The sequence below is a fragment of the Bombella dulcis genome, from assembly GCF_026385505.1.
Lineage (GTDB): Bacteria > Pseudomonadota > Alphaproteobacteria > Acetobacterales > Acetobacteraceae > Bombella > Bombella dulcis.
In genome coordinates, this window is sequence record NZ_JANIDV010000003.1 from 168,751 (window position 1) to 275,274 (window position 106,524).

Sequence of the window (106,524 nt, forward strand, 5' to 3'; positions counted from 1 at the left end):
GTGGCTTTGGGGAAACATGCCGACATAAGCGATACCTCCCTCATGCTGGCGGTTGATCCGTCCCTTGTGCGGGCGGGGCTTCTGAGGCAGGCTGAGAAACTAGATTCTGCCGATGGTGTCTATGGTGGTGACCCGCGGCAGGCAACGGCTGAACTTGGTCGGGCAGGTGTGGCCATGCAGGTACAGGCTGCCGTTGAGGCCATTTCGTCTTTTAACAGGAGACGCCCATGAGGCTTAAAGTTTCTTTTCTGGCAATGGGGGTCCTGCTGGCCGCAGGTGCGGCACAGGCCCAGCAGACAGCCAACCATCCGGACCCGCAGGATGAACCCATCGTTGCTGATGCCCCCAAGCCGTTTCCGGGTGGGGACCCTTCAGTAACGACCAGCGGGGCGGTGCCCGCTGCTCCTTCCGCTGCCGTGACGGAACAGTCGCTTGTCGTGCAGACCATTCCCGGAATGCCGCCCGTGACGGACATCCATAATATCTACAGCGAGGCCAGCGGGCCTGAGAAGCTGTCTCCTGTCGTGGCGCATGATCTGGAGCGTGTCTATGTGCCCAACCTGCGTGGCAACAGCGTTTCGGTGATTGATCCGAAGACCTACAAGGTTGTGGACACGTTCCCTGTCGGGCGGTCGCCCCAGCATGTCGTTCCCTCATGGGACCTGCGGACCCTGTGGGTGACAAACAACAGTGAAGGCCACACGGATGGCTCCCTGACACCGATTGACCCGGTGACGGGCAAGCCCGGCAAGGCCATTCCGGTGGATGACCCGTACAACATGTATTTCACCCCGGATGGGCAGAATGCCATCGTGGTGGCGGAGGCCCATCGCCGTCTTGATTTCCGTGATCCGCACAGCATGGAACTGAAAGGGTCCGTCGAGGCTCCGCTCTGTGAGGGGATCAATCATGCGGCCTTCTCTGTGGATGGGCGCTATGCGATCTTCACCTGTGAGTTCGGGCGGTATCTGGCCAAGGTGGATACGGTCAACCGTCAGCTTCTGGGGATGCTGAAGCTCTCCAAGGGCGGGATGCCGCAGGATGTTCTGGCTGCCCCCGATGGGCACAAGTTCTATGTGGCCGACATGCATGCTGATGGCGTGTTCATCATTGATGGTGACAGCTTCAAGGAGACGGGCTTCATCCCCACGGGTCTGGGGACACACGGGCTGTATCCGAGCCGTGATGCCAGGCTGCTTTATGTGGCCAATCGTGGGTCGCACATGGTGCATGGACCACGCCATAGCAAAGGGAGTGTCTCTGTCGTGGATGTTGCGACGGATAAGGTGCTGAAGACGTGGCCGATCCCCGGTGGTGGCAGCCCGGACATGGGCAATGTCAGTGCGGATGGCAGAACGCTCTGGCTCTCCGGTCGGTTTGATGATGTCGTCTATGCCATTGATACGCAGACCGGTGACATGAAGCAGATTCCTGTCGGGGCGGAGCCTCATGGTCTGACTGTCTGGCCCCAGCCGGGCCGGTACAGCATTGGCCATACGGGCATCATGCGCTGAACTGTCCTGTTACAGGCTGTTTCTGGAGATAAAGGGGGCTTTGGCCCCCTTTTTTCATGTCTGGCCTTGGGGGAGGTGAGAGAGCTACTTCGTATGATTATTTTATCCAGTGGGGATAAGTTTGTTTGGAACAGATGGATAAATTCCATTTGTTTGGATTGAATGGATGGTGAGAGCTTAAATCCGTTCTTCGTCTATAGCAGATGGCTGATGGTCCTGTGCAGCAGGAAGCGGCCTGCGGCCATGGAGGTGGCAGCGGACATGACCAGCCACAAGAGAGTCATGAGGACGGTCCGCTGGCGGCTGCCTTTCAGGGACAGGACGACCGTTCCTTCTTCATGATCCCAGAACGTCGTGCCGGTCCGCCTGTAGCGTATGTAGTGGAAAATTTCGGCCACGGGGGGCAGGAGATAGATGCCTCCCATGAAACAGCCGACATAGATGAGATAGTTGCGATGGAGGCAGGTGGGGAGGTCGAGCGTCCGGCCATCCTCACGGAAGGGCTTGATGCCGAGAAGATGTTTGCCAAGCGTGTTGCTGAAGCGGGCGCAGATGAGGGCATCCAGCAGCATGGAGAGGGGGAAGACGAAAAAGAGATCAATGCCTGTATTGATGAGAAGGCCCGGTGTCACGCCGTAGGTCGGGCCGTTCAGGGCGGCCAAGCGGGGGAACAGGCGTTCCAGGGCGTGGAAGAGGTTGTAAATGGGCAGGGAGAGAAGAAAGCTGTACAGGACCAGATCAATATTGCGGGCCACCATGCGGGTCCAGAGACCTGCCTTGTGCGGGGGCGGAGAAGGAGGGTGATCCGTCATCAGGAGTGCCTTGGAGCTGGTGTGAAGAACAGGGGCGTCATTCCGGAGGGCGATTATGACGTCAGGACGTGTCCGTGGCCAGTCTTATGGGAATGTGGATGATGGGGTATGGTGTGCCCGCAGTGACATGGGGTTCAGCAGGAATGGGCATGGGAGGTCTGATGAGACGGTGTACTGGTGTGATGGTGGGAGCTGTTCTTTCCGCAATGGTCGGGGGGACGGCCGTGATGTCGTCTCCGGTTCAGGCGGCGGAGAGTGCGCCTGTCGAGACCAGCCATACACGGGCCACGCTCGTCAGCACCGTGGATGCTGTCGGGGAGGGGCAGAAGACCCTGCGTGTCGGGCTGAGGCTTCAGCTGAAGCCCGGCTGGCATACATACTGGCAGAATCCCGGTGATGCGGGAGAGGCTCCCCATGTGCATGTCACGCTGGGTGGTGTCCGGACGGGCGAAGCGGAGCAGGTGGAATGGCCCGTTCCGGAGCGTGTGTCGGAAGGCGGGCTGATGGCCTATGCCTATCAGGGAGATGTGCTGCTGCCCGTGCGGGTCTCCATGCAGGGGCAGGGAACTGGGGATGTGACGGTTACGGTCAGGGCGGACTGGCTGGTCTGTGCTGATGTCTGTGTGCCTGAAAAGGGTGAGTTTGCCCTGACAGTGCCCGCAGGGTCTCACGCTTCCGCCCCGGAGGCGACGGAGGCAGTCCTGTTCCGTCGTGCCGATGCCGCGATGCCACAGCCGTCCCCTTTCACGGCGGAGATCAGTTCCGGGGGTGTGCTGTCACTGCGGGGAGCCGGACTTTCATCCGACACGGTCCGGCAGGCCTGGTTTCTGCCGCAGGAAGGGAGTGTGATTGCCCAGAACGTGCCGCAGGCACTGTCCGTGAATGCAGGGCAGATGACCCTCCAGCTGAAGCCGGATTCCTATGCTCACCCGCCCTTCTGGCAGAAGCCTCTGGCTGGTGTTGTTGTGCTGGTGGATGGAGCGGGCAGTCAGTCCGCCCTGCAGATCACGGCTGCACCGGTTTCCGGCGGAGGGCAGCCGGTCCAGTCCGTTCCGGACATGAAACAGGAAACAGCGCAGGGGCTGTGGGGCAATCTGCTTTCGGCCTTTCTGGGGGGTGTCATCCTCAATCTCATGCCCTGCGTCTTTCCGGTTCTGGCGATGAAGCTCCTGTCCTTTGCCCATATGGGCGGGGCGGGATGGCGCACGCGGTGGCGGAGTGCCGCTTTGTACAGTGCAGGCATCATGGGCTGTTTCGTCATTCTTGGAGCCGTGATGATGGCCCTGCGTTATGGCGGGGCAGCCGTGGGGTGGGGATTCCAGTTCCAGTCTTCCGCCTTTGTGGTGGGGGTTGGCTGGCTGCTTTTTATCATGGCTCTCAATCTTCTGGGTGTGTTCCAGATTACGGGAGGGCGTCTGGTGGGACGGGCCGGGCAGATGGCTGCAGGACATGGTCCGGCCAGTGACCTGCTGGCAGGCCTGCTGGCGGTGATCGTGGCCACGCCCTGCACGGCCCCATTTATGGGGGTGGCCATTGCGGCGGCTCTGGGCGGGCCTGTCTGGGCCGGACTGCTGGTGTTTCTGGTCATGGGGCTGGGGCTGGCGGCTCCCTACTGTGTGCTGGCTCTTGTGCCGGGTCTGGCGCAGCGTCTGCCCCGTCCAGGCGCCTGGATGGAACGTCTGAAACAGCTTCTGGCGTTTCCCCTGCTGGCCAGCTGTGTGTGGCTGCTTTGGGTTGCGGTGCTGCAGCGTGGTGGCGATGCTGTCCTGCTGATGGCTGGAGGGGCCGTCCTTCTGGGCTTTGCGGGCTGGCTGTACGGGCTTGCCCAGCAGCGTGCCATGCTGGGTGAAGTATCCCGGATGGTCATGATCTGTCGGCTTCTGGCCGTGCTGTGTGTTCTGGCCTGTCTCGTCGGGCTGGGGCAGGCCGTGAGGACCGGGGATGGAGCTGCCCCATCTTCTGGCAGGGTGGTACGGGCCGACCCTCTGGTGGAACCCTTTTCCGGGGAGAGGCTGGCCGCCCTGCGGGCGGCGGGTCGCCCTGTCTTTGTGGACATGACAGCGTCATGGTGCGTGACCTGCATGGTCAATGAACATGTGGCACTGGATGTTCCGTCCGTCCGGGAGGCCTTCCGTCAGCATGGGGTGGTCATATTGCGGGGGGACTGGACCCGGCGGGATGAGCGGATCACCGCCTTCCTGAGAACACATGGTCGTGATGGCGTGCCCTTTTATCTTTATTATCCGCCGCAGGGGAAGGAGCAGATATTGCCGCAGGTATTAACGGCTGGTTGCATATTGGGGCTTTTTAATAGGCGATCGACAGGCAAGGAATTTTATAATTATTATGATTGGTTAAAATATTATTTGGCAGTGATAAATTAAAAAAATTTCTCTTATTAGTGACATACACAAATAAATAATATTTAAAATGATGTCTTAAGTTTTGAAATTATAAAATATATTGATATTAGATCATAATTAACATCAATATTTTAAATTTTTTTAATGTTAAGTTTGCGGTAAAGATTCTGAAGAATATTATGGCACATGCTTGTATATCTGATTAATTTTTAAATATAAATCACTATTATTATAATAATGATACTATGTTTATTTATCAATAGTGGGATCTCTGATGAAATAAGATGGCAAGGGTTGCCGATATATGATTTCAAGGTGTATTTTATGAAAAATTTCTCCAAACTAAATTGTAGTGATGGAGTATAAGAAAACTGCTGATGGAAGGAAGGTGATAGCCTTTTGGGTATGGCTTTCATCATCGTCACTGGAGCAGTGGCTAGATATCTTTGATTGTGGAAATATGATAGTGGATGACTTGCTCTGGTTGGTGGCGTGTTAACGGTGGGGAGAGGTGCGGACGTGTTGGATCGGTTTGTCGCATATAATGCGCGGAGTTCTGGGAACGATATTGCTTTTAGTAGTTTGTCACAAGATCGGTCCTATGCGCTCTTGGAAGCTACCATCAGCCGTTTAGCTCGTGCGTTGGAGGGGTTAAGGGGTCTCGATTTAAAAAGGGTGGCCGTACATTGTTCCGATGTATGGAGGCATTGGGCACTGACCTTAGCGTTGGGGAGACTCGGTCTCGCTTCGGCTTCCTTATCCAATGGTGAAGTTTCGGATGAGGAGTTGGCGGCACTTCGGCCGGATTTGATTGTCACAGATAACACGGGGGTGCTGCCGCCTGTAGAAGGAAGGTTGATTCTAGCAGAAGAGTGGTTTGAAAGGATATTGTTCGGAGTAGAAGAAGATGACTGCTCTAACTATTATCCACCTGTCTCCGTAGAAAAGTCCGCTCCGTGCCGTATAGCTTTGGCGACTGGAACGGGTAGAGATATGCAGTTGTTAGAGTTGACTTTTGGAGAAGTAGAAAGACAGCTGCATCGATTCATGTATCATGATATGGTAGAGTTTTTTTCTCGTAATTCTCAAAATAAAGATTGCTTATTAAGTAAGCCACAGTTGTTGTGCTCGATAGGGCCGCAGTCTTTAAGTGGTTTTCTTATGGTTGGGGCAGCACTTAGTGGTGGTAGCACATTGCGGAGTAGTGATTCTAGGAGCATTGGAGGAGAAGTGATGCGTTCTTCCTCTTCCTTGATGATAGTGATGACGCCTGTTCATCTTGAACAGCTTTTACGGATTTTGCCTCCGGGAATGCAGCCTATGGGGCATGTGTATCTGAGTGTTGTGGGAGGTAAGCTTACAGAGATAATCTTAGAACAAACAAGGATGCGATTTACACCGTATGTTCAGGTTATTTATGGAACGGATGAGACTGGTCCGGTAGCATCGATTAGAGCAGAGCAACGTCAAAGTGAGGATAATGTAGGGCCTCTGCTGCCGTGGGCAGAAGTTGAGGTTGTAGATGATGAGGGGCGTAATTTGTTACCAAACGAAATAGGCGAGATTCGTATTCGAGGGGGAGTAACCAATGGTTATTTAGAAAATGGTTCGACTGTTGCTCAGCGTTTTCGGGGGGGATGGTTTTATCCGGGAGATCGAGGATTTTTGTCGCCCGAGGGGATGCTTCATCTTCGAGGACGGGTGGATACTCTTGTTAATGCCGGTGGGGCTAAGTTTGACTTGGAGGTAATGGAAAATATCTTGCGCTCAGAGCCTAGAATTACAGACGTTGGCGTCTTTACGATGGAGGATAAACAGGGGGTTGAGCGTTTTTATGCAGCTATTGTATCGCATGAGACTTTTGATGATGAGGCCTTATCGACTCGTTTGCGTCGACGGTATGCGGCTTTGCCACCTGTTATTATGATATGGGTGCAAGAAATTCCCCGAACGCTGGAAGGGCATGTGGATAGGACAAATTTAAGAGTCACTTTGAGAAATTATATTCGGTACGAGCTAAAGATCGAGTAAGTGCTTTGAGGAACTCTTGTATGGTGGATATGATGTTCGGGGTATTCGGACGTAGGATATTAGAGCTGTAATGAATCAGATGTATAAACCAGATGAGATTGCTATCATTGGTATTGGATGTGTTTTACCAGCTGGATTGAAGGACGGTGAGGCATTTTGGCGGTTTCTTTTGAATCGTCAAGATGGTTGTGTGGATGTGCCAGCGGATCGTTGGGGAAGACGGAGGTTTTATGATCCTGTCGAACGAACACCCGGCAAGACAACCATGCAATACGGTCACTTCATGAATGTAGAAGACTGTCGGTTTGAGCCATTATTTTTTGGTATCTCTCCGAGAGAAGGGTTGTTAATGGAGACGCAACAGCGTCTTTTGCTTAATGTATCATGGCACGCCATGGAGAATGCTGGTGTGACGGCTGGTGTGCTAATGAATACGCGCACGGGCGTTTTTATAGGTAGTTTCACACAGGACCAGCTTGTCCAGTGTGGTAGTCCTTTCATGCAGTCGCAAATTCGGGATCAATTTGCAGCAGTTGCGACTGGGATGACCATGTATGCAGCCCGCATTGCCCATGTGTTTGGGTTGAGAGGGCCGGCTATTGCCATGGATACTGCCTGTTCATCTTCTTTGGTGGCCGTACATCAAGCTTGCAATAGCTTACGTCTCGGGGAATGTGATATAGCTTTGGCTGGTGGTGTAAATTATATCTTTTCTCCGCAGACGGCCATGCTCATGACGAAGGGGCACTTCCTTGCCAAGGATGGCCGGTCCAAGTCTTTTGCAGCGGATGCTGATGGTTATGGGCGTGGTGAGGGCTGTGTAATCTTCATGCTCAAGCGCCTGAAAGACGCGATGCGGGATGGTGATGACATTCGTGGTGTTATCTGCAACTCCGGTGTGAATCAGGATGGTCGCACGCCCGTGCTGACCATGCCGGATGCCGGTGCACAGGAAACCCTGATCCGTGACGTGCTGCGCCGGGCCAACGTCAATCCACAGGATGTGGCCTATGTTGAGGCGCATGGAACGGGGACACCGGTGGGTGACCCGATTGAGGTCAAGGCTATTGCACAGGCCATCGGCCAGTATCAGCCCGAAGGCCAGAAGGTTCTCATCGGATCCGTGAAGGCCAATCTGGGCCATATGGAAGCCGCAGCGGGTGGCGTGGCCGTTCTGAAGGCGATGCTGTGTCTTGAGCATGGCCAGGTTCCCGGACAGGCCAACCTGAAAGACCTGAATCCGGCCATTCCGTTTGACGAATATCGCGTGCAGGTGGCTCAGGGTGAGGCAACGGCTCTGCCGGAACGTGACAGGCTCTATGCGGTCGTCAATTCCTTCGGTTATGGCGGGACCAATGCCGTGGCCCTGCTGCGCCGCCCGACCGAGGCGGAGCGGAATTCCGCACAGCGCAAGGCGGTCCGGCGGCATAAGGTGAAGGGTGTCCGGCCCGCCGGGTTCATGAAGCGGGTGCCGCTGCTGCTCAGTGCCTTCTCGGAGGCTTCTCTGGGGCATATGGCCGGGGCTTATGCCCGCCTGCTGGATGATGGACAGGCAGAGCGCAGCGTGTGGGAGGCCCTCTGCTTCTCCGCCGTGCAGTACAGGACACGGTTCCGCCAGCGGGCGGTCATTCTCCCGGAACAGGGTGAGGATGAGGTCGCACAGGCTCATGCGGCCCTGCACGCTCTGGCCGAGGGCAAGACACACTCGGCCCTGTTCACGGGCAAGGCCGTCGTGGATGAGACCGTGAAGCCGGTCTTCCTCTTTTCCGGCATGGGGCCACAATGGTGGGGAATGGGCCGTTACCTTCTGCGGAAGGGGCCGACGGAAGTGCGTGCGCTGGCGCAGCGTTGTGATGCACTGTTCATGAAGCTGGCTGGCTGGTCCCTGCGGGAAGAGCTGCTGAAGCCGGAAGCGAAGTCCCGCATGCAGGAGACGGAAGTCGCCCAGCCTGCCATTTTCCTCGTGCAGATCTGTTTGGCCGCTTTCTTCACCCGTCATGGCGTGATGCCGGGGGCCATCATCGGCCATAGTGTGGGTGAGGTGGCAGCGGCCTATGTCAGCGGTGCGCTGGAGCTGGAAGACGCTGTGACGGTCATCTTCCACCGTAGCCGCCTTCAGGCGACACGGGCCGGGACGGGCACCATGCTGGCTGTTGGCATGAGCCGGAACGTGCTGGAAGGGCGTCTTGAAGCGTTTGATGGCCAGCTGAGCATTGCCGCCATTAACAGCAGTGAATCCTGCACGGTAGCCGGTCCTCGTGACGCACTGGAAATGCTGGAGGCAGACTGCACGAGAGAGGGTGTCTTCGCCCGCTTCTTGAAGGTGGACGTGCCATATCACAGCCCGGAAATGACGGCGATCGAAGCAGACATGCTGTCTTCTCTGGCAGGCATCACGCCGAAGGCACCGACCGTTCCGCTCTATTCCACGGTTACGGGTAAGCTGTGGGAAGAAAACGGGCAGCATGACGCCGCCTACTGGTACGCCAATGCCCGTGAGCCGGTCCTGTTCCATGATGCCATGCGGGCCATGCTGAAGGATGGCCATGCCGTCTTTCTGGAGCTTGCGGTCCATCCTGTTCTGGGCACGTCCGTGACGGGTTGTGCTGTTGAAGAGCGCTATGAAGTCGCTGTTATTCCGACGCTGCGCCGCAGACAGGATGATGCGGAGGGGTTGCTGCGGGCCCTTATTCGTCTGACCCTTAGTGGAGGAGAACCGGATTGGCGTTATGTTCTGTATCCGAAACGGAGGGCATTGCCATTTTATTGTTGGGAGGTAGAGAAGGGCGCTTTGCTGGAAACGGAAGCCTCCCGTCGTGACCGTCTTGATGAGCAGGTCCATCCTGTTCTGGGGACGCCAAGCCTTCTGGAAAGCCGGGCATGGCGTGCGGATATCGGCGTGTCCTCGATGGAATGGCTGATGGACCATAAGGTGCATGGCATGGCCCTGTTCCCGGCGGCGGCTTATATCGAGGCCGCCCTGGCCACCCATGCCCAGCTGGAGGCCAAGGCTCCGGCCGTGATCGAGGAAATCACGATCAACACGCCGCTGGTCGTGCAGGAGGGGCAGGTGCCGGTGGTCATGTGGCGTTTCGACACGACCACACGCCGTCTCGTGTTCGACAGCGAAACCGTAGCATGGAACGGGGACTGGCAGACTCACGGTCAGGCCACGGTCCTTCAGGCTGCACCGTGGTGTGCAGCATCGGAGAAGAACCGGAATTTTGACTTCGCAGCCCTGTGTGAGGGGACGACCCGTTTTGACGGGGCTGAAGTCTATCAGGCCTTTGCGGCGATGGGGCTGGATTATGGTCCGGCGTTCCAGACCCTGCGCAGCTTGCATCGTGGTGATGGCTACTCCGTGGCTGAAGTGGCTCTCGGGGAAAAGCAGGCTGCCTCGCTGGAGGACTATCATCTGCATCCGGCCCTTCTGGATGGGGCCATGCATGCGCTCATTGGGGCTTTTCCGTTCGAGGAGCAGAAGGATGTGTATGTTCCGGCCTCCATCGAGCGCATCAGCTATCTGGGGCAGAAGGTGTCCCGGGCCTACGTGAAGGCCATGCCGACCCTGCGGACACATCGCAAGATCGTGGCGGACCTGCGGCTCTACACGCCGGAAGGTGAGCTGCTCTGTGAAATTCTGGGCCTGTGCTGCCGCCGTGTGGCCCGCAGCGGCAATGATGCGTCTTCTGCTGCCCGTCTGGTCTATGCACCGAACTGGGTGAGTGCGGAACGGCAGGTGCTGCTGAGTGAGCCGCTGGCCATCACTCTGCTTGGCGAGGGTGACGGGCTGGCCGCCCAGGTGGCTGAGATGCTGAAGGACAATGGTGCTGAGCTGACAGCCAGTGCCCAGCTGAGTGGTGCTGAGCTGGCCGATACGCTGGATCAGGAACCCTTCCTGAACAGGCAGCGGGCACTGGTGCTGTTCCCGCGGGGTGGGGCGGATTATCAGACCTGCCTTGATGACATGGCCGCCTGTGTGGAGCTGCTCCAGCGTGTGCCGATGCGTGGGCGCAAACGGCGTCTGCCTGTCATCATCGTGACCCGTGGGGCTTATGACACGGCGGGGCAGGCTCAGGCCCTTCAGCGGGCCTATCATGGTCTCTTCCGTGGGGCGGAAGCCGAACGCATGGATCTGGCCATCCGGTGCGTTGACGTACCGGATGAAGGTGTCGAGGAGCTGCTGGAGGATCTTGCTGCCGAACTCGTGCTGGAAGACCCGTCAGAAGACACGGTCTGGCTGCGTCTGGTAAACGGGCCGTCACCTGCTGAAAAGAAAGCCGTGAAGTCCACGAAAGCGGATGCCGAGAAGGGCGAAGAGGGCGAGGCCCCGGCTGGTGAGACGGTCGAGCGTCTGGTCCAGCGTCTGGTGTCTCCGCCACTGGAGCCGGAACCCCAGCCTGTCCCGCTTGAAGAGATTATGGGAGGCAAGGATGATGGCACCATCGGTGTCCGTCTGGAATCCAGCCGTTCCGGTGCGCTGGAGGGCGTGACATGGCAGGCCTTTACCGTGCCGAAGCCGGGGCCGGGTGAGGTCAAGATTCGGACCCGCATGGCCAGTCTCAACTTCAAGGATGTCCTGAAGGCCATGTCTCTTCTGCCGGAGAGTGTGACGGAAGGCACCTTCAGTGGCGACGATCTCGGGCTTGAGGGCGTCGTGGAGGTCGAGTCCGTCGGTGAGGGCGTTGATAACATAAAGCCGGGGGATTTGTTCGCCCTCGTCTACCCCGATAGCTTCTCCTATCGCCGCATCGTGGGGGTGAAGGAGCTGGCCTATTGCGCCTTGCCGCTCTCTGAAGAGATGCTCCAGTTCCCGCTGGAGCAGATTGCTGGCGTGCCGTTGGTGTTCGTCACGTCCTATTATACGCTGGTCCACCTGGCCCAGATTCAGGAAGGTGAAAGCGTTCTCATCCATGCCGGTGCTGGTGGTGTGGGACAGGCAGCCATCCAGATTGCCAAGCTGAGAAAGGCCGTGATTTACAGTACGGCAGGCAACCCGGAGAAACGGGAGTATCTGCGGCAGCAGGGCTGTGCCGGTGTCTGGGATTCCCGGACGCTGGAGTTTGTCGATGGCATCCGAGAGGCCACGAATGGCCGGGGTGTGGATGTCGTGCTGAACTCCCTGCCGGGTGAGGCGATGGTTCATAGCCTGAAGCTGGTGGCCCCGATGGGCCGTTTCGTAGAGATCGGCAAGCGTGACATTGTGGAGCATCGAGTACTGGACCTGATGCCTTTCAATGAAAATCTGGCTTATTTCTCTTTCGACATGGACCGGATGGTACCTCGAGAAAAACTTTATGGTATTATGAGCGGGATTCTAGGTGACGTTATGTCCCTAGCTCGACAAAAGAAGTTATCCTTTCCTCAGACACGGGTGTTTCGTGCGGCTGAAGTTACTCAAGCCTTTCGTTACCTTACGTCTTCGCGTCATATTGGCAAGGTTGTAATTTCGTATGAGGGTATGGGTGACCTCAAGGCCCGTCCGCTGCCACGGGTCCTGCCGGGATTCAGCCGCGAGGGGGCCTATCTGGTTACGGGCGGCATGGGTGGCTTCGGTCTCAAGACGGCGGAATACCTGCTGTCCCAAGGGGCAGGCGTGCTACATCTGGTCGGCCGGTCCCTGCCGAAAGACCCGGAACGGCAGGAGGCCATTGTCACTCTGAAGAAGCTAGCCGAGAGTGCGGGTGGCAGGGTCGTGACCCATCGTTTGGACGTGACGGACAAGGAGGCCGTCAAGCAGCTCGTGCAGCAGCTGGCCCGTGATGAGGTGCCGCTGCGTGGTGTGTTCCACGCGGCGGGTGTGGTGGATGACCAGCTCATCAGCAAGATGGATGCTGCCAATGTGGCTCATGTCATGGCTCCCAAGGTTTTGGGGGCACAGGCACTGGATGAGGCTACACAGGGGCTGGAGCTGGATCATTTTGTCTTGTATTCTTCCTTCACGGCGGAAATCGGCAATCTGGGGCAAAGTAGCTACATCGCTGCCAACAGCTATCTGAATGCTCTGGCAGAGAACCGGCAGCAGCAGGGGTTGTCTGCTCTTGCCGTAGGTTGGGGGGCGATTGGTGATGCTGGCATGTTGATGAAAAATGATGCTGCTAGTCGTATGTTTGATGTGGCTGGGATTAAGACTGTGTCAGCAGTAGCAGCCTTGAGGTTTCTGCCAATAGTTTATGCTATGAATCGTAGTAGTGTGTCTTTAGTAGATGTTAATTGGAGTCAAATATTCACCACGTTGGTGTGGACGAAGGCATCTGCACGTTTTTCTTTGTTACAACAGGAAAATTGCAAAGGAGGTGTATCTGACTCTATTCAATTATTAATGAATATGCCAAGTAATGAGCGTCTAGATTATGTCTTGCGGCGACTTAAGCAGCAGCTTGGGGCTGTTTTGCAGTTTGATTCGGAATTAATTGAGGATAGTATCCGTCTTTCTGAGTTGGGGATTGACTCTCTTGCTGCAATGGAGCTTCAGACGGCTATACGATCTGAATTTGGTGTGAATATATCCTTGGTTTTGTTGGCCCGTAATGAAACTATTATTGAAGTAGCTAGAAGCTTGTTGAATCAGGCAATAATAATGGAATAGTAGGCAGAGATAGTTTTTTTCAAAAGGAATTTTTATCATGGGGGATGTGATGTCTTGGACGTTTAGGAAAGTAAAAAAATTTGGCTATAGTGTTGAAGAGTATAATAATGGATTTACCGTATTGGATCGAAATAAAAGTCGATTGGATGAAATATTGAGTTTTCGGGCATTGGATGTGCCAGATCAAGTTCAGTTTGTCATGCTAGATCAAAATTTAGATATTGAAGGCTCTTTAACATTTTATCAGGCTCATGAGTGGGCTTGTAGAGTTGCTGGATTATTAGATCAGTTTTTAGCAGAGCGTAGTCGAGTGATTCTTTGCTTTGAGAATGAGATGGCAGCTGTAGCTGGTTTTTTTGGGTGTGTTTATGCTAATATGATACCCATCTCGGGTGTCTATCCTAGTATGGTCGGCAGTGTAGATCGTTTATCTGATATACTGGAGGATTCTGAAGCTACTGCCGTTTTGGGGTCAAGGGATATATTGAAGGGATTTAGGCGACAAGTTGGTAGCTGCACTCAAAGGATAAAATGGGTTCCTATCGAAGGAGCTGATGGCGCTCAAGCACTCTATCGTCGGCATGCAGCAGGTTTGGATGATATTGCATTTGTACAATATACATCCGGTTCTACTGGTAGGCCTAGGGGGGCACTAATTACACATCGAAATATTGGTAGTAATCTTTATTTGTTGGAGATTCGTGGTGATTCTCGAGCGGGTAGCCTAGGATTGATTTGGCTTCCACTCTCTCATGATATGGGCTTGGTGAGTCTTCTATTTGGAGTAGCAACAGGAAGTCCGGTATGGTTGATGAAGCCGGAGCATTTTATTGCTAAGCCGGAAAGATGGGTTCAAGCTATCAGTCGTTATCGGATCAATGTTTCTGCTGGACCTAATTTCGCTTATGAACTGTTAGCATCACATGTCCCGGATTCTATGTTGCGAGGGCTGGATCTTACTTGTTGGAAACGTTCCTTTATAGGAGCGGAAGCAATTGAACAACGAACAGTAGAGCGGTTTTTTGAACGGTACGGTCCTTTGGGAGTTAAAAGGTCTATCTTAAGGCCCGGTTATGGTATGGCCGAGACTACCTTGATGATTACGAGTGATGATTGGGCGGATGAGAAGGTCGTTCGTTTTGAAGCATTTTCTCGTATGGGATTAGCGGAGGGGAGAGTTGAGCTTCCTCGAAATGAATATGATAAGCGAATTTTAGCTAGTTGTGGTCGGGTGATTGAAGAACATTCAGTTCTCGTTGTAGATCCGGATACAGGAGAGGCTTTACCAGAGGGGCAGGTGGGTGAATTGTGGTTAAATGGTCCTTCTGTAACGTTGGGTTATCTGAATCGAGAACAGGAAAATCGAGAGCGATTTAGTTTGAGAGCGGAGGGAGGGCGTTGGTTTCGCAGTAGGGACGCTGGTTTTTTTTGGCAAGGACGTCTTTTTGTAACTGGTCGCATGGATAATAGTTTGTTCATCGGAGGGCAGTGTTATGATCCTGATGATCTGACACAGGCCGTGCGGCAGGATTGTCATATTTTTTCAAGTCGTAGTGTAGCAGTTTTCCGACATGAGAATGTTTTGTGTATTTTAGGTGAGGTATCTCTAGCTCAGGTGAGGCAGGATTTCGATTTTGAAGGGCTGTTAATGAATATGGCGCGCGCTGTTGCGCGAGTTTGCCCGGTGAGGCTGGTGCGTTGTGTGTTGGTGCGGCCGGGGGGGATTTATCATACGCCTAGTGGAAAAATTCGTCTTGCGGCAACGTCTGAAGCTTTGAAAGAAGGACGTTTGCCAGTTTTGGATGAGAAGTGTTTAGATGCTAGAGAGTTGGGAGGAGCTGAGATTTTAGCTTTGGGGGCGAAGCCATTATGACGGTATAGATAGAATATATGTGAAAGCCTAGCAGGTTTGGAAGGGAATAGCACAGATGGGAAGTTCAGCTATGGGTAAGAATGAAGAGATTTTTTTGACCCAGACGGGCCCTGAAGGGATTCGGTATGACTTTAATGAGGGCTGTCGTATCTCCGTTCCAGAGGGAGCAAAATGGTTAATAAAATTACGTGATTTGGATACAGATACTATTTTATTTATGCAAGAGGTCGTAGGGCCTAGTATGATGCAAAGTAATAAGAGGTATTATGTGCGCTTTGAAATTTGTATTTGGAAAAATGGAAAAGAAGTTTTTACGCATGTTTGTGATTTAAAAGATCGAGAGGTTCTCATCAGTATGAATGTGGGTGGATTAGGGGACCATATTGCTTGGGTTGGGCAGGCCGCGGCGTTTGTCGAAAAACATGGTTGCCGTGCGAGTTTTTATGTAGCAAGGCCATTAATAGTGCTTTTTGAGGAGGCTTATCCTAGTATTCGATTTATTTGTGAAGATGATATGGGAGAAAGGCAGTATTATGCGCATTATAAAGTAATGGTTTTCTTTAAAGATATTAATTTTTCCTATCAGCCCAATGATTATCGAGTCAGTGGTCTATCGCATATGGGAGCTTATATACTGGGGCTTGAACCAAAAGATAGGAAGCCAGAAATTGTTGCTGATTTAGGTGGGGCTCCTATCAAGGAGCCGTATGTTTGTGTTGGGGCGCAGGCTTCTGGGCTTAGTAAATATTGGAACAATCCCAGAGGTTGGTATGATTTAGTTCGTTTTTTAAAAGAGAAAGGATACAAGGTAGTTTGCATAGATAGAGATCGTATAAATGGGCCTATAGCTGGTATACGTCCTATTCCGCATGGAACTCAAGATGAGACTGGAAAACGACCACTGACTGAACGTGTGCGATGGTTAAGGCATGCCAAATTTTTTGTAGGGACCTCATCGGGCTTGGCTTGGTTAGCTTGGGCGGCAGGTGCTAAAGTAGTATTGATAAGTGGTTATACAGAACCTTATAATGAGTTTTACACACCATATCGTATTATCAATCGAAATGTTTGTAATAGTTGCGCTAATGATGTGAATATTGATCTTAAGCCGGAGGATCCTCTTTTTTGTCCACGGCATAAGGGAACAGAACGAATGTTTGAGTGCTCTCGGGCGATTTCATTTACGCAAGTGAAAATGGCTATTGAGAAAATTCCGGGGTTTGGAGAGTTTTCAAAGTGACTGAAAAGAAAACAGAGCGTGTTCTGCAGGATATTGTTGCGTTAAAATCGGTAATATCTTCTGCGGGAAAGGAGGAGACTGGATCCGATTATGAGGAAGTATTCTCCCGAGAATCTTTTGATGTTGTGTCCTCTCTTGATTCCGGGGATGGAACATCGTCGGTTGGGGATGGGGTTGGCCGTTTGCCTGGATTTCCCTTTCCTGCACCGGCGGTGGCCCCAACGCAAGAGGGGGAGTACGGTTTACGCTATGATTTTAACCTCGGCATTCGGGTGCAGATTTCAGATGGGGAGAAGTGGCGACTTCGTCTTTGGGACTTGCAGACAGATACCTGTTTATATGATGGTAAAGTCGAGGGAGGATATGTTTGCTCTCGGAAGAAATATTTTTTACGAGGTCTTATCGAACTTTTTGATGAAAATGGTTTAGTTTGGACGCATGAATATGATGCGCGGGATAAGAAGGTTGCGGTTCTTATGCCTGCGGGGACATTGGGAGATCCGTTGGGATGGGTGCCTTATGCTGAGCGGTTTCGTCTAGAACATGGATGTAAAATCACTGTTGTTGCTAGTGATGTGATTATATCACTTATGGAGTCTACTTATCCCGATATCTGCTTTTTAAGTGAGAAAGCTTATAGTGAAGTGGTGGATGAATTTTATGCTACCTACTATGTAGGGTTATACTTTCAGGATGAGGGGCAAGAGTGGCAACCGCGAGATTTTCGGATGGTGGGGTTGCATAGGACTGCTGGGTGGATTTTGGGAGTTGATCCAACAGAATGTCGTCCTAGGGTGAACATTGAGCGAGAGGATGTTCGTCCTGTAGAGGAGCCTTATGTTGTTGTTGCTGTGCAGGCATCTTGTGCCTGCAAAATGTGGCAGAATCCTGTAGGTTGGTTGGAGATAGTGAAATACCTCAAGAAAATGGGGTATCGGGTTGTTTGTATCGATAAAGATCCTGTGGTGGGGAATAATATTTATTGGAATCATATACCTCATGGGGTCGAGGATGAAACAGGAGAGCGTCCGTTAGCGGAACGTGCTCGATGGTTGAAGCATGCGGAGTTTTTTATAGGCTTATCATCGGGATTATCGTGGTTGGCTTGGGCGGTGGGGACTCCGGTCATTATGATTAGTGGATTCACGGAACCAATGAATGAATTTTTTACACCTTATCGAGTGTTTAGTAATCACGGGTGTAATAGCTGTTGGCATGACATTCGAACGCCATTTAAGCATGATGATTATCTTTTTTGTCCTCACCATAAAGGAACAGATAAAATGTTCGAATGTACACGGAACATAAGTGTGTCTTACGTGTTGTCGACTGTAAAGCGGTTATGTAGGGATTATGGTTATACTCCTCCAGCTGCGGGTGGGGTGTGCCCTGACAGTGAAGAACGAGAAGAATCTGAGCTGTTGCAAGGATATGAACGAAAGCATGTGGCTTATTGGGAGCTTTGAGATATCGTCGGATCTAATTATTGCACGCTTCTCTATGTCCGTCGGAGGGGTGCCCCTGATGGGACCAGCCTGCTAGAAGGACAGTCAGGTTCCTTCTTTGCGAGAATGGTTGACTGAATGACGGATACATCCCTGCCGGTCTGCGTGGCCGCCCTTTATCATTTCACCTCGTTTGAGGATCATGCAGCCCTGCGCCAGCCGCTTCTGGAACTGTGCCAGAGGGAAGGCGTCAAGGGCAGTCTTCTGCTGGCCCGTGAGGGCATCAATGGCACGATTGCCGGGTCGGATGCGGGCATTGATGCCGTACTGGCCCACATAAACGGCCTGCCGGGCTGTGTCGGGTTTGATTACAAGAAGTCCCGTGCAAGGACGATGCCCTTCCTGCGCATGAAAGTACGGCTGAAGAAAGAGATTGTCACGATGGGGCAGCCGGACATTGATCCGCATGTCTGCGTTGGTCGTTATGTCGAGCCGAAGGACTGGAATGCCCTGATCTCCGATCCTGACACGGTCGTGATGGACACACGCAATGATTATGAAGTGGCCATCGGGACATTCCGTGGGGCCGTGGACCCGAACCTGAAGACCTTCCGGGCCTTCCCGGAGTGGTTCCGCAACTGGCGGAAAGAGGTGGAAGCGCAGGGCCGCACTCCGAAGATCGCCATGTTCTGCACCGGGGGTATCCGGTGTGAGAAATCCACCGCCTTTGCCCGGCAGGAAGGCGTGGAGGACGTGTATCATCTCAAAGGCGGCATCCTGAAATATCTGGAAGAAATTCCGGAAGAAGAAAGCCTGTGGGATGGGGAATGTTTCGTATTCGACCAACGTGTGTCAGTCGGGCACGGACTGAAGCTGGGCAGGTATGATCTCTGCCATGCCTGCCGTGCGCCCATCAGTGCGGAAGATAAACAGTCTTCTCATTATGAGGAAGGGGTGAGCTGCCCGCACTGTTATGACCAGAAAACGGAGGCTCAGCGTCAGCGGTACCGTGAACGCCAGCGTCAGGCCCAGCTGGCGGAACAGCAGGGGCGTATCCATCTGGGTGATGAGGCGCAGGGCTGAAGGTAGAATCCGGGCTTTGTCATAGGAAAAGGCGTCTTTCGTAATGAGGGACGCCTTTTTCGTGTTCAGAAATGCTCCCGCAGGGTCAGATTGACCGAACGGCCCACGCCCAGAACAGGGCCGGGAGGGTTGCCTGCCGTGCTGACGGCCCGCCCGCCCAGTGGCAGGGCGTAACGCTGGTTCAGCAGGTTGTCGAGGCTGACATCCAGCTGAAGATAGCGGGACCAGTGATACCCGGCTCCGAGATTGAACAGCGCATAGCCGGGTGTCCGGGGTTCGTTGCGGACCCAGTCCACCGTGTGCTTGGCCTTGACCAGCACGACCTCTGCCATGCCGTGCCACGGGCCGAAATGTTCATGCAGACGGATGGTGCCGTTAAGGGGGATCTGCTGATACAGGCCGGAATGGGTCTTGAAGTCCTGCCCCCGCACCCAGTTCAGATTGGCGGAGAGTTCCCCCGTGCCCCAGTGCGTGTTGTCCCATAACGTCGTCCGGCCGGAGGCGTTTATGCCGTAGCTCTGGGCATTATGGTTGGCGAACTGGAGCAGGCTGAAGCCCCGTGAGAGGGCATCGATGCGCACGACGTTAATGTAATTGTGCGTGTAGGTGTAGAAAGGCTGGATCATGGCCTCCCACTGGTGATCATCCGCATCATGAAAGCGGAATGTTACACTGGCGGTATTGGCAACTTCAGGCTTCAGGTTCAGATTGCCGACATAGCCATTGCCATCACCAAACCAGTTGATCATCCGGGCCGTCATGCTGTCCCGGCTCCAGCCATAGCGTTCATACAGGTTGGGGGAGCGTGTCTTGCGGGCATAGCCGCCTTCGATGTTCAGATAGGCACTGGCCCTGTAGCGCAGAAGGGCCGTGACATCGAAATTGTCATCCGTGCGTCCCCGGCGGGCACTGTTGAAGGCACGGGCCGCTGCCTGATTGGCACTGTCCATGCTCATGCCGCCCATGCCCGTCATGGACATTCCTCCCATGCCCATGTCGCTTATGGAGGACAGGCCCTGATAGGGGGAAACCGGGCCGGTATTCATCATGATGACATCACTGCGCATACCGAGTTCGGAGGAGAGGCGGGGCGTCCATTGGGCATTCCACTGGATGAAATGGCCAAGATGGTCCCGGTGGGCACCGTTCAGGCTGTGGAATGTGCCCGGCCCCATCATCATGCTGCCCATGACGGGTGGCCACCAGTCATTGAGACCATCATGACTGAAGGAGCTTCCTATCTTGAGCTGATGGCTCCGGCCAAGCGGTATTGTGGCAACGAGACTGTAACCTGCCGTCCGGCCATCGCTGTTCATGGGCATACCGGTGGTGGCACTATGGCCGCCCTTGTCGGCCAGCATGTTCATGGCATGGGTCACACGCTGCCAGTAGCCCCGGGCCTCCAGCGTGCCCCAGCTGAACGTGCCGGTATATTTGCCGTTCACGAAGGTGGAGCGGTTGTTGGTCTCATCCATATACTGGTTGGGGAAGCCCTCATAGGGCGTGTCCTGCTGGCCGAATGTCAGGCTGAAGAGGTGGTTCTTCAGTTTCAGTCCGGCCGTCACGTCATGGTTGAAGCTGAGATAGCTGCTGGAGAGAACCCGTCCCCCGCGTCCTCCGGCCGTGTAATCGCTGGCATGGGTGTAGGAGCCACTATAGCGCAGGCTGAGCATGTCATTGGCAACCGTGATGGAACCACCGGCACCGGAGCCTCCGCCATTGCTGCGCCAGTCTTCCCGCCCGTCGCCTGTCACGAGGATTTTGCCTTCCCTGGCGAATTGCGGGTCTTTCCGTTCCACGGAGATGGTGCCTCCCGTGCTGTCTCCACCAAGGCTGACAGGCGTGATCCCCGCAATGGCCACGCTGTGGGAGACTTCATCAAGGCTGATCTGGGAGAGGGCGGGATTCATGTGGTTGGGGCAGTCTGACATCAGGGGCATCCCATCCACAAAGGTGGCGACCCGGTCATCCGCCATGCCGTTGAGAACGGGCAGGCTGGCGATGCCCCCCGTCCTGTAACTGCTGAAACCCGGCACGTCACGGAACAGGGCTGCCGTATCCGCTGCCTGCGTGACGGGTCGCCGGGTGGCCGTGACGCTGATCTGTTCGACAGGAGGCGTGCTGGTGGATAGGGTCGTCGCTGTCTGTCTGATGGGAGAAAAGTGCTGCGGGGCTGCCGGTAAAGGGGATGAAGGCGCGTCGGGCAGCGGTGCCGTCTGGGCGGCGGCAGGAAGGGTTACGCTGCCCAGAAGAAGACTGGTGAGGGCGGAAAAAGATGACAGGCGGCGCATGGGGCCTCCGCCTGTGTAACAGGGGAAAATAGACAAAACTCATCCATTCTGAAGCAAGCATACGGAAAGGCCGATGCGCAGCCTTCTTCAGGCTGGATCGGTCAGGTCAGTGCGTGATTCAGGATGAATGGGGGTGGCCCACGGCTGGGGGGGCGTTGTCGGGCTGGTTCCGGCGGAGCCTGTGCAGGGTGAGCGGCCTGCCAGACCTGCCGGGAAAGGCGGGTGCAGCTGAGCAGTACGGCAAGGACCATCAGGGCCAGCAGGACATGGTCCAGCAGGGGGCAGAGTGGGCAGTCCAGCCCGTGACGATGATGCCCGCCAGAATGATGGTGACTTTGCACCTGATGATGGGAAGGCTCCGGCAGGCAGTGTGCTGGCTGGTCGTCCTGCATCATGCGGGCATGGTCCATGTCGGGCATGGCGGATGCAGGCTGTGCAACGGCCGTGGGAGCAATATCAATGCCCGTCAGGCGCAGGATGGCGGTCCGGGGGCTTTCATCTGGCAGGGTGGAGGCCGTGAGAAGAAGCTGTGCCCCGAAGCCCAGCAGCATGACCAGTCCCATGAGGAGGCGTAACGGACGCCAGCGCAGCAGGGCAGAGAGGGTCATCAGGCTGTGGGTGGGGGCGGCAGTCATGCTTCAGTGACGGACCCCGCCGGAGAGACAGGCCAGCAATGTTCCCAGCATGATCAGCCCGACTCCCAGATAGGCCGTCAGGCTGAGGGGCTGGCGGAAGATGGTCACGCCGATGAGGACGATGCAGACGATCCCCACTCCGCACCAGACGGCATAGGCAATCCCGAGAGGGACGCATTTCAGGGCCTGCGCCAGACAGAAGAAGGCGGCTCCATAGAGCAGGAGCGAGCCGATTGTGGGCAGGGGCCTGCGGAACCCGTTGGAGATGTTCAGCAGGCTTGTTGCCAGAACCTCCAGAAGGATGGCCCCGAACAGGAAGAGCCAGGCAAGAAAAGGCGTCATGGCCGTGTTCTATATCAGGCTTTCCTTTTTTTGCCACTTTTTCGGACAGGTCCGTCCGGTGTCTGGCTGGGGGTGGAGCGACCGGCGGCCAGCATGGGGGCGAGGAACTGCCCGGTATGGCTCTCCTTGCAGGCAGCAATGTCTTCCGGCGTGCCGGTGGCGACAACCTGCCCCCCGCCTGCACCGCCTTCCGGCCCGATGTCGATCACCCAGTCCGCCGTCTTGATGAGATCAAGATTATGCTCGATGACCAGCACTGTGTTGCCTTGCTCAACCAGAGCGTGAAGAACATTCAGAAGCTTGTGAACGTCTTCGGTGTGCAGCCCGGTTGTGGGTTCATCAAGCACATAGAGGGTCCGACCTGTGGCACGGCGGGCGAGTTCCTTGGCGAGCTTCACACGCTGGGCCTCACCACCGGAGAGGGTGGTGGCCTGTTGGCCAAGGGCCACATAGCCCAGCCCCACCTGCTGGAGAATGGAGAGACGGTCTGCAATGCGGGGCACGGCACTGAAGAACGGCACGGCCTCATCCACTGTCATGGCCAGAACATCCGCAATGGACTTGCCCTTGAACTTGATCTCCAGCGTTTCCCGGTTGTAGCGGGCACCCTTGCAGGTATCGCAGGTGACGAACACATCCGGCAGGAAGTGCATCTCGATCTTCAGTACACCGTCACCCTGACAGGCTTCGCAGCGTCCCCCCTTGACGTTGAAGGAGAAACGCCCCGGCTTGTAGCCCCGTGCTTTGGCCTCCGGCAGTTCGGCAAACCAGTCTCGGATGGGAGCAAAGAGGTCCGTATAGGTGGCGGGGTTGGAGCGGGGCGTCCGCCCGATGGGGGACTGGTCGATCTCGATGATCTTGTCGAGCTGCTCGGTGCCTTCCAGTCGTCCGTAAGGGAGAGGAACGGCAGCAGATTTCATGATCTGCCGGGCCAGCCCCTTATAGAAGGTATCGGTAATCAGTGTGGACTTTCCGCTGCCGGACACCCCTGTGATGGCAATGAAGGTGCCAAGCGGAAATTTCACGCTGACATTCTTGAGGTTGTTCCCCTTGGCTCCGTGGATGCTCACCCAGCGTTTGCTTTTGCGGCGTGTGGCGGGGACGGGGATGCCCCGGCGGCCTGCCAGCCATGCGCCGGTCAGACTGTCGGGATTCCGGGCGACTTCCTCCGGTGTGCCACAGGCGATGACATGGCCGCCCTGTGTTCCGGCTCCCGGCCCCATATCTATGAGATAGTCCGCCTGCCGGATGGCATCTTCATCATGTTCCACGACAAGGACGGTATTGCCGAGATTCCGCAGTCTCTCCAGCATGGTGAGCAGGCGGGCATTGTCCCGCTGGTGCAGCCCGATGGAGGGTTCATCCAGCACATAGAGAACGCCTGTCAGGCCGGAGCCGATCTGCGAGGCCAGCCGGATACGCTGGCTCTCCCCGCCGGAGAGAGTGCCGGAGCTGCGGGAGAGGGTGAGATAATCCAGCCCTACACGGTCGAGAAAGTGCAGCCGCTCGGTGATTTCCTTGAGGATGCGGCGGGCGATCTCGGCCCGCTGGGGTGTCAGGCTGGCCTCCACGGTGCTGAACCATGAGAGGGCGTCGCTGATGGTCAGTTCCGAGGCTTCGGCAATGTTGCTGTCATTGACCTTCACGCAGAGGGCTTCCGGCCGCAGGCGGGCACCGTGACAGGCGGGGCAGGGCATGGCGGACTGATACCGGCCCAGAGCCTCCCGGACATGGACGCTGCTGCTCTGTGCCAGACGGCGTTGCAGATGGCTGATGATACCCTCAAAGGGCCGGTTGATGGTGTAGGTCTTTCCCTTGCCATCCTGATAGGGGATGCTGACAGGCTCGGCAGCACCGTTCAGGAGGAACTGGCGGGAGCTGTCCCTCAGTTTATTCCAGGGCGTGTCCAGTGTTTCTCCGTAATGGCGGGCCAGGGCGGCGAGGGTCTGGTCGAAGAGCGGGTCCTGTTCATTCCGCCACGGGGCAATGGCCCCTTCCCGCAGGGTCAGGCTGTCATCGGGAATGATGAGGTTGGGGTCGAAATGTGTTTCTGTGCCCAGCCCGTCACAGGTCGGGCAGGCCCCCATCGGGGCATTGAAGGAGAACAGGCGGGGTTCCACACTTTCCAGCATGAAGCCGGATTCCGGGCAGGAATAGCGGGAGGAGAAAGAGGCTTTCAGCGGCTCACGCTCTTCCCCGTTGCGGAGGACTTCCTCGACAGAGGCCAGACCGTCCGAGAGTTCCAGAGCGGTTTCAAAACTGTCAGCCAGTCGGGTTTCCACACCCTCTTTCAGCACGACACGGTCCACCACGACATCCACATTATGGCGTGTCTTGCGGTTCAGTTTCGGGGCTTCGCTGATCTCGTAGAGCGTGCCATCAATCCGCACGCGGGCGAAGCCACGGCGGGTCAACTCGGCCAGTTCTTTTGCACAGTCGCCCTTGCGGTCCCGCACGACCGGGGCCAGCAGCATGAGCCGTGTGCCAGTGGGCATGGCCATGACACGGTCCACCATCTGGCTGATGCTCTGGGCTTCGATGGGCAGGCCGGTGGCAGGGGAGTAGGGAACGCCCGCCCGTGCCCAGAGCAGACGCATATAGTCGTGAATTTCGGTGATCGTGCCGACGGTGGAGCGTGGATTACGGGAGGTAGTTTTCTGCTCGATGGAAATGGCTGGGGAGAGGCCTTCAATGGAATCCACGTCCGGCTTGCCCATCAGCTCCAGAAACTGGCGGGCATAGGCGGAGAGGCTTTCGACATAGCGCCGCTGCCCTTCGGCATAGATGGTGTCGAAGGCGAGGGAGGACTTGCCGGAACCGGAAAGTCCCGTCAGCACGGTCAGCCTGTCCCGTGGAATGGTGACATTGACGTTCTGTAGATTATGCGTGCGGGCACCACGGACGATGATGTGGCTTGTACTGGCGGGAGGGGCTGTATCTGTCACGCTATGTCCTCAATTAAGGCCTTGCTGGCAGCGATGGATGCATGGGCGACCCATCTGTGCAATATAGGCAATATGGGTGCACGGTGCCAGAATCGAACCGTGACAGTGAAAAGTTCTTGAGAGAAGTGGAAGAAGACATATGGCAGGAAGCGTAAACAAGGTCATTCTGGTGGGGAATCTCGGGCGTGACCCGGAGGTCCGCAACACCCAGTCCGGCAGCAAGATCGTCAATCTGGCCATCGCCACGAGCGACACATGGAATGACCGTAACACGGGTGAACGGCGGGACCGTACGGAATGGCACCGTGTCGTCATCTTCAACGAGCGTGTCGGCGAGGTGGCGGAACGCTATCTGCGCAAGGGCCGTAAGGTCTACATCGAGGGCGAACTGCGGACCCGCAAATGGACGGACCAGCAGGGCGTGGAAAAATACACGACCGAGGTGGTGATTGACCGCTTCCGTGGCAATCTGGTGCTGCTGGACAGTCAGCGCAGCGGCGGTGATGGCGGCTTCGGCGATGAAGGCTATGACGGCGGTTATGGTGATGGCGGAAGCAGCTGGGGGGACAACAAGTCCGCTCCTGCGGGGCGTGGTGGTCCGGGTGGAAACCGCAGCCAGCCGGGCGGCAGCTTTGGTGGTAGCTCCGGTTCCGGCTGGGACAGCTCGTCCGGCCACGGTGATCAGGGGCTGGATGACGAGATTCCTTTCTGAACCGTACTCCTGAGGTGAATGGCCCGGTGGCGGAGACCATCGGGCCACGAGGAAGAGACGGCCAGAAGACGGGAACATTGGGGATGAATGGAGCAGGCAACAGGCGGGCCGTGAGAGGCCGTGTGCAGGCTGGTGTGTTACTGGTACTGGTCGGGGGCGTGATGGCTGGCTGTGCAACGGCACCGCCCCGGAACCCCAACAATCTCTGTTCCATTTTTGAGGAAAAGCGGAGCTGGTACCACACCGCCATGAGGCAGGAGGCGAAATGGCACATTCCTGCTTCTGTCCCCATGGCCATCATGAATCAGGAATCCAGCTTCAGGGCCAATGCACGGACCAGACGGACCTATATCCTCTGGATCATCCCGTGGGGGCACATCAGCACGGCCTATGGCTATGCGCAGGCCAAGGATGAAATCTGGCATGATTACCAGCGGCAGACCGGTGCCGGTGGCAGCCGGACGGACTATGCCGATGCCCTCAATTTCATGAACTGGTATATTACCAACAGTCACAAGGTGGACCGCATCGCCCTGACGGATGCGACAAGGCAGTATCTGGCCTATCACGAGGGCTGGGCCGGCTATCGCCGCCGGACTTATGCTTCAAAGGGCTGGCTGGTAACGGTGGCCCACAAGGTAGGCCACCGTGCCCAGCAGTACCAGCGGCAATATGATGCCTGTAAGGACAGGCTCAAGGGCGGCTGGTGGGAGAACTTTCTGGACTGGCTGTTCTGATCAGCTGTCCTTTTTGGGGCTGGTCAGGCCATTGGCCAAGGCTGCTGCTGCGCCGGGGCTGTGCGGGGCCTTCGTGGGGGCACCGTCCCGGCCATCATGTCGTGTGTGCGGGATGACATTCCCATCCATGAGGACGTAACGGAACTGGCCATCCTTGATTTCGGCCAGGAAGATGTCTTCCAGCTTTTCGATGTTCCGTTTCTTCATGTCTTCCATGAAGTCTTCTTCGGAGAGACCGGCATCTTCAAGATCATTGGCCCGGATGACGCCATCATAATAGATGATGAGCGCAGGGAGCTTCTTCCTGTCCGTAATGGCAGTAATGGCACCGCTCGGCTCGACCTGGGCAAAGTAGACATCATCGAATGAATAGATGCCCTGGATGTTGAGCTGGGAAGCGATATTGAGCATGTCGATCTTGTTGTTCTTGTCGCGGATGTTTTCCATGAGGAAACGGCCATCCTTGATGATCGGAATCTGCCTGCCGATCGTCACGTTTCTGAACATGTTGATCTTTCTGCAGAAACGTGTCAGGGCTAGGAGGATACCAACCCCGATGAGCAGGGCGATGACATATTCATGGAAGGATATGTTCGTCGTATAGAGGACACCGCCAACGAGTCCACCAAGGATGAAGTTGCCGACGAGGTCGATGGCATTCATCTGGGAGACCTGGCTGCGCCCGGAAACGTTGAGATAGGCGATGATGATGGCGAAGCCGGTGACGAGCTTCAGAAACATCCAGATGTTGAGCGTCAGATTCGGGAAAAGCTGGTGAATCATTACGGGAACCTTGTGATGAAGAATGCACAGGAGTCCCCCCTTATGGAGAACTCCTACTACGGTATATAGCATATGGGATGTGTGCGTCATTTTTGTATATGAGAGCAACCTCTATGTTATTAGTAGCATAAGGGGCATTAACTGTTTTTCAAGGTGTTGCGATCTTTTTCCTGCCTGTTACTCTTGAATGCAGAGAACAGGCGTCGAGAGTTTCAGAGACCGAATCAGGTAAGGCAAATAAGGAGCGTTCATGAGCAAGCATACGAATTTTCCGATTCCCGATCAGGCCCCTGCTGCCGTGCTGCCCACGGGGCGTCTTGAGATGATCATTTTTGACTGTGATGGCGTGCTGGTGGGGGGAGAGCATCTCTCCACGGCTCTGATGTCCGAGGATGCCCGCAATCACGGCTGGGACATCAGCGATGAGGAAGGCAACAAACTCTTCGGTGGTGGTGAGCTGGCCAAGATTGGCGAGATGATTGCCGAGAAGACCGGCGACAAGCTGCCGGACGACTGGGACATGATCATGCAGGACCGCATCGTGGACATGATGCGGAAGAAGGCGAAGGAAGTGCCCGGTGCTACGAAGATGCTGCGGGATATCGTCAATGAGATCCGCCTGCCGATCCGTGTCGGGTCCAACTCCTCCGAGGCGGAGATGGAAGCCAAGTTCTCCAGCACGGGTCTGGACAAGATCCTGAAGGAAGAGCGCATCCATTCCGGCCGTGACCTGAACATGCCCAAGCCCCGCCCGGACATCTACCTCTATGGTGCCCGGAAAGAGGGGATTGATCCTGCCCACTGTCTGGTGCTGGAAGATTCTGATGCGGGCGTCGAGGCAGCCCATCGGGCTGGCATGGCCTGCGTGCTGCTGCGTGATTTCGACAAGCCTGCCCCGTCATGGCCGGGCCTGCTGCGCATCGCCCATCTCGACGAGTTCGTGCCGCTGCTGAAGAAGATCATCGCTGCACAGGAAGAGTACCACAACAAGGGCTGAGAACAGGCCTGCCCTGCATGGCCGGTACCCGCCCAGCCTCTGCTGGAGCGGACCGGTCGTGGTGCCTGTTTCGTTCATTGAGCCTGCTGGAGACATGTTATGCTGACATATGATGGTCTGAAATCTCTGCCCGAGAATGTGGCCGGTCCTACCTACGACGTGCGCAAGGTGACATCGGGCATCGTGCATTTCGGTGTGGGTAATTTCTTCCGTGCCCATCTGGGCTATTACGTGGACCGTGTCCTGGCTCTGCCCGATCATGAGGGCTGGGGCATTACCGGGGTTGGCCTGCGTTCCGGCGGGAATTCCGACAGGAAGGCGGAGGAGTTTCAGGCACAGGAGGGGCTGTACTCCCTGACGGAGATTGCTGCTGACGGCAAGGCAGGCATCCGTGTCATGGGGTGCATGAAGGCCTATCTTCAGGCTCCTGATGAGCCGGAAAAGGTGCTCGCCCTTCTGGCGGACAAGAGCACGAAGATTGTCTCCATGACCATCACGGAAGGTGGGTACAACATTGATGAGACAACCGGGGAATTCCGCACGTCTCTTCCCGCCGTGCAGGAGGACCTTGCCAACCCGAAGAATCCCGGGACCATTTTCGGCTTTGTGGTCGAGGGGCTGCGCCGTCGCCGTGAGGCAGGGCATGGCGGCCTGACCATCATGTCCTGTGACAATCTGCGCCATAATGGTGACGTGTCCCGCAAGGCTTTTGTCGGCTATGCCCGTGCCGTGGACGCTGATCTGGCGGCATGGATTGAACAGAATGTGACGTTCCCCAATGCAATGGTGGACCGCATCACGCCGTCCGTATCGTCAGAGGGGAAAGCAAAGCTGAATGAACGGAGCGGGCTGGATGATCTTCAGCCCCTTCTGGCTGAGGATTTCATCCAGTGGGTGATTGAGGACAGGTTTGCAGCGGGCCGGCCGGCTTTTGAGAAAGTGGGCGTGCAGTTCACCGATCAGGTGAGTGCTTATGAACATGCCAAGATACGGATGCTCAACTCCAGCCATCTCATTCTCAGTGCTGCGGGCATGCTGCTGAATCTTGCGCTTGTGGATGAGGTTCTGGCAGAGCCACGTGTGCATAAGTTTGTGGATTCCGTTCTGGAAAAGGATGTGATCCCGACCCTCAAGGCTCCGCCGGGGGTGGACCTGCATAAGTACAAGGCAACCCTGCTGACCCGTTTCTCCAACGCTGCCATGGCGGATCAGGTGGCCCGTATTGCGTCTGATGCGACATCCAAGGCTCAGGTGTTCTGGACGGAAACGGTCCGCTCCGTGCTGGAGAGTGGCCGTGACCGGACCCGCATCGTGTACTGCCTGGCCCTGCTGCTGGAGCTGCTGCGTGGCGTGGACGAAAAGGGCGAAAAAATCACGCTGAGTGAGCCATTCCTCACAGAAGAGCAGCTGAAGGTTGCGGCTTCTGATGATCTCAGGAAATCCATCAGTCTGCCCGCTTTTGACAGCTGGCGTGACCTGCTGACACCGGAGATTGAGCAGGAGATTGCCCGCAACCGTGAACTGATCCGCAAGGAAGGCGTGCTGGCCAGCCTGCCGGTGTGATGGTGCCGGAAAAATGAGTTCGTGCTGACTGCACTGGAAAGGGGAGGCTCTGGCCTCCCCTTTTTCATGTCTGTGGTCATTTTTGTGGATAAGTTCATTGTCTGGTGTGTGAGGCTCCTCATGAGAGATGTGTTTCTCTTCTGAATGAATTGTGAAAAGGGTTGCGCAAAAATGGATGTTAAATTTATATTTAAGTTGGTACGTTCTTTGACAGTAAAAAAAGAATTATATTACATAGGTTATGGGAAGTCTGTTCCCCGCCTACGCGGGGATGAGTCATATAAGTTCGCTTCCTGCCCAGACCTCTGCTGTGTCCTGTTCACTGATCATGGTCTGTCGTGAGTTCCCCAGAGCCATTCCAGAGCCTCAGGGAGGGTCTGCTCTATGGTCGGGCCATCGACGTGCTGGGCGTTGCGGGAAAAGACGAACTGGTAGTCATAGCCTTTTCCGCCAAGTACACGGGCCAGATTTTCGCCAGCCAGCACCCAGTCATGCATTCCATCCGGCATGGGGCGTACAGGGTAGAAGAGGTCTTGGTCGCCCACTTCGTACCAGATGTGCAGTGGTGCCCGTGGTGCAGCGGGGATGAGGGCTGCTCCGGGCTGGGGCGGTACGGCGTGCGGTGTGCCCGCCCAGGGAGAATGTAGCTGCCAGCCACCACCGGGCAGGGCCGGGTCATGTGGCCATTGCTGATTGACCAGAGAGGGTGAGTAGGCCAGTACCCGGTGATAGAGATTCGGCCGGAACCATGCCATTGCAAAGGCCGCCGCTCCGCTGGAGCTGAACCCCATGGTGGCCCGTTCTTCCGGGTCGTGGGAGAGGGTGACGCTGGCTTTCTGCTCCACGAGGGGCAGAATATGGGTTTCCACCCAGTCCGCATAAGCACCGGACATGGTGTCATATTCCCGCCCCCGCTCGCTGCCCTGGGCATCACCACCGTCCGAACCCACACCAATGACGATCATGGGCGGAATGCGATGGTCCTTCACCAGCCTGTCGACCAGAGCGAACAGGTCCCTGCCCGGATAGATGCCGTCATTGCCCCCGTCACCGAAGATCAGGAAGGGCAGGGGATGGTCAGCAGGGACATTGGGAGGAACATAGACATCCACCGTGCGGATCCACGGGGCGGGGTGCGCACCGGGTACGTTCAGGATGGAAGGATCGCCCGGCTGACTGGTGGAGACGTTCCTCATGCCTATGGCGCAGGGTTCCGGTTCATCCCGGATGGTCCCGGGACTGTAGCCGCTGGTGGAGGAGGATGTCAGCGTGAAGCTGATGAGCCGTCCCCGTGCAGGCTGTATGGTCTGCCATTCGGCGGGCAGGGTGTGGGTCGGGCCAAGAATGTAATTGCCCGTCCTGTCTGCTGGTGGGAGCGTTGCATCCGGCAGGTCAGTGGCCTGCGGGTAGAGCGGATTGTGAGGGTCATGCACGGGCATGGCACCGGTTCCGTTCTGAAGCCCGGATGTATCAATAAAGAATGGTTTCCGCGGGTCTGCCGTGTTGGGCTGTGGCGGCTGGAGGGCTTCCAGTGGTTTGCAGTCGGCAGAGGCCGCCTGCGCCTGGCAGGGAGCAGGACTTCCGAGGGACAGCATCAGGGCACTGGCAGAAAGGCCGTGCTTCCAGAAGCGGAACATCTGATGGCGGAGGAGAGAATCTGCAAACATGAAGCCGTCACGGAAAAAGGAAAAAGACCGTCTCCCCCGACGCTACCATAATTCAGCTCATGGAAAAGCCATAGTTTTCCGGGTGTGGCAGGTTCCATGCTGTCGGGCGGAACCTGCCACGGACGGGATCAGCCCGGCTGATGGGCTTTGATCAGGGAAGCAAGCTTTTCTGCATCCTGTGCAAAAACACTCTGAAGTGGACAGGGCAGCGCATGGGCACCAGCCAGCCCCATGATCTCCGCTGCCGAGGCGATGACACGCAGGGAGCCACCATAACGGGCACTCATCTCCCAGAAGGGCGTGAAGAGAGCGTTGATGCGGGCTACCTCGTCCTTCTGTCCGGCCAGAGCAGCATCCGTCAGCTGGCGTGCCAGACGGGGGAACAGGCCACCCCATTCAGAATACCAGATGCGGGCACCCTGCATCAGAGCATTGCCAGCAGTCGGGTCACCGCTGATGCCGGGAGAGATGCTTTCAGGCAGGGCAGGCAGCAGGCGTTTCATCCGGGCGGAGGCGTCTTCTGCCGTGGGGGAGCCGCTGGGGAGCTTGATGGAGCGGACATGCTTCAGCTCACAGATGCGCTGCATCAGGGCATCCGAGAAATGGAACTGCGTCGTGCCGGGTGTGTCATAAACCACCAGCGGCACGGAGACGTGCCTGTTGACGGTTTCATACAGCGTGAAGACTTCCTCGTCCCGCAGGGGGAAGTAGCTCATGGGGGGCAGCAGCAGAGCCTTGACGCCTGCTTTCTGGGCGTCTTCAGCCAGCAGTAGCGTGTCCCGCAGATTGATGGCCCCGATGCTGACGAGGACCGGCGTCGTGCCAGCCTCTTTGACAGCCAGACGGGCGATTTTCTCCCGTTCACCCCGTGTCAGGAAGGCATAGCTGCCGGTGGAGCCGAGGGCACCGATGGAATCCACCTTTGCGTCCACCAGCCGGGAGATCAGCGTGGCGAAGCGGGCTTCATCGGGAGCGTCCTGATGCATGGGAGTGATGGGGAAGGCACTCAGCCCTGTGAAGGAAAATGTCATGGAATCTGTCCTTTCCGTTTAAGGTCTGGACATCATGGCGGGAAGGCAGGCGTGCCGTATAGAAGGAATGTGACCGTTAGGGCTTTTCATAGGGAATGGGGCCTTCCCGGTAGCGGCCCGGTGTCGTGCCGAATGTCCGGCGGAAGAGGCGGCCCATGTGGCTCTGGTCGGCAAAGCCTGCATCCATGGCGGCCTGAAGGCTGCTGATGCCGGAGCGCAGCTGTGCCTTGGCATGGTTGAGCTGCTGGAGCAGGCGGAAGGCCTGCGGTGCCAGCCCGTAATGACGCTGGAAGCGGCGGGAATAGGCTTCCCGGCTCATCTTCGCCTGACGGGCGAGAGTCTGGATGGATTCCATGAAAGGACCATCCTGCATGGGCAGGGGAAGAGCGGGTGGTGAAGCGAAATGGATGTGTGAGGGCTGTTCACGTTCACCCAGATAATGCCTGATGAGGCCGGCACAGTCGGCCCGCTCCGTATAGAGGCCGGGCGTGAGATAGAGATTCAGGCCAAGTGTCTGCCCGACATGGGCCGGGTCGTCATCCTGCGAGAGGTGGGGCGTGCCTGCAGGAATGAACAGGGCCTGCCCTGCCGTGAGGCGGATGGACCGACCGGCAATGAGAAAATGACGGCAGCCTGACAGCAGGAAGGCGAGCTGGTCCTCCTGATGGAAATGCAGCGGCAGGGCGAGTGTCGTGCCCTGGGCCATGCTCATTTCTTTCACGTCGGGATGGCTGGCACGCCAGTAATGCCACGGTGGTCCGGACGGAAGCAGGGAGGAAGACGAAAGAAGCATGGTGTCATTTCAAGGCATGTCGGGTCCCGAAGGGTGTCAGAATAATCTGTCTGGCGTGATGCCGTCCACCGGGTGGATAAGGGTGCAAAAATAGAATGACCGGTCTATTTGTAAAATGGACAGGATGGAACCTTTCTGTTACAAAGGCAGCATGACAGTCGCAGAGAAACATGTGCAGGCCCGTCGGCGCATTCTGGAGTCCGCCCGTCCCCTGATCGGGGTGAGGGGGTTTTCTGCCGTGGGGCTGAGCCAGATTCTGGAGGCCGCCAATATCCCCAAAGGCTCGTTCTACCATTATTTTGAGTCGAAGGAGCATTTCGGGGCGGCCCTGCTGGAACTCTATAACGAGCAGTACATGGAGAAGCTTGATGCCCTCATTGCCCAGACGGGCAGAACGGGGCTCGAGAAGCTGTCTCTCTACTGTCAGTGCTGGGTGGATGCCCAGCAGAATGGGTGTCTGAGCGAGAAGTGCCTTGTCGTCAAGCTGGCGGCCGAGGTGTCTGATCTTTCCGAAAAGATGCGTCTGATTCTTGAGGAAGGAACGACCGGGATCGTGGACCGTCTGGCCCGCATCATTGAGGAAGGCCAGAAGGACGGGTCCATTACGAAAGGGCTGCCCGCCCGGCAGATGGCCTCCGTGGTCTATCAGACATGGCTTGGGGCGACCCTTCTGGTGAAGGTGACGCATCAGCCTGCACCGTTTGAAGAGGCTTTTGCGGCAACAAGGCAGCTTGTGGCCGCCTGAAATTCCCGGAATTCTGTCATTTCTGGAAGGGGTACATGTTTTTTTTGAGAAGGCCCTTTCATTTATGAGATGACCGGTCTATTTTTAAGCTGTTCCCGATGAAGATGAAGGGCCGAGTCCATGAGACGGTCCGGTCACGAGGGAAGAGAGTTTACAGGCGGCGTCAGTTTATAGATGACCAGTCTATTATTCGACGTGGCCTTCAGAGTGGAAGAGAGGATGTTATGGATAATTTTGAATTCTATAACCCGACAAAAATTCTCTTTGGCAAAGGGATGATTGCCAGGCTGGATGAGCAGCTGGACCGGCAGGCACGGGTTCTCATCCTCTATGGCGGGGCCAGTGCAGAGAAGAGCGGCACGCTCGGCGAGGTCCGCAAGGCTCTCGGGAGCCGTCACTTCTGTGAGTTCGGTGGCATTGAGGCCAATCCGGCCTATGAGACCCTCATGAAGGCCGTTGATGTCGCCCGTACGGAGAAGGTGGACTTCCTTCTGGCCGTGGGTGGTGGTTCCGTCATGGATGGCACGAAATTCGTGGCCGCTGCCGTGCCCTATCAGGGTGAGCCGTGGGACATCCTGCTGAAGCAGGGTGAAACGGTCAGGGAGGCCCTGCCGCTTGGTACGGTCGTGACCCTGCCAGCCACCGGGTCGGAAATGAACAACATTGCCGTGATCTCCCGCAAGGAGACAGGCGACAAGCTGGCTTTCTCAAGCCCGCATGTTTTCCCGACTTTCTCCATTCTGGACCCGACACGCACCTTCAGCCTTCCGGCCCGTCAGGTGGCCAATGGCGTGGCGGATTCCTTCGTGCATGTGATGGAAGCGTATATGACCCTGCCGCAGGATGCGATGGTGCAGGACCGTTACGCAGAAGGGCTGCTGCTCAGCCTGCATGACATTGCGGAACGTATCACCAGGGCACCTGCTGATGATTATGACCTGCGGGCCAATCTGATGTGGGTGGCGACACAGGCCCTGAATGGCCTGATCGGTGCCGGTGTGAAGCAGGACTGGGCGACCCATGCCATCGGCCATGAGCTGACGGCAAAATATGGGATCGACCATGCCCGTACGCTGGCCATCGTCTTCCCGGCCATGCTGAAGGAACGCCGGGAGCAGAAGCGGGCCAAGCTGCTGCAATATGCCACCCGTGTTCTGGGGCTGACTGAAGGAACGGAGGATGAGCGCATTGATGCCGCCATCACCCGTATCGAAGCCTTCTTCACGGGACTGGATATTCCTGTCCGTCTGTCCGCTTATGAGGTTGACCGTACCGGCATTGATCCCATCATAGCCCAGCTTGAAGCTCATGACATGACAGCTCTCGGTGAGGCGCAGGAGATTACGCCAGAAATCAGTCGCAAGGTTCTGGAAAGAGCTCTGTAAGTTCCCATATGTAATTGGGGTGGTGCACGGGCAGTCCGTTTACCACCCTGAAGCAGCCTCGGGCAGGAGTGTGTTCCAGCTGCCCGTGTCACGAGGTTCCACCAGAGAGCGGGACCGAGAGGAGTGAGGTATTTTATGGCCTACGCCACGACCAATCCTTATACAAATGAAGTTATCAAGACATTTCCTGAGGCAACTGATCAGGAAGTGCAGGCTGCTCTGACCCATGGTCACAAGGCCTATGAAGCATGGCGGGAAACCAGCTTTGCTGAACGTGCCAAGCTCATGAAGAACATCGGTGCCCTGCTGCGTCGGGATGCTGATAAGCTGGCCCGTCTGGCTGCTCTAGAAATGGGCAAGGTGCTGGCCGAAGGTAAGGCCGAGGTCATCCTTTCTGCTGAAATCTGCGAATATTACGCCGAACATGCAGAAGAGCTTCTGAAACCGGAGAAACTGAAGGTAGCCAATCCTTCTGAGGGGCGCCCCACTCTGGTGCATGAGCCGCAGGGGATCGTGCTGGCTATCGAGCCGTGGAACTTCCCTTATTATCAGGTGATCCGCATTGCGGCTCCGCAGATTTCTGCTGGTAATGCCGTTATTCTCAAACATGCTGGCAACCTGCCGCAGTGTGCTGCTGCCTGTCAGGCATTGATTGAGGAAGCTGGTGCGCCGAAAGGTCTGTTCCAGAATCTCTATCTGGCCCGCCATCACACGGAAGTGGTGCTGAATGATCCCCGTACCTGTGGCGTGGCCCTGACGGGTTCGGAAGGGGCTGGTTCCGTCGTGGCTGGCATCGCAGGCAAGGCCCTGAAGAAAGCCACTATGGAGCTTGGTGGCAGTGATGCCTTCATCGTGCTGGATGATGCCGACCTTGAGAAGACCGTCAAATGGGCCGTATTTGGCCGCCATTGGAATGCCGGTCAGGTTTGCGTGTCTGCCAAGCGCATCATCGTGGTGGACAGCCTCTATGACCGTTTCGTGGAGCTGTACAAGAAAGGCATCGCTGAGCTGAAGGCTGGTGATCCGCTGGACCCCAACACCAATTTTGCGCCGCTTTCCTCCCAGAAGGCAGCAGATGATCTGCGTGCTCAGGTGGAAGAGGCCAAGAAGCACGGTGCAAAGGTGGAGACCATTCCTGTGCCCGTTCCCAATCAGGGGGCTTTTTTCCAGCCGATGATCATGACAGGGCTGGACGGGAAGAACGAAGCCCGTCACTGGGAGTTCTTTGGTCCGGTCACGCAGCTTTATCGTGCGAAGGACGAGGCTGATGCCATTCGCATCGCCAATGATTCCCCTTATGGGTTGGGTGGGTCTGTCTTCACGAAGGACGAAGTCCGTGGCGCCCGTGTGGCAGCGAAAATCCGTACAGGTATGGTATTTATTAATCATCCGACCGGCACTAAGGCTGATTTGCCCTTCGGTGGTATTGCCCGCTCCGGGTATGGACGGGAATTGATGGGGCTTGGCATCAAGGAGTTTGTGAACCACAAGCTCATTAATATCGTGGATATTGACGCTCCATTCTGAGAAATGGCTAGGTTTGTATTTCCGACCTAATACAGAAAAGGCGGCCTTCTTATGGGCCGCCTTTTCTGTATTAGATGTCTGGTTCTTACCGCCCCAGCATGGACCCCATGACACCATCACGCCGGATGACACCGTGCAGTAGGGCGGCTCCGATATGGGCGATGATGAGCAGGATCAGCCCATAGGCCAGCAGGCTGTGCAGGCAGCGCAGCGCACCCCAGAGATGGGGATGAAACCCCATGAGCGGCGGAATGTGGCATCCACCCCACAGGGTGATCGGGTACCCGCCAGCCGAGAGCATGGCCCAGCCTACCAGCGGCAGGGCGATCATGAAGCCATAGAGCAGGATATGGGACAGGTGCGCTGCCAGCTTCATGGGGGCAGGCAGATCATCGGGCAGGGTCGGTGTGCGGTTGGTGAAGCGGTTGATAAGCCGGACAATCACCAGCAGCAGGATGAGAAAGCCCACCGTGCGGTGCAGCGTGAACAGCCCTGCATAATGAATGGTGGAATCATGCGCCATGACCAGCCCGACAAACAGCATGACGATGATGAGAGCTGCCATCACCCAGTGAAGCAGGATGGACAGGCGGGGAAAAGGCGCGGCATGGCCCGTGTTCTGTGAGAAAGACATGGCTTACTGGCCCTTTCCGTCCGGGGTGAGAGTGGGATTGGTCACGTCGCCGGGTGTGACCATGCTGGGTGCCTTATGCTCGGCAGAGCGTGTCGCATAGGAGCGCATATAGACCGATGAGCGCAGGGCCAGCAGCGGGTCATCCGAAACGCTGATGCCATCAGGCAGAATGGTGGGATCAAACACCATGGGGCCACAGGGGCTTTCATCTTCGCTATAGGCTTTTGTGAAGGTCACGGTACCGACTGTCACCTTCTGGTCAGCCGCATCCCATGGCTGACTGGGATCGTTGACAGGGTCTCCATCACGGGCAATCGTGGCAACGATGTCCCAGCTGAGAGGCCGCTGGTCCAGCGTCTGGACCAGACGTTTGAAGAGATAGTTTCCGTCATTGGCACCGCTGCCTTCTGCCGGGGCAAAAGGTTCCTTGGCCACGACGGACCAGCGGACAGCTGTTTTCTTCCCGGTGCTGTCGGTCAGGATGAAACTGTCGAGGCTGTTATAGCTGTCATTGGTCAGATCAGATGTCTGCTTATGGGCTTTGGCCTGTTCAAAGGCCGTTTTCAGCCAAGGGCGCTGGACCGCATAGGTCTGGACAGCCACAGGGTCAGGTTTGTGCGTGGCAGGGTCCAGCTTGGCTGCACCGAAGAATGCATAGGCATCGGCAATGTCCCGCATGGACTGGAGCGGAACATCGACCAGAGCCATCCGCCAGTCATCTCCCTTTGGAGACAGTATCTGGAGGGCCAGGCTGCGGGCCACGGCCGGGTTGTCCGGCAGGTAGGGCAGCGGTGGTGCCAGTGAGAAACGCCCCATGACAGGTAAATGCTCTCCTTTGAAGATGCCGGAGCGTGAAAGGGCCTGTCCCTTTGGAGAGGGGTCGAACCAGCCTGTGACACACATGCCTTTTGCATGGGCACGGCGGAAGCCATCACCCAGAGCACCAGCATTGTGGAAGCGTTGCATGAAATGGGAAGGAGATATGGAGGGCGGCCTGAAGACGCCGGCCGTCCAGGCCATCAGGCCACCAAGACAGAGTGGCGGCAGAACGACCGCCGCCCAGCGGGCCGGACTGCCCTTGCGGGGGGAATGCGCCATTGGAGGATCTCCTCAACAGGTGATAGAATTTGTCCTCAGGCCGTATCAGATGTCATCCATTGCGCAAAGTGAAAGTAACGGAATGGAAAGAGAATGAACGCACCCACCCACCCTGTCTGGTGTGACAGGGTGGGGTTACACGGTTTCCTTCAGGGCATGGCCCCGATGGGCAGTGGCTTGAGATGGGCATTGGTGCCACGGCCCACGGCATCCGGGGCATCATGGGTCAGGTCCTCATGGGCCTCGGGATGTTCGGAGGCATTGACGTCACCAACCTGTTTGGGATGGTGCAGCCCTTCATACTGGAAGGCTCCGACAGACAGGGTCTCTGCCATGGTGGGCAGGTTCCTGGAATCCCATCCACCGCCCAGGCTGCGGATCAGGGAAACGTCAGCCTGATAGAGCCTTGTGGCCACCTCCACCTGCGTGATGCGGCTGTGGAGCGTGTTTTCTTGACTGAAAATGGCATCCAGATAGGTGCCCACACCGCCCTGATAGAGCGTCATGGTCATGTTCTGGGTTTCCAGATTGGCATTGACGGCCTTCTCCAGAGCCTGATTTTCCAGATTCAGGCGGTTGGTGCGGGAGAGGCCATCTTCCACTTCCCGGAAAGCGGAGAGAACGGTCGTGCGGTACTGGTCCCGTGTTTCCCGGTAAGCCGACCATGACCGCTGGAGTTCCGCCCGGTGCACGCCGCCATCAAAGAGCGGAATGTTCATGCGGGCACCATAGGTCCAGAGTGAATTGGCCAGATTGGCCAGCTTGAAGCCATTGGCTTCGAACCCGGCATCCGCATTGAGGGAGAAATGCGGATAGAAAGCGGCACGGGCGATCCCGATGGCCCGGTTGGCCTGGGCCATTTCACGCTCCGCACTGGCAATGTCCGGCCGCCGCTGGAGCAGGCCGGAGGGTACACCCGTGGGGATGGAGGGCTGGTGGAAGTCCAGTGCCTTGACCGGGTCGATATGGAAGCTGGAAGGTGCACTGTTGGTCAGCACGGCAATGGCGTGCTCCGTCACCTCACGGGCGGCCTGGATGTCATACAGGGCAGCCTGCGTGGTGTAGAGCTGGGCCTCGGCACGAGCGAGGTCCAGCCGTGGAGCGGCCTTGTATTGCAGCTGGGTGCGGGTGACGTCCAGTGCCCGCTTATAATAGGCGATGGACTGCTGGTAGATGGCGACCTGTGCATCATAGCCACGCAGCTGGATGTAATCGGTGGCCAGTTCCGCTTCCAGGCTCAGCCGGGCCATGGCGAAGCGGGCGGCTTCCTGCTGGGCAGCCTGCCGGTTCATGCGGACACGGTTGCGGATGGCAGACCAGATGTCCGGCTCCCATGAGGCCAGACCGGCATATTCTTCCTGCGTCTGGGTCAGCGTGGCCCCGTTACGGAAGAGCCTGTCAGCCGACTGCTTGTTGTCCGACCCGCCAGCATCAAGGCTGAGATGGGGGAGCAGGTCCGCCCGGGCCTTGGCTACGAGAGAGCGGGCCTGAAGGAAGCGTTCCGCCGCTGCCTGGAGGTCGCCATTCTCGGCAATGGCCCGGTCTTCCAGCTCGTTCAGCAGCGGGTCACGGAAGAGTGTCCACCAGTCGCTGGGGAGGGTCATGTCCGCCGGTCTGGCGACGGCGAAGGGAGCCTGCCCTTCCCAGCTGTCCGGCACGACAAAATGGGGCGGTTCGTAGCGGGGAGCGAGGTCGCAGGCCCCAAGGCTCGTGAGGGCCAGCAGGCCGCTCCCGAGGGCTGCCTGGCGGGCCAGACGGCCCAGCCTGTGACGGGTCTTCTTCATGGGGGAGAAACGTTCAGAGATCACGGTGGTCATCAGTCATCATCTCCGGATTCTTCCCAGCCGCTCTGGTTATAGCCCCGGGCGGGCGTCACGATATGGACGGGGTCGCCTTCCAGCAGGTCGGCAGGCGGGTTGTTGATGATGCGGTCATCAGCCGTGATGCCTGCCTGAACTTCAGTGGAGCTGTCCGCCATCTTGCCGACACGGATATTCTTGAAGTGGACGGTATTCTTCTGGTCCACGGTGGCGACCTGCATCCCTTTTTCCTGGAAGACGAGAGACCCCGTGGGAATCTTCAGCAGGTGGGAGGCGTTGTTGTTGGCCTTCAGTGAGACGGAGGCGAAGGTGCCCGGCCAGAGGGCATGGTCAGAATTCTCGACGGTGAATTCGGAAACGGCCGTGCGGGTATTGGGGTCATAGCCGAGGGAGGCTGTCAGGAATTTGGCCGTGAAGATGCGGTCCGGATACTGGGGAACGTGGATTTCTGCCGTCAGGCCGTCCGTCAGCATGTAGGAGAAGATTTCCGGGACGGAGATGAACAGGCGCAGGCGGTGCGTGTCGGCCACGGTGAAAAGTTCGGAAGCCCCGCCAGCGGCGTTGAGCTGGCCGCCCCCGCTGTTGACGTAATCACCCACATTGATGGAACGGGCCGTCACGACGCCATCGAACGGAGCCACGATCTGCTTGAACTTTTCCAGTGCGGCGAAGTGGTCCACGTTGCGCTGGGCCGCTTCCATCTTGGCATAGGCGGCCTGCTCGTCTGCCGTGGCAACGGAGACGGACTGACCGGATACGGCCTGGGAGTGGCCCATGGCCCGCCAGCGGCTGGCGGTCACCGAGGCCAGATTGTACTTGGCCTTCTGGGCGTCCAGGTCAGCCAGAGCCTGGGCGTACTGGGCATCCAGTGCCGGAGCGTTGATCTCGGCCAGCACGTCACCCTGATGAACGATGGCACCGTAATCCTTGTACCACATTTTCACATAGCCGGAGACCTGCGCATAGATCGGGGCCTGATACCAGGCATCAATCGTGCCGGGGAGGGTCAGGCTCACCCTGCTGTCTGCCTTGTGGGGAAGGATGATGGCCACGTTGGGGACGGCACTTTCCTCGGCCACGTCGTGCAGATGGGCATTGTGGGCGATGCGGCCGAACAGAAGCACGATGATGTACAGGCCAAGCACCAGGGCGATCAGGCCGAGCAGTAATTTATGTTTACGGGACATGCTGGCCATCAGACGGTCTCCTTATGACGCGCAGTACGGTTGTGAATGATTGCATAGACACAGGGAACAAAGAGCAGCGTGGAAAGCGTGGCGACAATTAGCCCGCCAATCACGGCCCGGCCCAGTGGGGCATTGGTGGAGTTGGAGGTGGCCATGGGGATCATGCCGACCACCATGGCAAGGGCGGTCATCAGCACGGGGCGGATACGCTCCCGTCCGGCTTCTGTTGCGGCCCGGAGAGCATCGCCATGCAGCTCGATCCGCTCTCTGGCGAAGGACACCACAAGGATGGAGTTCGCCGTGGCCGTCCCCATGCACATGATAGCTCCCGTTAGGGCCGGGACGGACAGGCGTGTCCCGGTCAGGAACAGGGCCCAGGCGATCCCTGCCAGCGCACCGGGCAGAGCCGTGATGATGATGAACGGGTCCATCCAGGACTGGAAGTTGACGACGATCAGCAGATAGATCAGCACGACGGAAACCATCAGCCCGATGATGAGCTGGCTGTAGGCCCCATACATGGTCACGGCTGCCCCGTGAATCTCCGTTGCGGCCGTTTTGGGCAGCAGGGATTTCGTATCGTTGATGACCTTCTTGACGTCCGTCAGGACAGCCCCCAGGTCCCGGCCTTCGGTGGAGACATAGATGTCCACCTCCGGCATGGAGTTGAAGTGGGACACTTCACCCGGCGTTCCGGTCGGTACGACGGTGCTGATGCTGCCCAGAAGCTGGTCTCCTGACCCGGTCGGGTTGCCGTCGCCCTTGTCCACCGGGATGGTCAGCAGGTCGCTCAGATGTGTCAGCTGGTCCTGTGAGACGTAGGTGTTCAGCGGGAAAGTGACGTCATTGCTGGGGTCGAGCCAGAACTGGGGATCAACCGTGCTGGAGCCGGAAAGCGTCATCAGCTGGTTGTTGGCTAGGTCCGCTTCGGTCAGGCCGGTGGCCTGGCTGAAGGTCCGGTTGCCACGGATCATCAGGGTCGGTGTCTTCATCGTCTGCTGGATGACGACATCGGCCGCACCCGGAATATGACGCAGGCGAGCTATGATCTTGCGGGCATAATCATAATTGTCTGCAATGTCCGGCCCGTTGATCTGGATGTCGATGGGTGCGGGGGAGCCGAAATTGAGAATCTTGGCTGTCAGGTCCGCCGGCTGGAAGGTGAAGACCGTCCCGGGGAAGCGGGCGGACAGGTCCTTTCGCAGCAGGGCACGGTAATCCCAGACGGGGGAGGCTTCATCCTTCAGGGCCACGGTCAGGTCGCAGTCCTGTGTGCCGATGGTCGGGGTGGGGATGAAGGCCTGGTTATGTGCCCCTTCCGGCAGGCCGCAGTTGCTGACGATCTCTTCGACCTGACCCGGCAGATCATGCTCGATGCGGTCGGAGACCAGGGCGGCAATGCGTCCGGCAACTTCAATACGGGTTCCCAGCGGGGCACGCATGTGCATCTGGAGTGCATTGGACTTCGTCTCCGGGAAGAAGTCCCGTCCCGCCGTGAAATACAGTCCCAGTGACAGGACCGAGAGGCCGAGGAAGATGCCGACGAATATTTTGCGCTGTTCCACACAGCGGACCAGCAGGGCGTAGTAGCTGTCCCGGAAGCTGTTGAATTTCTCTTCAAACCCCTGCTGGAAGCGGATGAAGAAGCCCATGATGCCCGTGCGTGACGGCAGCGGGGTGGAACGGTTGCTGCTGTCCGTTCCGTCCCCCCGGTTGACGGGATGACCGGCTGCTACGGCGGCGGCATTGGCATCTGCCGTATGCTGTGCCCTGTCGGGTATGTCGTGACCGTGGGTGTGATCGGCCAGCAGATATTTCGCCATGGTCGGGACAAGGGTCCGGGACAGGACGAAAGAGGCGATCATGGCAAAGATGATGGCTTCTGCCATCGGGCGGAAGAGGTAGCCTGCCACGCCATCCAGTTCGAAGAGAGGTAGCCACACGATGCAGATGCAGGAGGTGGAGACGAAAGTCGCCGTCACGATCTGGTTAGCGGCGTCAATGATGGCAGGTTCGAGTTCCTTGCCCATTTCGAGGTGGGTGTCGATGTTCTCGATCATCACCGTGGCGTCATCCACGAGGATACCGACGGCCAGAGCCAGCCCACCCAGTGTCATGACATTGATGGACTCACCTGCCCAGCCCAGCCCGATGACTGAACAGAGAATGGCCAGCGGGATGGAGGTGGCAATGATGATGGTGGACCGCCACGATCCGAGGAAGAGCAGCACCACGATCCCGGTCAGGAAGGCGGCGGTGACCATCTCCCGCACCACGTCCTTGATGGCGTCCTTCACGAAGATGGAGGCATCGGTAAGGATGCTGACCTTCACGTCATCCGGCAGGACGGCACGCAGGCGGGGAAGGGCCTTCTTGACGCCATCCACCACGTCCAGCGTGGAGGCCTCACCACTCTTCATGACGACGACTTCAACACCCTGACGGCCCTTCACCAGCACGAGGTTGGTCTGCGGGTGTCCGCCCCGGTACACATCCGCCACGTCATGGACATAGATCATCGCATTGCCGACCCGCTTGACCGGAATGTTGCCAATGGCCTTCATGCTCTTGGGGGTGGCATTGGTCTGCACCATCCAGTCCACGGCGTCGATCTTCTGGTCACCGGCAGGCAGGACGATGTTCTGGTCATGCATGGCATTCTGCACGTCCATGGCGGAGAGGTGATGCGCCCGGAGCTGGTCCTGATTCAGCGTGACCATCACGAAACTGTCCATCCCGCCATAAGGATGTGGCACCACGGCACCTTCCACGGTGACCAGAAGCGGGCGGACCCGGATCATGGCCAGCTTGTAGAGGTCGGACGGTGTCTGCTTGTCGGATGTGATCTGGAGGGAAATGACAGGAACGGACGAGGCATCCAGCCGCATGATCATCGGGGCGGGGATGTTCACCGGCAGCTGCTTGATGACCGTCTGGGAAATGGCGGTCACTTCCGCTTCTGCCTCGCCAATCTCCGAACCGGGCTGGAAGAAGATCGTCACGATCCCGCGCCCGTAATAGGAGTTGGATTCCATGTGCTCGATGCCCTCCACAGTGGAGGTCACCATCAGCTCATAGTTGTAAATGATACGGCCCGCGAACTCTTCTGGCAGCATCCCGCCATAGGTCCAGACAGCGGAGACCACCGGGATCTTGATATTTGGAAAGACGTCAGTCGGTGTTTTGAAGACTGACATCACCCCGAACATCACGATCAGGATGGACAGTACCACAAAGGTCAGAGGCCGCTTTAATGCGGTGATGACAATGGCATTCATGGGTGAGACTGTTCCAGTTATTCCAGAGGCAGAAGGAAGTCGGGACAACTTAGGCAAAAATGGCGGAAAGGCGTATTAAATACTGTTTTATTCTGATTCATGACGGCCCTGTAAGGAAGGCCATTATTGCCTGAAGATCAGGGAAAAAGGTCCCTCTTCATGGAGGATGCTCTCTGGGGATGCCGTTTCCGGTGCAAGGAATGTTACAGGAATGTCACGAGTTCCTGTGGGGGCGGAAGCACGTCCGTGGTGAATTCGCCCCTTTTTGCCTGGTTCAGTTCTTGGGGAGCTGGGCCGGGGTTTCCAGTTGTGGCAGGTGCTGGCGGACACGCCGGACGGCTCCTTCCTTCACGCCTTTGCTGTTGTTCCCCCAGCTCTGTCGGATGAAGCTGACGAGATCGGCAATTTCTTTGTCGGAGAGCGTGTCCGCAAAGCTGGGCATGGTGAAGGCAGAGGCGGAGGTGCGCAGGGCGTGCGTGCTGTCCCCTGCCAGAATGATGTGGATGAGTGACGTGGCATCATCCGTCATGACGACCGGATTGCCCGCCAGTGGCGGGAAGACCGTGCCATAGCCGGCTCCGTCCGTGCGGTGGCAGGCTGCACAGCGGTCAATGTAGGTCTGCGCTCCCGGCCGGGAGACATCAGCACGGCGCAGCTCCTCGGTCGTCGTGGGGTCATAGACCCACGGTTTTTCCTTCCGGGCGGGGGCAAGTTGCATCAGGTATCTGGCGATGGCGTGGAGGTCGTCATCCTTGAAGGCATGGGCACTATGGACGATGACAGGCGTCATGCCGCCAAAGCTGGCCCCTGTCCGTGCCCGCCCGGTGCGGAGGAAGGCCACGATGTCCTGCTCGCTCCAGCGGCCCAGTCCCGTCCGGTTTTCCTGCCGGATGGAAGGAACGACCCACTGTTCCACCACGCCGCCGCCGGAGAGGAAGAGTGGCCCGTCCTTGGCGGTCTGGGCCTTCTCGTTGAGGGCGATGCTGCGGGGGCTGTGACAGGCCCCGCAATGGCCCGGCCCTTCCACCAGATAGGCCCCACGGGCGAGGACAGGGTCGGAAAACTGGTTGTTGGTGCGGAGCTGGGCTGCCTGGATGGAGGGTGAGAACAGCCACCGCCAGATATGCAGGGGCCAGCGCATGGAAAGCGGCCAGATGATCCCATTGGCAGGCGGATCAACCGGCTGTGGCGTGACGCCCCGCTGGAAGAAGACATAGAGGGCGTGAATGTCCGCCTTGCTCAGCCGTGCGTAGGAAGGATAGGGCATGGCCGGATAGAGCGCACTGCCATCCTTGCGGATACCAAGCTGGACGGCACGGGCAAATTCGGCCTCGGAATAGCGGCCGATGCCGTGAACGGGGTCTGGTGAAATGTTGGTGGAATAGATGGTGCCGATGGGCAGCTTGAAGGGCATGCCCCCGCTATAGGCGGGGCGTCCGGGCTGGGTATGGCAGGCGGCGCAGTCGCCCAGAACGGCCTGATAGTGGCCTTCTTCGATCAGTCCGGCAGGCAGGGGGTCTTCTTCTGCCTGTGCGGGACGTGCGGACAGGCTGGCATTCATGAGGCCGAGCAGGCCCAGCCCTGCCATCATCAGGCAGCGGCGGAAGGGCCTGCGTTTCGTGCCGGTGGAACGGGAGAGGAGGGGGGTCATGCGCTTACCATCGGGCCGGGATTGCGGAGATAGGTCCGGCGGATGTGGTGGGCGGACCAGTAGGCCAGTGCGGCAACCAGTCCTGTCGGGTTGTAGCCCATTCCCTGCGGGAAGGCACTGGAACCGATGACGAACAGGTTCGGCACATCCCAGCTCTGGAGGTAGCGGTTCAGGGCACTGGTTTTCGGGTTCTCCCCCATGATGACACCGCCATTGAGGTGGGTTGTCTGATAGACACGGCTGTCGAAAGACTGCCCCGGCTGGAGGCTGTTCAGGCTGGTCCGTGTGGCTCCCATGGCCTGGGCAATCTCACCAATGTGGCTGACGACATGCTGGTTCATGCGGATGTCGTTGTCCTTCCATGTGAAGGTCATCCGCAGCATGGGCTGGCCGTAAGCGTTGGTCCATGTCGGGTCGAGGTCAAGATAGACGTCCCGATAGGCCATGTTGCTGCCGTGGGCATCAATGGCGAATGAGTGCCTGTACTGGTCGATCATGGCCGATTTGTAGGTGCTGCCCCAGCGTGGTGCCTCTTTGCCTCCGCTGCTCTGTGCCGCTGCAATGGGTTTGAGTCCGGACTGGTTGACCCAGATGGGTGAGCCGCCGATGAAGCCCGCCTTGCCACGGTCAAAACTGGGCTGGTTGAAGTCATCAATGGCGACACCGGCCCCGCCCGCACCGACGAACTGGTTGGTGAAGCGGTCTTCCGGCAGCCAGATGCGGGAGGAGGTGATCGTCTGATAGGTGAAGTTGCGGCCTATCGTTCCAGTCCGGGTAACGGGGTTGTAGGGCGTGCCGATGCCGGAGACCAGCATGAGATGGACATTATGGAGCTGGAAGGCACTGAGGATGACGAGATCAGCTTCCAGTGTCTTTTCGGACCGGGTCTTGAGGTCGACATACCGCACGCCGGTGGCTTTCTTGCGGGTGTCATCCAGCATGATCTCCAGGACCTGTGCCTCGGTGATGAGGGTGAACCGTCTGTCCCGCCGCAGGGCGGGCAGGATGTTCACGTTGGGAGAGGCCTTGGAGTAGAGATAGCAGGCATAGCCGCTGCAATAGCCGCAGAAATTGCACGGCCCCATCTGGCAGCCATAAGGGTTCGTGTAGGGCTGGGACGCATTGGCGGCGGGCATGCTGAAGGGATGGTATCCCGTGTCCGTGGTGGCAGCCCGGAACACGCTGGCCGAGAAGGTGTCGGCCATGGGCGGCAGGGGGAAATGGTCGGACCGGTCCGGTGCGAAGATGTTGCCTTTCCCGGTTTTCTGCCCCCGTACGGAGGAGGCTTCTCCGGACGTGCCGAAGACCTTTTCGGCCTTGTCGAAGAAGGGTTCCAGTTCTTCGTAGCTGACACCGTAATCCTGAAGATGCATGTCCTCGGGGATGAAGTTCTCCCCATACCGTTCAGCGGTGACGCTGCGCAGGCGGAGATCATCCTCCGTGGCCCGGAAGTGGCAGCCCGACCAGTGCAGGCCCGCGCCACCCACCCCTTCTCCCGGCAGGAAGGCCGCCAGCTGGCGGTAGGGCAGGGCTGTCTGGTCCGGGCGGTTGCGGATGGTCAGGGAGGTGCGGGACAGCTTCTGGAAGAGGCGTTTGCGTGCGACGCCCCGCAGTTCGTCGATCGAAGCGGGGTAGGTGCCTTCCACGGCCGTGCTGTGGTCGTGTCCCCGTTCCAGCATGGTGACGTTCAGGCCGGCCTCAGTCAGTTCCTTGGCCATGATGCTGCCAGCCCAGCCACCACCGATGATCAGTACATCCGGTCTGGCGGGGCGAGATGTGTCGTCAGTCATGAAAGGTCAGCTCTCCTCATCATTCTGGAAAGCAGGGCTGTACGGGTCAGGCCTGGGAGGCATTCCGATCGGCCCGAAGGGATAGGGCGCACCGTCCTGATTGATCCAGTCCATGAAATCTGCCCGCGCTCCTGGAAAGCCCATCATTTTCCAGCCTTCCATGCCGTGATTGCCCCCATAGGCGGGGTCGGAGAAGGCCCCTTCCAGTGTATTGGTCCGCAGCTGTTCGAAGAAGGTGGCACCGGGAATGTCGTTGAAGCGGAGCCTGTTGCTTTCCATGTCACGAAGAACGGCGTCCTGCTGCTCCGGGGGGAGGACGGCGAAGAGGGCATCATGCACCATGAGGCAGTGGGTGTTGATGGGCGTGATGGCCCCCCGATACAGGTCCCGTGGGCTGTAAGGAAGCTGGTAGCCGAGTTCGGGCGGTCCTTCCTGAAAAGGGGGCTTCATGTACCAGAGGTCGCCGAAGCCATAAGGCGTGTTCATCTGCCTGTCGATGAAACGGGGAACGCCGAGTGCCTGTGCTCCCGGCCCGTTTTCATCCTGCGGGAAGATGCGCTCGCAGGCATGGCAGAGGAAAAGATATTCTTCCTGATTGAAGAAGGTGGGTCTGTACTGGGCCGGATCGCTGGCATCGGGCGTCTTCTGCGGCCTGCTGTCGGGTTCAGCCTGCGCCGCATGGCTGAGCAGGGGGATGCTGGAGAGTGACGCCGCTCCTCCCATGAAGCCACGACGGGACAGCGGGGCCGACATACCGTGAGAAGGGGGAGGAGAAGATGATGTCATCGCACGGTGCGGCCCGGTCCTGAATATGAAGAAAATGCCCGAAAGGATGCCAGAATGCGGGAAATGACAGCAGAAAACAAGTTAATCTGCTGTCATTCCACCTTTCCGGTTTCTTTATTTTTGATGAAGGTGTTTCTTCTTTATTACTGCGGCAGGCTGAGAAAACCCGGCGGCGGGGAGTGGATACGGGAGGCAGGGGCTGTCTGGCCCATGCCTGTATCAGTCTGGTTCTGCCAGTTACTTGTCGCCGTGCCAGCTGTTCCTGCGGCATTATTCACGGAGCGGTTTGCCGTTGCCGTGGAGCCGGTCAGCACGGCACCGGCCGCTGGCTGTGCGCTGGCTGCACCCGGCGCGGGCAGGTCTGAACCATTCAGGTCCTGGCTCTGGATGGTGGCATTGAGCGGGGTGCCGGTGGCGTCTGTCAGCCATGAGGACAGATGACTGCGGACCTGATATTCCAGCTCGACATTCATGTCGTCCATCAGCTGCGTGTTAAGCGTATGGAGGTTATGCTCCAGACCAAGCTTGCCGGGGGCATCAATCGTGCGCTGGACATGGGCGGTGACGAAGCCATGATGGTTATGCGCCACGTCATCGACATGGAGCTGGACCGTATAGCTCCCGCTGAGGGCGTGGTGGGGAGCCTTGGTCATCTCGATCTTCGTGATGGCGAGGTTGGCCGTACCGGAGGGCCCCGTGGCGTGCAGACGCTGATGGCCCATCAGGGCCAGCGTGTCGGCGGGGTTGGTCGGGCTTCTGTAGGAGAGATCATCACTGTCCAGCCGTGCCTGGTTGCTCACGTCAACCTGGCTGACATTCAGGTTGAGCGGGGGCAGGTAGCTGTAATCCGGCGCAGGAAAGTTTTCCTCGCTGGGATTGCTGGAGGCACAGCCCGCCAGCAGGGTCAGCCCACAGAATAGCAGCCCCAGAACGGAGACAGAGGGACGCAGCTTCAGGCGGCTGACCGGATGGGGCCTTCTGGCACTATGGTTCGTCATGGTTTTCATGTCCGGCGTCTGTTTTCTCTTCGTGATTCGGCGGAGGGGATTTCTTCCAGCGTTCCCTGTCCGGCAGGCCGGCCGCCTGACCGGCTCCGAAGAAGGAAGACCGCACCCAGATTTCAGATGAAAATGGAAAAGATGTGCGGGTTTGTCCAGTCTCTTCGTGTTTTTCGATGGACGGGAGGGTAACCGGGGCCATTTCCTCCCACAGGGCGGAGGCCCGCCCCACGCCGTAATCTTCCAGCCGGAAGGGATGGGCATGTTTCAGCTCTTCCACACAGTGGGGATTACTGATGAACCAGGACAGCAGAAAGACAGGCACCAGCGGGACAAAAGGCCCGTCTCCCAGAAGAAGCTGGTCTCCGGGGTAATAGACAACAGGTGTCTGGTCTTTGGGAGGTGTCGTCTGCCCCGTGGAGCTGTACCAGAGCAGGTAGAATGTCTGCCCCGCTTCTTCATCACTGAAGCGGCAGGCCACGCCCTTTTCTGTCGGCATGGTCAGTTCGGTCCGCAATATCCGCCCGCTGAAGGGGGAGCTGGTCAGGGTATGGGGGCCGGAGGGACGGGTGTCGAGCAGGCTTCTGAGGCGTCTGGGCGGGAGGGACGTGTCAGGCTGTATGTCGTCTTCCTGCATCAGGGATGAGGGGGAGAGCAGATGCAGGCTGCTGCTGGTGGTTGCCTGAAACCAGAGTCCCAGAAGCTGGAGCTGGGCGATGGATGGCAGGCTGGTCAGGGAGATGAGAGCCTCATGCAGGGCATCGCTGTCTTCCGGCAATGGTGATTCGCCACTCAGCAGGGCGGCACTGAGCTGCTGGAGGGCAGGGCCTATGGCGGACAGAACCTCTCCGTTCCACTCGCTGTCCAGCGCAAGGGCGTGACAGGCCAGAATTTCATCATCGGGCGTGAGCCACCAGCAGGCTTCCTGCCCCGTTTTTTCATGCTGGAGTGTCAGGACATCCAGTCCGGCGGGGCCACGATAGCGTGCGACGGCCAGCCAGCCAGGATAAAGCCGTTTCAGCGGGTGCCCGTCCCTGCGAAGAGAGGCTGGAAGTCCGGTCTTCATGATGTTTCAGTGCTGCTGTCGAGCAGGTTGTCACGATTGAATGTGAAGGCCGTATTGCAGAAATGGCATTTCATGGAGATCACGCCATCCTGGGCCATGTGGTCGAGGTCATCCTTGCCGAAACGTTCCAGCACGCTCCGCAGACGTGTCCTGTTGCACCGGCAGCCGAAGGAGAGCGGCCGTGTCGGGGCCAGCTCCACATTCAGCGTCCCGAACAGGCGGCTGATGAGTGTGGCCGGGGGAATGGTCGGGTCGAACAGTTCATCAGCCGTGAGGGTCTGGCCAAAGGTGCAGGCCGTTTCCCACAGGTCCTGGATGGTGGCATCGGCATGTTTCTGGTCATCGTTCCCGGCAAGGGGCGTGCTGTCCGGCAGGCGTTCCAGAACCAGGGCACCGGCCTGCCAGCCTGCCTCCGTATGGCGGGAAAAGAGGTGGATGGCACAGTCATGCTGTTCACTGGTCTGGAAATAATGGACCGCCATTTCAGCCAGGTCCTTGCCTTCCAGCCCAACGATGCCCTGATAAAGCTCCGTGTTCGGCCCCTGATCCACGGTGAAGGCCATGTAGCCTTTCCCCAGAAGGCCGGGTGCATCCTCCGGCAGAGGCGTGGCGTGGTCCTCCGCCATGCGGGCGGTGAAGCGCAGTTCGCCCGCATCGGTACAGTCTGCCAGAAAGAGGGAAACGGGACCGTCCCCTTTGACCTGAAGGGAGAAGGACCCCTTGAACTTGAGGGCCGTTGACATGGCCGCCACAAGGGCAAGGGCCTGCCCGCCAAGCAGGCGGACCTGTTCAGGCAGCTCTGCATGGCGGGAGAGGATGGCACCCGCCAGCGGGCCGAGCGTGATCAGCCGCCCACGGACGGGAACATGGCCCAGATGGAAGGGCGTGATGGCATGGGCGACCGTGAGGTCGGACACATCATGCGGACGGACGGCGGGGGTGGTGGTCTCTGTCGCCGGGGTCATAATCCTCTCTTTCCGGCCTGCTTGTCCTTCATCCTGACGGCTCCCGGCCGGAGGCCGGATGAAGGACAGGCGAGGGCCTAGCCCTGATAGTCTGAAAGGTCGTCCTTTTCCATGCACCAGAGCAGCAGACCCTTCTGGGCGTGCAGGCGGTTTTCTGCTTCATCGAACACGACAGAGGCCGGGCTTTCAAACACGGCCTTGCTGACTTCTTCCCCTATATGGGCAGGCAGGCAGTGCATGAACAGGGCTTCCGGCGAGGCGAGGGCCATGAGGGCTTTATCGACATGGTAGGGACGGAAAATCCTGAGGCGGTTTTCCGCATCCTTGTCCCCCATGCTGACCCATGTGTCCGTGATGACGGCATCAGCCCCTTCTGCGGCTTCCCTGGGGTCATGTGTCAGCCGGATGTCGCCCCCATTGTCCCGTGCCCATTTCACGGCGGTTTCGGAAGGCGTGAACTCGCCTTCCGGTGTGGCCAGGTGCAGGGAGAAGCCCAGACGGGCGGCCGCTTCGATCATGGAGGTGGCAACATTGTTGCCATCGCCGATCCAGGCGAGTTTCCGACCCGTGATCGGGCCACGATGTTCCTCAAAGGTGAGGATGTCGGCCAGAATCTGCACGGGATGGGAGACCGGCGTCAGCCCGTTGATGACGGGGACGCTGCTCCAGCGGGCCAGTTCCCGCAGGTTGGCATCCGTACCCGTGCGCAGGGTGATGACGTCCAGAAAACGGGACAGGACACGGGCCGTGTCGGCAATGGATTCACCACGGCCCAGCTGCATCTCGGAGGGCGACAGGACATTGACGGTTCCGCCAAGCTGTTTCATGCCGATTTCAAAGGAGACACGGGTGCGTGTGGAGGGGCGGGACATCATCAGCCCCAGCGCACGGCCAGCCAGAGGCAGGCCGGGGCAGAGCGGGTGCCTGCGGCCCTGCTGGAGAGCCTTGATCCGTGCGGCGAGCGTGAGGATGTGCCGCAGTGTCTCGGTGGAGTGATCCTTGATGTCAAGGAAGTGACGGGGCGATGAGGCTTTGCGGGTGCTCATGCACGGGTCTCCTTACTTGATGTCGAGGGCGTGAGCGGCATGCCCGATGCGGGTGCAGGCTTCCTGACAGTCAGCCTCGGTTGCGATGAGAGAGGGAACCAGACGCAGCACGTTGTCGCCTGCGCCTATGGCCAGCAGGCCTTCTTCCATGACGGCTGCCAGAACGTCACCGGCAGGAATGCGGCAGCGCAGCCCCCGCATCAGCCCGACACCACGGGCTTCCTCGAAGATGTTGGGATGGTCCGTCACGCATTTCTGGAGCATGATCCCGAAGGCCTCGCCCGTTTTGCGGACATGATCCAGAAAGCCCGGGGCCAGAATTTCGTTCACCACGGCAAATCCGGCGGCACAGGCCAGCGGGTTGCCGCCATAGGTCGTGCCGTGCGTGCCGGGGGTGAGGTGCTGTGCCAGAGCCTCCCGTGCCAGAACGGCCCCAAGGGGGAAGCCGCCTCCGATGCCCTTGGCGGAAGAGACGACATCCGGCGTGATGCCCGCCTGCTCGAAGGCGAAGAGCGTGCCAGTACGGCCCATGCCGCTCTGCACTTCATCAATGCCCAGATACAGGCCCTTCTCGTCACACAGGGCACGGAGCGCACGGAGGAAGGCATGGTCTGCTGTCCGGATGCCGCTTTCGCCTTGTACGGGTTCCAGCAGGATACCGGCTGTCTGGTCCGTCACGGCAGCCTGAACGGCCCTGATGTCATTGAAGGGAACGTGGTCGAACCCGTCCACCGGTGTTCCGAACCCTTCCAGATAGGCCGGGTTGCCGGTGGCGGAGATGGTGGCCAGTGTCCGGCCATGAAAGGCGTTGTTGAAGCAGATGATCCGTGTGCGTTCGGGATGGCCGTTTTTGTACTGTGCCCGCCGGATCAGCTTGATGAGGCCTTCATTGGCCTCTGCTCCGGAATTGCAGAAAAGGACGGAATCCGCAAAGCTGTTCGCCACCAGCAGATCTGCCAGAGCTTTGGCCTGCGGCACCTGATAGAGGTTCGAGACGTGGATGAGTTTCCCTGCCTGGCGGGTGATGGCCTCCACAAGGGCAGGATGGCTGTGACCGAGGGAGGATACGGCAATGCCTGCTCCGAAATCCAGATAACGTCGCCCGTTCGTGCCGGTAAGCCAGAGGCCTTCGCCATGCTCGAAGGCGAGGTCGAAGCGTTTGTAGTTCGGCATGATGGAGGCGATCATTGTGGACGCATTTCCCGGTCTGAAGACTGACGACACGCAGCCCGCGTTCCCTGCTACATGGCCTGTTCCGTGCCCCCAACAGAAAACGCCCCTGTCCGTATCACCAGATCAGGGGAGACTGCACTGCCATACTGCGTGCAGAAAAAAGAATCGTCAAATCCTGTTTTGCCGGCATGGCGTATGGCATGACGGGAAAAGCGACCCTTACAGGCGGTGATAGACAAGGTTCCGTGCCAGCCAGCAGCTGATGCGTACCTGATGGATGCGCCCGTTGCGCCGCTGGAAGTGCAGTGTCCAGTCGCCCGGCGGCGTATGGTCGAGGGCACGGGGGCAGGGGAAGGTCCACAGGTCTGGCCCCAGATGGGTCAGCCGCTCCATCCGTCCGGTCCCCAGAAGGCCGGAGAAGCCCCCATGAAGCAGCCCGCCCTGGCGGGTGATGGTGAAGCGGGAACCGTCCAGCTCTTCGCAGCCATAGTCTCCCGCCAGCTCTGCCGGATCAGTCTGGGGCGTGTCGGGATAGGGGCGGAGAAGCACATGACGGTTTTCTCCCGGCCGTCCCATGATGAGATGGGGGCCGGAGGCTCCCTGTGCGTGGCCCTGCATGTGTTCGCCCTGGATATAACGGACACGGACATTTCCGGCCTCGGCAAGCTGGGGCGTGATGATGTCCAGCGTTTCCGGCAGCATGAGGTAGCGGAGCTGGAGTTTCCCGGCTCCCGCAGCGGTGATGCGGGCGGAGAGGCCGGTTTCCTCATCCAGCCACAGCCCTTCCAGCGCATGAGGTGTCCGGTCGCTGGATGAGCTGGATGAAGTGGCCCTGACGGCCGGTTTTTCCTCTTCGCCCAGAAAGGCCCGGAACAGGCTGGCAGCGGCCTGCTGGGCGGGTGACATGTGATTGAAAAGGACGATGACCGAAAGGCGCAGGGCAGTACAGTGCAGCCGGTTGGACCGCCAGCCCCGCAGGGCACCGCCGTGGGCCGTGATGTCGTGTCCGGCGATCTTTCCATGCTGTAGTCCGAAGCCATAGGGGGCTTTGTGCCCGTTATCGAACTGCACGGGGCGGCTCAGGCGGTTATAGAGGCCATTGGGGTCATCACGCTGCTGGTCGATGAACTGTTCCCAGGCGATCATGTCATCCAGTGAGGCGGCCATTCCGGCATCGCCTGTCCAGTAGATGTGGTTGCGGGCGGGCCAGTATCCGCCCTCCTGCGTGCCTTCATAACCGGTCGTGCCATCGGGCAGGGCACTGGTTTCCGCGGCCAGGATGGCCCGTTTCATGCCGACCCTGTCGAAAATATGCTGCTGGAGTAGTTCGGCAAAGCTCAGCCCGCTTTCATCTTCCATTGCTTCGGAAATGAGACGGAAATTCTGGTTGACGTAGGAATAGGACGTGCCGGGGAGAAACTGGAGAGAGCGGGTCCCGGCAATGACATGGTCGGAATCTGCCGGGCTGAACATGCCTTCGATGGCGGCTCCGTGCAGCATGGCGACGGCCCAGTAATCCCGCAGGCCGGACTGATTATGGGCAAGCTGCGTGACGGTCGGCGGGTCGGACCGGAGATGGGGCAGGCGTTTCCTGACATGGGGGGCGAGGATTTCGGGGTCCTCATACCGGTCCAGCATGGTTGCACAGGTGAACTGCTTGGTAATGGAGCAGATGCGGAACAGGCTGGATGAGGTGAAAGGCAGTCTGCGTTCCAGGGACGCATAGCCCCAGCAGTGCCGTGCGATCACCCTGCCCTCGTGCAGGACGGCCACAGCTCCCCCCGGCCCCGGATAACGTTCGGCTATGGCCTGCATCTCTGTCTGTATGCGCTCGGTTCGGGGCAGGGCGGAGCGTTGTGCGTGCATGAAAACTCACTGGCGGGTAATGTGACGGAGGCCTGTCTTCCAGTGATGAAGATTTTGGACGGACGGAGCAAGACAGGTTATGGACTGATCGCATGGATGTTATCCCACCTTCACCAGATCATCAGACATTGAGAGAAGCGGCCCTGGCCCATCTGGCCCGGTTTGCCACGACCCGGCAGAATCTGAAGCAGATGCTGCAGCGGCGTGTCCGCCGCTGGGGTGTGCGGGCCGTCAGGGCGGGCATGTTCGCTGAAGATGCCGCCATGCATGAGGAAGCCTGCCAGCCCCTGATAGAGCAGATCGTGGACGAGATGGAACAGCTCGGGGCGGTGGATGATGCCGGTTTTTCCCGCTCCAGGGCGCGTAATCTGGCCCGTTCAGGGCGATCCCGTCGGGCGGTGCAGGCGCATCTTCAGGCGAAAGGTGTTGATGGTGAGACCGTCCGTCAGGCCGTGGATGAAAGTCTTGGGGAGGCGGGCGACGAGCGTGCCCGTCAGGCCGAGCTGGCGGCGGCACTCGTTCTGGCCCGCAAGAGGACTGTCGGCCCGTTTCACAGACCGGACAGGCCGGAGAAAGACCGCATGAAAGTGCTGGCCATCTTCGCCCGGAACGGTTTCTCGCAGGATGTTGCGACGAAGGCCCTTGAGATGGATAGGGAAGAAGCAGAAGACCTCATCATTGAGTTCCGGTCCCTGTGAGGGGGAAGCTGTCAGGGGCCAGATTCGGCCTCAATGGCCGGGTAGATGTCTGGCGTGAGACAAGAACAGGAATGAGGTAGACGTGGAAGGAAGCCGGTCCGTCATGGAGAGGCAGGAGAATCATGCCCGGTGGGGCGTGATGGCTGTCCTGCTGGCCTGCCTCACTCTCGGGGCGTGCAGTTCGGTCGGGTCCTATCATGGGCCGGTGCAGTGTGCGCCCTATGCCAGGCAGGTCAGTGGCATCAATCTGCGGGGGCGTGCGGCGAGCTGGTGGTGGGAGGCACGGGGCCATTACCAGCGCAGTCACAGGCCGCAGCCGGGGAGTGTACTGGTCTTCCGGGCCAGTTCCCGCATTCCGGACGGGCATGTGTCGGTCGTGAGGCGTATCCGCACGAAGCGGCGGATTGAGGTGGACCATGCCAACTGGGTGGGTGGCCGTATTGAACATGGCGTGCCGGTGGAGGATGTGTCCCCACGGGGTGACTGGTCATCAGTCCGTGTCTGGTGGGCACCGGTGGGCAGCATGGGCAGGCGGGCCTATGCAACCTATGGTTTTATCCTGCCCCCGCACTAGGGTGAGGCCGTGACATGGCAGGGCGCATGGCCTGAGGGGTTGCACAATCCGTCCGCCCCTGCCACATGAAGGATGCCTTAAACCTCATTGGGGAGAATGGTCCTATGGGTACCATGAGTCCGATTCACTGGATAATCCTTGCCGTTATTGTTCTGGTGCTGTTCGGTGGTGGCGGCAAGATCAGCAGCCTGATGGGGGATTTTGCCAAAGGGATCAAATCCTTCAAGAAGGGCATGGCTGAGGACGACAAGGATGGGGCCAGCCCGAAACCGGCTGACGAGCGTCTGTCTGCTCCACAGGCCCAGCAGACCACCAGCCAGCCGCAGGGAACGGCAGCGCATCAGCAGCCCGATGCCCGCATGGCTGATGATGAAAGCCACCGGTCTCACTGACCGGCGCGGAACGGTCCTGACCCATGATGACCTGATGATGCTGACATGACTTTCTGCACAGACTGGCGGGCCGTGCCCCGTGCCTGCTGGGGGGCGGCAGTCGCTCTGGGGAATTTTGACGGTGTGCATCGTGGCCATGTGCATCTGCTGCAGAGCCTGAGGATGGCCCGTCCCGGCTGCCGGCTGGGGGTGTTGACCTTCGAGCCGCATCCACGGTCTCTTTTCCGCCCGCAGGACCCGCCCTTCCGCCTCATGCGGCCGGAGGTGCGTGCCGCCGCCCTGAAGGAACAGGGCGTGAGCTGTCTTGTGCAGGCCGCCTTTGATGAGGCTTTTTCCCATCTGGGGGCAGAAGCCTTTGTCCGGGATGTGCTGATCGAGGGGCTTCATGTGGCCCATGTGGCCTGCGGAGCGGACTTTGCCTTCGGGCACAGGCGTGAGGGGGATGTCACGCTGCTGGAGCAGCTCCTGGTGGAGCATGGGGTCGGTGTCAGCATCGTTCCGCAGCTGGCGGATGTGGCTGGTCCTGTCTCATCCAGCCGGATACGCCGCCTCCTTCAGGAAGGCTATCCGGAGAAAGCGGCGGAACTTCTGGGGCGCAACTGGGCCATTACGGGGGAAGTCGTCAGGGGGGACCAGCGGGGCCGCCTTCTGGGGTTCCCGACAGCGAATATTGCGCTGGGGGACCATATGGAACCTGCCCGAGGGGTCTATGCCGTGCGGGTGAGGATGCCGGATGGCAGGCTCGTGCCCGGTGTGGCCAATATCGGCCGCCGCCCGACCATTAATGACGGGCGGGAGAGCCGGCTGGAGGCGCATCTGTTCGGTCTGGATGAGGACCTGTACGGCCAGACGCTCAGCGTGGAGCTGGTCGCCCTGCTGCGGGATGAAAAACGCTTCTCTTCCCTTGAAGAGCTGAAGGCCCATATCGCCGCCGATGCGGCACAGGCGAAGACGGTGCTCGGCAAGACAGGGGGTTGACCGGGCGGGCAGGCTCTCTCCATAAGTAGAGGTATTTTTCTTCCGATACTTTTGAGAGCTGGCGCATCTATTCCATGTCTGAGCCTGTAGAAAAGACCGACACCGTTTTCCGTGAGCAGCAGGAGCGTTACCGGGGGACGGTCTTCCTGCCCAAGACGTCTTTCCCCATGCGGGGGAACCTGCCGAAGCGGGAACCGGACATGCTGGCCCGCTGGGTGGAGATGGGGCTGGACAGCCAGATAGCGGACGCCGGACGCAGGGCGGACAGTGTCTTCACGCTGCATGATGGCCCGCCCTATGCCAACGGGCATATCCATATCGGTCATGCGCTCAACAAGGTGATGAAAGACGTCATCAACCGTGCCCAGCGCATGAACGGGGCGCAGGTGCGCTACATGCCGGGCTGGGACTGTCACGGCCTGCCGATTGAATGGAAAGTTGAAGAAGAATACCGCCGGAAGGGCAAGGACAAGGACGCCGTACCGGTTCTCCAGTTCCGTGCGGAATGTCGGGAATACGCCGCAAAATGGGTGGAGGCCCAGCGGGAAGATTTCAAGCGTCTGGGGATTCAGGCGGAGTGGGACAACCGCTATGTGACGATGGATTTCTCGTCCGAGGCACAGATTGCGGAGGAAATCGGCAAGTTCCTGCTCAATGGCCGTCTCTATCGGGGGCTGCGCCCCGTCATGTGGAGTCCGGTCGAGAAGACGGCACTGGCCGAGGCGGAAGTTGAATATCACGACATCATCTCGACGACCCTGTTCGTGGCCTTCCCCAATGTGAAGGACCCGACGGAAGGGCAGCTCCTTTCCGGTGCGTCAGCGGTGATCTGGACCACGACCCCGTGGACGATCCCCGTCAACCGTGCGCTCGCTGCCGGGCCGGACATCACCTACACTGTCATCCATGTTACGGGCGTGAATGAAGAGAGCCTCGTGCCCGTCGGGGCGAAGCTCATCATTGCTGAGGACCGTCTGGCAGACTTCCTGACCGGTGCTGGCATCAGCGGGCATGAGGTCCTGCATACCCTGCCCGGCAGTGCGCTGGAGGGGGCCGTGTTCGCCCATCCACTGCGGGGGAGTGGGTTCGATTATGACGTGCCGCTGCTGCTTGGTGATTTCGTCACGACCGATGCCGGTACGGGTCTGGTCCATATGGCCCCGGCTCATGGTCATGATGACTTCATGCTTTGCCGTGCCCACGGCGTGGAAGTGACGGAAGAAGTCTGTGACAACGGCACCTATGTCGAGTGGATGCCGGAACTGGGGGGCATTCATGTCTTCAAGGCGACGCAGCCTGTCTGTGACCTGCTGACACAGGTGCGGGAGCAGGCCCAGCAGGAGAAGGGTCCGGCCCGTGGGCTGATGGCCCGTGCAGAGATCATCCATTCCTATCCCCATTCATGGCGGTCCAAGAAGCCGGTGATTTTCCGGGCCACGCCGCAGTGGTTCATTGCCATGGAACCCCGTGAAGGGGATGAAGGCGGCCCCGGCCTGCGTGACCGTGCCCTGAAGGCTCTTGATGACATCAGTTTCGTTCCGGCCAGCTCCCGCCGTCGCCTGACGAGCATGATCGAGCAGCGGCCTGACTGGTGCATTTCCCGCCAGCGGTCATGGGGCGTGCCGATTGCCGTTTTCGTGGAGAAGCGTACCGGAGAGGTTCTGCGGGATGCGGACGTCATGGCCCGCATCGTGCAGAGCTTCCGGGAGCGTGGGGCTGATGCATGGTATGACACGGACCCTGCCGTCTATCTCGGTGAAGGCCGTAACCCGGAAGACTATGATCAGGTCTTCGATATTGTTGATGTCTGGTTCGAGAGCGGATGCAGCCATCGGTTCGTCCTGCATCAGGAGGGTGTGAACTATCCGGCGGACCTGTATCTGGAAGGGTCCGACCAGCATCGTGGCTGGTTCCAGTCCTCCCTGCTGGAGAGCGTGGGGGCGGAAGGCGTGGCCTCCTACAGGACGGTCGTGACGAATGGTTTCGTGCTGGACGGGCAGGGGCGCAAGATGTCTAAGTCTCTCGGCAACACCATCGTGCCTGATGACGTGACGAAGACGCTGGGTGCGGACGTGCTGCGCCTGTGGGTCCTGAACTCCGACACCAATGAAGACCTGCGGATCAGTCAGGAGATTCTCAAGCAGCAGGGTGAACTGTACCGCCGTGTGCGGAATACGCTGCGTTGGCTGCTCGGGGCACTGGATGGTTTCACGCAGGCGGAGGCCCTGCCTCTGGGCTGGGATGACGTGTCCGCTCCGGTGGATGTGGTGCTGGACAGGCTGGTGCCGGATGAAGCCGCCCGTGCCCTCCGTCACAGGGCAACGGTGAAGGCCCGCAAGGCACTGCCATTGCTGGAACAGTATATCCTGCATCGCCTGTACGAGCTGTATCAGCGTGTACAGGAGGCCGTGCGGACCCATCAGTGGAATGGCGTCTACCCGCTGCTGCATAATTTCTGCAATAACGAGCTGTCGGCCTTCTATTTCGACATCCGCAAGGATGTCCTCTACTGTGATCCGGCAGATTCCCACACACGCCGTGCCGCCCGCACCGTGCTGGATGTGCTGCACCGTGCCCTGACGACATGGCTGGCCCCGGCTCTTGTCTTCACGGCAGAGGAATCATGGCAGGCCCGGTTTGGTGAGGAAGGCAGCGTGCATCTGGAACGCTTCTTCGTGCCGGAAGAAGGCTGGCATGACCCTGAACTGGCGGAACGCTGGGAGAGCCTGCGCCAGACACGCCGCCGCGTCACCACGGCTCTGGAAGGGGCACGCCGTGAAGGGATGATCGGCTCTTCGCTGGAAGCCCAGGTCCATCTGCCCCTGACGACGGAGGAGCAGGTCGTGTCCGAAGGGATCGACTGGGCGGAACTCTGCCTTGCTTCCGAGGTTCATGTCCAGGATGGGCAGGCCGAGGATGAGGTGAAGGTCAGCCGTGCGGACGGGCAGAAATGTGCCCGCTGCTGGCGTGTCCTGCCGGATGTCGGTCAGAATGAGGATCACAGCCATCTCTGCCTGCGCTGCTTTGATGCGGTGAGTGCATGAGACTGAACGGAACGGAGCAGTCCCTGGCCCGCTGGCGGCTGATCGGGCTGGCAACGGCCCTGATCGTCCTGTTTGTGGATCAGATGAGCAAGGAATGGGTTCTCTACTGGCTGGACCTGCCATTACGGAGAACCATGCCCGTGGTGCCCTGCCTCAATTTCACGATGGTCTGGAATTATGCCGTGACGTTCGGGATGTTCGGGGGGCATGGGCGGTGGCTGTTCATTGTGATTTCCCTGCTGGCCGTGCTGGGGCTGCTGGTCGTTCTGGTCCGCTCCCGCCGCCGTCTGGTCAGTCTGTCCTGCGGGGGGATCATCGGCGGGGCCATCGGCAACGTGATTGACCGTCTCCGTTATGGGGCCGTGGTGGATTTCCTGCATTTCCATATCGGGGACTGGTCCTGGTACGTCTTCAATATTGCTGACTCTGCCATCGTCTGTGGTGTCGGGCTGTGGCTGCTGGACTCCTTTCTGGCAGAGCGTCGCAGCCGTCATGGTTAACGTGACAAGCGGCTTGCCCATTGCAGGCAGGCCCTATAGGATTGGTCATCTTCTTGTGAGTGCAGTGCGGGAACCTGTCATGCGGCTTTTTGCTCCTTCAGTTATGCGTTATTGGGTCCGGTTGGGTGTTCTGGCCGCGTTCGGGCTGTCGCTGGCTGGGTGCTCTGGCAGTGACGTGGCCCGTGGTTTCGGCCTTCAGCGCAGCCTGCCGGATGAATATACCGTAACGACCCGTGCGCCGCTCTCCATGCCGCCGTCAGAGAAGCTGGCCCTTCCGGGAGCTGCCAGTGCCAACCGCCCGGATGAAAGCCCCCGGATGCAGGCTCTGGAGACGCTGGACCCGGATGTGGCCCTGCACCCGGATGCAGGCACGGACAGTGCCGGTCAGGAAGCTCTGGTGCAGAGTGCCACATCGGCGGCCCATGCGCCGGATAATGCGGAACTTGGCGACGCTGATGCCGGTTTCGTGGACAGCCTGCTGTTCTGGCGTGGTGGCCGTGCCGGCAATGTCGTGGATGGTGAGGCGGAGAACCGCCGTATCCAGAAGGATGCAGCACTGGGACAGAATTTTACCGAGGGCGCAACGCCAACCCTGCGCAAGGGTGGCAGCAAGTAAAGGCCATTCCGCCCCCGCTTTCCGGTCAGTCCCGTTCTGCCTCATGGTCATGTGTGTGAGGAGGTGTTCGTGGTGCGGCCTGTCATCCGTCGTCTTTCCAATCATGTTGTGGACCTCATCGCTGCCGGTGAAGTGGTGGAGCGTCCGGCTGCCGCCCTCAAGGAGCTGGTGGAAAACGCTCTGGATGCCGGGGCGACACGCCTTGATGTCACGCTGCGGGGTGGCGGCTGCGAGCTGATCGAGGTCAGCGACAATGGTCAGGGCATGGAGGCTGATGAGCTGCCTCTGGCTGTGGAGCGGCACTGTACGTCCAAACTGCCGGATGATGACCTGACCTCCATAAAGACACTGGGCTTCCGTGGGGAGGCCCTGCCGTCCATCGGGGCCAGTGCCCGCCTTTTCCTGACATCACGGACCGAAACATCCGATACGGCATGGGAACTTTCCGTGCAGGGGGGTGTCATTGAAGGGCCGGTGCCGTCTGCAGGGGCTGTGGGAACCCGTGTCGTGGTGCGGGACCTGTTCTTTGCGACCCCCGCCCGCCGGAAATTCCTGAAGACGGCACGGGTAGAGGGCAGTCATGCCGAAGCCGTCATGCGGCGTGTGGCCCTGAGTGCACCGGGCTGTGCCATCAGTTTTACACTGGACGGGCGGGAGGTGTTCAATCTGCCGCCGCAGGATGTGCAGACACGTGTTGCCACCGTGCTGGGGGTACCGACGGATGGCCTGCTGGCTCTTGACGAGCAGCGGGGGGCCATGCGTCTGACCGGCTATATCTGCGGGCCGGGTGAGACCAGACGGACCGGGAACGGACAGTTCATGCTGGTCAACCATCGTCCCGTGGTGGACCCCATCCTGCGTACTGCCGTGCGGGTGGCCTATCGCCCCGTGATCGAGAAGGGGCGTTTCCCGGTGCTGCTCCTGCATCTGCAGCTGCCGCTGGACCGGGTGGATGTGAATGTCCATCCTGCCAAGACGGAACTGCGCTTTGCTGATGAGGCCGAAGTCAGGGCGTTCGTCATCGGGGCTGTCGGGCGTGCTCTGGCCCGTGGTGCGGGAGAAGGCGGGGGCATACAGGCGGACCTGGGCATCATCGGCCGCCGTGCATCCCGTGCCGCCTCCATCGGGCAGAAGGTGCCGGGGTCTTCCTATTCATATGACCATACGGGTGCGACCGGGACACCAGCGGCTGATCTCGGTTTTGGTCCGTCTGTCCGGCAGTTTCCCTCCCCGCCGGTGGCGAAGCGGCCTTCCCCCGGAAAGGCGCAGACAGCCGTCTCCGGCCTTGAGGAAAGACAGCGGACCTACGCACCATCTCCCGGCTGGGACATGGAGACGGGAGAATGCCTGGAGGGTCCGGCGACCAGCCCTGCCGGAGAGGAAGAACCGCCCGTGCAGCCGCTCGGTGTGCCCATCGGGCAGATTCATGCAACCTACATCCTGTCCATTGCCCCTGACGGAGACCTGATCCTGACGGATCAGCACGCTGCCCATGAGCGTCTGACACATGAACGCCTGCGTGCCCGTTTTGCTGAAGGTGAGGTACGGGCACAGGCCCTGCTGCTGCCGGAGGTGGTGGACCTGCCCCATGAATCAGCCGAGGCTCTGGTGCGGTGTGCGGAGGAGCTGGCCAGTTTCGGGCTGGAGATTGAGGCCTTCGGGAGTGGCAGTGTTCTGGTGCGCAGTATTCCGGCCCCGCTGAGTGGCGGGGATGTGTCCGGGCTTCTGCGGGATGTAGCGGAAGAACTTGTCCAGATGCCTGACTTTTCGGCACGGCAGACGGACAGTCTGGATGGACGGTTCGAGGCCATCATGGCCCGGATGGCCTGTCATGGCAGCATCCGTGCGGGGCGGCGTCTCAAGCAGGAAGAAATGGAGGCCCTTCTGCGGGGCATGGAGCAGCATCCCCGTGCCAATACCTGCCCGCATGGCCGCCCCACATGGCTGAAGCTGGACAGGGACGGACTGGAAAAACTGTTTGGCCGGACCAAGTAATTCCCTCCGTTCATCAGGTCATTTCACATTTCTTTGACAGGAAAACAGGTCTGTCCTCCGGTCCTGTCTATGGTTATCCGGGGGAGATGGGGGCTAGTATCCTTCCTTATTTCATGGATGTGACCTTTTCTCTCCGGTATCTGGATGATGGAAAGGACAGGAAGAGGATGGAATGGCCGATATTGTTGATGAGCTGAAGTCTGTTGTCGGAACCAGACATGTCCTGACGTCAGAGAGTGCAACCTATGGCTACCGCAAGGGATTCCGGTTCGGGGATGGCCGGGTGGAGGCCGTTGTCGTGCCGGGGTCTCTCGTCGAGCTGTGGCGTGTCTCGAAGCTGGCCGTGGACTCAGGGCGCATCGTGCTCATGCAGGCGGCCAATACCGGGCTGACGGGTGGCTCCACTCCTGATGGTGACGATTATGACAGGCCCATCATTCTTATCAGTACACGCAGGCTGAAAGGCATCCAGCTTCTGGGGGAAGGGAAACAGGTTGTCTGCCTGCCGGGAGACGATCTGTACGAGCTGGAAGACAGACTGGCTCCTTTGGGGCGGGAACCTCATTCCGTCATCGGGTCATCCTGCATCGGGGCGTCTGTCCTTGGCGGGGTGAGCAACAATTCCGGTGGGGCACTGGTGCAGCGTGGCCCGGCCTATACGGAAATGGCCCTCTATGGGCAGGTGGATGCCCAGGGCAGGCTTCATCTGGTCAATCATCTGGGCATTCGCTTCCCGAATGAAGAGGTGGCGGAATCCGTTCTGGATGCGCTGGAACATGGCCGCTACAGCCCGGATGACGTGGACTGGTCGGGCAGGCAGAAGGCTCATGATGATGACTATGTCAATCGCATCCGTCAGGTCGATGAGGCTTCACCGGGGCGGTATAATGCCGATCCGGGCCGCCTGTTTGAGGCATCCGGCAATGCGGGCAAGCTGATCGTCTTTGCCGTGCGGCTGGATACCTTCCCAGCGGCGAAGGATACGGCCGTGTTCTATATTGGCAGCAACAGGACGGACACGCTGGAGAAAGTCCGCCGCCATCTACTGACAGCTTTTGATGAGCTGCCGATTGCCGGTGAATACATGCACCGGGATGCTTTCGCCATTGCGGACAAATATGGCCGGGATACGGTGGCTCTCATCCGTTTTCTGGGGACGAAATATCTGCCTGCCATGTTCCGCATGAAGGCATGGATGGATTCTTTTGCACGGCGCATCTCATGGGTGCCGGACGGGCTGAGTGACCTGCTGATGCAGTTCGGCAGCCGGTTTCTTCCGTCTCAGGTTCCGGCCCGCATGATGGATTATCACAGGAACTATGATCATCACCTCATGCTGCGTGTCTCCGGGACGCTGGCCCAGCAGGTCCGTCCGTGGCTGAAGAGCTTCTTTGCAGAGGAGCAGGTTGAGGATGGAGCTTTCTTTGAATGCACGACACAGGAAGGCACGCTGGCTTTTCTGCACCGTTTTGCGGCGGCCGGGGCAGCCAACCGCTATGTTGCCGTCCACTCCAGAAGCACGGGCGGTATGATGGCACTGGATGTTGCCCTGCGTCGGAATGACTGGGAATGGCTGGAGCGTCTGCCACAGGAGGTGGACGATCAGCTGGTGCTGAAGCTCTATTACGGGCACTTCCTCTGTCATGTCATGCATCAGGATTATGTCGTCAGACCCGGTGTGGACCCCATGGAGGTTGAACAGAAGATGATGTGGCCTCTTCTGGACAAACGGGGTGCCCGCTATCCTGCCGAGCATAATGTGGGTCATCTCTATCATGCACCGCAGAGCATGGTGGACCATTACCGGTCACTTGACCCCTGCAACTGTTTAAATCCCGGTATCGGCCGTCAGACGAAGATGAAGAACTGGGCCGCTGAAAGCGTCTGAAATCAGAAATCGTCTTCCGTCAGCGGGACGGGTGTCAGGCTGGCTGGCAGATAGAGAGGGTGTTCGGGGCGGTGGCCTTTGCGACTCAGTCGCAGGGCCGTGACCCTGTGACCAGCCCTGAGCAGCAGGCGGGCGACTTCCGGGCCACGGTAGCGGAGTTCTTTCGCCTGTGGTGTTCCATAGGCCAGAACGATGAGGTCAGCCTGTCCGGCCATTTCCAGCAGGTAATGGTCGGTTTCCGGGCCGACAGGATCGGCAACTTCCAGCAGGCGTTTCTGGTCCGTGCAGCGATAGGCGAAACTGTTGCCGACAAACATGCCTCCATAACCCCACTGGCGGCTGTAACGCTGGCATTTGGCCACCGAGCGGTCATCCCCATATTCCGTGGCTACGGAGGGGTTCATCATGATCCACATGATGAAAGGCCTTGTCTCATCCCATGACCGCCTGAGCGTGTAACGGTAGCAGTCGCCCGGACCGGCATAGAGGGCCGTGCTGGTGACGTCATCGGCCAGACGGAGCGGTTTCGCCGTGCCGACATGATGGGGTGTCCGTGACATGCTGCTGCCTTCTCTGTCCGTCAGGGTGCGCCGGGAGGGATGGTGATGCAGTCCATGGTGCCACGCAGGCGTTTGCAGGCTCCCGTGGCCTGGCTGTGTGTCAGGTTGATCAGGCGGGCACGGTATAATGTTCCCCTGACGGTACGGACCGGCATGACGTGAACGGTTGCATTGTCCGCAATGGGTGTGATGCGGGGGCGCAGCTGTGTGGCAACCATGAGGGCCTGTCGCTCGCCACCGTAACTGCCCAGCTGGATGGCCCAGTCATGGGTTGATTCAGCAACCATGTCCGTGGCGCCTCTCCGGCTGGCAGGGGCATCGGCCAGCGGAATGGAACGGATGCGCAGGGTGTTCCCGTCCGTTTCAGGGGAAGGATTCTGGGGTGGAGCCACACGCGGGCGGGCTGGAACGGCGGGACGTGGCTGTGGAGCAGAGAAGCCACGGGCAGCCCAGGCCGCCCGGATGTCCTGTGTTTCGGCTGTCTGCACGACCTGTTCGGTACTGGTTTCGCTGCTGCTGTCCAGCGGTGTGTCCTCACTCATGCTGCGGGGGACCTGAGCTGTCCTGTCATGGCGGGCCACGATGAGGTCATTGCGGGACCGTTCGCGAGGCCATATGCCCATGATTTTCGGGGCAATGGCGGCAACATAGTTGCGGGTTTCCCGTGGAAGGGCACGGTTCTGGCGGAGGTAGTGATCCAGGCTGCCGGGGCCATAATTATAGGCAGCGAGGAAGCCGGGTGACCCATAGATGTCGTACATCTGGCGGATATAGGCTGTCCCGGCGAGAATGTTGTCGTGCGGGTCGTAAGGGTCTGGCCCCAGATTGTACTGGGCACGCAGGTCATCATAGGCCGGTGGCATGATCTGCATGAGTCCCATGGCTCCGGGCGTGGAGGTGATGAAATTGCCGTAGCGGTCATAGAGGTGGCCGCCGGATTCCTGATGCATGACAGCCCGAATCCACTCGGTCGGAACATCGAACCGGCTGGAAGCTTCATCGATATACGGTCCCCACGGGTCGCTGTCCGGCCCGGGTGGCGTATAGTGGGACCGGGCATGAGCCTGATAGTCTGCCTGTTCTTCCATGACGGGCATGGTCGGGCCATTGACGCTGGGCTGGGTGGCGCAGGCTGCCAGAAGGGCAGGAAACAGCAGTGCCAGACAGAGGCGGATCATGCGCACGGGGGAAGAAGGGGCGGCAGAGCGTATCATGGGGGTTTCCTGAGCAGGGACATGCATGAGGCTTCCTCCCCTATCATGGAAATGATTCAGGGCAGAGATGAGGTTGGGTTTTATAAGTAAACATCATGTTATAAAAGGGGTTTGCAGGGAGACAGGGATTGAAAAGTGTCCGGAAACCGGCGTATTGCGGGGATGAATGTCTCACTGGCGGCCACATGACTGCTGTCATGCCGTGGCCTTCATGTGGAGCTGTGGCGAGTCACAGGCTTATCATATAGGGGAAAAGGTACAGAAGATGTCTTACGCTGCACTGGATGCTGGCCGGGTTGCCGGAGCTGCCGAGCGGGCCTTGCAGACACTGGCTGCGGAGAAGGAGACATCTGACGTACACCAGCGCAAGACGATCCTGATAGAGCGTATTCATGCTCTTGCAAAGGCTGCCGCAGAGACGGTGGGTCAGGGTACCGTGACGCTGACCTCGGAAGAGTTTTGGCTGATTTCCAAAAACTGGTAAATGAGGCCTTAACCAGTTAAGGCAGGGTGAATGACCGACCATATTGTTCTGACAGATTGGGTATTGGGGAGCGTTGAGGGATGAAGTGGTTTTTTGCGATTACGGAGGCGACGTTGGGGAATGACCCTGATCATGGCTTCATCGACTGTATCCGGGTGGCCGTGCAGTCTGCCCGTGAGAACACGACGCTGATTCCGCATATGGTGTTCGACGGCAATGAGTGTGATTTCACACGGGAGATGCGGGCTGCGGGTGTGAATGTCATTTTCCATCGTCTGCACTTCTATGACCGTCTGCTGGATGCTCAGCGTCGCCTGAAGCCGGAATGGCCAAATTACATCCTTACGGCTGCCGGGGCTTTCATGCGCTTGGAGCTGCCTCTGCTGGAGCAGGATGATCAGTACGTTCTGTATACTGACTGTGACGTGATGTTTATGAAGGATCCGCAGGTCGAGTTTTGCAAGCCGGAAATTTTCGCGGCCTGTGGCCAGTTTGGAAAGCAGGACTACTATGTGGACATGAATTCGGGGGTCATGGTGATGAACCTCGAGCGCATGCGCCGTGACCTGCCAGCTATGGTGGATTTCCTGTGTGACAATCTTGATTATGTTGCCGGGTACGATCAGGAGTTGTTGCGTATCTTTTACAATGCCCAGTGGAGTCCGCTTTCCGCCCGGTTCAACTGGAAGCCGTACTGGGGCGTGGATGATCATGCTACCATCGTGCATTTCCATGCGGCCAAGCCGCCAGCAGCACGGCATCTTCTGGATGACCCGGCCTATCGTGAGCATGACCATGTTTTCCATGCATGGCGTCACTGGTTCTTCCAGAATCCGGCAGGTTATGGCTATTACGTCCCGCAGTGGGAAGCCTATCTGGAAAAGGCCCGTCAGGAATATAGGCCTGACATGGTTAATGAATTTGATGCCCTGCGCATAGACGGCTGAGGTACGGTCCTGCTACCTTCGAGTGGCCGCCTGGGTGTGGAGTGGCTCTCCTTCATGGAGGGCCATTTTTGTATTCGAGTCCGGTTTTTCCGGTTCAGTCGCCGGGGGACTGGGCCAGCTGCTCCGTTGCCGGTGTGGTGCGGGCATGACGCTCCAGCCAGCGGCCCAGCGGGCGGGCTATGGCAGGGCCAAGCGTGATGACGGCCACCATGCGCGCTGTCTGCATGGCGATGATGAAGGGCAGGGCGATCGGTATGTTGGCACTGATGACGATGATGGTATCCAGCCCGCCGGGGCTTGTGGCCAGATAGGCACTCAGAAGATCAATTCTGGCAAAATGGGCTACGGGAAATGCCAGCAGCGCACAGATGGCGATGAGTATGGCTGAAGAAAGCGCAACAGCTGGGATGGAGCGCAGGGCATAGCGCAGGACCGGTGCGGTAAAGCGCAGACCGATGGACCAGCCGATGGTCAGATAGGCCGGAATCCGTATCCAGAAGGGGGCACTGATCTGGAACAGCCCGCTCAGCTGGGCCGTGGCTCCGGCGAGAATTGTCAGGAGCAGTGTTGCTGCCGGGGAGCGCAGCCTGAGACCGATGACCGTACTGACGGCAATCAGCAGCAGGGTGGGCAGAAGATCACCCCGGACAGGCGGCGGCGCAATGCTGGCCTTGTGGCTGGTGCGTATGACGATCCATGAGACCAGAGAGGTGGCCACGGCCACCATGATGACCCTGAAATAGAGCATGAAGGCGGTCAGCCGTGAATCAGCTCCGAAGGAGCTGCACAGCATGACCATGGTGGAGGCCGCTCCGGGTGATGTGCCCCACAGGGCCGTCGTACCGGGCATGACACCAAACCAGGCAAGTCCCGCCCCTGTGGTGAAGCTGACAACAATGACTGACAGGACACTGAACAGCACCAGTGCCCAGTGCGACAGAATGTGATGGAGTACGGAAAAGGTCAGGCTATTGACGACGACGCAGGCCAAGATGGCCTGTGCCATCGTGAAGAAGACGGGCCTGATGGTCACGCCACGATTCTTGATGGACATGATGATGCCCGCCACCATGGGGCCGAGCATCATGCCCGCCGTCAGATGAAGCAGAAGGAACAGGCCGGAAATCAGGGCGGAAAAAAAAAGAAGTCCCGTCCACCGTATCATGCAGGACCGCCAGAGGGGGGACGATGGGGTCACATGTCCGGTCACCCTGTTCAGCTGCTTTTGCCGTCGGAGGATGGTTTCTTGCGGAATGCTGCCAGACTGACAACTTCGGCTCCCTCATGGGAGGAGTCCCCGTGAGTGGAGCCGGTTTCTGCGTCGTGGCTGCATGTCAGGGGGTGGAGCTTGTGGATTCCGGCCGTGTCGATATCGGTCAGGCCGTCTTCAGCGGAAGAGGGTTCCTCTGTCTCATCATCCGGACGGAACGTGAAATGAAGGACCAGATGAATGTGCGGGTCCGCAAAGGCCGTGATGGCCCTGAAGGGAATATGCAGCGTGCTGGGAATACCCCCAAAGGACAGGCCGACCGACATGGAACGGTTTTTATGATCGAGTATCAGGTTCTGGAACTGATGCTGCAGGACGATGGTCATTTCTTCCGGGTAGCGTTCCTTTAGGCGGGCGGGGATGTCCACGCCCGGAACACCGGTGCGGAAGGTCATGTAGAAATGATGATCTCCCGGCAGGCCATGTTCACTGACATATTCCAGTGCGTTGAGCATGACGTTGCGCTGGGCTTCTTCTATCCATCTATCATAAGGGAGGAGACTTGCGGGAATGGAAGGACCGAACCCGTCCGGGCCGTTGGTATCGTCACTCATCGAGGGAGACCATCACCTGTTGCATCTGAAAGTATTTCAGGTGTGCGACAGGCAGCGTGAAATCGCAAGGGTCCAGATCTGATATTCTGTTTATTAAGGGATGGTGTCTCAGAAATGAGACAGGTGGGGGGGCTTCTGTTGCCCGGTGCACCCCCCGGACCGCGCTTATCGCTTATGCAGCAACAGCGAGCACCTCAGAGTTATCGTTGGCACTTGTAAAGTCAGCCCGATGACGGCGGAACAATACCGGGCAAAAAGTAGATCTTTACCATGCGTGTCGAGCCTGTTTCGTCCCCATAGCGTCAGCCCGTGAAGCTGATGGTGGAGACGCCGGGCACTGCCCCCGGGTCCACAACACTTATTTCATCTACCGTTTATCGCCATAGCCAAGGCCGAAGCCTCCAGCAGGAAAGACCATAGGCTTTTTCCCCTGTGGTGGCAAGGTGAAACGGGCTTTCATTCTGCCATCCAGATGGCTACATCTGTAGCCGAGGGAAGCGGGCAGTCGTGCTGATCTGCTTTTATGAATCATCCGGTACAGCCGAGCGAGTGGGAGAGACCGTCATGGCCCTGACAGAAGAACAGCGTTCCGAGATAGAGGCCGTGCGTGCCGCTCCTTACCAGACAGTCCGGCCCACCGTCCCGGCCATGGAAGAGCTTCTGTTCGAGCCGTTCCCGCTGCTGGATCATGGTTTCATCCGTGTCGTGGATTATATGGGGGATGATTCGGCCGTTGTGCAGGCGGCGCGTGTTTCCTATGGCAGGGGGACCAGGAAGACATCTGAAGATGCCGGACTGATCCGCTATCTGATGCGGCACCGCCATTCCACGCCTTTTGAGATGTGCGAGATCAAGTTCCACGTGAAACTGCCGCTTTTCGTGGCCCGGCAGTGGATTCGCCATCGTATGGCCAGCGTGAATGAATATTCCGCCCGCTATTCCGTGCTGGACCGTGAATTTTATCTGCCGGAGGCCACGCAGATCGCCGCCCAGAGCAGGGTCAATCATCAGGGGCGGGGCGATGTTCTCAGTGCCGAGACGGCGCAGGAGGTCCTGTCCATTCTCCAGCGTGATGCGCTGCAATGTTATGGCGATTATGAGCAGATGCTCGACCCGGAAGGGATGGCTGTGGCCCGTGAGCTGGCCCGCATCAATCTGACACTCAATACCTATACGCAGTGGTACTGGAAGATTGACCTGCATAATCTCATGCACTTCCTGGCCCTGCGGGCGGATTCCCATGCCCAGTATGAAATCCGTGTCTATGCCCAGAAGATGATCGAGATTCTCAGGGCATGGGTGCCGCATACGGCGCAGGCTTTTGAGGAATACCGTCTCGGAGCCTACAGCTTCTCGGCCAGCATGCTGAAGGTTCTGCGCCGTCGTCTTGCTGGTGAGACGGTCACGCAGGAGACATCCGGCCTCACGAAGCGTGAATGGACGGAAATGCAGGCTGTTCTGGAAGGCTGATCTTGTCCCGTTCTGATCCCTTTCATGATGATGAAGACCGGCCAGCCGGTCCCGTTCAGGATGCTGAAGCCCTGTTGCGGGAAGGGCGACGGTTCCAGATGGAAAACGGCATCCCGCCGCTGCTGGGGCGTAAACCCCGTTTCTGGCCCTGGGCCGTGCTGGCTGTGCTGCTGATGGTCCTGTCTCTGGGCATAGAACTGTTCTGGCCGCTGCCGGGACGGCATGGCCCGTTGCCGGAATGCGGGCAGGCTGGCGTGGGGACCGTGTCCTGCCAGAATACGCAGGCACAGGGGCCTGCGTCCCATATGTCCGGCAGGTAGGCTGACTGCCTATGCGGGGCGGGCTATGCTGCGCCCCCGTGCTCCCAGAGTAAGGAAGCTGTCCGTCAGCCGCTGGATGACGCTGGCTTCCCCGGCTCCCATCCAGCGGCGGATGTCATAATATTTCTTGAGAGGGCGTCCCGTATTCGGTGAGACCTGATGGGCGAAGGCCTCTTCATGTTCGGTCATGTACTGGGCGACACCCCGTGCGTAGGCAAACTGGGTGTCCGTATCAATGTTGAACTTGAATACGCCATGACTGACAGCCTGCCGGATGGCGTTTTCTTCCGACCCCGAGCCCCCATGAAAGACCAGCGGGACAGGGTTGGGGCCTGTACGGAGCGTTTCGGAAACGAGGGTCTGGGACTCACGCAGGATGTCCGGGCGGAGGCGGACATTGCCGGGGGCATAGACACCATGCACGTTCCCGAAGGATGCGGCGATGGAGAGCATTCCCAGAGGGGACAGTGTTTTCCATGCCGTCAGCACGTCATGCGGGCTGGTATAGAGGGAGGCCTTGTCGGTGTGGTCGTGCAGTTCCGTTCCGATGCCGTCTTCTTCGCCGCCCGTCATGCCCAGTTCGATCTCTAGACCGATTCCGAGCGGTGCCAGTTTCCTGATGAGGGTCTCTGCCGTGGCGATGTTGTCGGGTACGGACTCTGTTGAAAGGTCCAGCATGTGAGAGGAGAACAGGGGCTGGCCTGTCCGGTCATGATGATGGCGGCTTTCTTCCACCAGCCCGTCAATCCAGCCCAGCAGGGGGCGGTTGGCGTGGTCCGTGTGCAGGATGACGGCCACGCCATGATGACGGGCCAGCAGGTGCACATGCTGGGCCAGGGCCGTGGCACCGAGAATCTGTGCCTGTCTTTCATCGGGCAGGGACTGGCCTGCGTAGAAGCGTGCCCCTCCGGCGGAAATCTGGATGACAATGTCCGACCGGTTGGCCCGTGCGGCTGCCAGAACGGCATTGGCCGCCGTGGAGCTGCTGACATTGACGGCAGGCAGGGCATACCCCCCTGCACGGCAGGCTGCCAGCAGAGTCCTGTAGGTGTCTCCACTGACAACACCTGGCGGGATGAGGGCTGGCTGGCGGGGGGTGGAAGAAGGGAAGGAGGGCGTCATGGCGTGTCTCGGGCTGGAGAGGACGGAAGAGGGCGAATCATCACGAAGGGCGGCGGTTCTGCCAGTCTGATATATTTTGCCGGGAAACAGGACTATAAAGGTCCAGAGTAATTGAATTGTGTAAAAGGGTACTCATTTCATGGGTATCTGATAAGAGAGGCGTTATGACACGGAATGACCTTATGATGATCGAAACAGAAGATACGCCCAATCCGGCAACACTGAAGTTTCTGCCGGGGCGTGACGTGACGGGTGACCGTCCTTCCGTCGATTTTGCGGAAGCCAGTGTCGTGGCGGGGCGGTCTGCTCTGGCGGATTCCCTGTTCGGCATGGCTGACGTGAAGCGTGTCTTTCTGGGAAGTGACTTTGTTTCCGTCACGAAGGATGACGGTGCTGACTGGGGAACGCTGCGCCCGCAGATTCTGGTGGCCCTGACGGATTTCTTCAAGGGGGGGCAGCCTGTCCTTGCAGAAGACATCGCTGCCCCGGAGGCTGACATTTCGCCTGAAGATGCCGACATCGTGGACCGTGTGAAGGAGCTGCTCGATACACGGGTGCGCCCTGCCGTGGCCAGTGATGGTGGCGACATCGTCTTCCGTGGTTACCGGGAAGGTGTGGTGTATCTGAGCATGCAGGGGGCCTGTTCCGGCTGTCCGTCATCCCGTGCCACGCTGCGTCATGGGGTGGAGAACATGCTGCGTCACTATATCCCGGAGGTGACGGCGGTTGAACCTGTAGAGGAGTAAGAGCCGATGACGGCATCACCAGCCCCGGAGGGGCAGCAGCTAGTCGAGGGGCGGGGAGATGTGACGGCCAGTCCGGTGCTGGCCGAAGAGCTTTTCACCCGCTGCCGTACGGCGGAAGCCTTTTCTGACCGTCCGGTGGGTGATGATGTGCTGCATCGTCTCTATGATCTGCTCAGGCTGGGGCCGACATCGGGCAACTGCTCCCCGGCCCGTTTTGCTTTCCTGAAGACGGAGGAGGCCCGGCAGAAAATCCGTCCGGCCCTCTCTCTGGGGAATGTGGACCGGGCCATGACGGCACCGGTGCTGGTTGTCGTCGGGTATGATCCGCTGTTTTTTGAAAAATTTGAGACACTCAATCCGATGCCCGGTCTGCGGGACTGGTTCGCAGCGGATGTCGGGCTGGGTGATGAGACAGCCTTCCGCAATGGTACCCTTCAGGGAGCCTATCTCATCATGGCGGCCCGTGCGCTGGGGCTGGCCGTGCGGCCCATGTCCGGCTTTGACGCCGTGATGGTGGAGGAAGAATTTTTCCGGAAACAGGGCTGGCGGGCGAATTTTCTCGTGGCCCTTGGTTATCCGGAAGGGGATGTGTCCTCTCCCAGGGCACCCCGTCTGCCTCATGAGGAGGCCTGTCTGTGGCTGTGAGGCCGGAGCGGTGCCTTGTTCTCAATGGGGCTGGAGCCGGGCGCGGGAAAAGCAACCTGATTGCCCTGCTGGAGCAGGGTGTCGTGGTGGATGAGCAGGTACTGTCCGGGCGTGGGGCTTCGGAGCGGTTTGCACCAGCCGTACAGGCCATGCTGGCCCGTTCGGGCTGGGATAAGCCACCGGAGAGGGTAGTGGCCGTGGTCGGGCCGGGGTCTTTCACCGGGCTGCGGGCTTCCCTGTCCCTGGCCGCAGGGCTGGTTCGTGGATGGAACTGTCAGGGTATTGGCGTACGGCTGGGTGATGCTTTGCGGGCCACCATGCAGCGTGAGGATGCGACCATCCTCTGCCTTGCCCGTCGGAGGCGTGTTTTTGTCGATCCGCCGGGCCGGAAGGCTTATGCCCTGCCTGTTCCGGAGATTCAGCCGGGCTGCTGGCCTGCCGTGGCAGGGGATGCGGTCTATGGTGAAGATGCCCTGCCCGAGCTGAACGGGTCACAGGGAGAGGCCCTGCTGGGGCATCAGGTGATTCGTCTGCCTCATGCGGTTCCGACGGCTGCGGGTATTTTCGAGGCATCCTGTCAGGCGACCACTCATGGTGATGTTCAGTCCCATGCGCTGGAGCCGCTTTATGTTGACCCGCCAGAGGCTAAGCCCCCGGCTGGGGGCCTGAGGCCAGCACCACGGTAATGTCCGCAGAACCGCATCCAGCAGAACAGGGGCCATGTGTTGTTGAGCTGAAAGAAGCAGGGCCGGAAGCGGCAGAGCTGCTGTCCATCCTGCATCATGCGGCCTTTGAAGGGCGGGAGCCGTGGGATGCTGCGGCGTTCGGTCAGATTCTGGGCATGCCGGGCGTGGTGGTCTGGTTGGCCTGTGTGTCACAGTCTGAAGAGGCCGTGCCGGTTGGTTTTATTGTCAGCCGTCATGTAGTGGATGAGGGCGAGATTTTAAGTGTGGGTGTTCATCCCCAGTGGCAACGCCGTGGTATTGCACGGGTACTTCTTGCCCATCTTGTGGGAAGGGCCAGCCAGATAGGCGAGACCCTGTTTCTGGAAGTGCGTTTCAGCAACAGGGCGGCTTCCAGCCTGTATGAGCAGACGGGTTTCTGGCAGGTGGCCGTGCGTCCCCGTTATTACGAAGATGGCGAGGATGCCCGTCTTCTGAAGTGGTCGCCTCGGTAAGGGGGACCTGTTCCCAGTATTCTAAATATGACCTGTGATTCTGGAATGGATGTCATGCCTTCAGGGAATATCCATGTCGTAATGGCGTGCTAATCGCAGATGGCTTTCATATTATTATTTTGTAGTAACCTTCTGTTCATGCCGGGTTCTGTAATGGTGCAAGGCCAAGAACTCCCTGGCCATGTGGTGAAGGAATTTCTTGGGGAATGATGAGAATTTGTGAAAAAGTTAATATTTACCGATAAAATATAGTGTTATTATATCTCCCTCCTCAAGTTCAGTCATTCAATATAACATGACGTTTCAGAAAGGTTTTCTATACAGCTTTCGGAGGTCCTTATCCTATCAACAAGTAGTTACTATTACAGAGAAGGATTTTTTCTTGTTGTCTTTTGATACCATCCGTTATAGATCGAACTAAATTTCTTGGGAGATAACTATTTTATGTCGTCTGAGACAGAAACACATGACCTACGGCAGCTGACAGCGCAGATCATTACTGCTTACGTGAGCAGCCATGATGTTGCATCTGAGGCCCTGCCTGATCTGGTCCGTTCCGTTCATGCTGCTCTTGCCGGTGCCGGTACCCCGGTTGAGGCAGAACTGGAGAAGCCCGTTCCTGCCGTGCCGCCTCGCAAGTCCGTCTTCCCTGATTACATCATCTGTCTGGAAGACGGGAAGAAACTGAAGCTTCTGCGCCGTCATCTCAAGACAGCCTACAACATGACCCCGCAGGAATACCGTGAGCGTTGGGGCCTGCCGCCGGAATATCCGATGGTCGCGCCGAATTACGCCAATCATCGCTCATCCCTTGCACGGCGTATTGGTCTTGGCCGTCGTCGTGAGGATAGTGTTGATTAGAGTTACTTGAATATGGTGGTAAAAATAAGTTGTGCCTGTTTTTTTGGAGCATAGTTTCTTAGAGCGAAAAAAGATGTCTTCAAGTTGTGTTGCGGATTGGACAAAGCGTATCCTAATCGGGTAGATCATAAGTTATGGAGATGAGCGTAAAGAAAACGAGGCGTGGAAGAGTCGCATCCGGGGTAGCAGGGGAGGATTCCTCTATTGCGCGTCTCTGCGTTAAGCACGGTTTGAAAATGACGGGGCAGAGGCGTGTGATTGCACAGGTGCTTTCTGAGGCAGAAGATCATCCTGACGTGGAGGAGTTGTACCGTCGGGCCTCGGAACTGGATAGTCGTATATCTGTTGCGACTGTGTACCGGACGGTGCGTTTGTTGGAAGAAAAGGGTATCCTGGAACGGCGGGATTTTGGGGGAGGACGTGCTCGATATGAGGCGAGTGAGAACGGGCATCATTATCATTTGATTGATATTGATAGCGGTAATGTTATTGAGTTTGAGAATGATGATTTGCTTGGCTTGTTAGCAAGGATTGCGGCAGAGTTAGGGTTCGATCTGATGTCCCATCGGGCGGAGTTGTTTGGGCGGCGTACGGCTCTACAGGGGGGGGGAGAGGTTTCTTTTTCGACGAAAAATAAGAAGAATCCCAGTCCATCAGGCCTGACACGGGAAGTGGATTAGTTTCGTATGACCGAAAAGAATGTGTCAGATATCGTTGGGGGTGTGGGTATTGCCTCCCGAGATGTAGAGGGATTTGCCAGTAGCAGGAAGGCACAGCGGCAGATGGACACCCTGGCAACTCTTGCTCTCAATCGTGAGGGTGGTTTTCAGGAGTTGCGGGGTGGGAGCCTGGGGGTTCGCCTCGCAGCGACTGAAGAAGATATCCGGGCCGCACAGGCCCTGCGGTATCGTGTGTTTTTTGAAGAAATGGGTGCCCATCCCAGTGAGGAGGCCCTGAGAACCCGTCTTGATGCGGACAGGTTTGACGAGATTGCAGACCATCTGCTGGTCGTGGACCATGCCCTTGGGACAGGTGCAGCATCGGTCGTGGGGACGTACCGTCTGCTGCGTTCAGACGTTCTGGGGCCGGAAGGGCGTTTCTATACGGCGGATGAGTATGACATTTCCTGCCTGACGGATTTTTCAGGCCGTCTGCTGGAGGTGGGACGCTCCTGCGTGGCCCGGGAATATCGTGGCCGTGCCGCCATGCAGCTTCTCTGGCGGGGTATTGCCTCGTACATCTTCCTGCACAGGATCGACATACTGTTCGGCTGTGCCAGCCTGCATGGCACGTCGCCGGATACGATGGGCGAAGAGCTGACATGGCTATATCATAACCATCTGGCTCCGCCTGCGCTGCGCGTGAAGGCCTTGCCGGAGCGTTATGTGGAGATGCGCCGGATGGACCCTGCCATGCTGGACCGCCGTTCCTGTCTCAACAAGCTTCCGCCTCTCATCAAGGGCTATCTGCGTCTTGGTGGTTATGTTGGTGATGGCGCGGTCGTGGATGAACAGTTCAATACTACCGATGTGGCAGTACTGGTGAAGAGTGAACTGCTGGCCGACAAATATTACCGTCATTACGAGCGTCGTCTGAAGGACGCTCTGGACTAAGGGTCCCATATGTTCATGAAGGCACTGTGCGTCTTTCCGCAGCAGGGAGGATGGCGCAGTGCCATTTCCATGCTGGTCCTGGGGATGCTGGCAGCATTGGCCCTGCCTCCCCTGCATGTCATTTTCATAGTGCCGCTGGCTCTGGGGTTGTTCTATCGGGCCGTGAGTGAGGCTCCCAGTCACAGATGGGCTGCCCTGTGGGGCTTCCTGTTTGGCATGGGGTATCATACGGCCGGGCTGTACTGGCTGACCAACGCCATCCTGACCCGTGTGCATGAGTTCTGGTGGGTGGTGCCTTTCGCAGCTCCTGGTGTTGCCTTGCTGATCGCACCACTCCTGATGGTTCCGGCCGTACTCTGCCGACTGGTGCCGGAAGGCTGGCCGCGGGTGATGCTGTTTGCTGGAACATGGACACTGGCCGATATGGCACGGGTATTCTATTTCTCCGGCTTTCCATGGAATCCGCTGGGAAGTGCCCTTGAACTGTCAGGGGGGCTGGGTAACTGGCTCATCCAGCCTGCATCCCTGATCGGGGTGGACGGGCTGACACTCATGCTTGTTCTGGCCTCGCTGGCTCTGTGGCAGGGTGGACGGGCTATCATGGCTGTTGGTGCCTGCGCCTTCATCTGGTGTGGCTGGGGGGCATGGCGTGCCAGTCATGACGCCGTGTTGGCCCGACATGTCAATCCGACGGTGGTCATCGTTCAGGGTAACGTGCCGGAGACTGAGGTTCTGGAGCGGGACAGTGCCCTGGCCCAGTTCAGGGCTTATCTGAAGCTGACGGAAGAGGGGGTAAGGCAGGCACGTCAGCTGGTGCCCGGCCGTCCCGCCGTGGTCGTGTGGCCGGAATCGGCATTTCCCGGCCTGCTTGATGAAGATGAAGGGGCACGTCAGGCCATTGCGGCGTCCGCATCCGGCTCTCCAGTCCTTCTCGGGTCGGACAGACGGGCCGATGGTCCGGACCGCTGGTATAACAGTCTGATGGCCCTGGCTCCGGACGGGCACATTGAAGCCACTTATGACAAAAGCCGCCTTGTGCCGTTCGGGGAGTATGATCCCTGGATAGTGCCGTTTCATCTGCTGCCAGCGGAGGTGGTGCCAGGGCCGGGGCTGATGACATGGTCGCTGCCACAGATCGGCCGGGTTGGTCCCATGGTCTGTTATGAGATCGTGTTTTCGGGTGGTGTTGTGGCTCCCGGCAAGCGGCCTGACTGGCTGCTGACGATTTCCAATGATGCCTGGTATGGCAACAGTGCGGGGCCGCGCCAGCATCTGGCCACTGGCCGTATGAGGGCTGTGGAAGAGGGGCTGCCGGTTGTTTTTGCCAATAATCGGGGGGTGTCTGCCATTTACGATGCCCGTGGCCGGGAAGTGGGAAGAACGGGCTGGGGGCAGGAGCAGGTCCTTGTCCGGCCTCTGCCGGGGCCTGAAGGGCCGACCCTGTTTGCCCTGCTGGGACGCTCGATCCCCTGCTGTCTCTCTCTTCTGCTGGTGGGGCTGTCCATTGGCCTGCGTCGGACGGGATGCCGCAGACGGCGGCTGTTCAGGAGCCGATCACGGTAAAAGTGTGGGTCGCAAATAATCTGTTGTTCATATTTATGAATAAAGAGTAAATTTTTACGACCTGTTCTTATGGAGGTTTGGGATTGATGACAGAGCTGGCTTCGTCTGTTGACGCACATGTAGGCAGACGTATCCGTCTCTTTCGGGGACTGCGGAAATATTCACAGGAGAAACTGGCCAAGGCCCTTGGCATCACTTTCCAGCAGATACAGAAATATGAACGGGGGGCGAACCGGATCGGAGCCGGCCGACTGTATGAACTGCCCAGATACTTGGCGTGCCGGTCGGATTTTTCTTTAAAGCGGATAGTGGCATTGAACTGCTCATGCTGCCGGAAACGCTGGAACTGGCCAGGGTCTATTATAGCATCAAGGATGAAAAGACCCGCCAGCAGCTCATGAACTTCATTCGGGAGGTGGCCGAGCGTTCGTCCTGAATCACCTATTCGCGGCGCAGGATCGTGTCATTGAGAAATGAGCTGAAGCGGCCGGCCCGGTAAGCCGTGCGGAGCGCATCTTCATCATATTCCCGTTTCACCCATTCAATGAAAGGCAAGCGACCTTCCGCCGTTTTCTGGTAGAGCAGGAAAAAGGCATCAAGAATGCCCGTGCGGGAACGGCGGAAATGCAGGAAACGCCAGTGCAGATGCTTCAAGGCTTCCGCGGCCGTTCCGCCTTCAAACAGGATGACCAGCCCGCTGGCAAGACCGGCCCTGTCCGCACCGGATTTGCAGTGCAGAAGCAGGGGAAAGCGAGCCGTGCTGTAAAGCTGGTGAAACCGCAAGATACGGTCCTTGTGGGGAGCGTTGCGGCTTTCAAAGGCCATGTCGAGATAGGGAAGGCCGAGTGTTTCACAGCGTTTCCGCCCGAGGGCATCAGCCCCGCATTGCCGGTGCCCGCGCAGATTGATGACCATGACCAGGCCCAGTGTCTTCTTCCAGCGGCGCAGGCGGCCCGGTGTGGGATGGTTGCTGCGCCAGACACGTCCCGGCACCACGGGGGCCAGATTGGTCCAGACCAGCCGGAGAATGGCATGGTCCACGAACAGCGCATCACGCCAGGCACGACACCGCTGCATGGGAGAAGAAAGGGCACCTTTGAACATGCCCGTTCTTTTCACGGCTGCGGGTCTTCGTCAATTGGACAGAAATGCTATAAGGCAGAGGTCATGCCGTTGCGTTTCTCCCTTTTCCCCCCTGTCCGCCCGGGTCACCGGGTGCTGTGGGTCTGCCTGATGGGCTGTGTCCTGCTGACAGGCTGTGCGGCGGAAGAGGATGACGATGCTCCCAGACACCTCCCGAAAGCCGACATGACGGAAGCCTATCCGAAGAAGCCATTCCGGGAGCTTCACCATCCCATGCCTCCCTATTCGGGTGGCATGGTGCCGATGGTGCAGGCCATCCAGCCGACACCGGATGAAATTTCCGGGCGTACCGTCCATACAGCTGATGGCGGTAGCGGGGCCAGTGGTGGTGGAGGTGGCAGCGGCAGTGGTCTGCCTCATTTCCCGGCCCAGACACATACCGAAGCCTCTTATGGTTCGCCACCAGCCCGGGATTCACGGTGAGGCGGGCAGCTCCGGGCCGGATGGCAGGAAGAGAGCCGGAAGGGCGTTCATCCCCTGGTGGCCTGTCCGGCATCCAGCCGTGTGGCCTGTTCCGGCAGCATGACAGGGATGCCGTCACGCACGGGGAAGGCCAGCCCTGCTTTGACGCTGATGATGCTGTTGCTTGTAGGGTCGTAATGCACTGGCCCTTTCGTGACGGGACAGACAAGGCGGGCCAGAAGTTCTGGGGAGGGAGCTGGGTTCGTCATGGTGCTTTCCTGTTCAGGCTGTTACGATACAGCCAGCATAAAAGCCCTATAGGCGGAGTACCAGTCCCACGGATGGTCCTCTTTCTGGGCCTAGTGGGAGAGGGCCTTCAGCAGCTGGTGGACACGTTCGGTCGGGCCGCTGCATTCCAGCATGGCCTGTTTTGTGTCTGCCGAGAAGGGCAGTAGCATGGGCAGCATTGTCAGCAGGGTGTTGTCATCCAGTTTCTTCAGATTGTCCCAGTTTATGGAGATCATGTGACGCTGCCCGTAATCTTTCAGCACGATGGCGAGGTCCTGACGGTCAAGATGCAGGGCCGGACATTCCAGCAGGTCGTGAGAGAAGGGGATGGCATTGATGCGTCCTTCCCGCCAGCCCCGGTCCGTCAGCCGGTCCTGCAGGAGACGGAAGCGGCATACCCCCGTGAGCGTGATGAAGAACTGCCCGCTTTCCTGCTCCATGAAGGAGGTCACCCGGCCGATGGTGCCGACCGATTCCAGCGGGGGCATCATGTCGCCATAACAGGTGGCGGCGGTGGGCTGGATGATGCCGATGAGGCGGTGATGGGCGAGGCTGTCTTCCAGAAGGGTCAGGTAGCGGGGTTCGAAGATGGTCAGGGGAAGCTGCCCCTGCGGCAGAAGAATCGTGTCTCCTAGGGGCAGGAGGCCAATACGGGGGGGAATGTCTGCCAGTGTCATGTCCGTCAGGGCAGAAATGCGTCGCCTGGGTCCGGACATGACATCATGGGTTGGAGTGCGTGAATCGGGCACGGGAGCATCCTCCGGTGGGGGTGGGAAGGGACCGCATATGGGGACAGTTTTCCCTGCTGGCGGTCAGTGTTACGGAAGGGCGGCTCTCATGAGAAGAGCAGTGAGGACAGCCTGCGGCGGGCGGCTAGAGTGGCGTGGTCTGTCATGCCCCATGCCTCAAAGAATTTCAGCAGCTCGGCTCTGGCGGACTGTCCGGCTCCGTCCTTGTCTCTGGCGATGATGTCCAGAAGGGTCTGTGCAGCGGCTTCCCTGTCCCCGGCACCATTCTGGGCTTTAGCGAGGTCTTCCAGCAGGCTGGTATCATGGGGGGCCTGTTCCAGCTTCTGGCGGATGTCATCAATTTTTCCGGCAGCTTCCCGGCCTTCTTGATGGAGCTTCAGGGCTGCCAGGGCACTGGTGATCTGGTCATGTCCTGCAATGGCTTCCGGAATCTGGGAGGCAGCCTCTTCGGCCCCTTCCGGGTCATTCATGGCCACCATGCAGCGGATCAGCCCGGCCCATCCTGTCGGGTTTCGCGGTTCGGCCTCCAGCACGCTGGCATAAATGTTGATGGCCTCTGCCAGTTCACCAGCTCTGAAGGCCGCTTCAGCCGTTTTGAGCTGCTCTGCCACGGGCATGGCCTGCCCACTATCTTTCAGGAGCTGCTCGACGAAGGTTTTTATGTCATTTTCTGACTGTGCACCCTGAAAAAGGTCACGCACCTGACCCTTCCAGAACGCCACCACTGTTGGAACGGATTGCAGGGGCAATCCTGCCTGCACCAGCTGGGCAACCAGTGACCGGTTGGCAGCGATGTCCAGCCGTGTCAGCCTGACCCGGCCTTCCGTGGTGCGGACGACTTTTTCCAGCACGGGGGACAGCTGTTGGTTGGACGCGGAGGATGCCGCCCAGAATTCCACCAGGACCGGCACCTCCCTGCTGGCCTCGATAACCTGCTTCATGAAGCTCGACTGATTGATTTCTAGCGCATGGGATGGTGTGCTGGCGAGGAAGAGGGCATCTGTCATGGTCGACAACCTTTGTCAGCTGGGAGCGGGTTCAGTGTTATGATCTTTTTAATTGAAATTGTTCCCTTAGTGCAGGGAGGCAAGAGGGAACGGAACTTTCAAAAAAGGAAAATAAAATGCAGGGAGGGGATTGCATGAGGGCGTTCTTTGGGGCATAAGCCTCCCACCGACAGCATGCGGGCGTAGCTCAGGGGTAGAGCACAACCTTGCCAAGGTTGGGGTCGAGGGTTCGAATCCCTTCGCCCGCTCCAGATTTCAGGGTCTGGAGAGCTGCTGGTGACAATGTGATGCGGGCGTAGCTCAGGGGTAGAGCACAACCTTGCCAAGGTTGGGGTCGAGGGTTCGAATCCCTTCGCCCGCTCCAGGAAGATGGAAGAACCACTTTGCCGGATCGGGTGAGGTGGTTTTTTTTGTGTCTGCCGTCTTCCACTCTGACGCACGGGCATAGAAAAACGGACAGTCCCGGAAAGGAACTGCCCGTCTTCCGGACGCAATGAAGATTTACTTCTTCGCTGCGGCAATGGCGGCTTCGATGACCTTGCCAGCCTCGGCCTTGTCGCCCCAGCCGGAGACCTTCACCCACTTGTTGGGTTCGAGGTCCTTGTAACGCTCGAAGAAGTGGGCGATGGCCTTCAGCGTGATTTCCGGCAGCTGGTCGAGAGAGTCGACCTTGCTGAACTGCGGATGGATCTTGTCATGCGGCACGCAGATCAGCTTCTCGTCCTGTCCGCTCTCATCTTCCATCTTCAGCACGCCGATCGGGCGGGAACGGATGACGCTGCCGGGGAGGACATCAGCCGGGGTCAGGACCAGCGCATCCACCGGGTCGCCATCAGCGGCCAGCGTGTTGGGGATGAAGCCGTAGGCGGCCGGATAGGCCATCGGCGTGAAGAGGAAACGGTCCACGAAAACGGCCCCGCTGTCCTTGTCCACTTCGTACTTGACCTGGGACCCCTGCGGAATCTCGATCACGACGTTGATGTCATGCGGCACGTCCTTGCCGGGGGAAATCTTGGTGACGTCCATCGTCTGCTCCATCCGTGTCTTTGGGTGATGTGATGGGCGCATTATTAATGAATATGCCCGGTGTTGTATATGTGTATTGCCTGTGGCCTGTCTGCTGCGGGGAAGCAGGGAAAAAGAAAGCGCATTATTTGCCCTGTCAGGCGTGTTTTTGCCCCGCAGGGGGTTGAAAAAAAATCGTGCATGAGCGATGTGGCGGAATGTCTGTGCGCCTGTAGCTCAATTGGTTAGAGCTGGCCGCTCATAACGGCTAGGTTGCGGGTTCGAGTCCTGCCGGGCGCAGGTGACGCCCCCATGATTATGTGGGGCATGCCTGTTTTGTTGGGAAACGCCCCGGGCGACAGGGGGCACAGTCCTGCTTCCTGCCTATTTGTCCGTGTGTTCTAGAGGAGACCGTCCATGGCCGCCTATCAGTATGTCTATGTCATGAAGGACGTCACAAAGTCCTATCCGGGCGGCCGTGAGGTGTTCAAGGGGATCACGCTCTCTTTCCTGCCGGGGGTGAAGATCGGCATCCTCGGCGTGAACGGTGCGGGTAAGTCCACCCTGCTGAAGATCATGGCCGGGATCGAGAAGGAGTTCGGCGGTGAGGCCTGGGCGGCCGAGGGTGTCCGCATCGGCTATCTGGAGCAGGAGCCGCAGCTGGACCCGAACCTGACCGTGGGCGAGAACGCCGCACAGGGCTTCGGTGCGCTGAAGAAGGCCGTGGAGCGTTTCAATGAAATCTCCATGAAGTTTGCCGAACCCATGTCCGACGAGGAGATGAACGACCTTCTCGCCGAGCAGGCCGAGCTTCAGGAAAAGATTGATGCCGAGGATGGCTGGGAGCTGGACCGTCATCTGGAGATCGCTCTGGATGCGCTGCGCTGCCCCCCGGCGGACAGCCCGGTGGACAAGCTCTCCGGTGGTGAGAAGCGTCGTGTGGCCCTGTGCCGCCTGCTGCTGGAGAAGCCCGACATCCTGCTGCTCGATGAGCCGACCAACCATCTGGACGCCGAGAGCGTGGCGTGGCTTGAAAAGACCCTGCGTGAGTACAAGGGCACCGTGATGGTCATTACCCATGACCGTTACTTCCTCGACAACGTCACCAACTGGATTCTCGAGATCGAGCGTGGCCGTGGCTATCCGTTCGAGGGCAATTACTCGTCCTGGCTGGAGCAGAAGCGCAAGCGTCTGGCCCAGGAGGAGAAAGAGGAAAGCTCCCGCCAGCGTGCCCTGGCGGCCGAGCAGCAGTGGATCGCCAGCTCTCCCAAGGCCCGGCAGGCCAAGAGCAAGGCCCGTATCACCCGTTATGAGGAAATGCTGGCAGCCGGGCAGGAAGCTGCCGGGAGCACGGCAGAAATCGTCATCACGCCCGGCCCCCGTCTGGGTCAGACGGTCATCGAGGCCGAGAATCTCTGCAAGGGCTTTGGTGACCGCCAGCTGATTGACGGCCTCAATTTCAAGCTGCCGCCGGGGGGTATCGTGGGGGTTATCGGGCCGAATGGTGCCGGTAAATCCACGCTCTTCAAGATGATCACCGGGCAGGAACAGCCGGACTCCGGTTCCCTGAAGATCGGTGATACGGTCAGGCTGGGCTATGTCGACCAGTCCCGTAATGACCTGGATGACAGCAAAACTGTCTGGGAAGAAATCTCTGGCGGGACGGACGTCATCCATCTGGGCAAGCGGGCTGTCCCGTCCCGTGCCTATGTTGGGGCCTTCAACTTTAAGGGGCCGGACCAGCAGAAGCGTCTGGGCGTCCTTTCCGGTGGTGAGCGTAACCGTGTGCATCTGGCCAAGATGCTCAAGGAAGACAACAACGTCCTGCTGCTCGACGAACCGACCAACGATCTGGACGTTGATACGCTCCGTGCGCTGGAGGATGCTCTGGAATCCTTCGCTGGCTGTGCCGTGGTCATCAGCCATGACCGCTGGTTTCTCGACCGTCTGGCCACGCATATTCTCGCCTTCGAGGGTGACAGCCATGTGGAATGGTTCGAAGGCAACTTCCAGCAGTATGAGGAAGACAAACGCCGCCGTCTGGGGCCTGATTCCACGGAGCCGAGCCGCATCCGTTACCGTCCGATCACACGCTGATCCCCTTTCAGGCAGCGTGTCATGCTGGGCCATGAGCTGCGGACAGCACGTCTGATCCTCCGTCCGGTCAGCTGGCCGGACATGGAGGAGATGGCGAAACTGAAAGCCGATGTCGGGGCATTCGGGGCCATGCTGGGTGGCGTGCGTACTCGTGTGAAGGCCGAGGCCGAAATGGCCGAGGATGTCGCCTTCTGGGCCGAACGTGGCATCGGCATATTCTCCATTCTTGAGCAGGGCCGTTTTGTCGGCATGACGGGCGTGCATGAACGTCCTGATGGCCGGGGCATCGGCCTGCGTTTTGCCCTGTTCCCGTGGGCGGCTGGCCGGGGCATTGCCCGTGAGGCCGCCGGCACGGCCCTCAATTTCGTGCTGGATGCCGGTGTGGAGCGTGTCGTGGCCGTGGCCCGGCAGGATAACCGGCCCTCCCGTATCGTGCTGGGCAGCATTGGCATGAGTCTGCTTGACCAGTTCGAGCGGGATGGGCACATCATGCTCCTGTACGAAAGAAGACGGATGCTGTTCCAATGGTGAACGGCTCCACCCCGGTTATGGGGAACAGGCAATGGGGAAGCCGGGACGATGACAACGCACATATTCATTGATGGTGAAGCAGGGACGACGGGGCTGGGGATTCGCCGCCGTATTGAGGCTGTGGCAGACCGTCATGATCTTGAGCTGCTGAGCATCGACCCAGACCAGCGGAAGGACCCGCAGGCCCGTCGGGACCTCATGGCGCAGGCGGACATCACCGTGCTGTGCCTGCCGGATGATGCCGCCCGTGAGGCCGTGGCTCTGGGACAGGATACGGGGACCCGTTTTCTGGATGCCAGCACGGCCCATCGTGTCAATCCGGACTGGGTCTATGGCCTGCCGGAGCTGGACGCTACTCAGCCGGAACGGATCAGCCGGGCACGGTTTGTCAGCAATCCGGGCTGTTATGCGACCGGGGCCATCGCCCTGCTCCGTCCGCTGGTCCAGGCGGGGATGCTGCCGGTGGATGCCCATGTGTCCATCAATGCAGTATCCGGCTACAGCGGCGGTGGCCGCACGATGATCGAGCAGCAGGAAGAGGCGGGTGGCCCGGCCTTCTTCCTCTATGGCGTGAACCTCCAGCACAAGCACCTGCCAGAGATGACGCAGTATAGTGGCCTGACACGGAACCCACTGTTCGTGCCATCTGTCGGGCATTTCCCGCAGGGCATGATCGTGTCCATCCCGCTGCATCTTGTGTCGCTCCCCGGCGTGCCGATGATCGAGGACGTCACGGCCGTGTTCCGGGAGTTCTACAAGGGTGCCAAGACGATCCATGTCGTGGAGTCCGAGCCGAAGCTGGTGGCTGAGGCCATGGCGGGCCGGGATGACATGGAACTGCGTGTGAGCGGTCATAGCGGGCAGGCTCTTCTGACCGCCTGTCTGGACAATCTGGGCAAGGGGGCTTCCGGTGCGGCCATGCGGAACATCCTGCTGATGAGCGGGCAGGACATTGACTGAAGAGGCGGGCGGGAGCCGGATTTTTTTTCCGGCTCCGCTCTGGCTCTTTGGGGCTGGATATTCTATAAGCGGACCGCTTCCTGTATACCGTCAAGCGGTATGGATCATGATGGGCGAGAGTGGCGGAACTGGTAGACGCAGTCGGCTCAAAATCGACCGCCGCAAGGCATAGGGGTTCGAGTCCCCTCTTTCGCACCATTTTTCAGGACACGATGGAAACAGGAACAGGCCCCGCAGCCGCGGGCTGGCTTGACCCCTCCTGATGCCTGTGACACCTAGGAAAAAAGTAAACGTTCTGTCGTGAGGTCCCGCCTGGTCCCTGCCTGCATGGCCGGAATGGGGCAGGGTCCCTGCGCTTTCTGAATCATGGATGACCTGCCAATCATGACCGCAGCCAAGCCTTCGCATCGTCCCCAGCGACCCTATTTTTCATCTGGTCCGTGCGTCAAACGTCCGGGCTGGACACCGGAGGCGTTGAAAGGGGCTTTTCTGGGGCGGTCCCACCGTGCTGCGGAAGGCCGGGCACGGCTCAACGAGGTCATCACCCGCTCTGCTGCCCTGCTGGGTGTGCCGGAAGACTGGCAGGTCGGTATCGTTCCAGCGTCTGACACGGGAGCGGTGGAGATGATCCTCTGGGCACTGGCGGGCCAGCGGGGCATGGATGTTCTTTCCTTTGAAAGTTTTTCCGGCACATGGGCGCAGGACCTGAAAGACATCCTGAAGCTGGAAGATTTGCGTGTTCTGGAGGCTCCTTATGGCGAGCTGCCCGACATGGCGCAGATCGACTGGTCCCGTGATGTGGTGCTGACATGGAATGGCACGACCTCAGGCGTCTGCATTCCGTCCGTGGAGAGTGTACCAGCACAGCATGACGGTCTCGTGATCTGCGACGCCACCTCTGCTGCCTTTGCGATGGACCTGCCGTGGGACCGGCTGGATGTCGTCACATGGTCCTGGCAGAAGGCTCTTGGTGGTGAGGCTGCGCATGGCATGGTGGCTCTCAGCCCGAAGGCCGTCAGGCGGCTGGAAGAAGGAAGCCAGCGGCCCCTTCCCAAGATTTTCCGTCTGACAAGCAGGAACGGGCTGAATGAAGCCATTTTCCGGGGTGATACCATCAACACGCCGTCCATGCTGTGCGTGGAGGATGCGCTGGATGGTCTTCGCTGGGCTGAATCCGTGGGTGGGCTGGAGGCTCTTAAGGCCCGTTCCCGTCGGAATCTCTCCATCGTGGAAAGTTGGGTGGCCAAGCGGGACTGGGTGGCCTTCCTGAGTGAAAAGAAGGAGACACGGTCCTGCACGTCCATCTGCCTGAAGATCACGGCCCCGTGGTTCGAAGCACTGGATGATGCGGAACGCTCCAAGGTCATCAAGGCCATGACGGGTCTGCTGGAGGAAGAGAAGGCCGGGTATGATCTGGCAGGCTATCGAGATGCGCCTGCGGGCCTGCGTATCTGGGGTGGTGCCACGGTGGAGGCCGAAGACATCGAGGCCCTGCTGCCCTGGTTGGACTGGGCTTTCGCCCGCATTGAAGAAAAGTTTGCGACGTCATGATCAACGGCCTAGAGACATCCAGCCCGGCCCTTCTGCCCATGGGGTTCGTGGACCTGCTCCCTGCCGAGGCGGAGGCGGAAGCTCGTGGCCTTGCTGAGGTGATGGAGGTGTTTTCATGCCATGGCTACGAGCGTGTCCGCCCGCCCCTGCTGGAGTTTGAAGGGTCCCTGCTGAGTGGGGCCGGGGAGGCTCTGGCGGAGCAGAGTTTCCGTCTTCTGGACCCATCTTCCCATCGCATGATGGCCCTGCGGCCGGACATGACAACCCAGATCGCCCGTATCGCCGCCGTGCGGATGCAGGACTGTCCCCGCCCGCTGCGTCTTTCCTATGCGGGGGACTGTGTCGTGATCGGCACGCTGGGCCGTGAAGGACAGCGGCAGATAGCACAGGCTGGCATCGAGCTGATTGGCCCGGACAGGGCCGAAGCGGATGCCGAGGTGATCGCTCTCGGGGCCGAGGCTCTTGCCCGTCTGGGCATTGCCAACGTGTCTTTTGACCTTTCCATGCCTGTCATGGTCTGGAGCCTGATTGACGGCAGTTTCTCCGGCATCGAGCGCGAGAGCATCATTCATGCGCTGGATCGTCGTGATGCGTCTGCCGTGCGGGAACATGGTGGTGCGTGGGCGGAACTGCTGCTGGGCATGATGGAAGCGGTCGGTCCGGCATCTGCTGCTCTGGAGAAGCTGGAGAAACTGGCCTTCCCGGACATGCTCAGGCCGCACGTGGAACGGCTGGAAGCTGATGTGGTTGCCATTCTGGCCCGTCTGCCGGGTGCTCGTCTGACGGTGGACCCGGTGGATTTCCGGGGCTGGCGGTATCATACGGGCGTATGCATCACCGTCTTTGCCATGCATTCCCGTGAGGAGCTGGGGCGTGGTGGCCGTTATCTGGCTGGGGACGAGCCTGCCTGCGGGCTGACCCTCAACCCTCATGCCTTTCTGAGGGTGGCGGAGAAGCCGAAACGGCGGAAACGCTGCCTCGTGCCTTCCATCATGGCAGTAGAGGACTTGTCCAGTCTGCATGAGGCAGGCTATGCCACGATCGCATCGCTTGGGGAGTCCGGCGATATGGAGCAGGAGGCGCACCATCTGCGGTGCAGCCATATCTGGAAAGATGGAAAGCCTGTTGCGCTGGCACGCTGAAGTGCCGACAGGGTCCGCCATTGTGAGACGTTAAGGGAAGACATTCTTATGGCCAATGTTACCGTAATCGGAACCCAGTGGGGCGATGAGGGTAAAGGCAAGATTGTGGACTGGCTGGCCAGCCGGGCCGATATCGTTGTCCGCTTTCAGGGTGGGCATAATGCCGGCCATACGCTGGTCGTGAATGATCAGGTCTATAAACTCTCCCTGCTTCCTTCCGGCCTGGTTGGCGGGAAGATCGGCGTCATCGGCAATGGTGTCGTGGTGGACCCCAGGGCACTGATGAGCGAGATTGACCGTGTAACCGAGCAGGGTCTTACCGTCACGCCGGAAACGCTCTGGATCGCCGAAACGGCTCCGCTCATCCTGCCGGTACATGGTGCGCTGGACCGTGCCCGTGAACTGGCCCGTGGCAACCACAAGATCGGCACGACAGGCCGTGGCATCGGCCCGGCCTATGAGGACAAGGTGGCCCGCCGTGCCATCCGTATCTGTGATCTGTCCGAACCTGAAACGCTGGACTGGAAGATTGGTGAGCTGCTGCTCCATCACAACACGCTTCTGGCCGGTCTGGGGGCAGAGACCTTCACCAAGGAAGAAATTCTGGCCTTCCTGAAGGAGATCACCCCCCGTCTTCTGCCCTATGCCTGCTGTGCCTGGGACCGTCTGGCTGAAGCCGACCGTGCGGGCAAGCGCATTCTCTTTGAGGGCGCACAGGCCGTCATGCTGGATGTGGACCACGGGACCTATCCGTTCGTGACCAGCTCCAATACGGTGGCAGCCATTGCGGCTTCCGGCAGCGGCATGAGTCCGAAGTCCGTCGGCTTCGTGCTGGGTATTGCCAAGGCTTATACGACCCGTGTCGGTGAAGGCCCGTTCCCCTCCGAGCTGTTTGATGAAGTCGGGAAGGGCATGGCCGAGCGTGGGCGTGAGTTCGGTACCGTAACGGGCCGTCCCCGCCGCTGCGGCTGGTTTGATGCCGCCATGGTCCGTCGTGCCGTGCGGGTCGGTGGTGTCAGCGGTGTGGCCCTGACGAAGCTGGATATTCTGGATGGCATGAAGGAAGTGTCCATCTGCGTCGGTTACGAGCTGGATGGCCAGAAGATTGACAGTTTCCCGTCCGCACCGGGGGCGCAGGCCCGTGTGAAGCCCATTCTGGAGACCATGCCGGGCTGGAGTGAAACGACCGGCGGTGCCCGTTCTTGGGCGGAGCTGCCGGCTCAGGCCATCAAATATGTCCGCCGCATTGAAGAGCTGATCGGCATGCCGGTGACGCTGCTCTCCACCAGTCCGGAGCGTGAAGATACCATTCTTGTGACGGACCCGTTCGAAGGCTGAACGGGTCTTGAGGCATGACAAGTCCAGTTTAAGTCATGTCTGCTGCCGGATTATGGATGTTTTACGGAGAGGAATTCTGTTTTTTTAAAGACGCTGCATGAAAACGGGGAGAATTACATTCCCTACTATTCAGCTTTTTCGAATGGCAGGCACGGCAAGGCGAAGACGGTCCTGATTATTTTTGATGATAAAGGGCATGTCTGGCATCACACGTTCTCCATGTCCAAGATTGCGACCCATAATGGGGTGGCTGACTAAGCCTCTCCGGGAAGAGGGATAAAAAAAGGGGGGTACCCATATGATGGGCACCCCCTTTTCGATTTCATGTTCCGAAACTCAGGCCTTGTTGTCAGGGAACAGCCTGTCCAGAAGCTTCTTCAGTACCTTCCCGACAACAACGGTCATGACGGTTTCAACAGCGAATCTCAAAAGTGCCCTGAACATAAAAATCGCCTCCTTCTAGGCATGTGTCTGCTTGTACGTGCGGACGGCGATAGGTTACTCCGCTTTGGTGTCGCCGACCAGCCCACGGGCATAGTCTTCGGCAGAGAAGGGCCGCAAATCTTCGGCCTGTTCGCCAACGCCCACGAGATGGACGGGGAGTTTGAACTGCTCGGCCAGAGCCACCACGATTCCGCCACGGGCGGACCCATCCAGCTTGGTCACGACCAGCCCGCTGACATTCACAAGCTCACGGAAGACCCGTACCTGCTCGATGGCATTCTGCCCGGTCGTGGCATCCAGCACCAGCAGGACGCTATGGGGCGCAGAAGGATCGAATTTCTGCATGACACGGATGATCTTGGCCAGCTCGTCCATCAGGGCCTGCTGGTTATGTAGGCGGCCTGCCGTATCCACGAGGAGCAGATCGGCTTTTTCCTCCGTGGCCCGTTTCAGCCCGTCATAGGCCAGTCCGGCGGCATCGCCACCCGGTTTGCCCGCAATGACAGGGGAGCCGGTGCGCTCCCCCCATATCTGGAGCTGTTCGACTGCCGCCGCCCGGAAGGTGTCACCCGCCACCATCATGACGGACTTGCCCTGCTGGTGGTAATGATGGGCCATCTTGCCGATGGTCGTGGTCTTGCCCACACCATTGACGCCGACCACGAGGACGACATGGGGTTTTCTGCTGTCGTCAAGCGTGAAAGGCTGGGCCACGGGGTTCAGCACACGGGAAATTTCCGTGGCCAGTGTCTGGCGGATTTCTTCCGGGGTGATGTTTTCCCCGAAGCTTTTCTCACGGAACTGCTCGATGATCCGTCCTGCCACGGCGGGGCCGAGATCAGCAGCGATCAGTTCATCTTCAAGTTCTTCAAGCGTTTCATCATCAAGTTGCCGTTTGACAAACACCGCATTGAGGCGTGCGCTTGAACGGGACAGACCCTGTTTGAGTCGAGAAAAAAATCCAGCCATGGCTGTCGAATTGGTGCGAGAAAGGGGGAGCCGTCAAGCCCTGTTCAGGGGATTTCTGCCGTGAGCATCCCGTCCTGCACACCGGTGATGCGGATGCGCTCCAGCCGGCCACGGTGGGATGACTGTGTTTCAGAAAGGGTGAAGGCGGCAAATTCGGGTGTATGGCCGGTTGTTGGACTTTCCATGAGGACGGTTTTTTCCTGCCCGACAAAGCGGCCGAGAAACTGGTCCCGCATGGTCTGGCCGAGTGCCCGCAGTCTGGCAGCACGTTCCTGCCGTATGGCTTTCGGCATGGCGGGCATACGGGCAGCTGGTGTTCCGGGCCGCTCGCTGTAGGGAAAGACATGCAGGAATGGAATGGCCTGTTCTTCCAGAAAATTGTGTGTTTCCTGGAAGAGGGTTTCCGTCTCGGTCGGGAAACCGGCAATCACGTCGGCTCCGAAGCCGGTATCAGGGCGCAGGCGGCGGACCTGCGCCATCAGTCCGGCAACGTCAGACGTGCTGTGGCGGCGTTTCATGCGTTTGAGGATGAGGTCCGAACCGGCCTGAAGGGACAGATGCAGATGCGGCATGAAGCGGGGTTCATCAGCAATCAGGTCCCATAAGGCTCTGTCACCCGTATCTGGCGTGAGAATCATGGGGTCGATGGAGGAGAGGCGCAGGCGGGTAATCTCCGGCACTTCATCTAGAAGATGGCGGCAGAGCTGTCCCAGCCCCATGTCTTTCCGCTGCCATGAGGCAATGTCCACACCCGTCAGGACAAGTTCACAATGACCGGCTTCCGTGAGGGCGCGGGCCTTGGGGATGATTTCTTCAGGAGGCATGGAGGTGGAGTGCCCTCTGCCCGCCGGAATGACGCAGAAGGTGCAGTCATTGTCGCAGCCCTGCTGGACTTGAAGAAGGGCACGAATATGACGGGAGGGCGGCGGGGCATGGCCTGCCTTTTCGGGCAGCCCCCATGTGGATGGGCGTGTCTTCTCCGTGTTGGGGATGACCCGGCTGACACCGGGCAGGGCGGCCCATGCGTCTGCGGCCCGTTCGGAGGCGCAGCCTGTCACGATGATGCGGGCTGTGGGGTTTTCCCGGTGTACACGGCGGATGGTCTGGCGGGCCTGCCGTTCCGCCTCCGCCGTTACCGTGCAGGTGTTGACGATGATGGTCTTCCCGTCCTGCGTCTGCCCCTGACGGGCCAGATGTTCCATCGCATCGCTCTCATGGGCGTTCAGACGGCAGCCGAAGGTGAGAAGGGTGACGCTCATGGTGTGGGCGTCTGTCCGTCTTCCAGCCAGTCCTTGTCCAGCGTGCCGGTGAAGACGGTCTGTGCCGGGCCGATCATCAGGACGGAATCATCATCCTGCCATGTGATGGCCAGAGACCCGCATTCCATGGTGACACGGCATGTCCGTTCCACCAGCCCCCGCCGGACGGCGTTGACGACGGCCGCACAGGCTCCGGAGCCGCAGGCGAGTGTCAGCCCGGCTCCCCGTTCCCAGACCCGCAGGAGAATATGGGTGGGGGACAGAATCTCCGCAAAGCCGACATTGCCCCGGTCCGGGAAGAGCGGGTCCAGCTCCAGCTCAGGCCCCATGCTGGCGGCGTCCTCGATGGAGCGGAACAGTGTCAGATGGGGGTTGCCCATGGAGCAGGCCGCACCGTCATGGAGAGGCAGATGGGCCGTGTCGCATTCATGGGCGAGCGGAATGCTCTGCCAGTCCAGACGGGGCGTGCCCATGAGGACGGAGATCAGACCATCTTCCTGTGACGTGGGAAGCAGGCCACTCTGTGTCTGGAGTGTGGGGTTGCCCCCCAGAAGGGCAGCGACGCAGCGTGAGGCATTGCCGCAGGCTCCTGATTCCGAGCCGTCCGGGTTGAAGAAACGGACCAGCACGTCGGCTCCGTCCTGTGTCGGTGCCGAGAGTGTGACGAGCTGGTCGCAGCCGACACCGGTACGGCGGTTGCAGAGGCGGCTGATGAGAGCAGTGGACAGGGAAAGTGGTCTGTCCCTACCATCCAGAATGATGAAATCATTCCCCAGCCCGTGCATTTTTGTGAAGGAAACGCTCATGATGCCTCCATCGATTGAAAGTTTAAAGGGTATAGATCGTGCTGCTGCGTAGCATGATATTTTTTCTTGTAAACTTTTTAGAGGTGTTATTGTGAGCAGATCGTTTTGAGTGTACTAGAGAGGAGGGGCTTACAGACAGAATTGTTGTCCGGATTCGAGACATATTTTTGAATGCTAGGGGGGATTTGCTTTCCAGATTTTGCCTAGCAGAATAACTGTAGTCGATGGTTATCAAGGGTAATTCTAATTACTGTTGGCCACCGCATAAGAGTGTCTGTAAGTCTCTTTTTGAGTTGATTATGTCTTACTTAAGCAGATTGAGGAAGATTACCTCGAGAGAGGAGCTGGCTGGGCTCCTAGGGTATGATGCAAGGGGCATGAAAGCGATTGTCTATGGTTTGGACATCGCAAAGAAATATAGCACATTTTACGTACCTAAGAAGTCCGGTGGACAGCGGGAGATTAAGGCTCCTACACCGAAACTCAAGAAATTGCAGTCGCACCTTGCCCGTATTCTTTGTGAGTGTTTAGAGGAGATTGATCGAGAGAGGGAAGGGGCTTGTCTTTCTTTTGGGGTTAAGAGAGGGAGTTCTGTTATAAAGAATGCTGCACAGCATAAAGGGAGGAGATGGGTATTTAATTTCGATTTAGAGAATTTTTTTCCCGCATTTAATTATGGCAGGGTGAGGGGTTTTTTCTTGAAGGATAAGAAGTTTACTCTGCATCCGGTTGTTGCAACGACAATAGCGCAGATTGCCTGTGATGGGGAGGCGTTACCGCAGGGTAGTCCTTGTTCGCCTGTGATCGCTGAGTTGGTGGCTCAAATTTTGGATGCAAGGCTTGTTCGATTAGTTAAAAAATATGGCGTGAGATACACACGCTACGTGGACGATATCACTTTTTCTACCAATCAAAAAGACTTTCCTGCGGATTTAGCGCTAGTTGATCCCGGGAATCCTTCTAGGTGGCTTATTGGAAATGCTACAATGAGCGCTGTGGAAGGGGCGGGTTTTTCAATTAATAAATTTAAGACTAGAATGAGTTTTCGTGATAGAAGACAAATGGTAACGGGGTTTGTTGTAAATAAAAAAGTTAATATACGTAGTGATTATTATCGCAGATCTCGTGCAATGTGTGATAGATTATTTAAAATCGGCACTTTTATAAGTGTTCTTCCTTAGAGGGTAGTAAGGAAGAAACGGGTAATCTTGATTCGCTCCAGGGTATATTGGCTCATATTTACAAGTTGAAAAGTTTAGAAGGGAACAGTGATAGTTCTTCTCAAATAGCTCAAAAGAGGTATCCGAGTGCTATCCGGAAACTTTTCAAGAAATTTCTTTTTTATAGATATTGTGTTGCGTTGCAGAGGCCTTTGATTATTCCTGAAGGAAAAACAGATTCTGTTTATTTGCGTGAAGCAGTTAAAAAGAGGGTAGATCACTATCCAGTTTTAGGAGGTTTTGAGGGCGGGAATTTTAAACATGGTGTAAATTATTTTAATTATGACAGTAAGTTAGTTCATGAGGTGATGGATATGCGAGGTGGTACAGCTGACTTAAGTTCATTTATGAGAAGTTATGTGGAGCATTCAAAAAATTTTATACACAAGCCGATGAAATATCCGGTAATTTTAGTCGTGGATAATGATGATGGGTTGAAGAAATTAAAAGATACGGTTAGAAAATATTTTCGTGTACAATTAGACATTAACACTAAGGAATCTTTCTATCATTTGTGTGAAAATCTTTATCTGGTAAAAACTCCGGAAGATGGTGGTGAGACCTATATAGAGGATCTTTTCCCAGAGAAATGGTGCAATTATGAACTTAATGGAAAGCGTTTAGATACATCTAACAGCAAGATTGATGTTTCTAAGTTTTATGGTAAGGCATATTTCGCCAATTATGTTGTCAAACCTAATGCAAGTAAGATTGATTTTTCTGGGTTTGATTCTTTATTGGATCGCATTTCTCTAGCAATCATAGAGTATAGTAAAAAAGATAAGATATGTGAATAAAATCCGGCACGTCTTTCCGGGCAGGAAAGCCATTGTTCATGGTTCTGCACACCCTATATTAGGGGCCGGCACAAGGGACAGCAGAGAAGGGGATGGTGTGCAGGGCCTACACGAAAAAGCATTCACACAGGCATCATCGGAGCCGGATGAGGCCTTCTGGGGACGGCAGGAGCTGGATTCCCTGATGGATATGGGTGCCCGCACAGCCATTACGGCTCTTTATCGCACGGCCCTGCCGGTAGGGGGACGCACTCTGGACCTGATGTGCGGGGCCATGAGCCATCTGCCGGAAGACGCCACGTTTCAGGAATTCATCGGGCTGGATGTCAGTAGGGCGGCTCTCAGGGCCAATCAGGCATTGAGCAGTCTTGTGGAACAGGACCTCAACATGACGCCGGTTCTGCCCTTTGATGATGCAAGTTTCGACGGTACCCTGCTCTGTGACGGTCTGGCCTATCTGACAAAGCCCCAGCAGGTGGTCGAAGAGCTGTTCCGTGTCCTGCGCCCCGGTGCGCCCCTGATTGTCAGTTTTTCGGACAAGTTTGTGCCTGCCAAGGCCGTGGCCATCTGGCAGGCTCTGGAGCCGGAAGACCGGGTGCGTTTTACCAGTGCCCTCATGCAGCGGGCCGGTTTCGGGGAGCTGGATACAGGCGAGGTCGTCCCGCCGGAGGACCTGACGGCCTGGCAGGATACGGTCCGGGCTGTCATTGGCCGCCGTCCTGTGGCAGGTTGACCCACAATCCCGCTTTTCAATCTGGTGGTGGATCGTCTCTGGCCTTGCAGGTCATAAAGGGGTATTTACCGCTTTTCTGGCTGCCACAATCTGGTTCGTGGCAGCATGTGTATGACCGAGTGTTCGTTGACGATGCCTTTTCCCGATACCCATTCCGCCCTGACCCGTGCTTTGGCCGAGCGTGGCTATGAACAGCCGACCCCCGTGCAGGAGGCGGTACTGGAGCCGGGGCTGGAAGGACGTGACCTGCTCGTCTCTGCACAGACGGGTTCCGGCAAGACGGTGGCATTCGGTCTGGCCTTTGCCTCCGACCTGCTGACGGACGGGGACATGATGGCCCCGACCCGCTCCCCGCTCGCACTGGTGATCGCTCCGACCCGTGAGCTTGCCATGCAGGTACAGACGGAACTTTCATGGCTCTATGCCGGGACAGGTGCCCGGATCGCCAGCTGCATCGGCGGGACGGATGCCCGCCGTGAGGCCCGTTCTCTGGAGCGTGGTGCCCATATCGTGGTCGGTACGCCGGGTCGTCTGTGTGACCATCTTTCCCGTGGCAAGCTGGACCTGAGAGACTTGCGTGTCGTCGTGCTGGACGAAGCTGACGAGATGCTGGACATGGGATTCCGCGAGGAGCTGGAGCAGCTTCTGGATGCCTCCCCGCAGGAACGCCGTACGCTGCTCTTCTCGGCCACGATCGCCCGTGAGATTGCGTCCCTGGCACGGCGTTATCAGAAAGACGCCAAACGGATTGATACGGTTTCCGGCCAGAAACAGCATGCGGACATTACTCACCGCTGCGTGGTGACGGCCCCGCAGGAAGTGGAGCGGTCCCTCGTCAATGTGCTGCGTTATTACGAAAGCCAGACGGCGATGGTGTTCTGCAACACCCGCCTGCTGGTGAATCAGGTGCAGGCCGCTCTGCTGGAGCGGGGTTTTGCTTCTGTCGCTATTTCCGGCGAAATGGGCCAGAATGAGCGTTCCCGTGCCATCGAGAGCCTGCGCTCTGGGGCGGCTCGTGTCTGCGTGGCCACGGATGTTGCCGCCCGTGGTATCGATGTTCCGGCCCTTGGGCTGGTGGTCCATGCCAGCGTGCCGTCTTCTTCCGATACGTTCCTGCATCGTTCCGGCCGTACGGGCCGTGCGGGGCGCAAGGGGGTGAGCGTGCTGATGGTGCCCTTCAACCAGCGGCGCAAGGCGGAGCGTGTTCTGGCGCAGGCCCGTGTGAAAGCGGACTGGGAGCCGGTACCGACTGCCGAGGCCATTGCAGAGCAGGATGCACAGCGTCTGCTGGAAGACCCGATCCTGACCGGGGACGCCTCCGTTGCGGTCCCGGAAGAAATCGTGGCAAAGCTGACGGAGCGTTTTGATGCCACGCAGCTGGCCCGTGCGCTGGTGGGCTTCCACAAGGCGCATCTGCCCCGTGTGGAGGATATCCGTCCCGTCTCCGTGGAGCCACCGGCCCGTGGTGCCGCCCGTGAAGGCGGGCGTGGGTATGAGATGTCCGGTTCGTGGTTCCGCCTTGGGGTAGGCCGCAGTGAAAAGGCTGATCCGAAATGGCTGATTCCGCTCATCTGCCGTCTTGGTGGCGTGCAGAAGCGGGACATTGGCAATATCTGCATCCAGCAGGATGATACGCTTTTCCAGATTTCTGATGAGAAGCTGGACCGTTTCAATGCCTGCCGTGCAGGGGCAGAGCAGGATGAGGTAACCATTGAACCGGCCGAGGCTCCTGCCGGTGGAAGTGCGCCCCGTCGTGGTCGTGGTGGTCCGTCAGGTCCCCGCCGTTTTGGTGCGCCGAAGGGGCGTTTTGGTGGCGGCCCCGGTGGTGGTCCCCGTCGTGAGGGGCGTGAAGGCCGGGAGGGGGGCCGTGGTGGTCCGTCCTCCTTCAAGCGTCGTTCCGGCCCGGCCCGCAGCGGTGAGAAGTCCACCCGCCGCCGCAGCTGAAGCTGAAAGAACGTTCAGAGAAAAAGGAGGGGTTCACCCCTCCTTTTTCATGACGGCCAGCCCGCCGGACGCCTGACAGACAGGCATGATCTCCAGATGGTTCACGTTCATGTGGGCAGGCAGGCCGATCAGCCATGAGACGGTTTCTGCAATGTCCGCAGGCATGAGCGGGGTGGTGTTTTCATAGACGGCCCGTGCCCTGGCATCATCACGCAGTCGCACGTTGCTGAACTCGCTGCCGCCCACGAGGCCGGGTTCAATGGTCGTGACACGCAGGGGGGTGCCCAGCAGGTCCGTCCGCAGATTCTTCATGAACTGGGCGACGAAGGCTTTCGTGGCCCCATAGACGTTCCCGCCCCGGTAGGCATAGTGGCCTGCCGTACTGCCGATGGAGAGGATGTACCCACGGTTCCGCGCGATCATGCCGGGGAGCAGGGCGTGGGTGATTTCCACCAGACCGGAGATGTTGGTGTCAATCATCGTTTCCCAGTCATCCACGCTGGAGTCCTGTGCGGGTGTGACACCCAGGGCCAGTCCGGCATTGTTGATGAGCACGTCAATGTCCCGCCAGTTTTCCGGCAGGTTCCGGGGCAGGGCACGCAGGGCGTCCCGGTCGCTCATGTCCAGCGTGAGGGGGAGGAGGCTGTCGCCAAGTTCTTCATGCAGGCTGGCCAGCCGCTCACTCCGGCGGCCCGTGGCGATGACACGGTGTCCTTCCCGGACCAGCCTGGTGGCAATGTTTTTGCCGAAACCGGATGTGGTCCCCGTAACAAGGATGGTCTGAGGCTGTATCATCGTGGGAACTCCGTGTATGGGGAATGAAAAACAGGGCGTTCTTCTGTTATGCTGAAGATATGTTCTCTTTGTAAGAGGTGTTCATGCCGATTCTTGAGTCGATCGAGACGTTGACGGGCCGTTTGCTGGTGGCAACTCCCGTTCTTGCGGGAACGGAGTTTGCACAGACGGTCATCTATCTCTGTGCCCATTCTGCCAAGGATGGAGCCATGGGGATGATCGTCAACCGTCGGTTGACCCATCCGGATATCAGCGAGCTCCTGCGACAGCTGGAGGTTTCCCCTAATCCGCCGCAGCGTCTTTTTGGTGTTGGTGTTGGTGGGCCGGTGGAGCCGGGACGCGGGTTCGTCCTGCACTCTCCAGAAAGAGGGGGCATCGGGCGTGGTCGGTCGGGCAATTGCCTAACGGTCCTGCCGGAGGAGCAGCCTATGGCGGAGGTCAGTGCCAGTGTCGACATGATCCGGGAGCTGGCCGCAGGGCGGGGGCCACGTCAGGCCATGCTGCTGCTGGGTCATTCATCATGGGCTGCCGGCCAGCTGGAAGAAGAGATTCTTCATGGCAATGCCTGGTATGTCGTCCCGGCGAATGAGGAGATCATTTTCGGGGCTGATCCCTCCACGAAGTGGCAGCGTGCCCTGGCGAGTGTAGGGCTGGAACCTTCTTCACTCTCTGCGGCGGTGGGCGAGGCATAAGCTCCCTGCGGGGCTGCCTTTCTCTTGTCTCTCCTCTTTTTTCGTCTCACACTCTGCCTGTCTGAAGGGGGCTGGAAGGCCCTTGTGGACGGGCTTTTTTGCGCATGAATCCGGAAACGCCCTCTTGAAACCGGTGTGATTGTGCCTAAATTTTAAGCACGGTCTGTCGCCATATCGGGGCGGGCCGAACATTCATCGCTGCCAGAGCTGGGGCGAGAAGGAGAGGCGAACATCATGGATATTCAGAAATTTACGGAACGCAGTCAGGGTTTCATTCAGGCTGCCCAGACCATTGCACTGCGTGACTACCACCAGCAGCTGACGCCGGAGCATTTGCTCAAGGCCCTGCTGGATGATGAGCAGGGGGCCGCTGCGGGGCTGATCCGTGCTGCCGGGGGTGACCCGAAAATCGTCCGGCAGGCTAATGATGCGGCACTGGCCAAGTTGCCAGCCGTGCAGGGGAGTGGGGCTTCCCAGCCTCAGCCGACGCCGGATTTCGTGCGGGTGCTGGACGGTGCGGAGGCCGCTGCCAAAGCTGCTGGTGACAGTTTTGTCGCACAGGATCGTCTGCTGGCAGGGATTGCCGCCAGCAAGACGCCGGCTGGGGATGCGTTGCGTCAGGGCAAGGCATCTGCCCAGGCCCTGGAGGGTGCGATCGCTGCCGTACGCAAGGGGCGGACCGTGGATTCGGCTTCTGCTGAAAATAATTTCGATGCGCTGAAGAAATATGCCCGTGATGTGACGGCTCAGGCGCAGGAAGGCAAGCTGGATCCGGTCATCGGGCGTGATGAGGAAATCCGCCGGGCCATTCAGGTTCTGGCACGCCGCAGCAAGAACAATCCGGTCCTGATCGGTGAGCCCGGTGTCGGCAAGACAGCCATCGTGGAGGGTCTGGCACTGCGTATCGTCAATGGCGATGTGCCGGAGGCTCTGCGGAACAAGAAGCTGCTTTCCCTCGACATGGGGGCACTGATCGCCGGTGCGAAATATCAGGGTGAGTTTGAGGAACGCCTGAAGGCTGTTCTCAAGGAGATTGAGAGTGCCGAGGGGCAGATCATTCTCTTCATTGATGAGATGCATACACTCGTCGGGGCAGGCCGTTCCAGCGGGGCGATGGATGCGTCCAATCTCATCAAGCCGGAACTGGCCCGTGGCGTGCTGCACTGCCTTGGTGCCACGACTCTGGATGAGTACCGCAAATATATCGAGAAGGATGCCGCTCTGGCCCGCCGTTTTCAGCCGGTCTTTGTGGGTGAGCCGTCCGTTGCGGATACGATCTCCATTCTGCGTGGAATCAAGGAGAAGTACGAGCTGCATCATGGGGTGCGGATCACCGATAATGCGTTGGTTTCCGCAGCGACCCTGTCCAACCGGTACATCACGGACCGCTTTCTGCCGGACAAGGCCATCGACCTGATTGACGAGGCGGCCAGTCGCCTGCGTATGCAGATCGACAGCAAGCCGGAGGCTCTGGATGAGCTGGACCGCCGCATCATCCAGCTGAAGATCGAGCGTGAGGCCATCCGCAAGGAGGATGACACGGCTTCCCGTGAGCGTCTGGAAGCTCTGGAGGCAGAGCTGGCCGACCTTCAGGAGAAGTCCGATGCGATGAGTGCAGCCTGGCATGCGGAGAAAGACCGCATGAATGCCGTGCAGAAATACAAGGAAGACCTCGACCATGCCCGGTCCGAGGTCGAGGTGGCACAGCGTCAGGGGAATCTTCAGCGGGCATCCGAGCTGATGTACAGCCGTATTCCGGAGCTGGAACGCCAGATCGAGCAGGCCCAGCAGGAGGAGGCTCAGTCTGATGGCAATGCGCTGTTTGCTGATACTGTGACGGATCAGGGAATTGCCGCTGTCGTGTCCCGCTGGACGGGTGTGCCGGTGGACCGGATGCTGGAGGGTGAACGCTCCAAGCTCATGCGGATGGAGTCCGTCCTGCGCGAGCGTGTCGTGGGGCAGGAGTCGGCTCTGGTGGCCGTGTCCAATGCTGTGCGTCGTGCCCGTGCCGGGTTGCAGGACCCCAATCGCCCGATTGGTTCCTTCCTGTTCCTTGGCCCGACCGGTGTGGGCAAGACTGAGCTTGCCAAGACGCTGGCGCAGTTCCTCTTTGATGATGAACGTGCCCTGTTGCGGATCGACATGAGTGAGTTCATGGAGAAGCATTCCGTCTCCCGTCTGATCGGTGCTCCTCCGGGTTATGTCGGTTATGATGAAGGCGGTGTGCTGACCGAGGCCGTGCGGCGTCGTCCTTATCAGGTCATCCTGTTTGATGAGGTAGAGAAGGCACATGAGGATGTCTTCAACATTCTCCTTCAGGTGCTGGATGATGGCCGCCTGACGGATGGTCAGGGTCGTGTGGTGGATTTCCGCAATACGATCATCGTGCTGACCAGCAATCTCGGTTCCGAGATTCTGGCTCATCAGAAGGATGGCGAATCTACTGAAACCGTACGGAATGAGGTGATGGAGGTTGTCCGGGCGCATTTCCGGCCCGAGTTCCTGAACCGTCTGGACGAGATCATTCTCTTCTCCCGCCTCCAGCGGGCGGATATGGGGCAGATCGTGGAAATCCAGCTGGGCCGTCTGCGGCATCTGCTGGAGGATCGCAAGATCACCCTGTCTCTCGATGAGAAGGCACGGGAGTGGATGGCCGAGGCCGGGTATGATCCGGTTTATGGTGCCCGTCCCCTGAAGAGGGTGATCCAGCGTGAGCTGCAGAACCCGCTGGCGGGCCTTCTGCTGGAGGGGACCATCCATGATGGGGATGAGATAACGGTTTCGGCCAATAAGGATGGGCTGCTCATAAATGGACAGTCCACTGCCGGGAACTGAGTGAATCGATAAAGAGACCGGCCCCCCTTGGAAAGGGGGCCGGTTTTTTTATGTCTGGAATCAGGCCGATTCCTGTTTGTGGGAATCGCGGGGGTGATTCGTCTGGGGGATGTGGTTTATTGTTA

General features: G+C 58.6%; 87 protein-coding genes, 4 tRNA genes, 1 other RNA gene and 1 pseudogene (1 of these 93 only partly in view). 55 read left to right on the forward strand and 38 right to left on the reverse strand.

Annotated features, from left to right (window positions below; all coding sequences use genetic code 11):
- Both NQF87_RS06000 and NQF87_RS06005 read left to right on the forward strand, forming a co-directional pair.
- Positions 1-231, forward strand: the 3' end of a protein-coding gene (locus NQF87_RS06000; RefSeq protein WP_407652021.1) for a creatininase family protein. The gene continues 582 nt to the left of window position 1, outside the view; 231 of the gene's 813 nt are visible here — the last part of the coding sequence; its start codon lies beyond the left edge, outside the window; its stop codon occupies positions 229-231.
- On the forward strand, positions 228-1,514 hold the full coding sequence (locus NQF87_RS06005; RefSeq protein ID WP_266127506.1) for a YncE family protein: 1,287 nt from the start codon (positions 228-230) through the stop codon (positions 1,512-1,514). Before NQF87_RS06000 ends, NQF87_RS06005 begins: the two co-directional genes overlap by 4 nt.
- Before the next feature lie 194 nt (positions 1,515-1,708).
- Here NQF87_RS06005 and NQF87_RS06010 read toward each other — a convergent pair whose 3' ends face one another.
- The gene (locus NQF87_RS06010; protein ID WP_266127507.1) at positions 1,709-2,326 is read right to left on the reverse strand and encodes an RDD family protein; all 618 of its coding nucleotides are present in this window, start codon (positions 2,324-2,326) and stop codon (positions 1,709-1,711) included.
- 161 nt (positions 2,327-2,487) lie between these two features.
- On the opposite strand from NQF87_RS06010, the gene NQF87_RS06015 reads away from it, so the two are divergent.
- The 7 genes from NQF87_RS06015 to trhO all read left to right on the forward strand — a co-directional run bounded on the left by NQF87_RS06015 (position 2,488) and on the right by trhO (position 18,950).
- A complete protein-coding gene (locus NQF87_RS06015) occupies positions 2,488-4,710 on the forward strand; it encodes a protein-disulfide reductase DsbD family protein (RefSeq protein ID WP_266127508.1) in 2,223 nt (740 codons plus the stop codon).
- A gap of 498 nt (positions 4,711-5,208) precedes the next feature.
- Positions 5,209-6,720 carry an AMP-binding protein gene (locus NQF87_RS06020; RefSeq protein ID WP_266127509.1) on the forward strand — a complete coding sequence of 504 codons (1,512 nt, stop codon included), beginning with the start codon at positions 5,209-5,211 and terminating at the stop codon, positions 6,718-6,720.
- 79 nt (positions 6,721-6,799) lie between these two features.
- Positions 6,800-13,309: a type I polyketide synthase gene (locus NQF87_RS06025; protein WP_266127510.1), complete on the forward strand. Its 6,510-nt coding sequence runs from the start codon at positions 6,800-6,802 to the stop codon at positions 13,307-13,309.
- A 37-nt stretch (positions 13,310-13,346) separates the two neighbouring features.
- The gene (locus NQF87_RS06030; RefSeq protein ID WP_266127511.1) at positions 13,347-15,182 is read left to right on the forward strand and encodes an AMP-binding protein; all 1,836 of its coding nucleotides are present in this window, start codon (positions 13,347-13,349) and stop codon (positions 15,180-15,182) included.
- A gap of 55 nt (positions 15,183-15,237) precedes the next feature.
- Entirely contained in the window at positions 15,238-16,422 is a 1,185-nt protein-coding gene (locus tag NQF87_RS06035) for an autotransporter strand-loop-strand O-heptosyltransferase (protein ID WP_266127512.1), read from the forward strand.
- Positions 16,419-17,888 carry an autotransporter strand-loop-strand O-heptosyltransferase gene (locus NQF87_RS06040; RefSeq protein WP_266127513.1) on the forward strand — a complete coding sequence of 490 codons (1,470 nt, stop codon included), beginning with the start codon at positions 16,419-16,421 and terminating at the stop codon, positions 17,886-17,888. Before NQF87_RS06035 ends, NQF87_RS06040 begins: the two co-directional genes overlap by 4 nt.
- 117 nt (positions 17,889-18,005) lie before the next feature.
- Positions 18,006-18,950, forward strand: coding sequence for an oxygen-dependent tRNA uridine(34) hydroxylase TrhO (gene trhO, locus NQF87_RS06045; RefSeq protein ID WP_266127514.1), 945 nt, complete (start codon positions 18,006-18,008; stop codon positions 18,948-18,950).
- 65 nt (positions 18,951-19,015) lie between these two features.
- Here the strand turns inward: trhO and NQF87_RS06050 are convergent, their stop codons facing one another.
- The 4 genes from NQF87_RS06050 to uvrA all read right to left on the reverse strand — a co-directional run bounded on the left by NQF87_RS06050 (position 19,016) and on the right by uvrA (position 25,163).
- Positions 19,016-21,241: a TonB-dependent receptor gene (locus NQF87_RS06050; protein ID WP_266127515.1), complete on the reverse strand. Its 2,226-nt coding sequence runs from the start codon at positions 21,239-21,241 to the stop codon at positions 19,016-19,018.
- Between the two features lie 101 nt (positions 21,242-21,342).
- Entirely contained in the window at positions 21,343-21,876 is a 534-nt protein-coding gene (locus tag NQF87_RS06055; protein WP_266127516.1) for a DUF2946 domain-containing protein, read from the reverse strand.
- 3 nt (positions 21,877-21,879) lie between these two features.
- Positions 21,880-22,218: a DMT family transporter gene (locus NQF87_RS06060; protein ID WP_043558985.1), complete on the reverse strand. Its 339-nt coding sequence runs from the start codon at positions 22,216-22,218 to the stop codon at positions 21,880-21,882.
- A 14-nt stretch (positions 22,219-22,232) separates the two neighbouring features.
- Complete coding sequence (uvrA, locus tag NQF87_RS06065; RefSeq protein ID WP_266127517.1) at positions 22,233-25,163, reverse strand: excinuclease ABC subunit UvrA; 2,931 nt, start codon at positions 25,161-25,163, stop codon at positions 22,233-22,235.
- Between the two features lie 139 nt (positions 25,164-25,302).
- Between uvrA and ssb the strand changes: the two genes are divergently transcribed.
- Both ssb and NQF87_RS06075 read left to right on the forward strand, forming a co-directional pair.
- Positions 25,303-25,875 (forward strand): single-stranded DNA-binding protein, encoded by a 573-nt coding sequence (gene ssb, locus NQF87_RS06070; protein ID WP_266127518.1) that lies wholly within the window; start codon positions 25,303-25,305, stop codon positions 25,873-25,875.
- A 26-nt stretch (positions 25,876-25,901) separates the two neighbouring features.
- On the forward strand, positions 25,902-26,612 hold the full coding sequence (locus NQF87_RS06075) for a transglycosylase SLT domain-containing protein (RefSeq protein ID WP_266127519.1): 711 nt from the start codon (positions 25,902-25,904) through the stop codon (positions 26,610-26,612).
- On the opposite strand, the gene NQF87_RS06080 is transcribed toward NQF87_RS06075, so the two are convergent.
- Complete coding sequence (locus tag NQF87_RS06080; protein ID WP_266127520.1) at positions 26,613-27,395, reverse strand: DUF421 domain-containing protein; 783 nt, start codon at positions 27,393-27,395, stop codon at positions 26,613-26,615.
- 322 nt (positions 27,396-27,717) lie between these two features.
- On the opposite strand from NQF87_RS06080, the gene NQF87_RS06085 reads away from it, so the two are divergent.
- Positions 27,718-28,392, forward strand: a complete 675-nt coding sequence (locus NQF87_RS06085; protein ID WP_266127605.1) for an HAD family hydrolase — start codon at positions 27,718-27,720, stop codon at positions 28,390-28,392.
- A 99-nt stretch (positions 28,393-28,491) separates the two neighbouring features.
- Complete coding sequence (locus NQF87_RS06090; RefSeq protein ID WP_266127521.1) at positions 28,492-29,955, forward strand: mannitol dehydrogenase family protein; 1,464 nt, start codon at positions 28,492-28,494, stop codon at positions 29,953-29,955.
- 326 nt (positions 29,956-30,281) lie between these two features.
- Here the strand turns inward: NQF87_RS06090 and NQF87_RS06095 are convergent, their stop codons facing one another.
- The 3 genes from NQF87_RS06095 to NQF87_RS06105 form a co-directional block, all read right to left on the reverse strand.
- The gene (locus NQF87_RS06095) at positions 30,282-31,622 is read right to left on the reverse strand and encodes an alpha/beta hydrolase (protein WP_266127522.1); all 1,341 of its coding nucleotides are present in this window, start codon (positions 31,620-31,622) and stop codon (positions 30,282-30,284) included.
- Between the two features lie 128 nt (positions 31,623-31,750).
- Entirely contained in the window at positions 31,751-32,653 is a 903-nt protein-coding gene (locus tag NQF87_RS06100; RefSeq protein ID WP_266127523.1) for a dihydrodipicolinate synthase family protein, read from the reverse strand.
- Between the two features lie 76 nt (positions 32,654-32,729).
- Positions 32,730-33,446, reverse strand: coding sequence for an AraC family transcriptional regulator (locus tag NQF87_RS06105; RefSeq protein ID WP_266127524.1), 717 nt, complete (start codon positions 33,444-33,446; stop codon positions 32,730-32,732).
- A 151-nt stretch (positions 33,447-33,597) separates the two neighbouring features.
- On the opposite strand from NQF87_RS06105, the gene NQF87_RS06110 reads away from it, so the two are divergent.
- From NQF87_RS06110 to NQF87_RS06120, 3 genes are all read left to right on the forward strand, one after another.
- The gene (locus NQF87_RS06110) at positions 33,598-34,191 is read left to right on the forward strand and encodes a TetR/AcrR family transcriptional regulator (protein WP_266127525.1); all 594 of its coding nucleotides are present in this window, start codon (positions 33,598-33,600) and stop codon (positions 34,189-34,191) included.
- A gap of 224 nt (positions 34,192-34,415) precedes the next feature.
- Positions 34,416-35,576, forward strand: coding sequence for an iron-containing alcohol dehydrogenase (locus NQF87_RS06115; RefSeq protein ID WP_266127526.1), 1,161 nt, complete (start codon positions 34,416-34,418; stop codon positions 35,574-35,576).
- A gap of 135 nt (positions 35,577-35,711) precedes the next feature.
- Positions 35,712-37,103 (forward strand): NAD-dependent succinate-semialdehyde dehydrogenase, encoded by a 1,392-nt coding sequence (locus tag NQF87_RS06120; protein WP_266127527.1) that lies wholly within the window; start codon positions 35,712-35,714, stop codon positions 37,101-37,103.
- Positions 37,104-37,188: 85 nt separating this feature from the next.
- Here the strand turns inward: NQF87_RS06120 and NQF87_RS06125 are convergent, their stop codons facing one another.
- The 14 genes from NQF87_RS06125 to NQF87_RS06190 all read right to left on the reverse strand — a co-directional run bounded on the left by NQF87_RS06125 (position 37,189) and on the right by NQF87_RS06190 (position 56,461).
- On the reverse strand, positions 37,189-37,737 hold the full coding sequence (locus tag NQF87_RS06125; protein ID WP_266127528.1) for a cytochrome b: 549 nt from the start codon (positions 37,735-37,737) through the stop codon (positions 37,189-37,191).
- A gap of 3 nt (positions 37,738-37,740) precedes the next feature.
- Positions 37,741-38,835 carry a catalase gene (locus NQF87_RS06130; protein ID WP_266127529.1) on the reverse strand — a complete coding sequence of 365 codons (1,095 nt, stop codon included), beginning with the start codon at positions 38,833-38,835 and terminating at the stop codon, positions 37,741-37,743.
- 149 nt (positions 38,836-38,984) lie between these two features.
- A complete protein-coding gene (locus NQF87_RS06135; RefSeq protein WP_266127606.1) occupies positions 38,985-40,619 on the reverse strand; it encodes an efflux transporter outer membrane subunit in 1,635 nt (544 codons plus the stop codon).
- A 32-nt stretch (positions 40,620-40,651) separates the two neighbouring features.
- Complete coding sequence (locus tag NQF87_RS06140; protein WP_266127530.1) at positions 40,652-41,851, reverse strand: efflux RND transporter periplasmic adaptor subunit; 1,200 nt, start codon at positions 41,849-41,851, stop codon at positions 40,652-40,654.
- Positions 41,851-45,120: an efflux RND transporter permease subunit gene (locus NQF87_RS06145; RefSeq protein WP_266127531.1), complete on the reverse strand. Its 3,270-nt coding sequence runs from the start codon at positions 45,118-45,120 to the stop codon at positions 41,851-41,853. Before NQF87_RS06145 ends, NQF87_RS06140 begins: the two co-directional genes overlap by 1 nt.
- 274 nt (positions 45,121-45,394) lie before the next feature.
- Entirely contained in the window at positions 45,395-46,771 is a 1,377-nt protein-coding gene (locus NQF87_RS06150; RefSeq protein ID WP_266127532.1) for a c-type cytochrome, read from the reverse strand.
- Entirely contained in the window at positions 46,768-48,561 is a 1,794-nt protein-coding gene (locus NQF87_RS06155; RefSeq protein WP_266127533.1) for a GMC family oxidoreductase, read from the reverse strand. Before NQF87_RS06155 ends, NQF87_RS06150 begins: the two co-directional genes overlap by 4 nt.
- Before the next feature lie 6 nt (positions 48,562-48,567).
- Entirely contained in the window at positions 48,568-49,347 is a 780-nt protein-coding gene (locus NQF87_RS06160; protein WP_266127534.1) for a gluconate 2-dehydrogenase subunit 3 family protein, read from the reverse strand.
- Positions 49,348-49,490: 143 nt separating this feature from the next.
- Positions 49,491-50,345, reverse strand: a complete 855-nt coding sequence (locus NQF87_RS06165; protein WP_266127535.1) for a hypothetical protein — start codon at positions 50,343-50,345, stop codon at positions 49,491-49,493.
- Entirely contained in the window at positions 50,332-51,411 is a 1,080-nt protein-coding gene (locus NQF87_RS06170; protein ID WP_266127536.1) for a hypothetical protein, read from the reverse strand. The genes NQF87_RS06165 and NQF87_RS06170 overlap by 14 nt, the downstream gene beginning before the upstream one ends.
- On the reverse strand, positions 51,408-52,376 hold the full coding sequence (hslO, locus tag NQF87_RS06175; RefSeq protein ID WP_266127537.1) for an Hsp33 family molecular chaperone HslO: 969 nt from the start codon (positions 52,374-52,376) through the stop codon (positions 51,408-51,410). Before hslO ends, NQF87_RS06170 begins: the two co-directional genes overlap by 4 nt.
- A gap of 77 nt (positions 52,377-52,453) precedes the next feature.
- The gene (argF, locus tag NQF87_RS06180) at positions 52,454-53,422 is read right to left on the reverse strand and encodes an ornithine carbamoyltransferase (RefSeq protein WP_266127538.1); all 969 of its coding nucleotides are present in this window, start codon (positions 53,420-53,422) and stop codon (positions 52,454-52,456) included.
- Positions 53,423-53,434: 12 nt separating this feature from the next.
- Positions 53,435-54,610 (reverse strand): aspartate aminotransferase family protein, encoded by a 1,176-nt coding sequence (locus NQF87_RS06185; protein ID WP_266127607.1) that lies wholly within the window; start codon positions 54,608-54,610, stop codon positions 53,435-53,437.
- Positions 54,611-54,814: 204 nt separating this feature from the next.
- Positions 54,815-56,461, reverse strand: coding sequence for a D-aminopeptidase (locus NQF87_RS06190; RefSeq protein ID WP_266127539.1), 1,647 nt, complete (start codon positions 56,459-56,461; stop codon positions 54,815-54,817).
- 92 nt (positions 56,462-56,553) lie between these two features.
- Here NQF87_RS06190 and NQF87_RS06195 point away from each other — a divergent pair, with 92 nt between their 5' ends.
- From NQF87_RS06195 to dld, 9 genes are all read left to right on the forward strand, one after another.
- Entirely contained in the window at positions 56,554-57,159 is a 606-nt protein-coding gene (locus NQF87_RS06195; RefSeq protein ID WP_266127540.1) for a regulatory protein RecX, read from the forward strand.
- Positions 57,160-57,262: 103 nt separating this feature from the next.
- A complete protein-coding gene (locus NQF87_RS06200) occupies positions 57,263-57,733 on the forward strand; it encodes a CHAP domain-containing protein (protein WP_407652019.1) in 471 nt (156 codons plus the stop codon).
- Between the two features lie 104 nt (positions 57,734-57,837).
- Entirely contained in the window at positions 57,838-58,125 is a 288-nt protein-coding gene (locus NQF87_RS06205) for a twin-arginine translocase TatA/TatE family subunit (protein ID WP_323670717.1), read from the forward strand.
- Between the two features lie 45 nt (positions 58,126-58,170).
- Positions 58,171-59,103 (forward strand): bifunctional riboflavin kinase/FAD synthetase, encoded by a 933-nt coding sequence (locus NQF87_RS06210; RefSeq protein WP_266127541.1) that lies wholly within the window; start codon positions 58,171-58,173, stop codon positions 59,101-59,103.
- Between the two features lie 74 nt (positions 59,104-59,177).
- On the forward strand, positions 59,178-62,147 hold the full coding sequence (ileS, locus tag NQF87_RS06215; protein WP_266127542.1) for an isoleucine--tRNA ligase: 2,970 nt from the start codon (positions 59,178-59,180) through the stop codon (positions 62,145-62,147).
- Positions 62,144-62,647: a signal peptidase II gene (gene lspA / locus NQF87_RS06220; protein WP_266127543.1), complete on the forward strand. Its 504-nt coding sequence runs from the start codon at positions 62,144-62,146 to the stop codon at positions 62,645-62,647. The genes ileS and lspA overlap by 4 nt, the downstream gene beginning before the upstream one ends.
- Before the next feature lie 79 nt (positions 62,648-62,726).
- Complete coding sequence (locus NQF87_RS06225) at positions 62,727-63,263, forward strand: DUF3035 domain-containing protein (RefSeq protein WP_266127544.1); 537 nt, start codon at positions 62,727-62,729, stop codon at positions 63,261-63,263.
- Between the two features lie 69 nt (positions 63,264-63,332).
- Positions 63,333-65,258 carry a DNA mismatch repair endonuclease MutL gene (gene mutL / locus NQF87_RS06230; RefSeq protein ID WP_266127545.1) on the forward strand — a complete coding sequence of 642 codons (1,926 nt, stop codon included), beginning with the start codon at positions 63,333-63,335 and terminating at the stop codon, positions 65,256-65,258.
- Between the two features lie 172 nt (positions 65,259-65,430).
- Positions 65,431-67,146, forward strand: coding sequence for a D-lactate dehydrogenase (gene dld, locus NQF87_RS06235; RefSeq protein ID WP_266127546.1), 1,716 nt, complete (start codon positions 65,431-65,433; stop codon positions 67,144-67,146).
- Between the two features lie 2 nt (positions 67,147-67,148).
- Here the strand turns inward: dld and NQF87_RS06240 are convergent, their stop codons facing one another.
- Entirely contained in the window at positions 67,149-67,706 is a 558-nt protein-coding gene (locus NQF87_RS06240) for a DUF1643 domain-containing protein (RefSeq protein ID WP_266127547.1), read from the reverse strand.
- A gap of 20 nt (positions 67,707-67,726) precedes the next feature.
- Positions 67,727-68,920 (reverse strand): transglycosylase SLT domain-containing protein, encoded by a 1,194-nt coding sequence (locus tag NQF87_RS06245; RefSeq protein WP_266127548.1) that lies wholly within the window; start codon positions 68,918-68,920, stop codon positions 67,727-67,729.
- 265 nt (positions 68,921-69,185) lie between these two features.
- On the opposite strand from NQF87_RS06245, the gene NQF87_RS06250 reads away from it, so the two are divergent.
- Together NQF87_RS06250 and NQF87_RS06255 are read left to right on the forward strand one after the other, a co-directional pair.
- Positions 69,186-69,404 (forward strand): hypothetical protein, encoded by a 219-nt coding sequence (locus tag NQF87_RS06250; protein ID WP_266127549.1) that lies wholly within the window; start codon positions 69,186-69,188, stop codon positions 69,402-69,404.
- A gap of 80 nt (positions 69,405-69,484) precedes the next feature.
- The gene (locus NQF87_RS06255) at positions 69,485-70,351 is read left to right on the forward strand and encodes a hypothetical protein (RefSeq protein ID WP_266127550.1); all 867 of its coding nucleotides are present in this window, start codon (positions 69,485-69,487) and stop codon (positions 70,349-70,351) included.
- Between the two features lie 94 nt (positions 70,352-70,445).
- Here the strand turns inward: NQF87_RS06255 and NQF87_RS06260 are convergent, their stop codons facing one another.
- The 3 genes from NQF87_RS06260 to ssrA form a co-directional block, all read right to left on the reverse strand.
- A complete protein-coding gene (locus NQF87_RS06260; RefSeq protein WP_266127551.1) occupies positions 70,446-71,516 on the reverse strand; it encodes an AbrB family transcriptional regulator in 1,071 nt (356 codons plus the stop codon).
- A gap of 50 nt (positions 71,517-71,566) precedes the next feature.
- Positions 71,567-72,175 (reverse strand): SspB family protein, encoded by a 609-nt coding sequence (locus tag NQF87_RS06265; RefSeq protein ID WP_266127552.1) that lies wholly within the window; start codon positions 72,173-72,175, stop codon positions 71,567-71,569.
- Between the two features lie 124 nt (positions 72,176-72,299).
- Positions 72,300-72,621, reverse strand: a transfer-messenger RNA (tmRNA) gene (ssrA, locus tag NQF87_RS06270).
- A gap of 118 nt (positions 72,622-72,739) precedes the next feature.
- Here ssrA and thyX point away from each other — a divergent pair.
- Positions 72,740-73,645 (forward strand): FAD-dependent thymidylate synthase, encoded by a 906-nt coding sequence (thyX, locus tag NQF87_RS06275; RefSeq protein WP_266127610.1) that lies wholly within the window; start codon positions 72,740-72,742, stop codon positions 73,643-73,645.
- 2 nt (positions 73,646-73,647) lie between these two features.
- A complete protein-coding gene (locus NQF87_RS06280; protein ID WP_266127553.1) occupies positions 73,648-73,965 on the forward strand; it encodes a hypothetical protein in 318 nt (105 codons plus the stop codon).
- A 9-nt stretch (positions 73,966-73,974) separates the two neighbouring features.
- On the opposite strand, the gene fbaA is transcribed toward NQF87_RS06280, so the two are convergent.
- Positions 73,975-75,087, reverse strand: a complete 1,113-nt coding sequence (fbaA, locus tag NQF87_RS06285; protein ID WP_266127554.1) for a class II fructose-bisphosphate aldolase — start codon at positions 75,085-75,087, stop codon at positions 73,975-73,977.
- Between the two features lie 182 nt (positions 75,088-75,269).
- Between fbaA and NQF87_RS06290 the strand changes: the two genes are divergently transcribed.
- From NQF87_RS06290 to NQF87_RS08855, 9 genes and pseudogenes are all read left to right on the forward strand, one after another.
- A complete protein-coding gene (locus NQF87_RS06290) occupies positions 75,270-75,833 on the forward strand; it encodes a NifU family protein (protein ID WP_266127555.1) in 564 nt (187 codons plus the stop codon).
- Between the two features lie 6 nt (positions 75,834-75,839).
- Positions 75,840-76,478, forward strand: coding sequence for a malonic semialdehyde reductase (locus NQF87_RS06295; RefSeq protein ID WP_266127556.1), 639 nt, complete (start codon positions 75,840-75,842; stop codon positions 76,476-76,478).
- Positions 76,469-77,164: a tRNA (adenosine(37)-N6)-threonylcarbamoyltransferase complex dimerization subunit type 1 TsaB gene (gene tsaB, locus NQF87_RS06300; protein ID WP_266127557.1), complete on the forward strand. Its 696-nt coding sequence runs from the start codon at positions 76,469-76,471 to the stop codon at positions 77,162-77,164. Before NQF87_RS06295 ends, tsaB begins: the two co-directional genes overlap by 10 nt.
- Positions 77,164-77,655, forward strand: a complete 492-nt coding sequence (gene rimI, locus NQF87_RS06305) for a ribosomal protein S18-alanine N-acetyltransferase (RefSeq protein ID WP_266127558.1) — start codon at positions 77,164-77,166, stop codon at positions 77,653-77,655. Before tsaB ends, rimI begins: the two co-directional genes overlap by 1 nt.
- 444 nt (positions 77,656-78,099) lie before the next feature.
- Positions 78,100-78,516 carry a MucR family transcriptional regulator gene (locus NQF87_RS06310; RefSeq protein WP_266127559.1) on the forward strand — a complete coding sequence of 139 codons (417 nt, stop codon included), beginning with the start codon at positions 78,100-78,102 and terminating at the stop codon, positions 78,514-78,516.
- Positions 78,517-78,650: 134 nt separating this feature from the next.
- Entirely contained in the window at positions 78,651-79,196 is a 546-nt protein-coding gene (locus NQF87_RS06315; protein ID WP_266127560.1) for a Fur family transcriptional regulator, read from the forward strand.
- Between the two features lie 102 nt (positions 79,197-79,298).
- Entirely contained in the window at positions 79,299-80,129 is an 831-nt protein-coding gene (locus NQF87_RS06320) for a GNAT family N-acetyltransferase (protein ID WP_266127611.1), read from the forward strand.
- Between the two features lie 15 nt (positions 80,130-80,144).
- Entirely contained in the window at positions 80,145-81,692 is a 1,548-nt protein-coding gene (gene lnt, locus NQF87_RS06325; RefSeq protein ID WP_266127561.1) for an apolipoprotein N-acyltransferase, read from the forward strand.
- 86 nt (positions 81,693-81,778) lie between these two features.
- Positions 81,779-82,128: pseudogene (locus tag NQF87_RS08855) on the forward strand (helix-turn-helix domain-containing protein).
- Between the two features lie 5 nt (positions 82,129-82,133).
- Here NQF87_RS08855 and NQF87_RS06340 read toward each other — a convergent pair.
- The gene (locus NQF87_RS06340) at positions 82,134-82,796 is read right to left on the reverse strand and encodes a protein-tyrosine phosphatase family protein (protein WP_266127562.1); all 663 of its coding nucleotides are present in this window, start codon (positions 82,794-82,796) and stop codon (positions 82,134-82,136) included.
- 63 nt (positions 82,797-82,859) lie between these two features.
- On the opposite strand from NQF87_RS06340, the gene NQF87_RS06345 reads away from it, so the two are divergent.
- The gene (locus tag NQF87_RS06345) at positions 82,860-83,258 is read left to right on the forward strand and encodes a hypothetical protein (RefSeq protein ID WP_266127563.1); all 399 of its coding nucleotides are present in this window, start codon (positions 82,860-82,862) and stop codon (positions 83,256-83,258) included.
- A gap of 47 nt (positions 83,259-83,305) precedes the next feature.
- Here NQF87_RS06345 and NQF87_RS06350 read toward each other — a convergent pair whose 3' ends face one another.
- The 3 genes from NQF87_RS06350 to NQF87_RS06360 form a co-directional block, all read right to left on the reverse strand.
- Positions 83,306-83,506, reverse strand: coding sequence for a Trm112 family protein (locus NQF87_RS06350; protein WP_266127564.1), 201 nt, complete (start codon positions 83,504-83,506; stop codon positions 83,306-83,308).
- A 90-nt stretch (positions 83,507-83,596) separates the two neighbouring features.
- Positions 83,597-84,274, reverse strand: a complete 678-nt coding sequence (locus NQF87_RS06355; RefSeq protein WP_266127565.1) for an LON peptidase substrate-binding domain-containing protein — start codon at positions 84,272-84,274, stop codon at positions 83,597-83,599.
- A gap of 86 nt (positions 84,275-84,360) precedes the next feature.
- Positions 84,361-85,281, reverse strand: coding sequence for a tetratricopeptide repeat protein (locus NQF87_RS06360; protein WP_266127566.1), 921 nt, complete (start codon positions 85,279-85,281; stop codon positions 84,361-84,363).
- A gap of 176 nt (positions 85,282-85,457) precedes the next feature.
- Between NQF87_RS06360 and NQF87_RS06365 the strand changes: the two genes are divergently transcribed.
- Positions 85,458-85,532 (forward strand) — tRNA-Gly (locus NQF87_RS06365).
- Between the two features lie 38 nt (positions 85,533-85,570).
- Positions 85,571-85,645, forward strand: a tRNA-Gly gene (locus NQF87_RS06370).
- Positions 85,646-85,782: 137 nt separating this feature from the next.
- Here the strand turns inward: NQF87_RS06370 and ppa are convergent.
- Positions 85,783-86,307 (reverse strand): inorganic diphosphatase, encoded by a 525-nt coding sequence (ppa, locus tag NQF87_RS06375; protein ID WP_182041443.1) that lies wholly within the window; start codon positions 86,305-86,307, stop codon positions 85,783-85,785.
- 205 nt (positions 86,308-86,512) lie between these two features.
- Between ppa and NQF87_RS06380 the strand changes: the two genes are divergently transcribed.
- From NQF87_RS06380 to NQF87_RS06415, 8 genes are all read left to right on the forward strand, one after another.
- Positions 86,513-86,586 (forward strand) — tRNA-Ile (locus NQF87_RS06380).
- Between the two features lie 117 nt (positions 86,587-86,703).
- On the forward strand, positions 86,704-88,383 hold the full coding sequence (gene ettA / locus NQF87_RS06385; protein ID WP_266127567.1) for an energy-dependent translational throttle protein EttA: 1,680 nt from the start codon (positions 86,704-86,706) through the stop codon (positions 88,381-88,383).
- 21 nt (positions 88,384-88,404) lie between these two features.
- Complete coding sequence (locus tag NQF87_RS06390; protein ID WP_266127568.1) at positions 88,405-88,914, forward strand: GNAT family N-acetyltransferase; 510 nt, start codon at positions 88,405-88,407, stop codon at positions 88,912-88,914.
- A gap of 48 nt (positions 88,915-88,962) precedes the next feature.
- Positions 88,963-89,874, forward strand: a complete 912-nt coding sequence (gene argC, locus NQF87_RS06395; protein ID WP_266127569.1) for an N-acetyl-gamma-glutamyl-phosphate reductase — start codon at positions 88,963-88,965, stop codon at positions 89,872-89,874.
- 113 nt (positions 89,875-89,987) lie between these two features.
- Positions 89,988-90,072 (forward strand) — tRNA-Leu (locus NQF87_RS06400).
- 186 nt (positions 90,073-90,258) lie between these two features.
- Positions 90,259-91,425 (forward strand): phosphoserine transaminase, encoded by a 1,167-nt coding sequence (locus NQF87_RS06405; RefSeq protein WP_266127570.1) that lies wholly within the window; start codon positions 90,259-90,261, stop codon positions 91,423-91,425.
- Entirely contained in the window at positions 91,422-92,567 is a 1,146-nt protein-coding gene (locus NQF87_RS06410; protein ID WP_266127571.1) for an ATP phosphoribosyltransferase regulatory subunit, read from the forward strand. Before NQF87_RS06405 ends, NQF87_RS06410 begins: the two co-directional genes overlap by 4 nt.
- Positions 92,568-92,615: 48 nt before the next feature.
- Positions 92,616-93,905 carry an adenylosuccinate synthase gene (locus NQF87_RS06415; RefSeq protein WP_266127572.1) on the forward strand — a complete coding sequence of 430 codons (1,290 nt, stop codon included), beginning with the start codon at positions 92,616-92,618 and terminating at the stop codon, positions 93,903-93,905.
- Between the two features lie 498 nt (positions 93,906-94,403).
- Here the strand turns inward: NQF87_RS06415 and ftsY are convergent, their stop codons facing one another.
- Genes ftsY through dapF form a run of 3 tightly spaced genes read right to left on the reverse strand, consistent with a single transcriptional unit; the run spans position 94,404 to position 97,383 of the window.
- On the reverse strand, positions 94,404-95,318 hold the full coding sequence (ftsY, locus tag NQF87_RS06420) for a signal recognition particle-docking protein FtsY (RefSeq protein ID WP_266127573.1): 915 nt from the start codon (positions 95,316-95,318) through the stop codon (positions 94,404-94,406).
- 44 nt (positions 95,319-95,362) lie between these two features.
- Entirely contained in the window at positions 95,363-96,577 is a 1,215-nt protein-coding gene (locus tag NQF87_RS06425; protein WP_266127574.1) for a MiaB/RimO family radical SAM methylthiotransferase, read from the reverse strand.
- Positions 96,574-97,383, reverse strand: a complete 810-nt coding sequence (gene dapF, locus NQF87_RS06430; protein WP_266127575.1) for a diaminopimelate epimerase — start codon at positions 97,381-97,383, stop codon at positions 96,574-96,576. The genes NQF87_RS06425 and dapF overlap by 4 nt, the downstream gene beginning before the upstream one ends.
- A gap of 377 nt (positions 97,384-97,760) precedes the next feature.
- Between dapF and NQF87_RS06435 the strand changes: the two genes are divergently transcribed.
- The 4 genes from NQF87_RS06435 (at position 97,761) to NQF87_RS06450 (ending at position 102,077) form a co-directional block, all read left to right on the forward strand.
- Positions 97,761-98,564 carry a reverse transcriptase domain-containing protein gene (locus tag NQF87_RS06435; protein ID WP_266127576.1) on the forward strand — a complete coding sequence of 268 codons (804 nt, stop codon included), beginning with the start codon at positions 97,761-97,763 and terminating at the stop codon, positions 98,562-98,564.
- A gap of 65 nt (positions 98,565-98,629) precedes the next feature.
- A complete protein-coding gene (locus NQF87_RS06440; RefSeq protein ID WP_266127577.1) occupies positions 98,630-99,400 on the forward strand; it encodes a hypothetical protein in 771 nt (256 codons plus the stop codon).
- Positions 99,401-99,497: 97 nt separating this feature from the next.
- Positions 99,498-100,133, forward strand: coding sequence for a class I SAM-dependent methyltransferase (locus NQF87_RS06445; RefSeq protein WP_266127578.1), 636 nt, complete (start codon positions 99,498-99,500; stop codon positions 100,131-100,133).
- 132 nt (positions 100,134-100,265) lie between these two features.
- Positions 100,266-102,077, forward strand: coding sequence for a DEAD/DEAH box helicase (locus NQF87_RS06450; RefSeq protein WP_266127612.1), 1,812 nt, complete (start codon positions 100,266-100,268; stop codon positions 102,075-102,077).
- Positions 102,078-102,110: 33 nt separating this feature from the next.
- Here the strand turns inward: NQF87_RS06450 and NQF87_RS06455 are convergent, their stop codons facing one another.
- Positions 102,111-102,872: an SDR family NAD(P)-dependent oxidoreductase gene (locus NQF87_RS06455; RefSeq protein WP_266127579.1), complete on the reverse strand. Its 762-nt coding sequence runs from the start codon at positions 102,870-102,872 to the stop codon at positions 102,111-102,113.
- A gap of 83 nt (positions 102,873-102,955) precedes the next feature.
- Here NQF87_RS06455 and NQF87_RS06460 point away from each other — a divergent pair, with 83 nt between their 5' ends.
- Complete coding sequence (locus NQF87_RS06460; RefSeq protein ID WP_266127580.1) at positions 102,956-103,564, forward strand: YqgE/AlgH family protein; 609 nt, start codon at positions 102,956-102,958, stop codon at positions 103,562-103,564.
- Between the two features lie 234 nt (positions 103,565-103,798).
- Positions 103,799-106,399, forward strand: coding sequence for an ATP-dependent chaperone ClpB (gene clpB, locus NQF87_RS06465; protein ID WP_266127581.1), 2,601 nt, complete (start codon positions 103,799-103,801; stop codon positions 106,397-106,399).
- Positions 106,400-106,524: the final 125 nt, after the last annotated feature.

Coding starts and splice junctions, on each gene's coding strand:
- NQF87_RS06295 (WP_266127556.1), top strand. CDS start 75,840: ATGACGGCATCACCAGCCCCGGAGGGGCAGCAGCTAGTCGAGGGGCGG.
- NQF87_RS06260 (WP_266127551.1), bottom strand. CDS start 71,516: ATGATACGGTGGACGGGACTTCTTTTTTTTTCCGCCCTGATTTCCGGC.
- NQF87_RS06410 (WP_266127571.1), top strand. CDS start 91,422: ATGATCAACGGCCTAGAGACATCCAGCCCGGCCCTTCTGCCCATGGGG.
- NQF87_RS06265 (WP_266127552.1), bottom strand. CDS start 72,175: ATGAGTGACGATACCAACGGCCCGGACGGGTTCGGTCCTTCCATTCCC.
- lnt (WP_266127561.1), top strand. CDS start 80,145: ATGAAGGCACTGTGCGTCTTTCCGCAGCAGGGAGGATGGCGCAGTGCC.
- NQF87_RS06345 (WP_266127563.1), top strand. CDS start 82,860: ATGCCGTTGCGTTTCTCCCTTTTCCCCCCTGTCCGCCCGGGTCACCGG.
- NQF87_RS06455 (WP_266127579.1), bottom strand. CDS start 102,872: ATGATACAGCCTCAGACCATCCTTGTTACGGGGACCACATCCGGTTTC.
- ssb (WP_266127518.1), top strand. CDS start 25,303: ATGGCAGGAAGCGTAAACAAGGTCATTCTGGTGGGGAATCTCGGGCGT.
- NQF87_RS06290 (WP_266127555.1), top strand. CDS start 75,270: ATGATGATCGAAACAGAAGATACGCCCAATCCGGCAACACTGAAGTTT.
- ftsY (WP_266127573.1), bottom strand. CDS start 95,318: ATGGCTGGATTTTTTTCTCGACTCAAACAGGGTCTGTCCCGTTCAAGC.
- NQF87_RS06240 (WP_266127547.1), bottom strand. CDS start 67,706: ATGTCACGGACACCCCATCATGTCGGCACGGCGAAACCGCTCCGTCTG.
- NQF87_RS06425 (WP_266127574.1), bottom strand. CDS start 96,577: ATGAGCGTCACCCTTCTCACCTTCGGCTGCCGTCTGAACGCCCATGAG.
- NQF87_RS06060 (WP_043558985.1), bottom strand. CDS start 22,218: ATGACGCCTTTTCTTGCCTGGCTCTTCCTGTTCGGGGCCATCCTTCTG.
- NQF87_RS06450 (WP_266127612.1), top strand. CDS start 100,266: ATGCCTTTTCCCGATACCCATTCCGCCCTGACCCGTGCTTTGGCCGAG.
- hslO (WP_266127537.1), bottom strand. CDS start 52,376: ATGACCCCGGCGACAGAGACCACCACCCCCGCCGTCCGTCCGCATGAT.
- NQF87_RS06125 (WP_266127528.1), bottom strand. CDS start 37,737: ATGTCTTTCTCACAGAACACGGGCCATGCCGCGCCTTTTCCCCGCCTG.
- NQF87_RS06155 (WP_266127533.1), bottom strand. CDS start 48,561: ATGACTGACGACACATCTCGCCCCGCCAGACCGGATGTACTGATCATC.
- dld (WP_266127546.1), top strand. CDS start 65,431: ATGGCCGATATTGTTGATGAGCTGAAGTCTGTTGTCGGAACCAGACAT.
- ileS (WP_266127542.1), top strand. CDS start 59,178: ATGTCTGAGCCTGTAGAAAAGACCGACACCGTTTTCCGTGAGCAGCAG.
- NQF87_RS06360 (WP_266127566.1), bottom strand. CDS start 85,281: ATGACAGATGCCCTCTTCCTCGCCAGCACACCATCCCATGCGCTAGAA.
- NQF87_RS06315 (WP_266127560.1), top strand. CDS start 78,651: ATGGAGATGAGCGTAAAGAAAACGAGGCGTGGAAGAGTCGCATCCGGG.
- NQF87_RS06310 (WP_266127559.1), top strand. CDS start 78,100: ATGTCGTCTGAGACAGAAACACATGACCTACGGCAGCTGACAGCGCAG.
- NQF87_RS06130 (WP_266127529.1), bottom strand. CDS start 38,835: ATGGCGCATTCCCCCCGCAAGGGCAGTCCGGCCCGCTGGGCGGCGGTC.
- NQF87_RS06140 (WP_266127530.1), bottom strand. CDS start 41,851: ATGGCCAGCATGTCCCGTAAACATAAATTACTGCTCGGCCTGATCGCC.
- ppa (WP_182041443.1), bottom strand. CDS start 86,307: ATGGACGTCACCAAGATTTCCCCCGGCAAGGACGTGCCGCATGACATC.
- trhO (WP_266127514.1), top strand. CDS start 18,006: ATGACGGATACATCCCTGCCGGTCTGCGTGGCCGCCCTTTATCATTTC.
- argC (WP_266127569.1), top strand. CDS start 88,963: ATGACAACGCACATATTCATTGATGGTGAAGCAGGGACGACGGGGCTG.
- NQF87_RS06080 (WP_266127520.1), bottom strand. CDS start 27,395: ATGATTCACCAGCTTTTCCCGAATCTGACGCTCAACATCTGGATGTTT.
- NQF87_RS06115 (WP_266127526.1), top strand. CDS start 34,416: ATGGATAATTTTGAATTCTATAACCCGACAAAAATTCTCTTTGGCAAA.
- NQF87_RS06225 (WP_266127544.1), top strand. CDS start 62,727: ATGCGGCTTTTTGCTCCTTCAGTTATGCGTTATTGGGTCCGGTTGGGT.
- NQF87_RS06435 (WP_266127576.1), top strand. CDS start 97,761: ATGAAAGCGATTGTCTATGGTTTGGACATCGCAAAGAAATATAGCACA.
- NQF87_RS06105 (WP_266127524.1), bottom strand. CDS start 33,446: ATGCTTCTTTCGTCTTCCTCCCTGCTTCCGTCCGGACCACCGTGGCAT.
- NQF87_RS06195 (WP_266127540.1), top strand. CDS start 56,554: ATGGATGTTATCCCACCTTCACCAGATCATCAGACATTGAGAGAAGCG.
- NQF87_RS06350 (WP_266127564.1), bottom strand. CDS start 83,506: ATGACGAACCCAGCTCCCTCCCCAGAACTTCTGGCCCGCCTTGTCTGT.
- NQF87_RS06050 (WP_266127515.1), bottom strand. CDS start 21,241: ATGCGCCGCCTGTCATCTTTTTCCGCCCTCACCAGTCTTCTTCTGGGC.
- NQF87_RS06005 (WP_266127506.1), top strand. CDS start 228: ATGAGGCTTAAAGTTTCTTTTCTGGCAATGGGGGTCCTGCTGGCCGCA.
- NQF87_RS06250 (WP_266127549.1), top strand. CDS start 69,186: ATGTCTTACGCTGCACTGGATGCTGGCCGGGTTGCCGGAGCTGCCGAG.
- NQF87_RS06015 (WP_266127508.1), top strand. CDS start 2,488: ATGAGACGGTGTACTGGTGTGATGGTGGGAGCTGTTCTTTCCGCAATG.
- clpB (WP_266127581.1), top strand. CDS start 103,799: ATGGATATTCAGAAATTTACGGAACGCAGTCAGGGTTTCATTCAGGCT.
- fbaA (WP_266127554.1), bottom strand. CDS start 75,087: ATGACGCCCTCCTTCCCTTCTTCCACCCCCCGCCAGCCAGCCCTCATC.
- NQF87_RS06025 (WP_266127510.1), top strand. CDS start 6,800: ATGTATAAACCAGATGAGATTGCTATCATTGGTATTGGATGTGTTTTA.
- NQF87_RS06100 (WP_266127523.1), bottom strand. CDS start 32,653: ATGACATTTTCCTTCACAGGGCTGAGTGCCTTCCCCATCACTCCCATG.
- NQF87_RS06085 (WP_266127605.1), top strand. CDS start 27,718: ATGATCATTTTTGACTGTGATGGCGTGCTGGTGGGGGGAGAGCATCTC.
- NQF87_RS06035 (WP_266127512.1), top strand. CDS start 15,238: ATGGGAAGTTCAGCTATGGGTAAGAATGAAGAGATTTTTTTGACCCAG.
- NQF87_RS06165 (WP_266127535.1), bottom strand. CDS start 50,345: ATGACGAACCATAGTGCCAGAAGGCCCCATCCGGTCAGCCGCCTGAAG.
- NQF87_RS06030 (WP_266127511.1), top strand. CDS start 13,347: ATGGGGGATGTGATGTCTTGGACGTTTAGGAAAGTAAAAAAATTTGGC.
- NQF87_RS06150 (WP_266127532.1), bottom strand. CDS start 46,771: ATGACCCCCCTCCTCTCCCGTTCCACCGGCACGAAACGCAGGCCCTTC.
- NQF87_RS06255 (WP_266127550.1), top strand. CDS start 69,485: ATGAAGTGGTTTTTTGCGATTACGGAGGCGACGTTGGGGAATGACCCT.
- NQF87_RS06210 (WP_266127541.1), top strand. CDS start 58,171: ATGACTTTCTGCACAGACTGGCGGGCCGTGCCCCGTGCCTGCTGGGGG.
- NQF87_RS06185 (WP_266127607.1), bottom strand. CDS start 54,610: ATGATCGCCTCCATCATGCCGAACTACAAACGCTTCGACCTCGCCTTC.
- NQF87_RS06170 (WP_266127536.1), bottom strand. CDS start 51,411: ATGAAGACCGGACTTCCAGCCTCTCTTCGCAGGGACGGGCACCCGCTG.
- rimI (WP_266127558.1), top strand. CDS start 77,164: ATGTCCGCAGAACCGCATCCAGCAGAACAGGGGCCATGTGTTGTTGAG.
- NQF87_RS06110 (WP_266127525.1), top strand. CDS start 33,598: ATGACAGTCGCAGAGAAACATGTGCAGGCCCGTCGGCGCATTCTGGAG.
- NQF87_RS06390 (WP_266127568.1), top strand. CDS start 88,405: ATGCTGGGCCATGAGCTGCGGACAGCACGTCTGATCCTCCGTCCGGTC.
- NQF87_RS06190 (WP_266127539.1), bottom strand. CDS start 56,461: ATGCACGCACAACGCTCCGCCCTGCCCCGAACCGAGCGCATACAGACA.
- ettA (WP_266127567.1), top strand. CDS start 86,704: ATGGCCGCCTATCAGTATGTCTATGTCATGAAGGACGTCACAAAGTCC.
- NQF87_RS06135 (WP_266127606.1), bottom strand. CDS start 40,619: ATGAAGAAGACCCGTCACAGGCTGGGCCGTCTGGCCCGCCAGGCAGCC.
- argF (WP_266127538.1), bottom strand. CDS start 53,422: ATGAGCACCCGCAAAGCCTCATCGCCCCGTCACTTCCTTGACATCAAG.
- NQF87_RS06095 (WP_266127522.1), bottom strand. CDS start 31,622: ATGTTTGCAGATTCTCTCCTCCGCCATCAGATGTTCCGCTTCTGGAAG.
- NQF87_RS06460 (WP_266127580.1), top strand. CDS start 102,956: ATGCCGATTCTTGAGTCGATCGAGACGTTGACGGGCCGTTTGCTGGTG.
- NQF87_RS06145 (WP_266127531.1), bottom strand. CDS start 45,120: ATGAATGCCATTGTCATCACCGCATTAAAGCGGCCTCTGACCTTTGTG.
- NQF87_RS06055 (WP_266127516.1), bottom strand. CDS start 21,876: ATGACTGCCGCCCCCACCCACAGCCTGATGACCCTCTCTGCCCTGCTG.
- lspA (WP_266127543.1), top strand. CDS start 62,144: ATGAGACTGAACGGAACGGAGCAGTCCCTGGCCCGCTGGCGGCTGATC.
- NQF87_RS06120 (WP_266127527.1), top strand. CDS start 35,712: ATGGCCTACGCCACGACCAATCCTTATACAAATGAAGTTATCAAGACA.
- NQF87_RS06090 (WP_266127521.1), top strand. CDS start 28,492: ATGCTGACATATGATGGTCTGAAATCTCTGCCCGAGAATGTGGCCGGT.
- NQF87_RS06340 (WP_266127562.1), bottom strand. CDS start 82,796: ATGTTCAAAGGTGCCCTTTCTTCTCCCATGCAGCGGTGTCGTGCCTGG.
- dapF (WP_266127575.1), bottom strand. CDS start 97,383: ATGAGCGTTTCCTTCACAAAAATGCACGGGCTGGGGAATGATTTCATC.
- NQF87_RS06205 (WP_323670717.1), top strand. CDS start 57,838: ATGGGTACCATGAGTCCGATTCACTGGATAATCCTTGCCGTTATTGTT.
- thyX (WP_266127610.1), top strand. CDS start 72,740: ATGGCCCTGACAGAAGAACAGCGTTCCGAGATAGAGGCCGTGCGTGCC.
- NQF87_RS06320 (WP_266127611.1), top strand. CDS start 79,299: ATGGACACCCTGGCAACTCTTGCTCTCAATCGTGAGGGTGGTTTTCAG.
- NQF87_RS06010 (WP_266127507.1), bottom strand. CDS start 2,326: ATGACGGATCACCCTCCTTCTCCGCCCCCGCACAAGGCAGGTCTCTGG.
- NQF87_RS06415 (WP_266127572.1), top strand. CDS start 92,616: ATGGCCAATGTTACCGTAATCGGAACCCAGTGGGGCGATGAGGGTAAA.
- NQF87_RS06245 (WP_266127548.1), bottom strand. CDS start 68,920: ATGATACGCTCTGCCGCCCCTTCTTCCCCCGTGCGCATGATCCGCCTC.
- NQF87_RS06160 (WP_266127534.1), bottom strand. CDS start 49,347: ATGACATCATCTTCTCCTCCCCCTTCTCACGGTATGTCGGCCCCGCTG.
- NQF87_RS06200 (WP_407652019.1), top strand. CDS start 57,263: ATGGAGAGGCAGGAGAATCATGCCCGGTGGGGCGTGATGGCTGTCCTG.
- NQF87_RS06405 (WP_266127570.1), top strand. CDS start 90,259: ATGACCGCAGCCAAGCCTTCGCATCGTCCCCAGCGACCCTATTTTTCA.